The sequence below is a fragment of the Marinobacter sp. 1-4A genome, assembly GCF_016597725.1.
Classification (GTDB): domain Bacteria; phylum Pseudomonadota; class Gammaproteobacteria; order Pseudomonadales; family Oleiphilaceae; genus Marinobacter.
This window is the reverse complement of the sequence record NZ_VCGY01000010.1, coordinates 1-113,394: the sequence shown is the minus strand read 5'-3', so window position 1 is coordinate 113,394 and position 113,394 is coordinate 1. Positions and strand designations below refer to the sequence as shown.

The window sequence follows — 113,394 nt, the reverse complement described above, 5'->3', positions numbered from 1 at the left end:
GCGAGCGTTCATCCCGTAGATAACGTCCCAGATTTTTCTGCAGCGCTTTTGCGTCTTTCACTGCGTCCACCAACTGTAATGCCGCCATCTGGCAGGTCATCCAAAATTGCTGGTGGTCCTCATCCTTGGTGGTGTCCAGACGGCTCATAAAACCCAAGAGGTCGGAATACACAACTTTGATATGGCGCCGATATAAATCCTCTGTATCCAAGCCTTCGGTATCATCGGGTCTCGCATTCAGCCGTGCTTCATCCACCTCTCGCGAAATCAGCTGCTCGACTGGCTGATAAAGCGCATGGCAAATCACCTCAAGGCTCAACCGACCAAGGTGTTGCAACTCCTGAACCACCGCCCGGGAAGCCGTGTCGACGGAGGCCAGCGCCGCCTCGTTTAGGTATCGCGCGTGGCTCTCGGGCAACACTCGCTGTTCCACAAGGTTGCGAGGGCCGGTGGTTGCGTCTGTGATTAATACAGCTGGCTCTGTGCGATCTGGCAACACCCGGCGCAACCCCCGCTCCAGCTGTGTCTGCCAAGGCCAGAACAGCAGCACACCAATTCCGTTGAATAGGGTTTGGAACATGGCCAGTTGCAACAGCGTGTTATCGCCTGCACCAAACACGCTCATCAGGGCCTGAGAAACCCAAGTAAGGGGCGACAGCAACAAGAAGGTAACTAGCCCCGTAAGAATGTTGAATAATGCATGCACAAGCGCCAACCGCTGCCCACTGCGATTACCGCCCAGCCAACCAACGAATGCCGTGGTTACACTGCTACCTATATTGCCGCCAATGGCAATGGCAATACCCTGCCAAAGCTCTATCTGGCCGCCAGCCAACGCGGCCAAAACTAACATCAAGGTGGCGTGACTAGACTGCAGAATCGCTGTTAAAACCAGACCAACTGCAACAAAACTGAGCTGGACCATGAAGCTGCTATCCATAGGCCCGGCCAGATCAATCACACTACCAAACTCGGTGAAGCCGCTTTTTATTTGATCGATGCCCAAAAATATAAAAGCGATGCCCAGCACAATACGGCCAAAAGCCTTGCCCTTTGGAGAGTTGAAACCGGCAAGAACACCGAACACAAGTAACGGCAGGGCCAGTGGGCTCAGGCTAAAATTCTGGCCGGCGGCCGCAAGTAACCAGATGCCTCCACTGGTGCCCAGGTTGATGCCCAATAGAATTGAGATACCACCTGCTAAATGAATCAACCCGGTGCTGATAAATGCAATGGTCAACAAAGACATCAGGGTGGTTGATTGCAGAATCATGGTGCCGCCTACACCAAACATCAGCCCTTTCAGTGGCGTTGCTGTGCTGCGCTCCAACAATTGCTCAAGCCGACTTCCTGCAAGCTCTTTCAAGCCTTCTTCAAGGCATTGCATCCCAAACAGGAACAAAGCCAAGCCCGCACACAGCTGCAACCACCCTGCGCTGTACCAGAAACTGACCGACAATACCGCCAGTGCCAGCACTGGCAGAACAAACGATTTCATTCTAGCCATTTACGCAGAACCCGAAATTGATGCCATCGTGGCCGCAGTTGGGTAACGATAGCGGAAACGGAACAAATCCAACTTTCTCAGTTCGCGCTAGACTGGTGGTTATGAATAATCGATCCGCACGGGTGACCATTTGAAAAAGCTACTCCTGATTTGTGCAGCCGCCCTTCTGTTAGCAGCTGTTTTTAGCACTATAGCCCAGCCGGTCCCTATTGAGCACAAGCTGATTAACATTCACGCCCGTGATGTGCTCGGTGACTTCCCGGACATAGAGCAAGAGTCCGTCGAGATTCAAGCGATACTGCTCGATATGTCGGATGACCCCTTGCTGCTACTGAAAGCGCAAGCTGCGTTTATGCGCTTCCCAAACATGGCTAGAGCGCTGTTTCCGCTTTACGCTTCCGAGCCCGAGTTTCAGGATATTCTGCGGCGCTATGGCGAGGAGGTTTTGCCGCCCATTCAGCATTTCGTAAACCAGCCTATTAGCACTATTGAGTGGATGAACACGGCTTCTCGTAAGTATCAAGCCGCCAAACGTTTTCTTACCGGCCTCCCGGAGGCATCTGAGCCAGACAACAAACAACCCAACGAACGCAGCAACCTGTCACCGGAAGAGCGAGGCTGGTACGCAGTCAATTTTATTCAAAGCGAAGGCCACGATTTTCTGGGTCAGTTTGTTGTGGACAGCCAGGGCACAACCCAATGGATTGGAACAGAACGGGTACTAGAAGGGTTAAACCAGTTTTTCGCCAGCGGCATTCGTGATTTGGAACGCAACTACCGCTCTGGAAAAGAGGTTACCGCAGGCGATATTGGCTGGGCCTCGGTGGATATCTTAGTCTTTGCCAGTGCAGTGAAAGTGCTTCAGGTAGGGCGGGCCACTGCAGTTGCCACCAAGGGTGCAAGCCGGGGTACTCGCTCCGCTGCCCTGGCTGCGAGGGTGACCCGCAGCGGAAAACTGGCTCTGCGCAGCGCCCGATACGCCAAGTGGCCCTTGTTTATTGGCGCAGGCTACCTTGTTGTTACCCACCCAAGCCTTATCAATGACTTATTTGCCGGCGTGGCAGAGGTGCTTGGCTACCCAGTAGCCGCCGTTCAATTTTTGGGGTGGCTGCTATTGCTTATCCCTGTACTGTACATCGGCAGTTGGCTGTTGTGGCTACTGGCCCCGCTATTGATGGCGTTACTCCACGCCTTAAGTCATCTTGTGGCAACCCTGAGCGGCAGGCGGCATCGGCATTCCGGATACGGTAAGCTATAGCGCATACATAACACCCTACTATCCGGAACCGCTGACAATGGCACTGCCCTACTTTCTTGGCTGCCCTCAATGGCAACACCCAGCATGGGGTAACCTGCTACCACCGGGCGAAAGCCCGCTGGGCCGTTACAGCCAGGTGTTTAACTGTGTTGAAGGCAACACAACGTTTTATGCGACACCCAGCCAGGAACAGTGCCGGCAATGGCGTGCGCAGGTGCCAGACAATTTTCGCTTTCTACTAAAATTCCCTCGTCAGATTACTCACGACCGCCTACTGTCTGGCGTGGACGCAAGCGTGCGCGACTTTCTGGACATTGTTGCCCCCTTGAAAGACGTGCTCGGCCCATTCCTCCTGCAACTCCCTGCGGCATTTGGACCAAGGCACCTGAACAACCTATGGGACTTTATCGACGCCCTGCCAGCACCACTGGAATGTGCAGTTGAGGTACGCCACAAGGCTTTTTTCAGCAAAGGGGATGTTGAAAAAGCACTAAACCGTGGCCTTCGTGAGCGCAGAGTCGCACGGGTATGCATGGATACACGTGCTTTATTTTCGGCGTTGCCAGATGCGACGCCAGATAAAGACATCACTATTGAAGCACAGCGCAAAAAGCCAAGAGTGCCGGTGCACTTGCTTCCCGGTGATGCAGCCCCGGTTATCCGCTACATTGGGCACCCAGATCTAGAAAGTAACCGCCGCTATCTGGCACCTTGGGTTGAACGCATTGCCACTTGGGTTGAAGAAGGTCGGCGGCCCTATTTCTTTTTACACATGCCGGACATAGGTGATGCGCTCGCACTGACCGAGCTCTGGACGAGGCTTATCAGGGAGCGGGTGGACGGGTTGGAAGCACTAAGCTTTAGCGAAAAACAGCCCCAAATGGGACTGTTCTAAAACTGCGTTCCAAACCGGATAGCTTATTTGGATGCCCTGGCAAGACGGAACAACATTTCCGGCGACAAACGCTTAACCCAAAGCGCCGCCATTTCCTTGCCTTTACCCACCGGGATCTCACGTTTTTTGCTGTTCAAAGCCTTCACCACCACGTCTGCACACTCACTCACATCCATTCCGCCTGCGATATTTTCATCTTCTTCGCCGAAAGTCTGGCCATCACCTGTTAGCGCATTCCGGGAGATATCCGTGCGAATAAAGCCGGGCACGATGGTTGATACATGCACTCCCTGCCCTTCCACTTCGGTGCGCAAAGCATCGAAGAAGCCCATAACCGCATGCTTGGCGGCGCAGTAGCCGGTACGTGTTGGTGCGCCGACCTTGCCCGCTACGCTGGCGGTTACGGCAATATGACCAGTACCCCGCTCAAGCATGTGGGGCAGAACAGCTTTGGTCAGGGCAATCTGTCCCATCACATCCACCTCCATCAATTGGCGGTAGACCGACATATCTGTATCCACACACAAGGACCGCTGGGAGAGACCGGCGTTGTTGATCAACAAATCAATTCCACCGAACTGGTCGAGCACTGTCTGTACTGCACCCGGCAAAGCCTCCCAATCTGTAACGTCCAGAGGCAAAACCAGCACCTGATCCGCGCTGAGGCCCTTATTGCGGCAACGCTCGGCTACACGCTCCAGTTCACTTTGCCTGCGGGCGGAAAGAACAAGGCGGGCACCCTCCTGAGCAAAACGGGCGGCCAAGGCTTCGCCAATACCTGCGGATGCGCCGGTTATCCAGATAGTTCTATCAGTCATTACCAATTACTCCAGAAAGGTGAACTAAAGGCTAAATCGAACATTTATTAGCCTAACGGATACGCCCGTCAACACGCCCCCCCATAAAGGGAGTTGCTGCCCTACGCATTCAGTGCCAAGATTTCTTTCGTTTTTCAAAAATGATCGCTGAGGAAACTTATGACACTTCACCTAGAACTCGCACCCCTTATTAGCTTGGGCGCAGGCATTGGCATTCTGGTATTCCCGCGCTTGCTCAACTATATCGTTGCAGGCTACCTGATTACCCTTGGTGTTTTAGGGCTGCTCGGGCACTCACTATAACCTATCGCTTTCGTCGACAGGGTTCGAGCGCACGCCCCCTGTAGGAGATATCTCACAAGCCAGTGAGTCAATCTCCGGTATCCCACAAATTCGCTCCCGCTAGAATAGGTGGTGTCAGGGATGACAAGCCAGCACGGAATGTTGGCACAGGGATGACTGCTCTACGGAACCGGAGCTATCAAAGGGATTTGGAGCAGCCCGAAGGATATGGGCTTTCAAGGATGATCAAGGATGAAGCGCTTAGGAAGAGTGCAGCCTAAAGGAATAGGCGGGGGTTCACGGAACACAGGACTACATGGAGTGTAGTCCTTGCCCGTGCACTGTTTTTTCAGCGTTATTCTGCCAATTCCCTTCGCACTTTTTCTCTCCCGAAAAACCTGAGCAACCTATTCCTGCTGTATTGCACCCTGACTCATAGCCATAACGATGCACGTTAGACTCAGGAGTCACTTACATGAAGCACACATCTTTTTTCGCCACACTCGTATTACTGTTCACCTTGGCAAGTGGGTTTGCCTTTGCAGAGCAACCAACTATCAATATCAACAGCGCAGATGCAGCAACTTTGGCAAGCCTTGATGGTATTGGCAGCAGCAAAGCAGAGGCCATCATTGCTTATCGCAAAGCCAACGGCCCTTTCAAAACGCCAGAGGGGCTGGCCAATGTGAAAGGTATAGGCGCTCGCACGGTTGAGAAAAACGCTGAGCGTTTAACTGTGAAGTAACTTGCGAGATTAATACTTTAAAGCCCAAGGGACGGCGGCTTGCGGCCGCCGGTCTTTCAGACCTATTCGCAAACTCGCCTCCACCCTACTGTAGGCCGACCAACGGTGATGCATCTAACATTCTATGAAAGCAACTAATCGACACCGGCGCATCCGTATGATCAGCTGTTTTTGCGCTGTTTCTCCAGCATATTCGGCTGCAGAATTTCAATCCAGTAACCATCTGGATCCTTAATAAACGCCAAGCCTTTCATTTTGCCGTCATCCGGCTTCTTTACGAACTCAATGTCTAATTTCTCAAAACGCTCGCAGGCGGTGTACACATCGGGTACCGCTATCCCGATATGACCAAAACCTTGAGGCTCATCGTTACCATTGTGGTAAGCGAAGTCATCGTCGTTTTCTGTACCCCAGTTATGAGTCAGTTCCAACATGGCTTCACGCCCAAAGGTGTAGGTGGTTCGGTGCGCATCGTCTGTTGGCACATACCCGGCTTGCCGGTCATCAAGGTAGCCAAGAAAATACAACGTAAACTTCATTTCGGGGAAGTCCAGCTTGCGCACCAACCGCATCCCCATTACACGCGTGTAGAAATCCATGGAGCGTTCGGGATCTTTGATTCGCAACATGGTTTGGTTAAATACATAACCTTCCGTTTCTGGAACCGGTTCTTCGTATAGGCCGGGGGCTTGCTCAAAGTGCTTGGGCATGGGATTTCCCTTTTTACATTTCAAATTTAGTGTCTATAGGTGTGGGCGTTGCGGCCAAATTTCAAGGTGCTGATCTACGATGGTCGACTAATGGGCAAGCCGCGGGGGTGTGATAAACTCCACGTATATTCTCCTGCTGAAGCAGGGCCGACCCATGGCCTGCCGGCTCTCAAAACCAGTTCAGAGAACCTTTATGGATTTCAAGGTGCCTAATACCCTGGCGGAACAAATCGCCAATTATCTGGCAGAACGGATTATGACCGGGCAAATTCAGCCAGGTAAGCGCATTCAGGAGGCCACGCTGGCCACTGAACTTAAAGTCAGCCGAGCCTCGGTGAAAGAGGCGCTGTACACTCTTGAGCGCTGGCATTTAGTCGAGATCACGCCGCGCAAAGGTGCTGCCGCATCAAAGCTGGACGCCAACCACGCTTCGGAGCTGTACGACGTTTACATGCATCTGTTGATGATGCTTGCAGCAAGGCTATGTGAGCGCTGGCAGGACAGCGACCGAGAGCGCATGTTGGCAGTGGTAGCCAGCGCGGTGGAGCAAATGCGGAAACCTTCGGCAGATATTACGGCCGTGGTTGAAGCCAGCTTTGAGGTGATGGAGGCGTGCTGCGATTTGGTGGGCAATCCCTACCTCACCGAAGCGCTTTCTAATTTCAAACCGGCGGTGAGTCGCGCTTACTATTTGAGCGCTGAGCGCTATCGCCATGGGCTGGCTGAGACGAGTGATTTTTTCACACGCCTCCCGCAGGCTGTGTTGGCGCGAGATGTCGCGCAAGCCCAAGCTTTAATTGAGGCTTTTGCGGAGCATCAGAAGAGAATGATTCAAAGAGCGTTACCCTCTACCTAAAGTCTGCAAACCAGTCGGCATGCCAATTCAAAACACGCTGTGAATACCTCCCTGTACGCTCGGCTCCGCCATCCATGGCTCCGCACGGTTTTGAATTGGCATGCCGACTGGTTTGCTCAAGCTAGTTTATAGATCCTCAACTGTGACTAAGCTCACAGACACATCGCGATTTCCCACCTATCGTAACAACATGTAACACAACTCTATTTCTGCTGCATTGGTTACGCTGTCCCCTGCGGCCAGAGAGCTTGGTTAAGGCTCTCTACCAACAAAAACAAATAGTCCAAAATCGGGGCCATCATGATTAAGCCGCACACCCTTCGCTGCACGGCACGAACATCAACGCTTTCCCTTTGGGTGCTTGCACTCTCGCTGCCTACCACGGCCATGGCGGAATTCCAGCCGCTGGATGATGGTACGCTTTCAGGGGTAACCGGTCAGGCCGGTGTGACCATTGAGCTGGAAACCAAAATCAATATCGATCGCCTAGCCTGGACAGATGAAGGCACGCTGAGCGTGAACGATATGCGGCTTTCTGGTCATAACGATACGGTTTTGGACAACCTGAAGCTGACCGTTGATATAGCGGGTACCGGTGAGGTACTTGAGCATGGTTTTTCAGAAATTGCCCGGCGAGCAGATGCTGGGCTTCTGAGCACTAGCAATGCGGATGTTGCAGATGCCCTAGCAAAGTATTCCATGGGTAGTGAGTTCGGTAAGCAGTTCAATAGTGGCGATTTGGTTATCCATCTGGGTGCAACCGATTATGGTGACCCAACCAGCCTAACTGACTACCTACAAGCGGTGGATTTCGAGTTAGAGGTTGGCAGTATTACCACCACCGGTTCTGAAGGCTCGGCGACTCTGTTTTCTGATGTGTTGCTGCAAGGTTATGTAGGCCCAACAGACCTGGTCATTCGCAACGCGGGCGGTTCTAGCAAAACCCTTAGCAATGGAAATGTCGTTTCCGGGGCCGAACTGCAGTTGGACACTCACTTCGAAGTCACTGATGGCAGCCTGAACTGGGATGCCGCAGATGTGATCCTGCTGTTCAATTTTGCAGCGGTGGGTATTGAAGGGTTACAAATTCATAACCGCCGGGGCGATGATACTTTGGGCCACTTCGGAATGGCCAGTGCTACGGCAAAACTGTCCCGGGGTACAGGGTCGGTTTCCGGCAAAGAAGGCCTTTCAATTCATGAAGTTGAATTCCGGGCAGACATAGATATGCCCGTGTTCAAAGTAGGCCAGGTCAGCATTGGCAGCGTTCAGTTCACAGACTTCGCCATTACCGATACCACCATGATGGTTTATGGTCACTAGAGTCCTGTAAACTGCCCGTCTCTTTTTGACGGGCAGCTCATGACTGACAACACCGACACCAACTACCAACAACGAACTTCCGCAAAACGCCTTACTCTGTTCAGCCTACTTTTTATCGCGCTGACAGCAGCAGGGCTTTACGCCGTTTACGATCAATTCGCAGGGCGCAGCATCAGTTTTGACTCCAAGCTGATAGCACCACAAACCTTAGCGGCCATTACCTCCCTTTTGCTGGTGTATTTTCTATCAGACGGTTTGCGTTTGCACTTTACGCTGCGGGCGCTCGGTCACCGTTTACCCTTTCCTATCATAGTTCGTCTGGTTTTCATCAATCTGTTCTTTTCCAACGTCACACCCATGGCCACGGGGGGCGGTTTTGCTCAGATCTGGTACCTGCATCGCCATGGTGTCCCGGTAGGTAGCGCAACGGCAGCGACCACCATCAGAACCGTGCTAGCTGTGCTCTTTATCTTTTCTCTCACACCGGTTTTTCTGCTTACGCTGGATACGTTTGATGGCCAGTCGATTGCGGGGGATGTCGGTTCTGCATTGGCTGTCTTTATTCTGCTGTATCTGGGCTTTTTCATTATTCTTCTGTTTCGCACCCGCTGGCTGATTGGACCGCTCGGCGGACTGCTCAGAGCCTTTAACCGCTGGAACCTCATCAGCGATACTCGCCATAAGCACTGGCAGTTCAAAGCCAAACGGGAAATGCTGCGTTTCTCCCACAGCTTCGGGGATTACTTGCGGGGCAGGCCTCTTTTCGTGACCTTGTCTGTTGTTTTCACGGCACTATTCTTACTTAGCCTCTTCAGTTTCCCGGCACTACTGATTTACAGTCTGGGCTATGATGTTGACTACCTTATGTCTCTGGGCCTTTTGGTTGTAACAACATTTATTATGTATTTCTCCCCAACACCCGGCGCTTCCGGCATATCAGAAGGGGTTTTTGGAAGTTTTTTCAATGACATACTGTCTGGCAACCACTTGATTCTGGTTATCGTGAGTTGGCGCCTGATCACTATATATCTCGGCATGGTCATTGGACTGTTCGTGCTGCAAAAAGAGCTGATTCAAAGTCGCAGGAAATCCGGATGATCTTCCGCAACCCGCTAAAGCTGCTTTTCTATCTCTGCCTACTCGTCGTGATATTGCTGGTGGGGTACAAAGCCTATCTGAACTTTTTCATGAAAGACTTCGCGGGCGTGCACACCGAGCAAGTGGAGCAAATCCATCGCAGGATATCTGCCACGGAACCCTTCAGTTTTGCCGTGGTTGGCAACATCAACAACTCGGTCGGTATTTTTGAAGAGCGCATTATTCCGGAGCTAAACGCCTCGGGGATGGATTTTCTGGTTTCAGCAGGCAATGCTGTTAGCGGTGGAGGCGAGGATAAATACCGGGCTCTGTATGGAAGCCTTAGCCATCTGGATATCCCTTACCTACTGACCTTTGGCGCTCACGAATACGACAACTTTGGCAGTTTCCGCTTTTATGACCACTTCGGGCCGCATTTCTACAGCATTCAAGCTGGCAACAGCCGGTTGATCTTTCTGGACAGCACGGGGAAAACGCCTTGGCAGTGGCAAATTCGGTGGCTGGATGACCTACTCAGCCAAGACAACTCAAAAGCCCGAATTCTGTTTATCGGCCACCCCCCACTGAAACCTACAGAAGATGCGCTCTTCGACCAAGCTGAGGATTATCTTAAGCCCACTGAATTCCGCAGCGCGCTCATGAATGTGGTCGAAGCGCACAGCATCGATAGGGTGTTTTCCGCCAATCTATCACTCTACTCAGAGAAGCAGATAGGCAGCACGCGGTTTATCACCACTGGCGGAGCTGGCGGCCTGATTCTGAACAACGACACCAGTTTCTACCATTACGTACAAGTGAACATCAGCCCAGAAGGCGAGGTCAGCCATAAGCTGCAACAGCTTGAAGTTGGCCAGCATCCGATTCTTAAGCGCCTCGAAAGCCTGTGGTTCTTCGTGTACTCGCTGTTTTATACCGGGTATCTCAACTTCATTCTGATTGTGGCTGTGTTTGCGGCCATTGCCATCAGGCTCTATGCCATCATTTTTGTCGGCAAGGATTATTACCCGGACTACAACCTTGATCCCACGCCGTGGCTAGAAAAGCCGTTAAGAGTGGCCATGTTCACCAACAACTACTTACCCTTCATTGGTGGCGTGCCCATCTCCATTGCCCGGCTGAGGCGGGGTCTGGAACAACTTGGCGATAAGCTACTCGTAGTGGCACCGCGCTATAAAGACCAACCTGAAGTTGAAGAGCACGTGCTTCGGGTACCCTCACTGCTCGCCATGGGCGAGAAACGGGAATTCCGGCTGGCCAACATCTTCCTTGGCCGTATTCGTAAGCGGGTGCGTGCATTTCACCCAGACATTATTCACCTGCACCATCCGTTCTGGCTGGGCTCGCTCGGGCTATTCATAGCGCGCCGCCTCAAGGTGCCCGCCCTCTATACCTACCACACCCGGTTGGAGCATTACGCCCATTTTGTGCCGCTGCCGGGCCTGATCTTCCGTAATCTCATTTCTCACGCGCTGATCAAGCGCTTCGCCAACAAGTGCGATGGCGTTATCGTGCCGACCTACTCAACCGAAGAATACCTGCGGATGATCGGCGTAAAAACCCCCACTTTTGTGCAACCGACAGGGATTGAGTACAAACGTTTTCAGTCGGTTTCGGATAGTGAAGTAACCAAGCTGCGGAAGACTCTGAAGCTGAACGAAGAGAAGGTCTTCATCAGCGTATCGCGGTTGTCGAATGAGAAAAACATCGACTTTATGATCGAAGCCATGGCTGCATTACGTTTGGAAACGAATGAGCCCTTTCACTTTTTGATGATCGGTGAAGGCCATCAGAAAGAACGCCTTCAAAACAAGATTCACGAGCTTGATCTTGCAGCTCATATCACGCTTGTGGGTGCTGTGCCGCCTGAAGATATGGCCGTTTGGTACCGTTTGGGAGATGCATTTTTGTTTGCCTCTAAATCCGAAACCCAAGGCATGGTGATTCTGGAGGCTATGGCCGCCGGTTTGCCCGTGGTCGCTGTGCGTTCGAGCGGTATTGACGACGTCGTGCGCCAAGGCTTCAACGGCTTCAAAACACCCGAAAGACAAGACCAATGGTGCATACAGGTAAAGCGGTTACTGGAAGACGACGATCTGAGAGCTACGCTTTCTAAGCAAGCTCTGGCATTTGCCCAAGACTTTTCGGTAGAACAGTTTGCCAGTGACGTTCGCGAGATTTACGCTACCACTCTGGCATTGAATGATAAAAAACTAAGAAAACGGAGAGAAACGTGAGCGGTATTCCTGTGGGAATCAGCACTTGTTTGCTGGGCAAAGAAGTTCGCCATGATGGCGGCCATAAACATTCCCGTTACTGCACCGAGGTGCTGTCTCAACACTTTGATTTTCACGCCATCTGCCCTGAGCTGGAAGCTGGCTTGGGTGTACCTCGCCCTGCTATTCATTTGCGGGAATACCCGGACGGCATGCGGCTAACAGAGACCAAGGGCACGGCCGACCACACCGACGCCATGCAAGCATTTACAACAGGGGTTTTACCGGAACTGGCCCACCTACGTGGGTACATTCTCATGGCAAAATCCCCGAGCTGCGGCATGGAACGCATCAAGGTCCACAGCCCCGAAGGTCAAGTTATACGGCGTGATGGTCAGGGCATGTTTGCCGAGGCTCTTTTGCGTGCCTACCCGCTGCTTCCGGTTGAAGAAGAAGGTAGGTTGAATGATGACGCACTGCGGGAGAACTTCATTGAGCGGGTGTTTGCCTATGACGACTGGATGCAGAACGTTGCAGACGAAAAACTGACAGCGAAAGCGCTTATCGAATTCCACACCCGTCACAAATTTCAGTTACTAGCACACTCGGAAAAAGTTTACCGACAGCTCGGCCCCATGTTGGGGGATCTGAAATCCGATGCGCTGGATACCATAGCCAGCCGCTACATTCAGGATTTTATGGACGCCATGACCAAAAAGGTAAGCCGGGGCTCGCACATGAATGTGATGCAGCACCTTATGGGTTATTTGCGGGACGCCATGGGTAACGAAGATCGTAAAGTGTTGGTTGAGCAAATCGAGGCTTACGGTCGCGGCGAGGTACCGCTGGTGGTGCCTATGACACTACTGCGAATGGCACAGCGCCGGGAACCGGTAGACTACCTGACCCTGCAACAGTACCTGAGCCCCTACCCGGATGCTCTGGGGCTCAGGAACAAGGTTTAATAGCTCGCGCCAGAGCTAATCAGAAACCGTAAAGCAAGGTAATAGCCGTTTCAGTATCGGTAGATTCTGTGCCCGCCGGTGCATCTGACACATGCTTTACTCGGTAGGCTGCCTTCATGGATAGGTTGCCGACCAAATTAGCCTTAATTGCCGTTTCGGATTGGCTGATCACGTTGTTCTCATCCAAACCGATCTCCGTGCTCAGCTTTTGCCGAAATAGGGCATTTTCAGAAAGCGCATAGTTAAACTGGGCCGCTAGCCGGGCAATGGCTTCTTTCTCTACGTCTTTGCCCTCTTCATTAACGCCTTCCAGCTTGTTGTAGCGATAACCAGCACCGGTAGATAGATCCAAAAACGAGCGCTCGCCACGCTGCCAAACGCGATTTCCGTAACCTGTGGTAGCGGTGGATTCGAAGTCGTACCCGGAGAAGCGGTCTTTCTCGTAGGTGCCGCGCAGAAACCAATATTGGCTTTCATCAAACTTGTAATTGGTTTCCAGCGCCGCCTTGTACTTTTCTACTGTGGTCTGGTCCTCACCCGTGGCGTCATCTTCGGCTTCGGAGTAGTTGGAGCTGAAGTCGGCAATATTGCGCCAGCTAACTACCTCGTGCACCAGCCCCAGACGCCCGTTGATATTCGTTTCTTCAGTATTTCCGGATGTCATGAGCACACCCAATTCCGCCTCGCCTTCCCAGTTTTTGGCACCCTGCCCGTAGGCCATAGGGGCCACCGAAATGGCAATAATCGCAACGGTTTTCTTAAAACTCATGAAAGCTCCTTGGTAACTGATTCAAGCGAATTAGTGGTTTTTCTCCGCTTGGCGTTCGCGCTCCAACTTCTTGCGCGCTTTGCGTTCAGCGATAATGCGTGCAGCATCACCGCCCACATGCACCTCGCCCCGGGCTTCGGCCAAACGAATCTGGCGCTCCCGCTCTGCAAAACGTGCCTTCTGTTCCTGACTCAGCGAGTCGATACAGCGGTGACAACTCACACCCTGCTGATACTCGGGAAGCTGTTTTTCGGCTTCGGTAATTGGGCGACGACAAGCATGACACTGGTCGTAGGCGCCGCGCTCCAAACGATGATTTACCGTAACCCTATCGTCAAATACAAAACATTCACCTTTCCAGAGACTTTCCTCTTCTGGCACCTCTTCAAGGTATTTCAGAATACCGCCCTTGAGGTGATAAACCTCATCAAAACCCTGCTCCCGCAGATAAGCCGTTGATTTTTCGCAGCGAATTCCACCTGTACAAAACATGGCAACTTTTTTATGTTTTGCTGGGTCTAGATTCTGTTTTACGTAGTCCGGGAACTCACGGAAAGTATCTGTGGCAGGGTTGATGGCATGCTCAAAGGTGCCAATTTCAACCTCGTACTGGTTACGGGTGTCTACCAGAAGGACTTCCGGATCTGAAATCAGGGCGTTCCATTCCGCGGGTTCCACGTAGGTGCCCACAATGCGCTTGGGATCAATTCCGTCAACGCCCATGGTGACGATCTCTTTTTTGAGTTTCACCTTAGTGCGTTTGAAAGGCTGGATATCAACAAAGGACTCTTTGTAGTCGATGCCGTTAAAACGGGCATCCGCACCTAACCAAGCCTGAACGGCGTCAATGCCCTGTCGGCTTCCGGCAATGGTGCCATTAATACCTTCTCGCGCCAGCAAAAGGGTGCCGTGCACGTCATTGGCCAGCATAATTTCCAGCAACGGGTGGCGAAGGGCTTTGTAGTCATTCAGAACGGCGAATTTGTAGAGCGCGCAGACAACAACAGTGTTGCTCATGGGGGATTCTCCTGCGGGCCGGACCGTAAATCCGGAGCATGGGTTTATTTATCTGGAGGGTTTAAACCAGAGAGGGCGCAGATTTTAACCCACTCTGGCTCAGGTTCAAGTCAGTGCTGACCGAGGCCTTTAACGAACGCTTATTTTGTAGACTTGGAAAGCTCCCGCTCCACAACGGCAGACAACTGGCCCCAACCCGGGCGGGTAAGGCGAATGTTATCCACAAGTACGGTTGGGGTACTGGTCACCTGCAACTGCATAGCTACGCGACGGCTGGCTTCAACGGCTTCCCGGTGCAGCTCTGTTGTCATACAACGGCGGAACCGGCGCTCTTCCAAACCCAGATCATTTCCATAACGGGCAAAGGTTGCTACCGGGTCGTTTGAACCGCTCCACTCAGTCTGCGAATCATACAGACGCTCGTGCATCGCCCAGTAGGCACCTTGATCGCCAGCGCAGCGAGCGGCCTGTGCTGCCGGGAATGCATTTTGATGTTGCTGCAAAGGCAAATCAAAGTACACAAAGCGAACCTGCCCGGCCTCCACATACTCCTGCTTCAAGCGCTTGCTGGCGCTTGCAAAAAGACCACAGGCCGGGCATTGGTAATCAGCAAACTCCCGCACAACAACCGGAGCATCTGCATTGCCTACAGAAACACCGTACTGATCCAACTGGGCAGGAAAGGCTTCCGCATTTGGCCCGGCAACCGGTAATTCATCCGACGTGGGTGTTGGCGCTGCCGTCAGGAAAAAAGCTCCAATCACAATAGCGGCGAGAACCAGCACACTTACCCCAATAACCAGAGGCTTTCTCGAACTTTTTTTCTTTGGCGGCGGCGCACCCGTTTGTTTGCGACGTTTTGCTTCACCCATTCTTGACTCCTTTCTGTTTTGCAGAGGTAACCCTGTGATTGTTAGCAGGCGAACATTCCCACATTCACTCAGGCAGGCTAAGATCCTTTATATCCTACATAAATTCCAATACAAATTAAGGAGATCACATGCCACGCCCTTCATTTAACAAAGACTCCCTCAGTTTACCCCTCGTCGCAGCTCCCATGTTTTTAATATCCGGACCTGAATTGGCGCTGGCGTGCTGTCGGGAGGGTATCGTGGGTAGCTTCCCCGCCCTAAACCAACGCACGAGTGAAGGTTTCGAAGAGTGGCTGGTCCAGATGAATGAGGGGCTTGCCAAGTTGAAGGAAGAAAACCCCGAAGCCAACATTGCGCCCTATGCGGTAAACCTCATCGTGCACCGCTCCAACCCACGCTGGCAGGCCGATCTAGAGCTGTGTGTAAAGCATCAGGTGCCCATTATCATTACGTCGCTTGGTGCCGCAAGCCAAGTGGTTGAAGCCGTACACAGCTATGGTGGCGCTGTGTTCCACGATGTAACCAATCAAAAGCACGCACGCAAAGCGGCCGAGGCTGGTGTAGACGGCATTATTGCTGTTGCAGCAGGCGCTGGTGGGCATGCGGGCACTATCAACCCCTTTGTACTGGTGCCCGAAATCCGAGAGGTGTTTGAAGGCATCATTTTGCTAGCTGGCGGGCTCTCTCACGGTGAAGACGTACTGGCCGCAAAAGCCCTTGGTGCGGATTTGGCGTATATGGGAACTCGTTTTATTAACACCAACGAGTCCCGGGCAGAAGAAGCCTATCGCACTATGATTATTGAATCTGTATCCAGCGATATCATTCACACACCAGCAGTTTCTGGAATACCAGCCAGCTTTATGCGGCAAAGTTTAGAAGCCGCAGGATTCCCGATGGATAAGCTAAATCAGGCGGGTGAAATCAACTACGGTGAAAAGCTAAAACCGGTAGATGACGAAGCCAAGGCCTGGAAAACCGTATGGTCAGCTGGTCAGGGTGTCAGCCAAATCAATGATGTGGTCAGCGTTGAAGCTTTGGTCTCAAGGTTGAAGCAGGAATATGAGAGCGCCCGTGCGCGGGTTTGTCAATAAGCAGGCTTAGGGTAACGGATACCCAGTTCCGTCACACGCGGAACTGGGAAGCATTGGCCTGCAACGCCACGAGTAATTCGCTGATTTTTAGGCTTGCATTGTCGGAGCGCTTGATCGCTTCAACGGTGGCCTCAGATGAGTGGGCAATGCCCTCAACGCTCACGCTTGCCTTTTCTGCCTGCCGACCTTCCTGCTCGGCGACCGACGAAATACCCAAAGCGCGTTCCTGCAAGCTGCTTAGCAACTGATTAATCTGCTCAAAGTGCTGATCGGCGCGGCGGAACTCTGCAGACGATTCCGCAACCTGTTCAGATACCTCGCCAATCACCAATACCGCCTGTTTGCTGCCCTGTTGCAGCCCCGCGATGATCGCCTCAATCTCGGTAGTAGACTCCTGTGTTCGGCTGGCCAGTGTTCTCACCTCATCGGCAACAACCGCAAAGCCACGGCCCGATTCCCCCGCTCTGGCCGCTTCTATAGCTGCGTTAAGCGCTAGCAAGTTAGTCTGCTCCGCAATGGCGCCGATAACCGACAACACAGTGGTGATCTGCATGCTTTGTTTATCCAAAGCGCTTACCGCCTCCACGGCCTTTTGAACGTTAAGCACAACGTCATCAAGGCGTTTCAGCACGTCGCGAGATATGGCTGCTGTTGCATCACTCTCGGTGCTAACACTTCGTACCGCGCCTGCCACTTCCTCAATATTCTGGGCGACACCGGCAATGCTATGGGACATAGCCGCCATGGTTTCGGACACTTCCACCACTTCCTGCTGCTGGGCACCTACCGCTGCAACCGCATCACGGCTGACCTCGCCTTGGGCCCGGGCCTGCCCTACCGCAGATTCCGCAGAGCTTTTTACATCGGTTACCAGCTCTTGAATGCGGGCAATAAACTTGTTTACCCCTCGGGCCATTTCTGTCAGTTCGTCATTGCCCTTCAGGTTTACACGGCGAGTCAAATCAGCCTCACCATCCGCAATACCGCGAATGGCGGAGTTCAACCGTAAAACTCTAGGCAATACGCTACCTCCGAGTACCGCTGCTATCAAAATCAGAAGCACGATCATGGAACTCACAGCAACCAAGGTTAGGCTAGATGACAAACCCGATGCTTCCGTGCGAAGCGCATCTACCGTCTCGCTGATACGGGATTGCGTGTCTGCGCCGATATCGGTGAGCTGCTGTTGCAGTCGCTGGTTCACTTGCTCGGTTTCGGTTTCAAGGGTTTGCCTTGCCGTGTTAATGCTGCTGGCAAGCGCTGTACCGAATTCTTTTTCCAACTGTGCTAGATCGCGGTTGATGCCATCCAGAGCCAACCCGATCTTTAGCTGCCCAATTGCAGAACCTTTGGGCTTGATGTCTGCAGTGATAATCACGACGTTAGAATCACGAGTTGCCGCCTCCAGAACGCGATTTGCCGCCCCTCGACCCTCACCCTGCTCCATGAGAGCAAGCACGCGCTCATCTGTGCGATCAACATATCGGGTCAGGCGCTTTCCATACTGGTCAAAGTAAATCGCGAAGAGTACCGACTCTCTGGCATCTGCCAACTCCACAAGACTGGTCAGCCGCGGAACATCCCGATCCCAGATCAGCGGCGCAGCAACCGCTGCCAAAACATCCGCCAGCCCTTGTGCCTCTGCCATAACGGCACTTCGAACATTCTCTGCGACCTGTTTCTGTTGCTGGCTTTGCTTGAGCGTAAGCTCCGCAGCCAGCTCACTAACGCTTTCTTCTCGCATGGTCTGCAAGCGCAATCGAACATCATCGCGGGTAGTTTCAAAAGAGTCGCTGAGTTGATCACCACTCTGTTCAAGGGCGGAACTAGCGGTGCCTATCAAGCGTTCAACCTGATCAGTGATCAGCCACTGACTGATCACCACCTGCGCTACGCCTGCGACAATAAGTGCAATAAACACAGGCCGAATCAGCCGACTGGTGGTCAGATTTTTCAAAAACAGAGAGGCCATAAACAATCCCTCAACACGCTATTCCGGCACCCGGAGTAGTTGTTATTTTAATTATTGAGATGCATCTTATAGTAGTTGTAGCAAAGTAAATGGCAAAGCGGGACTTCTTTATGTAGGATTTTGTTGCAGATCTTTAAATGTTGATATCAGGTTCCATCGTTGTACCGCCTGCCTGCACTCCGCCCGGGACTGTGTGTTTTGCGCCTCACCCCGGGAGAGGTATCGAAACTCGGAACATCGTGTACGTAAGTGCTTCGTCTAAGAAGAAGATAGCCGCTATCTAGCTGCTCAACCACGCCTTTGCGCAGCAGCTCATTGAGTACCACTGCTGGAACAAATCCCGGATTAACCGCATGCACGAGTTGATTGAAACTAGGCTCGCTCTGCTTGTCCATTGCTAATAAAACCGGGTGTTGGTTTTCGTCAAGAAACGCCATGGCACTAATCCAATGGCTCACCACTTGCCTGCCTGAAGCGGACAATATAGTGCTGGCGAGCTCGGTAGGCTCCCAAAGACATACAAATTCTGATTGATTGCTGGATTTCATGATGCGTTCTCTCGGTGAGAACCGAGCAAGTGTGCCTCTCTTATCTTTAGACCTTCATAATAAAACACACTAATACCTGCTATGAGTGATAACGATGACGAACCAGAAACGGGCTCGCCGGACACATCGCGATGTTTAAACTCCAGCCAAAAACGCGGGCAGCACAAACTTAGCCAAGCTAGACATCATTATAGCTGACAATTCTAGCTGCACCATCAGCACAAATGCCCTGATCGCGCTGAACTTTTAGGCGTTCCCAACGTATTCTTGTACCTACAAACCGATATTGAGATGACGCAATGCTAGGATTTTTGAAGGGCGACCCAAAGAAGAAACTGCAAAAAGCCTACGAAAACAAGCTGGAGAAAGCGCTGCATGCACAGCGCAACGGAGATTTGAGAAGCCACGGAACGTTGATGGAAGAGGCAGAGAAGATTTACGCCGAAATCAAGGCGCACGAAGAAAACCAATAAAAACCGCTTTAACAATGAGTGGTGCCAACCTTGGCTACCACTCACCCGTTAGCTGCTGTAACTGCCGGTTGAGGCGCTCTACTTCCTTGCGCATATCTTGAACCTCATCCAAAAGCTCTAGGGACATGGCTAGACCCGGCAGGTTCATCTTCAAATCTCGCTGCAAACGTCTGGCCTTATGCAGCCGAGCTAACGCCGCAACATCAAACAGCCACTGGCGTGTCTCCTCTGCCGGTTCTACCGGCGCAATAATGCCGTAGCTTACCAGCTTGATCACAAATTCCGCGTGGCACTCACCTCGCTCGCACACTTCGTGAAGAGTGAAGGTGCTGCCATCTGAGTCCATTACTTCAACGGTCAGAATACTGTTTCTATCACTCATGCTTTAGGCTCCCCCTTCACAGGTGCAGTTTGCTGCGTGGGTTGAATGCTTTCTCAGCCTCGGCAAGCTGCTCGTAGAGCTTTTCTGCTTCCGCAGAATGCTGCTCCGGTATGGCTATCTGTAGAATAACAATCTGATCGCCCGGATGCTTGCCTGGCAAGCCTTTGCCTTTTAAGCGGAGCTTGCGGCCGGAAGATGTTCCCTTAGGTACTTTCACATTCACCTTTGAGCCCACTGTTGGCACTGTAACGGTCGCACCCAACGCAGCCTCCCAAGGTGCCACCGGAACGGTCACAACAACATCACGCCCTTCTACACTAAACAATGGATGCGGTGCCAATTCGATCTCTATTAGCAAGTCACCCGCTGCTGCGCCTCCATAACCGGGAGACCCTTGACCCTTCAGGCGTAAATGCTGCCCTTCGCGCATTCCAGCGGGAATCTTCACCTTCAGTGTTTTCTGCCGAGCTACAACACGGCCCTGCTCATCGGCCTCATGAACGGTAAAGGAGACCTGCTTCTCGGACCCGTTAAACACTTCCTCAAGGAACAGGGCCAACCGTGCATGAACATCTTCACCGCGCATGCGCATGCTCTGCCGGAAACCACCAGCACCCGAACCTGCGCCTGGTCCGCCACCGAACATCTGCTCAAAAAAGTCACTGAACTGGCGGGCATCTGCATCGGTGTATCCACCGCCACCAAAACCCGAAGCGCTCTGCCAACCGGGGGGCGGCTGGAAGGATCCATCGGCCTGTGCACCGTACTTACGCAACTGGTCGTATTCTGCGCGCTTTTCGGGGTCTTTCAACACCTCGTAAGCCTCGCCGAGATCTTTAAACTTCTCGTCGGCATTTTCCTCTTTACTGACATCCGGATGATACTTCCGTGCCAGCTTCCGATAGGATTTTTTGATTTCCTCGGGGGAGGCAGACTCACTCACACCAAGCACGGCGTAATAGTCTTTGAAGTCCATTGAACTCCTCACATCAGATGAAAAATTGTTCTCTGGTTGTATATGATTGGCGCAAACACCGGAAATACAAGTTCACTCCAGCGCATTTAAAGAGGGTGTAGTACCCTTCATCATAACCATGAGAACAACCTTAGCCTAAAACCAACACAGAGAAAGGGTGCCATGCCTGAAAAGTCGCCAAAACCCGTATCCGCTTCTGCCATTGAAAAACACGTTTATAAAGTTTTCCCCAATGATATGAACTCCCATGAAACCGTATTCGGCGGAATGATCATGGCAAAATGTGACCGTTTAGCTCTGGTGGTTGCGGAGCGCCACTCCGCTCATGTGTGTGTTACAGCGGCAGTGGACTCCATTCATTTTCGCGCTCCCGCTAAAGGTAACGACACTCTGCTATTCAGTTTATCCCTAAACCGTAGTTGGGGATCGTCTATGGAAATTGGCGCCAAGGTTGTCGCGGAGAATAGTTACACCGGCGAAACTCGGCATATTCTGTCTGCCTTTTTTACGTTCGTTGCTTTGGATGAAAACGACAAGCCCATAGATGTTCCTGCAGTTATTCCGGAAACAGGTAAGCAGCGGCAGCGCTTCGCGAATGCAGAGATTCGACGTGAGGGGCGCCTTAAAACCCGGGCACAACTGGCCAAAGTGAGCGATGACGATAAGGATTAACCGGGCTGAGATTCTTTAAATTACTGGGCTATGGTAGGGTCTCGAAGGCTCAAACCTTCCTTACCCATTTTACTTAGGAGAACTCCATGATCTGGACTGTGTATCTCTCTGGCGAAATTCACACTGACTGGCGTGAGCAGATTCAAGCTGGAGCAGAAGCGGCTGGGCTGCCAGTGGAATTTACTGCGCCTGTGACCAACCACGAAGCCAGCGACGCAGCGGGCGATATGTTAGGTAAGCCGGACGTGGCTTTCTGGCGCGACCACCAGTCCTCCAAGGTAAATGGCATACGCACCAAAACCCTGCTGGAGCAGTGCGATTTGGCGGTGATTCGGTTTGGTGACAAGTACAAGCAATGGAACGCGGCTTTTGATGCCGGTTTCTGTGCAGCTATGGGCACACCCTACGTTACCCTGCACGCAGAAGATATTATCCACCCTCTGAAAGAAGTGGACGCATCCGCCATGGCATGGGCGCAAACACCCGAACAGATCGTTGAGATTCTGAAGTACGTTACAACCGCTCAATAAGGTTTTTTTGATCTGGCGAAGAGCACCGGCTACTTCGCCAGATGCCCCACGTAGGCCGCAACAAACGCCGTTTCCTGAAATACCTTCAAGCCTGTTTCTGCAAAAGGAATGGGCAGCGGCTTGGCAGACAATGTCGCTTTGATGGTTGCTGATGAAAGCAACTCCACCTCAACATCAGCCTCCGGCAGCAACTGAATAGCCGCTTCCATTTTGAAGCTGATTGCCCCACCGGCAAACTTGCCTTTGGGCATGCGCTCTTTAATGGCTACTTTTTTCACATTGTGCTCTGCCAGAAACTCCGCAAAAGATACCTGAAACTGTTTTAGATCTTCACGGGTATGATTCTTCTTCAAGGTAATCTTTCGAACATTGTTCTCTGGCAGGCTGAACTGCCCCATCTCCAAGTTCAACAAGCACACCACCGCTTCGCTTCCGCTTAATTCAACACCACAAATAAGCATGTGCATTCCTCTTTCGTGGATAAAATTCTCTGGCATAGCACATCTTAATCTGTGGGCCGCCACTGAGACGGCCATCTTTTAGCATGCTTGCAACTTAGGTTATATAGCGGATTAGTGAATTGCTGAAACCTACACCGCTTGCGTACCATGCCACACAGGCAGCGCCATATCCTCCGGTTCCTCGTTGGGCCCACCGGTTCGGCTTTTAAATGCGCCTTCTTCAATGGGCACACGAAACAGAGCCGTTGCTTTACGCTCGTTGGCACTGGGGGCGCGAACCTGATCCCATCGCCCCGGTGAAAGCTGGTTGATAATAGCCTTGAACGCCTCATCGAACGCAACATCGTTCAGCACCCGCTGGGCTTTTCCGAACAACACCAGCGATGAGTAGTTTGCGCTATGGTGATAGGCCGATTTACTCATCACCCATTCTTCCGTTACCGCAAACGAAATACACAGCTGCGCACCGGATTCCAGCTGCTTGCACAAGCGGCCACCGCTCAAGCTATGGAGATAAAGATCATCCCCCAGACGCCAGGCCGTAAGCGGAATAATTCTGGGCTCTCCCTCCTCCACAAACCCAACATGGGCTGTCTTTAAACGGTCGATCAGGGCGTAAGCTTCCGCGCGCTCATAGCTCGCACGTTTCGCAGCGCGCTTCACGCGGCTGCGCGGGCAACAGGAAAGGGAAGACAAGGCAGCGGTGTCGGTTTCCTTTAAAGACATCATAGGTTCCTTTCGTTAAGTACCCCGCTATTAAAGAAAACATCTGATACCATCAAAAGATCCACATTATGATTTTTAGTAGGGCCAGTTAAAGTGATAAACGATATCCGGCTGGATTCGGCCAACCCCCTGCAACAACAGCTCTATCGACAACTGTCCCAACGCATCATCGACCAGCGCTACCTGCCCGGCAGGCAACTGCCATCAAGCAGGCAGCTGGCAGCAGATCTTGGGGTGAGCAGAAATACCGTAAATGCGGTTTACGACCAGCTTAAAGCAGAAGGCTTTCTGCTGAGCTATCCGGGCAAAGGGGTGTTCGTCAACGAGGACATCCGTGCCAGCCTGAACAAGCCCGATCATGCGGTCTTGCATGTGCCAAGCAATGCTCAGCCCCTGCCACCTTTGCCCGTCGTGCCAAAGCACAGTATGCGACTAGGGGAAGACGCCAACCTACCCTTCCAGCCGGGCCTGCCAGATCTGGACGCCTTCCCGATCCGCAGCTGGAACCGGATCCTGCATCATCAGGAAAGCCGCAGACTGCTCAGAGGGTATGACTGCATTCAAGGCTATCTACCACTAAGGAAAGCCGTTGCAGACTATGCACGGGAGTCCCGCGGGGTGCGCTGCCACGAGCATCAAATCATCATCACCAACGGTGCGCAGCAGGCATTGTCTTTGATTGCAGATGTACTGCTTCAAACTGGTGACCGCGTGTTCTGCGAGAACCCAGGCTATCGCGGCGCCCGTTATGCGCTGGGGCGTTATGGCAACCCGTTATTGCCCGTACCCTTGGAAGGCCAGGTGCTGGATGTGGATGCGCTTGCGGATATGGGCCCAGCCAAACTGTTGTTTTGCACCCCTACACACCAGTATCCCATGGGCGGAATTCTGGATATTGCGCAGCGTATGGCCTTGGTTCAGTGGGCACAGCGCAATCAGACCTGGATTGTAGAAGACGACTACGACAGCGAATTCCACTTTCACAACAAACCCTTCGCCGCCATTCAGGGGTTATTTGATAACACCCCTGTTCTTTACGTTGGAAGCTTCAGTAAAACCCTGCTTCCCGGCTTGCGAGTCGGCTATCTGGTTGTACCCGAAGCCATGGTGGAGGCATTCCTGTGGGCCAAGCGGGTTACCGGCGGTGAAACACCCCTGCTCATGCAGGCGACCATAGCGGAATTCATTACCAGCGGGCAGTTCAACCGCCACCTGCGTCGCATGAGGCAGCTCTATAAAGAGAAATGGACATACTTCCAAAAGCTTGTGCTAGCGGAACTAGGCGGGCTGGTCACACCCGTGGCGGAGAGTGCGGGCATGCATCTGGTTCTGGAAGGCAGCTTCGACGACGCCGATATCAGCCAAAAGCTCAGGACCAAGGGCTTTGGCAGCACCCCCTTGAGCGTCCATTTTATCGGGGAGGAAGCCCGAACCGGATTGGTAATGGGCTTTGCCAGCGCCAGCGAACGCGAGACCAAAGCCGCGGTAATGGCACTGAAGTTACTCCTGCAAAAACAGTGATGTCTTTGGTGGCCAACTCACGCAGATTTCCAGCAATAGGAGCAGCGTCTGGCAGCTCTTGTCCTTTCGCATTTTTGAATTAAGCAATTGCGGGTATGCTGATCAGGCAAGCTATTGTTGATGGAAAAGGAGTCACTATGACAGACCACATGCCGGATGATTTGTCCGCAGCTGGCCGTGATTTGAGGGCCTACACCGATGAACTACGCCCCAAACATCCTGTCGTGCGAAACACTAAGGGCGAATGGGTACTGCTCCGGCATGCCGACGTTCTAGCTGCAGCCATGGACCATGAACGATTCTCCAGTCAAGTCTCACGGTACCTACAGGTTCCAAATGGATTAGATGGCGAGGAGCACACCCTCTACCGCAACATTGTTGAAAAGTACCTTACCCGCGAAGCACTAGAGCCCTTCATTCCCGTTTTTAAGCGTGTTGCGTCGCAGCTGATGGAGGAGCTGCCGAAGGGCAAAGTACTGGATGCGGTTAACGACATAGGCGCTGTATTTGCCGTTCGCGCCCAGTGTGCCTGGCTGGGGTGGCCTGAAGAGCTGGAGCCAAAGCTGTTGGCATGGATGCAAGAAAACCATGCCGCTACTCGTTCCGACGACCACACTTTGATGGCAAACGTTGCCGAGCAGTTTGATGAAATTATTCGTTCGGTGATCCAGCCGCGCCGTTCAGCCGCTAACAAGGCGCCAGACGACCTAACCACAAAGCTTTGCCGCGAGACAGTACAAGGCCGCCAACTCACGGAGGCGGAGCTGGTCTCAATTCTACGCAACTGGACGGGGGGTGATTTGGGTTCTATTGCTCTTTGTGTTGGTGTACTCATCGCCCATATAGCCCAGCATCCCGAGTTGGCGGTGCAGATGCGAGCGGCTTCAAACGACGAAGTCGAAGCGACCATCAATGAAATATTGCGTCTGGATAACCCATTTGTCTCCAATCGACGTGTCACGACTTGCCCGGTGCACATCGGTGGCCGAGAGATTCCCAGTGGCGCAAAAGTAAAGTTGAACTGGACCTCCGCCAACCGCGATGAAACCGTCTTCGACAACAATCGATTTGATCCGCAAGGCAACGCCGCCGCAAACCTTCTCTACGGTGCGGGTAAACACGTCTGCCCGGGCCGTCTGTTGGCCACATGGGAGCTCAGGATTGCATTACAGACTATGCTCACTGCACTGCAAACAGTTGAACTGGCAGTGGACCAACCGCCTGAACGGGAAGTAGCGCCCGTGGGCGGGTATCATCGGGTGCCGGTAGTATTAAGGTGATGAGCACTAAGGTGGTGAGTGCTAAGGTGGTGAGTGGTGAGTGCTAAGGCTACCGAGCCTGCATAAGGCAGTTAATCAACGTAATCGAAACATCCCGAAAAACCGCTTCTGAGGCCACAACGCTCGGGAAGCGGTCATTCACACCCCGCCGGCAGGTTGAACTGCGTGTCTGTGCAGACTCAACACAACTCACTTGAGCTTTTTCGCTCTGGTCGGAGGCCTGTTCACAGAATGAGGGGACCTGCGTGATCACCCAATCCACAGTTGTGCTGAGCTTTACCGGATTATTCTGAAGGTTGGTAAAGCGGCCTGCGTCAACCGGTTCGGGCCGCTCGCGGGTTTGATCCCAAAAAACATAAAGCAACGCAGCCAATACGAGGGTGACAGTAACAACAGGGAACTTTATCCGGGTTTTAAACACGCTCTATCACCGCCGAGGCAGGTTTAATCAAGCTAATCATCAGGCCAGCCATGGGTTATCGCTAAGTTGCATTTTACCAAGTGGATACGCGTGCAAAGGTTACGCAAACATCTTCTGGGATAGTAGACTGAACGCAACAATCATAAAAGGCGTGATCATGATAAAAGCCTCCCTCATTTGCTGCGGCCTACACCACATCTGCCAAGTTGCACTTGCAACTGTTAACGACAATGGCTCCTGAACACCTGCTCACTCTGGTTGCCCGTCTTGGCTATGCATCCAGAGGTATTGTCTACTTGTTGATCGGTGGGCTTGCTACGCTGGCGGCTGTTGATCAAGGCGGCAAAACCACCGGCAGCAAGGGCGCACTAGCGCAATTATTAACAGCGCCCATGGGCAATGTGCTGCTGGGCACCTTAGCACTGGGCCTTATAAGTTATGCGTTATGGCGGTGCGTGCAAGCATTCACAGATACCGACCACCACGGAAAAAGCCCGAAGGGCCTCACTATTCGAACGAGTCTGGCAATAAGCGCGATCACCCACATGCTTCTTGCGGTATTCGCAATCAAGTTGGTTTTGACGTTGGGCGGCAACGACTCAAGCGGTGGCGGCTCCGCAAATACTGCGAGCTGGCTGATGACACAGCCGTATGGGCGGTGGTTGGTTGGCGCCGTTGGCCTAGTGATGATCTCCGCAGGTGTGGCTCACGGTGTCAAAGGCGCAAGAGCACAATTTGACCGTCACTTTGACATGCCACATAACACTCAACGCTGGGCCTACCCCATATGCCGATTCGGGCTAATGTCTCGCGGATTGGTGTTCATGGTCACTGGCACGTTTTTCCTTATGGCGGCTTATCACCTCAATCCTGAAGAAGCAGGTGGCATCGCAGAAGTATTCGATACATTCCGCCAGCAGCCCTTCGGTACGCCACTGATGGCATTGGTCGCCGTCGGACTGTTCGCATTTGGTACATACAGCATATTGGAGGCATTTTACCGTTGCGTTAACCCAGCATCCGAGCCTGAATAACTCAGAGTTTGCTACCGACAGAGTCACTCACTTTTGCGGCGGAACCCAAATTGGAACATCCTCTGGTTTGGGTTCATTCCACTCTCGGTGCATAGAACTGCTCAGCGCTTCTTCAAGCTTCATAAACAGCTCGCCATAGCGCGGGCTAAACTTAATGCCTTGCTCAATCTCCTTCCAAGCTTCGAATAACTCCTCCTCATGGGCCTTCTCATTTTGCACAAATGCCCAAGTCATTTGCTTCGCGCGCATCGGGTGCACCCCCATAGCCGTCAGCGCATGGCCTCCCAACTCGAGAGCGGAATGGTAGGTCTCGCTCATTACATCGTCAGCACCCGCCTCCCGAAGCTGGTAGCCGTGGCCACGGTCAAAGGCACGGGCCAGCACCCAAACACCCGGGAAAAACTTTTTCACATGCTCCACCATCTTTACCGAGCGGTCCCGGTCGTCAATCGCTACAACTAGCAAGCGAGCCTTTTCGATGCCTGCTTTTTCCAACAGGTCGGGGCGGCTGGCATCGCCAAAAAAGCTCTTGATGTTGATTTGGCGAACATTTTCGATCTGTTCGAGTTCGTGGTCTAGCACAACAATAGGAATATTGTTCGCCCTTAGTAAGCGGCAAATTATCTGCCCAAACCGCCCTACCCCAGCCACAATAACTGGGCCTTGCTCATCTATGATGTCGGCGTCTCGCTCATCGTTCTTGGAGCGCCGATATCGGGGCAACACAACTCGGTCGTAAACAATAAATAGTAGCGGCGTGAGGAACATGGAGAGGGCAACAACCAGCGAGAGAACCTGAGCGATGTCTTGCGAAATCACATGGCTTTGAACGCTGTAGGTAAGTAACACAAAACCGAATTCGCCTGCCTGCGCCAAACCCAGCGTAAATAGCCAGCCGTTGCTGCTACGAATGCCAAACAGCCGGGCAAGAGCCAGCAGGATCAAAGCCTTTACTGCAATCACTGCAACACCCAGTGAAACAACAGTGACCCACTCAGCCACCAACACCTCGAAGTTGATACCGGCGCCCACGGTGATAAAAAATAGGCCAAGCAACAAACCCTTGAAGGGCTCAATGTTGGCTTCTAACTCATGCCTGAATTCACTGTTGGCCAAAACCACACCGGCCAAAAAAGCACCCAAAGCTGGGGACAGGTTCACCACACTCATCAGAGCAGCAATGCCGATTACCAGCATCAATGCCGTGGCCGTGAAAACCTCCCGCAGCCCGGACTTCACTACGTAACGGAACAGCGGCCGGCTTAGGTAATAACCGCCTACAATAACCGCAGCGACTGCGCCCACAACAACCAAGGCATGGGCCCAACCCGGCAGACCAGAAACAAGGCTAAGCCCTGCGTCGGCGGGTGACTCAGCACCGCTACCACCCCTTAAACCCGGCAACGCCAATAATGGAATCAAGGCAAGCATGGGGATAACCGCGATGTCCTGAAACAGCAGGACAGAAAAGGCATTCCGCCCGCCTTCCGTTTTCGACAGGCCCTTTTCATCCAGCGTTTGCAGCACAATAGCAGTGGATGACACAGCGAAAATAAACCCAACGGTTAATGCCGTCTGCCATTGCAGCCCAAGCCACCAAGCGATCGACATTCCAGCCGCAGCCGTTAAGGTCACCTGAAGCCCACCAAGCCCCAAAAGCCGAACCCTCATCGCCCAAAGCGCCTTGGGGTCAATCTCCATACCGATCAGGAACAGCATCATGACAACACCGAATTCGGCGAAGTGCTGAATAGTGCTGGCTTCCTGTCCCACAAGCCCCATGACTGGCCCGATTACAACGCCGGCAACTAGGTAACCCAGCACGGAGCCCAAACCAAAGCGCTTCGCCAATGGCACTGCAATCACCGCAGCCACGAGATAAATGAAAGCCTGAATGAAATAGGTAGTCATAAAAACCAGAGCTCGATAAATTTGGGGAGGGGCATAAGTACATTATCTGCAGCCAAGAGCGCAAGCTACGTTGGTTGTCGGAACCGGTTCAGCAAAAACGTGATAATGTGGGAATCACGGATTGCCTAAGGCTCACTGGGACGATGCCACAACCCAGAACTTAAGTAGGACAAGCTCATGATGTACTTTGCTTACGAGATCGGCCGCGCCGCGCTGAAACCTGTACGTATGCTAACCAAGGCTCAAAGCAACCTGCTCCAACACCCGCAAAGCCCGTTATCCTTGATGCCCGGAGCGCGCAGCGTTGCCTCCGCCTACGGTGTGTTTGGCGACCTTACCCGCCGCTATTCGAAGCCTGCCTTTAATCTGCCCACTACTCTGTGTGACGGCAAAGAAGTCGCCGTTCACGAAACCATTGTAAAGCGCAAACCGTTTGCGCAGCTCAAGCATTTCAAGCGCGATGTAGCACGACCCGATGACCCAAAACTGCTGATTATCGCTCCGTTGTCGGGCCACTTTGCGTCACTACTGCGCGGCACCGTGGAGGCCATGCTGCCGGAGCACGACGTATACATCACCGATTGGCGCGATGCGTGTCTGGTTCCTTTATCGGAAGGCGATTTTGGTCTCGACGATTACATTGATTACATCATAGATTTCATTAGCCATATCGGGCCAAACACCCATGTTCTGGCAGTGTGTCAGCCCGTAGTAGCAGCACTCGCAGCAACTGCCATCATGGCCGAGGATGGCCACTCTTCGGCACCCCGTTCGCTAGCGCTGATGAGCGGCCCGATCGATGCCCGAATTGACCCCACCGCGCCTTGCAAACTGGCCACCAAGCACAAACTGTTCTGGTTCAAAACCAACCTCGTTCACCCGGTTCCCGCCCCCTACCCTGGCGCCTTACGCATGGTTTACCCTGGATTCCTGCAGCTAGCCGGGTTTGTGAACATGAACCTCGACCGCCATGTTGATGCCTACCGCGGGCTGTTCAGATCCATCCGTGACAATGAGACTGACAAGGTAAATCGTCACCGCGACTTCTATGACGAATATCTGTCAGTGATGGACCTTCCGGCACCCTATTATTTAGAAACCATCCAGCGAGTTTTTCAGGAGTTTGCGCTAGCACGAGGCTGCTTCACATACCGTGGGCGCACAGTGAATCCTGCCGCAATACGAAGCACTGCACTGATGACGATTGAAGGCGAAAAAGACGACATCTCCAGCCCGGGCCAAACTCAGGCGGCCCACGATTTATGTGTCAATGTGCCGCAAACCCGCCGCTTGCATCACCTTCAGTCAGGTGTTGGCCATTATGGTGTTTTCAACGGCAGCCAATGGCGGGAATCCATTGCACCGAAACTACGGAGTTTCATTCGCGCCGCATGACTCGTTTTTGACTTGGCACATAGCGAGTCAGATAGGTCTCTGCTAGCTTGAAAATAGGCCTTCCTCACAACAAGTCTTGTGTGGATGTGACCTATCTCAAACAACAACAGACAAGCGAGACAAGGGTTAACATCCCAAGGAGAGAGTCATGCAAGACCTCAAAGGCAAGGTCGCCATCGTTACCGGTGGATCACGTGGCATCGGGCGACACATTGCACTTAAGCTTGCCCAACGCGGTGCCGATGTCGCAATCAACTATCGCTCACGCCAATCGGATGCAGAAGGAGTCATTAAAGAACTTGAAGAGATCGGTGTCCGGGCAATGGCCATCAAGGCCAATTTGGCCAATAAGCCGGAGGCGCGCGGCGTCATCAGGGAAGTTCATAAACAATGGGGGCGCATCGACATTCTGGTGAACAACGCCGGTATCACCCGAGACAAGACGATGAAAAAGCTCACGGACGATGACTGGGACGATGTTCTGGATACGAATTTGGGAAGCGTATTCGCAACCTGCTCCGAAGTGCTAAACATCATGTTAGAGCAGACGTACGGGCGCATCATCAACATCAGTTCTTTTGTCGGCCAGTCCGGCAACTTCGGGCAGGCGAATTACGCAGCCAGCAAGGCTGGCGTAATTGCGTTTACCAAAACCTTGGCACTGGAAACGGCAAAGTACAACATTACAGTGAATGCCATAGCGCCCGGCTTTACTGATACAGAAATGGTCGCCCAGATACCCGAGAACATCCGCGAGAAGATCGTTGCAAGGGTGCCCATGGGCCGATTTGGACAGCCAGACGAAATTGCACGTGCTGTGGTATTCCTAGCGACGGAAGGGGACTACATTACCGGCCAGCAGATTAACGTAAACGGCGGCGTGTATATGTAAACTTAGCGCGCGACGCGCCAATACGTTCGTCGCGCGCGGGTGAGTGGTTTTGGTTAGCATTAATCAGCTGAGAAAAAGCGGATATTGTTCGTGCCTGAACTTTTGGCTGCATACATTGCTGTATCGGCATTTCTTATTAAATCAACAGATGTGCCTCCTCCTGCAGGGTACATAGCAATGCCGATGGACACTCCCACCTGAAGCAGGTCGCCGAGAATCTCTACTGGCTCATTAATTGAGCTGACGATGCGGTCCGCCACTTGGGTGATTTCATCCTTTCCCTGCGGATTATTAAGGATGAAGATAAACTCGTCGCCACCCACGCGGGCCACAGTGTCCGATCTACGCACCAGCGCCAGAAGCCGTTTCGCCACACTTTTTAATAGATCGTCCCCAACGTTATGCCCCAACTGATCATTAACCCGCTTAAACCCGTCAAGATCTAGAAACATCAGTGCAAAGTGAGTCTGGTCCCGTTTGGAATGAAGTAGCTGCTGGTCAATCCGGTCCATCAATAACGTGCGGTTCGGTAAGTCGGTCAAAGCATCGTGAAATGCCAGATGTTTAATGTGCTCATCTTTACGCCAAAGCGCCGTAATATCACTGAATACCGATACGTACCGCTCTGGTATGCCAGAGTCATCAGGCACCATGCTGATCGTCATACGTTGTAAGTAGAGCTCTCCATCTTTACGACGATTCCAGATCTCGCCATGCCAACGGCCACAGGCTTCTATTTCTTCCCACATAGCGGCGTAAAATGGCTGATCGTGTTGTTTGGATTGCAGAATGCGAGGGGTTTGTCCGACAGCCTCATCAGCTGTGTAGCCCGTGATTTCAGTGAAGCCAGGGTTAACCGACAGGATCGTGCCGCAGGTATCGGTGATCAGAACACCGTCAAGTGTATTCTCAAAGACGCGCGCAGCCAGTTTGAGTTTCGCCTCAATTTCCTTGAGGACGGTTACTTCATTGGCTTGTATTGAGAAGCCCCTGACCACCCCATCGGCGTCCACATCCGGAATGTAATGCCCAATGATGTGCCCAACGCTTCCATCAGCTTTGCTTAACGTGCGTTCAAAACGCTGCTGCTCTCCTGCCAAGGCACCGCGTATATGGGGCTCATTCAGTTTGAACAATTGCTCGCTTACCAAGTCTTGAAACCGCATCCCTATAATCTTTTCGGGCGGTATACCAAACCATTGGCTATATGCAGCATTCGCAAAGCGACAGCGTAAATCTCTTCCCCAATACCCCATCATATTTGGCGCATCATCTATGATGGTTCTAATGAGTTGGTCACTCCCTAGGCTGACCGCATGTTCCTTTTGCCCTTTATCTATTTTTATACTCATGAGTTATTACTGGGCATAGTGTTCGAGCTCCGGGCTGGATCTTTGGCGATAATACGCTCGATGTCATCTACAAATTTAACACAGTCTCGCAAATTCTTAACGTAAATAGCATGCACCCAGACTAGTGACCTGCCTGGCCAAATCGCTGCAACTGCATCTCCTGCAAGCGACTCAAAGTGCGGCGGAACGGAAAAGCCAGTGCGCCCACACTGTAGAGTTCACTCAACGGCACCGCAGCGTCGAGATAAAGTGGAATGCCACGGTCGTAACATTCATCAACCAAAGCAATAAACCGGCGCGCGCCATCATCCAGATGGGTCAATGCTGGCAACTGGCGATCTCCAGCCTCAACTTGAGTCACGCCGTCTTCAGTGCCACGAGCAATGGCTTTTTGCTGCCCGCCTCCGGCGAGCTGAGGCACTTCACTCAAAAACACATAGGTGAAACGATCACAAAGTTCTATAAAATCCTGCGCCGCAAGCTTCTGCTCACATAGGTCTTCATAGCGACACCAAAGCGCATGTTCGCTGCGTTGGACCACTCTGATATCGCTGTGGCCCAAGCGAAGGGGCTCACTGTTTAGCTGCTCACCCTCGCAAAGCAACTCCGCAAATGCGGCTTCCAGAGCCTGCGGCTGGCCAACCCAATAACGCTGTTTACGCTCGCCAGGGTGAAGCCGGTGATCCTGGCCACCATCCACGCTCACTACCTGCATATACTGTTTTAGAGCATCAATGGCAGGCAATAGTCGCTCACGATTAAAGCCGTCTTTGTACAAGTCATCCGGTGGCTGGTTAGACGTGGCAACCAGAACCAAACCCTGAGCGAAAAGCTGCTGAAACAAGCCACCCAGCAACACGGCATCACCAATGTCACTGACGAACAACTCATCCAGACACAGCACCCGCGCTTCAGCGGCCAACTCTCGCGCAAGAAGGCCAAGCGAGTCTTCTTGCCCGGTTAACTGAAACAGGCGCCGGTGCACCCAGCGCATAAAATGATGAAAGTGCTGCCGACGCGCCGGCACGGTAAGCGACTGGTGAAAACGGTCCATCAGCCAGGTTTTTCCGCGCCCTACAGGCCCCCAAAGATAGACACCCTGAATATCAGGATGCCCGACTTGAAGCTGCTCATAGCAGCGCTGCAAACATATAGCCGCATGCTGTTGGGCGGGGTCGTCTTCAAAGCCGGAAACCAGCGCGGCTTGATAGGCTTCGTAGGGAGGAAGTGAGCTAGCCACAGAGTTGCTTTTCATATTGACGAGCTCACAACTATCTCAGAGCGTTACTGCGCAGTTAAGCCGCCATCAACCACAAACTCGGAACCCGTAGAGTAACTGGATTCGTCCGATGCCAGATAAACCACAAGGGCGGAAACCTCTTCTGACTTCGCCAGAGGGCGCCAGTAAGTCACACCAAGGCTCCATTAACGATAGCCCGCAACTCCTGCCGGATAGGGTAAGAGGACGAAGGAATCAGTTGCGTCATAAAGATCACGACCAATTCCTCAACGGGATCAATGTAAAAGTTGGTACTTGCCAAGCCCCCCCAACCGTACTCGCCCACAGACCCGTTAACCTGTGATTTGGCCACATCTGTTTTTACCGAAAAGCCCAGACCAAAACCACTTCCGGCATAGGGTGTTTCGCTGAAGGCGCCCACTGAAAGGCCCGGCAAATCTTGATTGCCCGGCAGGTGGTTGTGGCGCATGAACTCTAAGGTTTTTCGCCCAATGATGCGCTGCCCCTGAAATTCTCCGCCCTGACACAGGGCCTGAGCAAAATGGAAGTAGTCGTCAATGGTGGAAACCAACCCGCCGCCGCCAGACAGGAATCGACCCTTATGTCGAAAAGGAGACGTCTCCGGATCATCCTGCAATTTGAACTGATCACCGGGCTGGTAAACATAACAGGCAGCGAATCTATCAAGCTGATCATCACGGACATAGAAGCCGGTGTCTGCCATGTTTAGGGGGTCAAAGATATGCTCTCGCAGATACTCGTCAAACGGCTGACCAGACAACAACTGCACCAGATACCCCAGCACATCGGTGCTGACGGAATAGTTCCAAGCCGTACCCGGCGAAAACTCCAAGGGCAGCTCCGCCAACTGATCAACCAGCGCCTCCATGGTCAGGTCCCTGCTACCATCAAGCCCTAACTCTCGATAGGCAGCGTCAACATTGGTCCGATTCATAAACCCATAGGTCAGGCCAGACATATGCGTGAACAGGTTGCGAATCGTCATGGGGCTGGCTGCGGGTGTCGTCAAAAACTCGGGATAGAGACCGCTTTTATAAACCCGCAGATTTTTCCAAGCCGGAATGTACTTGTGTACCGGGTCGTCCAGTAAAAACCGGCCTTGCTCGTAGAGCTGCATCATGGCAATCGATGTGATCGGTTTTGTCATGGAGTATATGCGGAAAACAGTGTCCCGGCAGACAGGCTTGTTGCGCTCCACATCCATTAGCCCCTGAGCCTTCACATAAGCAATCTCTCCTCGCCGAGCAACCAGAGTCAGTGCACCCGGCAGTTTTTTAGGCTGGATGTAGCAACGCTCTAAGTGGCCTTCGATATTAAGAAGCTGGCTCGGCGCAAGGCCAGCAATTTGCTTGAGTTCCGTCATACAAGGCGACCTTAATTACGTGGTGTTAAAATCTCGCTTAGCAGATCTCTTTTCAGGCTTTTTTAATCAGACTCTGCCATCTCCTGCAACGCCTGCACCAGAGTATCGGGTTCCTGAGCGCCGGAAATAAGATACTTGCCGTTAACAATAAATGCTGGAACAGCTGAGACGCCCGCCTTCTGGTAAGTGGCTTCATCCTTGCGCACGGCAACCGCGTATTGGTCTGAGTTCAACACTTCCCGGGCTTTTTCCACATCCAGCCCAAGGGCCTCAACACACCCGAGTAGAATATCGTGATCGGCCACATTCTCAGCCCTGCCAAAATAGGCTTCAAACAATGCTTGCTTCAACTCGGTCTGACATTCCTGCTCACCCGCCCATTTAACCAACCGGTGGGCATCAAAGGTATTACAGACAAGTCGCTCCTGAATCTTTTCAAAATTCAGTCCCAGCCCTTCGGCGATAGCCATCATCTGATCTTGAGTTGCGCGCAACTCTTCCTCGCTCCGCCCATATTTGCGCGCCAAAGCCGGCAAAATAGGCTCGCCATCACCGCTGTTATCCGGGTTCAGCTCAAATGCATGCCACTGAACTGTAAATTCATAATTTGCCGACAACTGCTCCATTGCGAGCTTTAAACGAGCGTAGCCAATGGCACACCAAGGGCAAGCAATGTCAGAAACGATATCAATATGCATCTTATTCATAGTAGACCCTGTCATCTATCAAACCGTTGCGAAACGCCTGAACTATAAACAGGCCTTCCCCGTAATTTACTTGTACTTTGCATAAAAAGATTGAACACTCTTACGATAAACATCGATCAATTTCGGGCCACAGCGAGCAGCATTGTGACTTCATCTTCTAACAGCGAGGCCGATCAAGCAAAACCAAGCTCAGGTGCCGATGAAGATGCGCCTTCAGTTTCGCGCGCCCAAAGACTGGCCCTCGTATATCGTGCTCTGAACGAAATCAACCAAGCCATCATCCGAACACGTTATGAAGATGCGTTACTTCCTTTGGTGTGCCAAATTGCCAACGATGTCTGCGGTATCCAATTCAGCTGGATTGGAATTGCCGACCTGAAAGATAACGCCCCCCTAGCGACTGCACAATTTCCCGTTAAGCGCGGTGGCCAGCCTTTTGGTGTTTTGTCGGCTTTTCATGTGGATGACGGCTTTTTCGACCGTGAGGTGACCGCCCTTCTCAATGAACTGGCTCTCAACATTACCTTCGCATTCGACAGCTTTGATCGAGAGAGCGAGCGCCGTAACGCACTGGAGGCGTTGCGATCCAGTGAACAACATTTCCGAGCCTATTTTGAGCGCTCCATGTTTGGCATGGCTGCATCCAGTCCAGCGAAAGGCTGGATAGAAGTCAATCAAGCACTGTGTAACATGCTCGGTTATACAGCCAAAGAGTTGATGGCTACAACATGGGCGGATGTAATCCACCCCGACGATATAGAGTTCAGTCGCGCTCGTTACATGCAACTGGTCGAAGGCAAGGTTGATGAGCTTTCCGTTGAAAAACGGTTTATCCACAAATCCGGTTATTTTCTCGACACCCATTTAGCTGTGCGCGCAGTTCGACATGCTGACGGCAGTTTCGATTATGCGGTAGCGCTGATTGAAGACGTTTCCTTCCGAAAAATGGCCGCTCGGCGTGAACAAATGCGACGGCAAACGTTGGAAAAAGTCGCGCGAGGCGGTTCATTAAAAGAAATCATGTCGCAGGTTATCGAGTCGGTCGAATCCATTTACTCAAACTCCATGTGTTCCATTCTTCTTATGGACGATGAAGGAAAACATCTGTTCAGTGGTGCAGCGCCCTCCTTACCCGGCTTTTTTACCGAAGCCATCAATGGCGTTAGCATAGGCGTGGGCGTTGGCTCCTGTGGCACCTCAGCCTTTACCGGAAAGCGCACGGTTGTCGAAGACATCGCGTCCCATCCTTACTGGGAGAACTTTAAAGGCCTTGCCGCCGAGGCGGGGCTCGGCTCTTGCTGGTCGGAACCTATACAAGCGGCGTCTGGTAACGTCTTGGGCACCTTCGCGATCTACCGCAAGGAACCCTGCGCTCCAGACACGCAAGAAATCGCATTGATTGAGAGCGCCGCCAATCTTGTTGGGATCGCTATCGAGCGGGCACACGCTCAGGAAGAGCTTCATCTTGCGTCTTCCATCTACCGCAACAGCTCAGAAGCCGTGATGGTTACTGACACCCACAATCGTATTGTTGCAATCAACCCCGCCTTTACCAAAGTCACCGGTTACACTCTTGAAGAAACCCGTGGCAAAGACCCCTCTATTCTCCACTCCGGCCATCACAACGCCGAGTTTTTTCAGGCGATTTGGCAAGAGGTGGCTCAGCAAGGATTTTGGCAGGGCGAGGTGTGGAATCGCCGGAAAAATGGCGAGGCCTTTCCTTCGTGGCTCACCATTAACGTTATTCGAAATAAAAACGGTGATATCCAGAGGCACGTGGTGATAGGTTCGGACATCACTGGTAAGGTGCGCTCGGACGAACTGATTTGGCGCCAAGCAAACTACGACTTCCTGACCAACTTACCAAACCGGTATATGTTTCAAGACCGCTTGGAGCAAGAAATTCGCAAGTCGCTACGCCAAGATTCATTGCTAGCGCTGTTGTTTATTGACCTCGACCACTTTAAAGATGTTAACGACACACTCGGACACCCAGTAGGCGACCAGTTGTTGGTGGAAGCTGCCGTTAGAATTAACAGTTGTGTGAGGGAGTCAGATACGGTCGCTCGCATGAGTGGCGACGAATTCACCGTTATCCTCCCCCGGCTTGAAAATACGCTCGACGGTGAAAAGGTGGCCGAGCAGATCATTCGTGTGCTGGCAAAACCTTACACTATTAATAATGAAACAATTTATGTTCAGGCCAGCGCTGGCATCACTTTCTGTCCAAACGACGCCGCAGAGGCATTTCAGTTAATCAGTAACGCCGATCAGGCTATGTACGCCGCGAAGACATCAGGGCGAAACCGCCTTGCTTACTTTACCCAATCACTACACGATGAAGCTCAGAACCGCCTTAAATTGCTGCATGATATGCGCTCAGCCGTTGAGAACCGGCAGTTCGAGCTCCACTTCCAGCCCATAATTGATCTTGCGAACGGGAATGTCTGCAAAGCTGAAGCCTTAATACGCTGGAATCATCCAGAGCGCGGAATGATCAGCCCGGCCGAGTTTATTCCTCTGGCGGAAGAATCTGGATTAATCGTCAAAATCGGCGACTGGGTATTTAGAGAGGCTGCCGCTCAGGCAAAACGCTGGTGTGAGTTATACGATATCGGGTTACAGATATCAGTGAATGTTTCGCCTGTGCAATTTCAAAGTGACGCACTGAGTATTGCAGACTGGCTGCACCACCTGAGTGAAATTGGGTTGGATGCGAAGCATCTAAGTATCGAAATCACCGAGGGGCTGCTTCTGAATGCCAGCGATGGAGTCAAAGAAAAGTTGCTCCGGTTCCGGGATGCAGGCATTCAGGTTGCCATTGACGACTTTGGCGTGGGCTATTCAGCGCTGTCTTATCTCAAGCGGTTCGATATTGACTACCTCAAAATTGACCAGTCTTTTATTCAGAATCTCGAAACAGACCAGAACGACCTAGTGCTTTCTGAAGCCATTGTGATGATGGCTCACAGGCTTGGCCTTCACGTTATCGCTGAGGGTGTAGAAACTCAGGCTCAGCAACACCTACTGTTGGAAATCGGCTGTGATCACGGCCAAGGGTACTTCTTCTCCCGCCCCCTGCCCGCTGCAGCATTTGAAGAGTTCTTGGCAAAACCGGTCGCCTAAAACTTCAAAATGCTGAACTGAGACCCCTGCCAAATCTGTTAGAATCGGCCCGAACTTTCCTCCCTGAACTGAAGTCCTAACAGGCTGTTATGCATGAAGCTCAACCCCTTTAATACCCGTATTGGTCTAGCCCTTGGGGGCGGTGCAGCCAAAGGCATTGCTCACATAGGTGTTTTGAAGGCGTTTGAGGAAGAGCAGATACGGATTCACTGCATTTCGGGCACCAGCGTAGGGGCATTGGTCGCCAGTTATTACGCTTTCGGCCGCCCGGTGGACTCTATCCTTTCCATTGGTTCCGCTCTAAATCTATCCAAGATTCTCAACTTTACTTTGGAGCGTGGCGGCCTGTTCAGCACGCAGGCCATTCGGGACACGATTCACCGAGATCTGGGGGATTGCCGAATTGAAGATGCCAGCATTCCTCTGGCCATTTGCGCCACAGATATCGAAACCGGCGAGCAACTGATATTTAGGGAAGGGAATCTTGCAGACGCTGTGTGCGCATCCATGGCAGTACCCGGCTTGTTTGTACCGGTGGAGGTGGGTGGCCGGATTCTGGTAGATGGCGGACTGGTTGAAAATGTTCCAATTTCTCCATTGGCCCAAATGGGCGCGGGCATCACTGTAGCCGTTGATTTGAGCCATGTAAGCCGATACCAAAAACCAGAAGATACATTTGATGTCATCAGCAATGCCATCAACATCGCCATCGATTTTAATACCCGCAAGCAGCTAAAAAACGCAGATATTGTGGTGCCGTTGGATTTAAGCCGGTATAGCCTCACCAACAACGCAAAGTCTGTGAATGAGCTATACATGGAAGGCTATCACCCCATGATGAAGAAGATTCAACGTGTGCTCTGGTACAAACGGGCAAACGTTATTATGTATCTTTTCAAAGCCGCCAAAAAACTTCTGCCTCTCAAGGTGCCAGAGATTATCAAAGACTTGAAAAGTCATGTTTTCGACCGCCGTCATCGGAGCTGACGACTTAAATCACAATCGCAGTGAACCAAAAAGTGATTTGCAGACTACTCTATAACCCTACTCATTTTTTTATGCGAACGGAGCTTCTGCATGATTACAGTTCATCACCTCAACAATTCTCGCTCACAACGTGTTCTCTGGATGCTGGAAGAGCTAGGTGTGCCCTACGAGATTCAGCATTACGAGCGTGACGCCAAAACCATGCTCGCACCTGCAAGTCTTAAAAAAATACACCCATTGGGCAAATCACCCGTGATCACGGATGGTGATCTGGTGGTGGCAGAGTCTGGCGCTATCATCGAATACCTTGCCCACACCTACGGCAAAGATACGATGCTGCCGGAGGCTGGCGGTCAGGCTTGGCTGGATTACACCTACTGGCTGCACTACGCAGAAGGTTCTTTGATGCCACCGTTGGTAATGCGGTTAGTGTTTGAAAAGGTGAAAACCAGCCCGATGCCGTTTTTTATCAAGCCCGTGGCGAAAGGCATTGCCGATAAAACCAATGACGTGTTTATCGGCCCCATGATCAAAACACACTTAGACTTTGTTGAGTCCCATTTGGCAAAAAACACTTGGTTTCTTGGAGACAAACTCAGCGCTGCGGATATACAGATGAGCTTTCCGCTAGAAGCCTCAGTGGCTCGCGGTATCGTAGGCAAGAACCGGCCTAACATCACAGCCTGGGTAAAACGGGTACACGCCAGACCTACATACCAACAAGCGCTTGAAAAGGGCGGAGAATACGATTTCGCGTGAGAGCTTACTATCTATTTGAAATGAAAACGGGAGGCCAGCGCCTCCCATTAAGGTTTCTACTTAAAACGACAATCAGCCCGCCAACGCAGCGCGCACCTTCTTGCTAAGATGCCCCATATCAACACGGCCAAGCACTTGGGGGCGCAGTTCATTCATCACATTCCCCATGTCCTGCATTCCCTTGGCGCCGGTTGAACTAAGCGCCATACGAATCAGGCTATCCAGATCGTCCTCTGTAAGAGCGGCAGGCATGAATTCTTCAATAATCACCATTTCCGCTCGCTCTTTGTCGCCCAACTCTTCACGACCGGCATCATCGTATTGAGTGGCAGCATCGCGACGCTGCTTGAGCATTTTATCCAATACTTTCAGGACATCCTCATCACTCAGCTCGCGACGCTCGTCAATCTCGATCTGCTTAATGGCCGCCTGAGCCATGCGCAAAGTGACAAGACGGAGTTTATCCTTACTGCGCATCGCGTCTTTTACCGCGCTGGTCAGTTGCTCTTTGAGTGTTAGTTCAGACATTATCTGTCTCCTACTCTATGGATTAAGGGCGGTAAGTTTGCATGATGCACAAGGGTAGATCTAGAGGAAAGTCGGCCCCACACAGTACTGAACAACAAGGCAACAAATATGGATTTCGTCAGAACCCCCGACGCACGTTTTGAGCGGTTACTAGACTACCCCTTCAAGCCGCATTATGAAGATATTGATAACCTACGGATGCACTATGTGGATGAAGGGCCAGCCGATGCCAGCCCGATACTCATGCTACACGGTGAGCCCTCTTGGTCTTACCTCTATCGCCATATGATCCCCATATGCGCGGCGGCTGGCCATCGAGTGATTGCGCCGGACCTTATCGGCTTTGGCAAGTCTGACAAACCCACCGCTGCGGAAGATTACAGCTATCAACAACATATGGGGTGGATGCAGCAGTTCATCGACAAGCTCGAACTGAACAACATGACACTTGTATGTCAGGACTGGGGCTCACTACTGGGCTTGCGGCTCGCTGCCGAAAACCCAGAGCGCTTTCGTGCCATTGTGGTCGGTAACGGGATGCTACCCACCGGAGACCAAAAAACGCCACCCGCTTTCAATATCTGGAAAAACTTTGCGTTACACAGCCCCTGGTTCCCCATTGCCCGAATTATCAACGCTGGATCATTCCGCAAACTGGGGCCTGACGAGCTGCGAGCTTACGACGCCCCCTTTCCGAGCAAAAAACACAAAGCTGGCGCCCGTGCGTTTCCGCGTTTAGTGCCTGTGCGCCCAGATGACCCAGCGAGTGAGGCCAACCGCGAGGCATGGGCGGTTCTGGAACGCTGGAACAAACCGTTTCTCACGCTATTCAGTAATGGCGATCCAATCACTCGTGGCGGTGCCGCCTATATGCAAAAACGAATTCCGGGCGCCAAGGGCCAGCCGCACGCAACTCTGAAAGGCGGCCACTTCTTGCAAGAAGATTCGCCAGTGGCCTTTGCCCGGGGGATTAATGATCTGCTTGCCTCGGAGTCAGAAAATTAATCTATCTAAGAGTGCGACACTTTAATTTTGCCTCACGCCCCCAATATATAGAAAAATATTTAGCCCCACACCTCAGGACATGACAATGAACGAGATTCTCAAGAAGTTCCTTTTTGTCTCAAGCATTTACCTTCTAGCCCCTACCGCTGGCGCGTTTAATCTTGATGAAGCCATCGCCAGTGGCACACAAGCGCTCTCTTCAGCAACAGAGGTCAGTGGCGAAGCCCAGCAACTTTTAGGACAGCTTGAGAACGACCTCGGCGTAACCGAAACTCAAGCAGCGGGCGGTACCGGTGCTTTACTACAACTAGCAAAGAGCCAGCTGGGCGCAGATTCGATGAACACGGTAAAATCCAAAGCTCCTGGCCTTTCTGGTTTGCTGGGTGCCGATAACAGCATGGGGTCAACCCTGCTATCCAACATCTCATCCATGGACGGAGTGCAGTCCGCATTCTCAGCTTTGGGAATGGATAGCGCCATGATCCAACAGTTTGTGCCGATTGTGATGGGCTTTTTGGGCGATCAAGGAGTTGGGTCCGCACTGCTAGGTCAGCTGCAAGGTCTTTGGGCGCCAGCTAGCTGAATGGATAAACCTTGATTAGATTGAAGGCACTCAGGGGCAGGAAGAGTCGTGGGCGAGCTAATCGTAAATCGCTGACGATACGCCCCCAAAAGCTCCCTTTCCGGCGGCGCCTAGCCCGTGCTTCCGTGGCATTGATTTATCGAGAAACTGAAAACAACGGGGTGGAGCTGTTGTTCATCCAGCGGGCGCGCCGAGAAGGAGACCCCTGGTCTGGCGATATGGCCTTTCCAGGCGGTCGCATGCAATCAGAGGATGCCACACCGCGCGCTGCCGCAGTAAGAGAAACCCTCGAAGAAACCGGCGTCGACCTGATGAGCCATGGCCGCTTCCAGCTCAGGCTGTCAGACCTTATTACCCGCCAACACAGCCGCTGGCGACCGATGGTAGTAACCCCCTATGTTTACGAGTGGCAAGGGCCGGAAACAGTATTGCCAAACCACGAAGTACAACAGATGGTGTGGATTTCTCTCGACTACCTTGCAGCCAAAGAGAATCAAGGCAAAATTCCATGGCGCACGCCCCTTGGAACATTAACGCTTCCATGCTGCCGGTATCAGGGCTACTGCATTTGGGGGCTAAGCTATAGCATGCTGCAAGAGCTGCTGGCGCTGGACTTAGACGAGCCTTGAGCGCCGCTCCCTTGGAGACCTCAAAAAACAAACATCACGCCAGCAGTAACAACCCCAAAAAAGATGGATAGCCCGATTAGAACCTTCCACGGAAAGGGTGGCGGGGGTGGTTCATCGGCGAGCTGCTCTTCCAAGTAGTTTCTCAGTAATCGCGTATTGCGAATATTGGCCTTAAAAACAGCATCAAAAGCATCCCCCACTACGGGAATCAGGCCACCGAGAAAATCGACGCCCATGTTGCGCAACATGCGCAGCTTTACCTTCTTGCTGGCTCCCGCGCGCTGAGCTTCAATCAACACATAACTCGCCAGTACCAGCCCTACAGCGTCGCCTACAACCGGCAACAGGCCGATAACGGCCTCTGCGCCAATTTTAAATGGCGTAAAGGGAATACTAATGCTGTTGTCGGTAAACCGGCTGAACTTATCCAGCCGCTTAAGTATCGCCCGCTGCCGGGCCTCGGTTGGCTTAATCATTTCAGGCCTCTGGGGCGGCGACGTTTAATCAAAACGATTGGCGCATAATGTTTTCTATCGTGGCTGTCGACAATACAACCGGGTTCGCCTTCATCGAAGAAGAGCTCGCAGCTGCCTGCGAAGCTAAAGCAATGTGATCTTCCGTGACCCCAATCGAAGCGAGCCCGGGTAGGCCATTTTGTGCAATCCATTCACGGAACTGCGGCAGAGCCTGATCAGAGCATGTTTCAAACACCTCAGCAATCCAGCCAATCACCTGATCAACACGGGCCTTTTGATTCGCATCGACCACATTATCACGGTTTGCAGCTATGCCCGCCGGCAACAAAGCACCGCATATCGCTCCGTGGGACGCACCACACAAACCGCCCAGCGGCCCGGCAATACCATGCACAACACCCAGCCCCGAGTTCGCAAGCGCGAGCCCACCAAATAGGCTCACCTGAGCTAGAGCGTCACGCACCTCTGTGGATTCTTCCGCCATCAATTGTTTTAAAGCATGGAGGCCTTTGGGAATAGCTTCTTTACACAACATATCCGTGAATAGGTTTGAGCGCGACGAGAGGTAAGGCTCTATAACCTGAGTTACGGCATCCAGCCCAGAATGCAAGCTGACCTCTCGGGGGCAGTTATCAGTGAGTGCTGGATCTACCAAGGCTAAATCAGGAAGTAATTGGTTATCTCGGAGACTGACCTTGCGCTGTGCTTCCACCACATCGATAACCGCATTTCGAGTCACTTCCGCCCCTGTGCCCGAGGTGGTTGGCACTAGAACTAGCGGCAAGCGCTTCGTTGACAATGGCAAGCCACTACCTACAACCTCCAAATGACTCATCAAATCCGTCTGGCTTGGCAGCATGGCTGCAAGCACCTTAGCTGAATCCATAACAGAGCCACCGCCAATACCGAGCACCAGATCAATGCCCAACGATTTACCTTGATTAATGGCAGCAATCAGCGCCTTCAAGTCTGGCTCTTTCTCAACGGACAAGGTCTGGGCAATATCAACACCCTTGAGTGACTCGAACACCCCGGAAAGCCGGCTTGGATTTTTACCGTGCACAATCAGTACGCGCCTACCCAGCTTTGCTGCCCGTTCGTTCAGTTGAGCTACCACTCCCCGCCCGAACAGGATCTCAGTTGGGGTTACCAAGCTAAATGTGCTTAACATAAACAGGATCGTCCTGAGGGTTTAAAAGATGCTTTCACTCTACGCCACCGAGGCAAGCCCATGCACGCTCAAAGCCAATAAAGTAACAGCCAAACTACAGCCTGATACTCTCCCTACCTTGGCCATGCAACCAACGCCCCCAATCCAAACTCAACATGGAGACACCACCGATGTAATTGTCATCAACAAGATAATACGACAGCGTGCGATCCCCTCTATTAAAATTGTGCATTAGCCGCACCAAGAAGTTGCGACTGGTCGGTTTGGAGAGCAGGAAGTAAATGAACTGGCCAGCCTGGGCTCTTAAGCTCCCTTTCCCAGACGCGTCAGAATGCAGCCATTTATCGCTGGATAGTTTCAAAAACTGGTCGATTCCGTTCAATCGGCCCAGTTCACGGGCTTGAGCGACCACCCATTGATTTTCCCGATGTCGTTCGAAATACAGGCCCGATCCGTCGCGCTCCAGCATCTCCATCTGCTCGGCAAGGCCTTCGTTTAACCAAGCTGGCGCGTAAGGAACAATGGTATCGATGATTGCGTGACTCACCTCATGCTTAATCGTTCTAAAGGTAAGCCTTCTGTTCTTCTGCATATAGACGACGATTTGATTTTCGGAAGGTATATACAAGCCATAAGACGCAACCGCCTTACCTCGATTATTGCGGATCAGGTAATTCCGATATTCTGTCCTTCCCTTAAAGATCATGATGTTGACGGGCACCGTCCGGTACATGTCAAAGGACATCACACGATCGAAAAACTCGTAGACATTGTTCGTGCCGTCAACAATCTGCTGGTTTTCCTCATCGGTAAGCTCTACGTCAACGGCATTAATATCGATTTTAAATCGCGACCACTTCGACACGCCGGGCTTCACGTTAACAATCTGCTGTTCAACCTTGTGGTCTTTTCGGTCGCTGAAGTGAACTTTTCCGTCACCATCGACCCATTTATAAATCTCTGCATGAACGGTACTTGCAGCAATCATAAACAGCGAAAAAACAACGATTGAATGTATGGCCTTCTTTAACCCTTTAACCACTTAGTTTTACCTGTTGGAGAGCGCTTTTGAGCAAGCTTAATACTCAACAGCGCTTACGTTTCATATGCCTTGCGATAGCTGCCCTGATAATCAAAAATCCGCTCCTGTACTTGCCAATAATGTTTTTGCTTCCGAGCAATCACAAAGTCCGGCGCTGACAACAAGGCCTGAACCTCAAGCACCTCTTCAACTCGGCCGAACTCCTGAGGAGTCTGGCTGTTGGCAAAACGCCGCCCAAACAGCCTATTGAACACTTTACGCTGCCCCAGTTTGCTGAAATCAAACGACTCATTTAGCTCTTCACCGTCTTCGCTGTGATAGGTGACCTTCAGTTTGTTGCCACTGGCACCAACAGTAATTCCTGCGCAGCGGATTACCATGGCATCCTTCAATTTCAGGGCATCTCTTAGCTGATCATCCGGGTCGATAATAGCCTTATTACACTGATGACACATGCGGGCGGCAATATCATTCTCGGCATTGCAGTGGGGGCACTCTTTGAAACGAAAGCGGTAATCGCACTGTTCGGGGCGCCCGTCCCGCTCAGTCAGCTCATTGCCTACAGCAAGTTCCAAAATGCCCTGACAACGGCGACCGTGGTGTTCAACCACCTGCCCTTCGTCATCGGTTTTGCCCCAAAAGATATTGGCAAACCCACAGACTGGACAAAATACCTGCACCGGCTCGCTATCCGGGTTTGGCTTCTTCTCACCCACCTCAGGGTGATGCAGATTCACGTTATTTCCCGCGTAATCAATCACTAGACAATCCTGCTTACCTGCATCCAAGCGAAGGCCACGCCCCACAATTTGCTGATACAGGCTCACCGACTGGGTTGGGCGCAGAATGGCAATAAAATCCACATGGGGCGCATCAAAGCCCGTGGTGAGTACCGACACATTCACCAGGTACTTTAGCTCCCCCTGTTTAAACCGCTGAATCAACGAATCCCGCTCACTCTGATCAGTGGCGCCTGTAATCAAGGCGGTTTGGTGTTCCGGCAAATAGCCGTTGATCTCCTTTGCATGTTCCACCGTTGCCGCAAAAATCATCACCCCCTTGCGGTCAACCGCCAGCTTCATTATCTGCTCAATAATGGCTCGGGTTACACGCGGATACTTGCTCAACAGTTGGTTTACATCTTTTTCCGCGTATTCACCAAACTGATTCCGAGGTAGCGCGGAGAAATCGTATTGCGCGACAGCTGCATCGACCAACTCGGGCTTTGTGAGATACCCCCGGTTGATCATATAACTCAATGGCAGTTCGTAGATGCAATGCACAAAGGGCTTATCCTGATCGTCATCAGAGCCGCGAACAAAGCCCCGGTAGTGATAGCGATAAATCCAGCCCATAGCCAAACGGTAGGGCGTGGCGGTTAGGCCGAGCACTTTGAGGGAGTCATTCTGTTGCCGCATGAGCTCGATAATTCTTTGATACTGACTGCTTTCATCACCACTAACCCGATGACACTCATCGATGATGAGCAGCGAATATGCGTGCCTAAACCGATCCAGGTTGGCGGATACGGACTGAACACTGGCGAAAGTCACCTGATGCTGGTTTTCCTTGCGCTTCAATCCGGCGGAAAAAACGCTGGCCGTTAACCCATAGCTCTGGTATTTCGCATGATTCTGCTCGACCAGCTCTTTAACGTGGGTTAACACCAGAATTTTGCGCCGCGCAAGACGGGCCAACTCGGCAATGACCAAGCTTTTACCTGCACCAGTCGGCAACACAATCACCGCAGACTCATCCGTCTTGCGAAAGTGCCTCAATGTGGCATCGACGGCTTCTTGCTGGTATGGGCGCAGCTTGAAAGGAAGAGGCATGGTGCAGTGTTTAATCGGTTTCGGTGTAGAGAGCGATCATACTAAAGGTTGCGAATACACGCACCAGATTCTCACCCGAGAAGATCCGGCCAGAACTCTTGAGCGTAAAACTTATGCTCGGGCTTGCTGGGCGATCATAAAAATACCTTCTACACTGACATGTACACTCCAAGCATAGACTTCTTGCTCTAAGGTTTTGGGGCGAGGTGTTCAGGGGATAGGGAATGTCAAAAACCAACGATACGAATATGCCGTTTTCATCAGACAATCACCAAGCAGGCATGTCACCTGATAGTGGAGAAAGTGGACAAAAATTCCACGAGCTGATTGAAAGCCTGCCAATGGTTGCGGTTCAGGGGTATAACAAAGATCGACAGGTTATATATTGGAACGAAGCCAGTAGACGTCTTTACGGATACACCCGGGAAGAGGCGCATGGCCAATTGCTGGAAGACCTGATTATTCCAGACAATATGCGTGACAGCCTGATCACCGCACACCAAAACTGGTTGACGAACAATGTCAGCATCTCCGCTGAAGAAATTGAACTGCAACATAAACACGGCCACCTTGTTCCCGTTTACTCCAGCCACGTAATGATCAAAAAGAACACGGGCGAGTGCGAAATGTTCTGTATTGATATCAGTTTGGAGGAGCAGAAAAAGGCGAATGAAAAACTCAGCCAGATGGCTAATTTTGACGATTTAACCCAATTGCCCAACCGACGAATGCTCGAAAGCGAGCTATCTACGAGAATTGCCAAAGCAGAACGAGGGTCTCAAAGCGATTTGGCGGTCGTATTTATTGATCTGGACAACTTCAAACTGATCAACGACACCCTCGGACATCACCATGGCGATGAGTTACTGCAACTAGTTGCAGAAGGCTTGAAAAAAGACATTCGAACCTGTGATTTTTTAAGCAGATTTGGTGGAGATGAGTTTGTTTTGTTGCTCACTGACTTCAATGATTTTTCAGGTATAAACGAACTTCTTCAGCGGCTAATTGGCGTACTTGATCAGGGTTTTGTAATGAACAGTATTTGTTACCCTGTAACAGCGAGCTTTGGTGTCAGCCTATTCCCGGACAATGGCACCACCGTAACCGAATTGATGGGGAACGCAGATGCCGCAATGTATCAGGCGAAAGACAACGGTAGAAACAGCATCTGTTTTTACACCTCGGACATCAATGACCAATTATTCCATTATCAAGAGGTGACCACACTGCTACGCAACGCGTTAGCAACCAATGGCCTACAACTCTATTATCAACCGCAAATTGACCTAAAATCCCGGAAAGTGCGTTCCTGTGAGGCGCTATTAAGATGTTTTGATAAGAACTTTGACCCCATATCTCCTGCTGAATTTATCCCGATAGCAGAAAAGTCAGGGCTGATTAACGATATCGGGGACTGGGTAATTGAAGAGGCTTGTAGGCAGCTACGGGCCTGGCAAGGCACCAAACTCGAAACCCTTCGGGTCGACATTAATTTGTCAGGCAAACAGTTAGCCAAACCGCATCTGGCAGAACATATTCTCTCTAGCCTGCAGAAATATCACCTACACCCTTCTCAGTTGGGTATAGAGCTTACTGAAAATGAAGTTATTGGTGGAGACGACGGGCAAATCAGGCAATTGGAAGCATTAAAACAGGCGGGCGTGCATATTTCCATTGACGATTTCGGCACCGGCTATTCATCTCTGGTGTACCTCCGAAAACTCCCGATCTGCAGCCTTAAAATTGACAGAGCATTTCTGCACCATGCTATGGAGAATGACTGCGATATGGCCATCATGGAGGCCATCATCACAGTTGGCCACCGCCTTGGGTTGGCAGTGCTTGTTGAAGGTGTAGAAACGTTGGAACAAGATCGCATAGTGAGCGAACGGGGGTGCGACTTGGCCCAGGGATTTTTCTACGCGAGGCCAATGCCCGCAGCTGATATGCTAGCTTTTAAGGTTGAGGTTTGAGCCCAATCACTGGTTGGGTGAGAATGGCCTCAGCTTAAGTTGTCACTCCAAAAGCCGATAAGGCCGCTCCAACGCAGCGCGCACGTCGCTGATGGAAAAGACTCTAGCGAACTCTGTGAATCGTTGCCCACCAAACCAAAGCTGAACAACAGGCAGAGAGAATATACCGCGAGCCGCGCATAGTGGGGCGGCGGCTTTCTGGCAATCAATATAGACTGTTACCAATCTCGGATATTCCTCACTGGCTAGCTTTTCAAGTTGGGGCTTAATGGCCTGACAGACGCCGCAGTGGGCTCCGCCGAAGAGGAGAAGCACTGCAGCGCTGGACTCTAGCAGTTCGGATAAAGCTTCTTCAGAACAGACGTTTTTCAAAGCTCAGTACCCTTAAGCTTCCCGTTCGATAAACAGCTTGATGTATAACAAATAGCCAGAAAACAACAAAATCGGTGCCACATACCAAAGGTACGCAAGCTTGCCCGCACCCGCGCGATACAGCCCAATTACAACAACAGCACTCACAATACAGCTTGCCGGTAATGAATAAAAAGCCGAGTCCAACACAGAAGAATCATATGGCGTAGGGCGGTGAGAGGCCCCAACAGCACTAAACCCGAACACCGCCAATAGAAACAGCATATAAGCTAGAAGAAACTGACCAACGCTACCTGCAACTACCCAACCTAGAGTCATCCGCATTTCCTTTGCTGTGGTATGTCAATCAAGAAACTGCTGTAGTCGAAAGCCCATCGATGACTACGCCACAACAGCCCCCTCATACGTCAGTGGTGCCCACCGGGTCCATGCGCGTGGCCGTGCGAGATCTCTTCTGGGTCGGCAGCGCGTACTTCAATGATTTCGACATCAAAGGTTAAGGTTTTACCGGCCATCGGGTGATTAGTATCAACATCCGCAAACTTTAAGCCAACCTTAACCACACTCACATGGCGCGGCCCCTGCTCGGTTTTTACCTGCGCGATCATGCCCGGCTTCCAGCGTTTCGCACCCATTAAATGCTTCACTGGCACGCGTTGCACTGCATCAGCCTTGCGTGGGCCGTAGGCTTTGTCTGGGGTGACGGTAACGCTGAACGTATCGCCAGCCTCTCGGCCTTCCAGAGCTTCTTCCAAACCTCGGATGATGCCTCCATGGCCATGCAGGTAAGCATTTGGCTCGCCGCCGCGGGAACTTTCAACAACCTTGCCCTGTTCATCGCTGACACTATAGTGAAACAAAACGACTTGATTCTTTTCGATTGGCATAGGGTTCTCTGGGATGATTAAAGGTACGCCATTATAACCAGTGGCAGTTCTGGCTGCAGAGGTGTTTTCTCATTCAGACAGAAGTGATTCATACAAGCTACTAAAAGCTGTGTGTCACCGCCATTCGCCTTATGCAATAATGTCATAACCGCAACCCAAACAGATGATATCGTTAGGAAACACCGCTATGAAGAAGTTTTTATTTTGCACTCTGGCTTCAGTAATGATGGTTGGCTGCGGAGGCGGGGGCAGCGGCAGCGTTTTGGAAGAAACCGAAGAAAATGCCGATCCCGAAATCGGAAACGAGGATAGCGGTGCCGTAACTCCAAGCGACCAGATAACAGTACTCGACGGCACCTGGAAAAAGCAATGTGGCCCCGTTGAGGGCGAACCGCACTATGATATCGTGACCTTATCGTTTAGCCGTGGCGAATTTACCACCGATATCGAAAACTACATCGATAGCGGCTGCACTACCCCACAACCGTTCGCTCCGAACCCAACGTCATCAGGCAACTTCGCATTGGGCGACGATGTTTTGCTGAGCGATGGTCTCACTGCTACCGAATTCAATATACATACGACCCAATTCGATGGCGCCTTTTTCGACATCAAAGAATACGACATTGTTTACATTGATAACGATACTCTCTATGCGGGAGATGGCGAAACAGATTCGCCATTGCAGAGGCCAACCAGCCTAGACTACGACCGCCCGTTCTACCGAATAAACTAGTGGCTCACGACCAATAGGCCATATACGAGCGCATACAGAACTGCTGCTAAAGCACCAGCAGCAGTTCTAGCCTCCCTCCCCCGTCTAATATCAGCGTGCTTTCAAACTAATCTGCTTCGTGCCAGTAGAGGCAAATTGGCCACTCTTACCCTTGCCAACGTACTCAACAGCGCCGCCTGACTTTAAAAAAGCAGCTGTCTGTTCCTCAATCATGGCGGTAGTCAATGTCGCTTTTGTGGGGCTCTTGCTCATTTTATTCTCCAAGTAATCGGTTGGTTTAATCACCAGCCTCAAACGGTCATGATATTCCAAATAGGAAATAATTGTTTGGAATGAGAGACGTTCTTTGATAGGAGCAAGCCCGCAGAGACTCAATTGCTGTCGTACAGCACTCTCTTCTGGAGCAACAATCACCCAACACAGGCCTCTGAGGCAACCTACCGCGCTAATTTGATGCGATGTAAAACCTGATAAGGCCCTTGTATTTCACGGGTTCTGTATTGAGCAAATACTATTTCATCAACCGTGAACTCGATATCTTGCGATTGTATGCCCGATAATTCTTCAACTATGCGTGAAGTGTCATGAGCTTCGTTGTAAAAACCCAGAGTGACGTGTGGCGTGTATGCTTTTGGGTTCTGCTCCTGTTCATCGCTGTTCAAACAGCTACGGATAGTATTCAAATAACCTTTTGGATCAGTCACTTCCAAATAAGGGCAGGTTGCAAAACTGTTGCATCTGGCCAGCTGTAAAGGAAAAGCAGGTAGTTCGGAAGCTTCCAACTGCTGAATACTTTTCCAAATCGAAGGCTTCAGCGAAGGGGGATCTTTCAGCAACCCCTCCAAAGCCAGAGTAATGTGAGGCTGGCGCAAGTAACCGGAATGCAACCACTCGGAAAGATAATCTTGATGGAACCGTATTTTTTTCAGGCAATCAGAGCCCGATACTTCAATCGCCCAAAACCCAAAATACTCAACGCCCTTATGCCATTCATAAAAGTCCCGCAACTCGGTAGCGTAGGTCGTTTTACTGTTTAAGAAATCGGAAAACATAATGAAACAACCGGGCTCTGATCTGCGGGTGCAACCCAGCGCCCCAACAAGAGTCGGGGCGCCATCAATGAGCTAGCAGCTTTTACTGCACGTTCTCCGCATCACCAAACTGCTCGGCAAACAGGGCGCTGGAGAGATAACGCTCAGCTGAATCCGGAAGGATGACCACAATGTTCTTGCCTTTGTGTTCTGGCTGCTGGCTAACGCGAACAGCTGCTACAACGGCCGCACCACAGGAAATGCCACACAGAATGCCTTCTTCCTGCATCAACCTATGGGCCATAGCCATGGCGTCTTCATTGGTTATCGTTTCTACCTGATCAACCATGCTCAGGTCTAGATTCTCGGGCACAAAACCAGCGCCTAGGCCTTGGATTTTGTGGGGAGCGGGCTTGAGGGCTTCTCCGTTTCGCACCTGAGTGATAATGGGTGAGTCGGCAGGCTCAACGGCAACGGTGGTAATGGCTTTGTCCTGCGTGTTCTTGATGTAGCGTGATACGCCTGTAAGCGTGCCACCCGTTCCTACACCGGCAACAAAAATATCCACAGCGCCATCTGTGTCGTTCCAGATTTCAGGGCCAGTGGTGTCTTCATGAATCTGCGGATTAGCCGGGTTATTGAACTGCTGTGGTAAAAAGTACTTTTCAGGTTCAGCAGCAGCCAACTCTTCTGCTTTAGCGATTGCGCCGGGCATGCCTTTGGCGGGCTCTGTGAGTAGCAAATCGGCACCCAGCGCTTTCAACACCTTGCGGCGCTCCAGACTCATTGAAGCGGGCATGGTAAGAACTATTTTGTAGCCTCTGGCCGCAGCCACAAAAGCCAGAGCTATGCCCGTGTTACCGCTGGTGGGCTCAATAATAGTCATACCCGGCTTAAGCACGCCCCGCTTCTCGGCATCCAGTACCATGGCGGTACCAATTCGGCACTTTACCGAGTAGGCCGGGTTGCGACCTTCAATCTTGGCCCAAATAGTAGCGCCATCATTAACACGATTAAGCTTGACCAACGGCGTGTTGCCAATGGACTGAGAGTTGTCTTCATATATGCGGGGCATCGATTATCTCCTCAAAAGTTCTGAAGTATTTAACCACAAGCCCGCGATATCACCGAAAAACCCAGACAGTTTTTTTCTACAGCGTTCAATGCTTTGCTTTAGTCACCATTTTCGGCGTGGCCGTATTGCCTGAATTACCCGCGAGAATCCGGTCAGCATTCAGTGAAGCGATCGGCACTCGGGTATCCCTTGGAACAGCGCCGTCTAATTGCAGCTCAAGATAGCGGAGCGCACAAACCCGCAGGAAGGACGTGAAATTGCCCAGATCGTGGCCAGCGTCAATGGATTCGTGGTAAAGCCGGGTGATCATCTGCGGGAGGTTCATGCCGTCCCGTTCGGCCAGTTCTGCCAGTACATGCCAAAAAGCGTTTTCCATGCGCACACTGGTGACCATGCCGTCAATACGCAGAGAGTGGGTCCGGCTTACCCAAAGCTCCGGGTCGGCGTTGATAAAGAGCTTACACATTACAGCCTCCCGGGAAGCGTTGAGGGGCCGGTGTGGCCAGCCCCTGTTGCGTTATTGATCCAGCAGTTTGAAGAACTGCGCCAACCAGGCCGGATGAGCCGGCCACGCGGGCGCTGTTACAAGATTAGCATCGGTTACAGCCTGATCAACCTCAATACTGGCGAAGGTACCGCCAGCCAATTCCACTTCCGGCTGGCAAGCCGGATAGGCTGAACACTTGCGGCCATCCAGAACCCCCGCAGCCGCCAACAATTGAGCACCATGGCAAATCGCCGCCACCGGTTTGTTGGTTTCGAAAAAATGGCGAACCAGATTCTTCACGTCTTCGTTAAGACGCAGGTATTCAGGTGCGCGGCCACCAGGCACCACCAGTGCGTCATAGTTCGCCGGGTCCAACCCATCAAAATCCGCATTCAGGGCAAATCGATGGCCCGGCTTTTCTGTGTAGGTTTGGTCGCCCTCGAAGTCATGGATGGCTGTGGCAACGGTATCGCCCGCTTTTTTATCCGGGCAAACGGCATGAACCGTGTGGCCGACGGCCATCAGTGCCTGAAACGGCACCATGGTTTCGTAATCTTCGGTGAAATCACCGGTAATCATCAAAATCTTCTTCCCACTCATGGCTATCTCCTTATGCTTGTTTTGACGAGCTTGGAAACAGTAGCAGTGGCAATGATGAAGTGGGTATTAAGAGACTACTACAAACCTTCCAGAGTGGGCGCTTGGAAAAAAAGACCTGCCCCGGTTTTCCGAACAACAACGATTGGTAATGCCTTGCATTGATACTTGAGGCTATATGAGCCGTATACTGACTCGGTCTTGACCATCAACCAATGCATGCAGCTCGAGGTACCCTCTGGCATGGTGAAACCCCTTCAATGGCTCATCAGAACCACAATATTTTTACTGGCTCTGCTAGCGGGCCCTGCACTGATTGCGGCCTGTAGCAGTCAGTCTAGCCAGAGCTGGCGTGACACTGATCGCTCCAGTGCAGGCATTGCGCCACTGCCCGATCAGGCTGAGGAAGCCATTGTGCAAGTTTACGGTGCCCGAGCTTATAATTGGCGCGGCAACTTTGCGATCCACACTTGGATTGCGACCAAAGTGCGCGGGGCATCATCCTACGAGGTTCACGATGTAACTGGCTGGGGTTATAACGCGGTGCGATCCCGCCCCGGTGAGCCCGATACTGCCTGGTATGGCAACCCGCCGATGTTGCTCGCCGACCTCCGTGGTGAGAAAGCGGAGGCCGCTATCATCAATATCCGGACAGCGATCGACGCCTACCCTTTCCAGAACAAATACAAAGCTTGGCCCGGACCCAACAGCAACACTTTTGTAGCCTGGGTAATCCGGCAGGTGCCCGAACTAGATGTTGCACTGCCCAACATTGCCATCGGAAAAGACTATCTCGCCGACGGCATTGTTGCGAAAGCGCCCAGCGGTTCAGGCTATCAACTCTCCCTCAAAGGTTATTTCGGCCTTATGGCGAGTATCCGGGAAGGTGTCGAGCTGAACATTCTAGGCCTTAACATTGGCATTGACCCTCTGGCTTTGGCTGTCAAATTGCCCGGGATCGGGCACATTGGCCTGCGCGACCCTTGGATGGATCGCTCAACGTGGCACCAATCCCCTTCAGAGGAGCAGGTTTCAAAAACCAGCCCATAAATCAATCTTGAGAAATAGGCCCGCACCGGTTTTCTTACAGAGCAGACCCTACGACAACACCTTCTCCGGCACCGAAGACCTTTCCATCACCGCCTCATCGTCCTGCTCGGAACGGGCAATCACGGAGGTACACGCCAGATCCCCGGTTACATTCATAGCTGTTGCCCCCATTCCTACAAGGGCATCAATGGACACCAACAGAGCCACCGTTTCAATGGGCAAGCCCACCTGAGCAAACACAGTGGCAATCATCACGATACCCGCACCCGGCACACCAGCCGTGCCTATGGAAGCCAAAGTACCGATCAGAACAATTTCTAGCATGGTGAAGACGTCCAGAGGCACCCCCACCACATTCGCGGCAAAGGCAGCAGAAATAGCAATACGGATACCCGCCCCATCCATGTTGATGGTGGCGCCCAAAGGCAGACTGAAACCGTAGATGCTCTGGGGAATGCCTAAACGCCGAGCAGCGTTGAGCGTTAGGGGCAGAGTGCCTGAACTGCTCTGGGTGGCAAACGCGGTGGCGACCGGAGCCCGAGCCTCACGAATAAAGTCCCTCAGCCCCACACCATTAAGGCGCATAAGAACCCCGTAGACCAGCAGTTGCACCCCCAAGGCCAGATACAACACCATAACCATATCGCCCAGGGCCAGTATCGTGGCTATGCCCTGCTCACCGGCGGTACTGGCCACAATCGCAAACACGCCAATCGGTACATACTGCAGAACCCCGGCCATCACCTTCATCGTGACTTCGTTCAGGCCAGAAACTACTTCATACACCCTGGCACCGGCTTCCCCGTGAGTGTCTGACTCACGTAGTTTCAGCAGAGCAACGCCAAACACAATCGCGGTAAAAATAATCCCGAGCAGATTCGGCTTGGCAAATGCCTCGACAATATTGGCGGGAACAATATTCAGAAGCACCTGAACAAAGCCCGGATTCTCCGGCACCTCAACACTGGCCGAAGGCGACAACTCCAGACCGCTACCGGGTTCGAATACGGAAGCCACAACCAGCCCCACCGTAATGGCCAGAGCCGAAGTCAACACATAGAAACCCAGCAGTTTTCGGCCCACGCGGCCCATACTGGAAAGATTGGCCTGATTGATCCCCACCATCAGGGTAAACAGGACAATCGGCACGATCAGAAACTTCAACAACCTGAGCAGCAATTCCCCTAACGGGTTAAGCCATTCGGCCACTGCCGGCCCGCCTACCAGACCTACAACCAAGCCAAGAACAAGCGCAATACCAATGCGCAGCACCAGAGAAGACTTCAGATAACCATCGAGTACAGCTTTCATGGGGGCTCCCGTTTCACGCGGACTCGTTAATGAGCGAGCGTTCAAATACGTCTGGGGCGGGGATTCTGGTCAGCACCGGCCTATGGGTAAACCGGTATTCCCACGTACGTTACTCACAAAAGCTGTGGATAAAGTTGTTGGCGACCGGGGGTTAAACAGTCGGAGACCCTGTACCCCAAGGCTTTCGGGAAACTGATGCAAAAATGGCCTATACAGTGAGGCTATATGAATATAGAAAATCCGTCTCAGCAGGAGCATGAAGGAAAGCGACGGCGATAAGGTTATCGGAGCATGGTGCCTGCAAGCCCCATCCCGGAGTCATCTTAAAGCGGGTCTAATTGGACGTGGAATTACTGATGTGCCATTTTTAGATTAATAGAGCAATGCCATGGATCGTTCTTTCACACCTTAATCCCTCTCACCCGAGGAACTTTCGGAAATGCTCAAGCGAACGCTTTTTGCACTGACCATTGCCATGGTTTTACTTTCTACCAATTCTCTGGCGGAACCTTTCACGCTCTCCCATGCCCCGCATCCGGCCATTAAGTCCATCTACATCCCGATTCTCAAAGAAGTCTACTCTGAGTTGCAAATGGCCGTAGAATTTCAGGAGATGTCAACCCACCGAGGATTGGTAGAAGCGAACGCCCGCCACGTGGACGGCGACGTCGCTCGTTTCTCAGAGGCCCTGCAGGACTATCCCAACTTAATGGCGGTGCCAACCGCTCTGGACCAAGCAGAAATTATTCTGCTGTGCGTCCGCGAGGCAGACTGTTCGGACAATGCACTCAAAGAGCCAAAAAACCGCATCCTGATTCCCACCGAAACGGCCGTCATGCGCCGTTTCATTGCAACCTACCCGGCCAATTTTATGCCTGTCAGCTATAGCCTGTCGAAATCACAGGAGATGCTTTCCATGGGCCGATTCAAATACGCCTTGTATGTATCTTCAGAACTACACCCTCACCAAGCCAAGACCGAGGAATACAACCTAAACTGGGCGGTACTGGAAAGTTGCCCTATCTACCACGTGCTGCATAAAGATCACAAAGCACTAGCAGACGCCATTGCCCCCATCTTATCTCGAGTACTTGAACGCTATCGGCGGGAACAGCAACTTAGGCAGTAGCCTGCATTCTCCGCACTGGCAATAGATTTTCCCCGATATTGAGAGCTCACGCCTTGTCAGCCAAAAACCATAACAACAAGCCAGCAACCCCAAAAAGAAGCACTGCAAAATGGACAGCCAAATTCTTTCGAATAGTTGGGGTTGGATGCGCTGTGTGGGATTATTGACCGAGTGTAAGCAAACTAGGGTATTGTTCCAAAGACCGCGTCAAAGGGCTTGGAGAGCGTTCAGGTGTCGTCAGCGATGAATGAAACAAACGAGGATAAAACAGCATCAACGCCGCCACCCAAAAAGAAGGGCTTCAGTGGCTTGCATGTCTTTGGCATTGTGCTGCTCACCATCGTCGCCACCTTAGGCGCTGGTTACTGGTGGTTAAGCCACTATGTGTTTCCTGAGAACTTCGAACCCGTAACCCTGAATGCCAGTGAACAGGATTCACTCAACAACAAGCTGAATACTCTGGGCATTGATACCCAAGGCGGTGAATCTGGCAGCCCGTTGCAGCCGGTACCCTACAGTGAAGAAGACGGCAGCCGGGAGGTACGTTTCAGCGAGCGGGAACTTAACGGCATGCTGGCCAACAACACCGATCTGGCTCAGAGACTCGCCGTCGATCTGTCGGACGATCTCCTGAGCGCCGTGCTTCTGGTGCCTCTTGAAGAGGGCTTCCCTGTGCTCGGCGGCAGAACCCTGCGAGTAAATGCCGGTGTGGAATTGTCCTTTGCTAACGGTCGACCCCTAGTTAAGTTAAAGGGCGTCAGCCTAATGGGCGTACCCATTCCGAATGCCTGGCTGGGTAACCTCAAGAATGTGGACCTGGTTAACGAATTCGGTGCCAACGAGGGATTCTGGCAATCCTTTGCAGCGGGTGTGGATTATATCGAGGTTGAGGATGGCCGGTTGCTTGTCCGGCTAAAGGAATAGACAGCCGGGGCAAATCTCTTTATCAAGCGCGAAAACAACTCTGTCTCGATTTTCTCACAACAACGAACCCCGCTTTTGCAGCTAACGCAGTGCCGCCGATAACTGAAGTGGATCCCGAAAAGCCGGCCTTTTTCTACTCAATCAAGATTGAAAAAGAACCCACCTAAAAGCACGATGGCAAGGAAGATCAAACCGGAAATCATCAATGCCCACCCCAAATAACGGTCAAAGCGAGTTGAGTAACGGCGCACTGTAGGCACATCTATGAGCGGATCATTTGCTTGATTGAAAATGCCCACAGGAAAAGCAATGGCAGAGGCGTACCAGAGTACCCGAAGCCCCACACCGTCCCATGAAGATTGGCGTTTTACTCCGTCCTTCTTCATCTGACGCTCGATTCTGGCCATTGAGAAACGGGCGAACCCTATCCAGACTACCGCCATAATCGCAAACACAACCAGCAGTACGAAGTAGTACCAACCTTCCGGTGTACCATCCAACATCTAAATCAACTCCTGTCCCAGATGCCGGCTGCAATATTCCGACCCCGCTTGTCAGCAATGGATCCTGCTCCCACCCCAGCAAAAACACCTACCGTCACAATGACTCCAAGCACTGCCCAACCAACTGGCCCCGCAACAAAGAGCCCCGATTTCGAGTGCTCACGACCTGCCAGTCAAAAACCATAACAACAAGCCAGCAACCCCGAAAAAAAGCACTGCAAAATGGACAGCCAGGTTCTTTCGCATAGTTGGGGCGGGCTTAGCGGTGAAACTGAAATAATCCTCACCAAACAGCCCAACACCGCAGCCCTCACAGTAGTTTTTCGAGTAAGAAACCCGGAGCTCAGATGGCTCAAATTTTTTCCGACAGCTGTAACAACTGGGTTTAATCACTTGGGGTGCCGTAAAGAATTCAACAAATCAAAGTCTAATTGCTGCCGCAAAGCAGCCGCTTCCGGCGCGACAAGCAGCCAGCCCAGAGCGCCCAGATTAGCAAGAACCGCCAGCCAGAAAACGAACTGATAGCTCCCCTTTCGTGTTTTGTGCCGAAAAACCTGCTGAGCCATAAGTGCTCCGGGCCAGCCGCAGCATAGCTCAAAGAGGTGCAGCGTGTTCTCAGCCGTACGCTGCCCACCTCGCTGCGCCGCGCGCTTATCGATCCAGTACATCACAAACAACACCACACTCACCCCGCCATAGGCAGCCAGGATAGAGACCGGCAGACTACCTCGGTGGAACAACCCCGCTAGAATGGTGAAAAACACCAGCACAACAGCAGCAGCCACCCAGACTCCCCGAGCAATACTGGCGCCAACCTTTGCCGCTCCAGCATACTGAAACCGCCCTGCTCTCGGCCGGCCCTGACTATCCTTCGCGATGGTATAGGCCACCTTGCGATCTGAAACTGGCCGGCCACGGCCTGCATAAGTGCTGATATGAGCAAAGACCCGCTCACCACCGCCCTCAGGAGTAATGAAGCCAAAACCCTTGGCGTCGTTCCATGCGGTGAGGATTCCTTTTTGGTTCAATTCATTTCTCCCTTCAATGGCTGATCAGAACTGACGGGACACAGATCGCTCAATGAAAGCAATCAGCCGTAAATTTTTGCCGCCAATGTCGATTACCCACCATTTGCCCTAGCATTCGAAATTGTCGAGGGCCGGGAAAACCCGGCGGCAATCCGGGATTCAGGCAGTCCTTTGCAGCGGGTGTGGATTATACTCAGGTTAAGGATGGCCGGTTACTTGTCCGGCTCAAGGAATAGAGAAAACCGGGACAGATTTATTTTCCAGATGGTTAGCACAGCAAGGAGATACCATGTCGTACACCAGCCAATATACACCCGAAACCCTGAGCCGGGATGAGCTGGACCAGAGCACGGGCCCAATGGTGATCGAATTCGGCACCAACTGGTGCGGGATCTGCCAGGGTGCTCAGGCGGACATCAAGGCGGCAATGGACAATCACCCAGACGTGCCGCATGTGAAGGTTGAGGATGGCAAAGGCCGCAGATTAGGGCGAACGTTTGGCGTTAAGCTCTGGCCAACCCTGATTGTTTTGAAGGATGGTGAAGAAATAGCGCGGGTCGTCCGCCCGGAAGACAGCAGCGACATCGAAGATGCACTGTTAAAGATTCACCTGAGCTGCTGAAAGCTTGGACACCGCCACCTCCAAAGATCACAAAAACAGAATCTGTAGCAAACTCACGGGATGAGGACTTGGTGCTGGACGAGTAGACTTGTTCTTTTACTGAAGGGAGAACCTGTGTTCACATGACAACACCAAAACGCATCTACCTCGCCGGCCCAGAAGTGTTCTTCCCCGCCGAAGAACACAAAGCCATCGTAGCCGAGAAAAAGCGCATTCTTCAGGAAGCCGGATATGAAGGCGTGGACCCGCTAGACACCGCCCTGACGTTTTCAGAACACGAAGCCAAACCCGCACACGGCCACCGAATCTACCTGGCCAATCGCGACCTGATGGACAGCTGCGATGCCATCATTGCCAACCTCACGCCTTTTCGGGGCATCAGCGCAGACCCAGGCACCGTGTTTGAAGTCGGCTACGTGATTGGTCAGGGCAAACCGGCTTTCGGGTTTACTCTAGACAGCCGGAACTATCGGGACCGCGCCGGAGCCACCGACCAAGATGAACACGGCCACGCCATTGAGGACTTCGAAATGAGCGACAACCTGATGATCGAGGGTGGTATTCTGGAATCCAGCGGCCAGCTATTGGTGGCAGAACAACCTGGGGAACATCGATTTTTCTCGGCGGAGCTATTTCGCAACTGCGTGCGAGCACTGGCCCATGCCTGAACCAACTCCACTCCAAATCCTGCTAGACACCCTCCCCCAGCGCGGACGCGTGGAATGGATTGGCATCCGCCCCGCTCGCGGAGAACCAATGCAGGCGCTCGACCGCGTCGCGATCACCCCGGGCACGGGTTTAGAAGGCGACCGATTCGCTGGGCGCGAAACCAGCAAACGCCAAGTCACCCTGATTCAGCAAGAACACCTCCACACCATTGGCTCCTTCCTTCAGCGAGAAGCCATAGAACCCGAAGTGTTCCGGCGCAACATCGTAGTTTCTGGCCTGAATCTGCTGGCGCTGAAAGGCAAAACGTTTCAAATTGGCGGCGTGGTGCTGGAATACACCGGCCAATGCCACCCCTGCAGCAAAATAGAAACAACACTTGGGCCGGGTGGCTATAACGCCATGCGAGGGCACGGCGGGATTACCGCGCGAGTGGTTGAAGGGGGCGAGGTTGCTCTGGGAGACGAGGTGCAGGCAATGCTCTCACCTTAGCTAGCCCGAACAGCACCCTAGCGAACGAGAGGGTAAGCCGCCCTCACCTGTCCCATCACAATGCGGGCATCTTCCGGTTTCAAACTATATTTACGCAACTGTGGCATGACCATAGCGCCGACGTTTTTGCAGCGGGAAGGATCAATGCCGTGTTTCGTGAACACATCGGCAATGGCTTGAGGCGAAGCATCTGGGCTGGCTTTGAGCAGTTTGCCGATTTCGATGGCGCAGGCTTGTTCGGTGGGATCGGTGTTTTGTTTGCTGCGCCAGATTAGGTAGGCGGTGATGGCGGCGAAAAGTCCAATGATCAAAAGCTTCATATAATAGCACCTATGCTTCGGGCAGTGACAAGCATAATAGTTCCAAGGTTCCGACCTGTTAAGTCCTGCGGCGGTGGACTAGGATAGCAAGCAAACTCAGTAAAACAGGATTGGAACCTTGCGGGCTACCCCCTTTCTCATACATGACAATTCCGATACTCGGCCTCTTCTTCGTCTGGCATTTAATGAGGGCTTTTCAGAACAGTGGCTGCAGGAACAGCTATTCAGAAACCCGCAAAGCCTTCCGTTTGGCGAGATCAATCCCGGATATCGAGAAGTCGTTCCCCTGTGCATGGAAATGAATACCGGCGCAGGCCCTATCGATATTGTCTACGTGACGCCGCAGGGCAAACTCGTCATCGTAGAGACGAAACTGTGGAGAAACCCCGAAGCCAGACGAAAAGTGATTGGGCAGATTCTGGATTACGCAAAGGAACTGCAAAACTGGAGCTATTCAGACCTTCAAAGGGAAGTCTCCCGCAGGACCGGTGAGAAAGGAAATGTCCCGTATGAATTAGTCCGGAGCCAGTATCCAACCACTGAAGAAGCAGAATTCGTTGACGGTGTCAGTAACTCACTCGCACAGGGCGACATCATGTTGGTGATAGCCGGCGATGGGATCAGAAGCGACACCCAAGCAATGATTCAGTACCTCGACAACACAGCGAACATGAAGTTTACGCTGGCGGTGATTGAAACGGCGGTCTATCAAACTGAAGATAAGGACCTGACCTTCGTTCAACCGCGTACATTATTTAAAACCAAGGAAATTCCGAGAACGGTTTTTATCGCTGATTTTGGCGAACAACCAGTACCATCGATTGGCACATCAAATACGCGCAATCCGCTCAATGATCAATACGAAATCTTTTGGCGCCGTTTCTTGTCTGAACTCCGGTTAGACGACCCCGAGCAACCGATAGCGAATCCTGTCCCCAAGGGAAATGTTACGTTCCCGATGCCCCCTGGCGGAGGAACGGCATGGATCACGCTTTACTTTTTCAAAGCCTCCTCCGAAATTGGTTGTTTTCTGCGCATCCGAAAATCAGAAGACACCAACTGGCTTTATCAGACATTAAAGGACGAAGCCGAAGCCATCAAAGATGAGCTGCCGTTTTCTTTTCAATGGGATGATGACAATCAAAAGATTAAAGCGAGCAAACGAATCAAGGCCGAATGGCCTCCAGTGAACCTACCCGAAGTTGAAACGTTTTTTACCCAACACATCAACGCATTCGTGAACGTCTTCAAACCGCGCTTGGAGCGTTATCTAAACCAGCAATCTGATGCACTTTAACTCCGTTAATCGCAGTCAACTTCAGCAACGTCCTTCGTCTAAGCATCTTGGCTGGCTTTAAATAAAGTTCCGATTTAGATAGCAGTGGCTTGTTCGGCGAAATCTATATTTTGTTTGCGACGCCAAACCAACCAGACGGCGAAAATCGCAAGAATTAGGGATTTAATAGAAAATTCATAGATGGGCTGTTTGGAGAATTATGAAATACGAGAGATTGAAAAAATTCGGCATCAGTTCTGAGGTATCCATCGGCCGTCATCCATAACAGTCAGTGCTCTTTTCTGTATTGCTCTACGGTTGAAGATATACTATCTCAGCGCGTTCTGTCTGCCCCTATTGCAGCAATCCATGTTGTTATGCCAAAAAAAGCTGTGCGGCCATCCCGCACAGCTTTCTGTTTTACTCTTCTTTTGAGCCAACGCGATTACCCTACCGCCAGCACAACTCCAGTAGCAGCAACCACCCCGCCCAGCACTCGCCCAAACCGGTTATCCGTTCTCTGCAACAAAGCACCAAGCCCCCGGCCCACAAACGTAAGCGCCAATGTGGCGATGGAGAACCCAGCCAGATAAGCCACCAACGCCGCGCCAGCCGGCATTTCAGTGCCGTGAGCAAAGCCGTGGAATACCATAAATGCAGCAACCAATGTTCCGCCTACAGCGGTCGGTAGTTTGGCCATAGTGGCGATCAGGATACCGGCCAGCAGCACCGAAAGTGCAATACCGGTTTCAACGCCAGGCAGGCTCATGCCGCCCCAGACAATGGCTGCGCCAAGGATCATGCCGCCGATCACGAACAGGGGTGTGCTGTTTTTCAGGGTGGCGGACTGGCGCACGCTCCAGAACCCAATAGCGGCCATGGCTAGCAGGTGGTCCAGGCCAAGCATCGGGTGTAACAGGCCGCTGATGAATCCACCTTCAGCATGGCCGGGGTGGGCCATTGCTGAGGCGGAGGCGGCCAGCAGCGCGGCGGCGGTAAGGAGTTTGGCTGTGAGTTTCATGGTATTTCTCCTGGTGGTTCTGGATTCGTTCGGATTCGGTTAGCTCAGGCTGGTTCTGCCAGTTTTTCGGGGCGTCTTTCCGGCAGCATGCCCCGCTCCAGAATGAAGCTGATGATCGTCTCCAGCCCTACTCCGTCGTACAGGTTGGTGAACACGAAGGGGCGTTCGCCGCGCATTTTCTTGCTGTCCCGCTCCATCACGTCGAGGGAGGCGTGTACCTGTTCGGCAATGTCGATCTTGTTGATGATCAACAGGTCGGATTTGGTGATGCCGGGGCCGCCTTTGCGGGGGATCTTGTCGCCGGCGGATACGTCGATCACGTAAAGGGTGAGGTCGCTCAGTTCCGGGCTGAAGGTGGCAGAGAGGTTGTCACCACCGGATTCCACCAGCACCAGTTCCAGGTTCGGGTGTCGATTCTGTAGGTCGTCGATGGCCGCCAGGTTCATGGAGGCATCTTCACGAATAGCAGTATGCGGGCAGCCGCCGGTTTCCACGCCGAGGATGCGGTCGGCTGGCAGGGCGTCGTGTTTCAGCAGGAAGTCGGCGTCTTCACGGGTGTAGATGTCGTTGGTGACTACGGCGATGTCGTAGTGGTCTTTCAGGGCCTTGCACAACTGGCGCAAGAGGGCAGTTTTTCCGGAACCGACCGGGCCGCCGACTCCAACTCTCAAACAATGCTTCATGGCTTTATCCTCTTATCTTCAGGCTCCGAGTCTGCTGCGGTCAGTAAGTCCTTCCGGGACGCGCTGTAAATACATCCCTGTACGCTTGACTGCAGCATCCATGCTGCAGACAGTCCCGGAAGGACTTACTGACCGCCGCTCCAGACCTCGGAGTGAATGTCTTTATGTTTCAGCTTCTGAAAAGCCGCGAATACTGGGTTTCGTGTAAGGCGCTGCCGAGGGCCAGGCCGGGCAAAACCGGGCCAAGCTCTTCGTCATCCCGCTGCAGAGCGATCTCTACGGCGGTTACCAATAAGGGGCGCATGTGTTCGGTTATGCGCTGGGCGGCGGTGTGGCCGAGGGGTAGTGCTTTGCAGGCAACCGCCAGCTGGTTTTCCAGCCAGGCCCAGGCGAAGCCGATTAAAGTCTGGCGCTCGGGTACTTTCCGATAATGGGCCACCCAAGCGAACATGGTGATGTATCCGGGTTCGTCTGGAATCAGCTTTGCATCCGGCAGCAAGCCGAGGTTGCGCAGCAGGGTGACCAGCGCCGCACCAAGGCGGGTGTCTTCGTCACTCAGTTCTGCGGTTTCCCGGGTGGCGTGCAGCCAGTCGTTCCACTGGGCGATGGCGTCGGCATCCCCGGCTGCCCAGGCACGTTGCAGGCGCACCAGTAACGGTAGCTCGCAGCGGCTCAGGCCGTCTTCAAGCACGCCTTCCAGCCATTGCTGTAGCTCTGCTTCGTTGTTTACCCAGACCAGTTCAAAGGCGCTTTCCAGCCCTTGCGACCAGGCAAAGGCACCTATGGGCAGCGCGGGGCTGACAAGTTGCATCAGGCCCAGCAGTGCCAGATCGCCTGATGCGGCGTTAGTGGGAGTGAGCATGGTGATGGCCGTGGCTATGGCTGTGGCCGCCGCCGGCTTTTCCGGCCTGCGCATAAGCACCCGGTTCGGGATCGAAGGGTGCTGTGTGGCGAACAAGCACGGCGCCTAACCGCTCAGCCAGTTCTTCAAGAACGTGGTCTGGCGGAAAGCGAATCCAGCTGCCCAACTCATCTTCACCTATGGCGAGGGATACATGGCGATTACCAAGGTGGTAGCACAAACGTGCCAACGGTAGGCCGCCATTTATACGTGCGGTTACTACGGGCTCTTCCGCAGCGCGGACGCGGATAACCTCGCCGGTTTTGGCTTGCAGCAGGTCGCCGTCGCGCAATACCGGGCCACGGTCCAGAAACAGGCCAACGTCCTGGCTGGTTTCTGTGGTGGCGCGTAACCGGCCCCGCATGCGCAGCTCGTAGGGCAAAGTGAGGTTGTCTAAAATTTCAGTGGTTTCCACATTGGTGATGCGTTTGATCAGTTCCAACATAGGGTTCTCCGGCATCCAGCTCAGAATAAGTGGTAGCGTTGCGCCAGCGGCAGTTCGGAAGCTGGCTCACAGGTCAGCAGTTCGCCGTCTGCGTGCACTTCGTAGGTTTGTGGGTCTACGGTCAGGTGCGGGCAGGCATCGTTCAGTTTCATATCGCTTTTGCGCACCTGCCGCACGTTGGTGCAGGCAGAGAGCGGGCTGTCCAACCCAAGTTCCTCCCCAATACCGGCTGCCAGCGCCGCCTTGCTAACAAAGGTCAGGCGGGTGGCACTGGCGGCTTTACCAAAGGCACCGAACATGGGGCGATAGTGCACTGGCTGCGGCGTGGGAATCGACGCATTGGGATCGCCCATGGGCGCAGCGGCAATCATGCCTCCCTTGATGATGCAGGCGGGTTTCACGCCGAAGAATGCCGGGCTCCAGAGCACCAGGTCCGCCAGCTTGCCCACTTCCACTGACCCCACATCGTGGGCAATACCGTGGGTGATGGCGGAGTTGATGGTGTACTTGGCGATGTAGCGTTTAGCGCGGAAGTTGTCGGCACCCAGATCTTCGTCTTCCGGCAGCAGACCGCGCTGGGTTTTCATCTTGTGGGCCGTTTGCCAGGTGCGGCAGATCACCTCCCCTACCCGGCCCATGGCCTGTGAGTCGGAGGAGATCATAGAGATCACGCCCATGTCGTGAAGGATGTCTTCCGCCGCGATGGTTTCCCGGCGTATGCGGGAGTCGGCAAAAGCAACGTCTTCCGGAATGTTGGGATCCAGATGGTGGCAAACCATCAACATGTCCAGATGCTCGTCGATGGTGTTCACCGTGTACGGCCGCGTGGGGTTGGTGGACGACGGCAGCACATAGGGTTTGGAACAGGCAGTGATGATGTCCGGCGCGTGGCCGCCGCCCGCACCTTCGGTGTGGAAGGTGTGAATGCAGCGCTCTTTGAATGCCGCCAGAGTATCTTCCACAAAGCCGGATTCGTTCAGCGTGTCGGTGTGGATGGCCACCTGTACGTCGTATTTATCTGCAACGGTCAGGCAGTTATCAATGCTGGCCGGGGTGGTGCCCCAGTCTTCGTGCAGCTTGAGGCCAATGGCACCGGCTTTGATTTGCACTTCCAGCGCTTCCGGCAGGCTGGCGTTACCCTTGCCCAGAAAGCCGATGTTCATGGGCAGGCTGTCTACTGCCTGCAGCATTTTACCCATGTGCCAGGCACCGGGTGTGCACGTAGTTGCGTTGGTGCCGGTTGCCGGGCCGGTGCCGCCGCCCAACATGGTGGTCACGCCGCTCATCAGCGCTTCTTCTACCTGTTGCGGGCAGATGAAGTGTATGTGGGGGTCGATGCCACCGGCGGTAAGAATTTTGCCTTCCCCGGCGATGATTTCGGTGCCGGGGCCGATCACTATATCGACATCTGGCTGGGTGTCTGGGTTGCCGGCTTTACCAATAGCGGCAATGCGCCCTTTCTGGATACCTACATCCGCTTTAACGATGCCCCACCAGTCGAGAATCAGGGCGTTGGTGATTACTGTGTCCATCACTGCATCATCGGCACGCTGGCTCTGGCCCATGCCGTCGCGAATAACTTTGCCGCCGCCGAATTTTACTTCTTCTCCGTAATGGGTGTGATCTTTCTCGACTTCAATCCACAGCTCGGTATCACCCAGCCGCACGCGGTCGCCCACGGTGGGGCCGTACATGTCAGCGTATGCTTGCCTTGATATTTTCATTCAGGGCCCTCCAACTTGCCCATCACATCGCCACGGAAGCCATAGATCTCGCGATTGCCTGAAAACGGAATTAGGGTGGCTTGCCGAACCTGGCCCGGCTCGAAGCGAATCGCGGTGCCCGCAGCTACGTCCAACCGGTACCCCTTTGCTTGATTACGGTCGAAAAGCAAACCGGGGTTGGCTTCGGCGAAGTGATAATGGGATCCGATCTGAATAGGGCGATCGCCAGTGTTGGCCACATCTAATGAGATGCGCGGTCGACCGGCGCACAGTTCTATGTCGTCGTCTTTGAGTTGGTATTCGCCGGGAATCATGGCGTGTTCCTCAAACAATCGGGTTGTGGACGGTGACAAGCTTGGTGCCGTCCGGGAAGGTGGCCTCCACCTGCACTTCCGGGATCATGTCGGCGATCCCATCCATGACGTCTTCGCGGGTCAGAATGTCCGCGCCGCTACTCATTAACTCCGCAACGGACCGCCCCGCTCTGGCGCCTTCCATGATTTCAGCGCTGATCAGGGCAATGGCTTCCGGGTAATTCAGTTTCAGGCCGCGGGCTTTGCGACGCTCGGCCAGCAGCGCTGCGGTAAATAGCAGCAGCTTGTCTTTATCTCTAGGTGTCAGTTCCATTTTGTCCTCCGTTTAACTCGTATTTCTTGGCAGGCCGATACCAAATGCTTATGAACTGAGCGGGGCAAACCGTCCGGGGATGTCAAAAACAGGGATGTTTTTGTCAAGCGTACAGGGACGTATTCACAACGTGCCCCGGACGGTTTGCCCCGCTCTGTTCTTACACCAAATTTCAGGTCAGCCATATTCGAGGCACCATGGCCGGCTGGCCGGTGAGTCTTGGCCTCAGCAGCTCCCAGGCTTGCTGGCATAGCGCCCAGGCTTCGTTTCTCTCCTGCCCTAGATAGCGCAGCAGCACTACGCCACGGCGGCGGGTGACAGCCCAGCGATGGTTGGCGGGCAGGATTTCTCTGAGTTCTTCTAGGGCAGCGGCTTCGTCTTCGAGGCCGACCACCCAGAGGGTTGCCTGTACGGTAGCGCCGCCCTGACCCCAGTGGCCTTTGAAGCGGGGGTGCGCGGGGTCCATCAACTGGCGTTCGAGCCACAGAGGGCGGCCGTTCATTAGCAGGCGAAAGCGCTGTTCCAAGTAGCCGGAGACAAACGGCAGATTGCTGGCTGGCCGGCCAAGGGCGAGAATTTCCCAGCCGATACACTTTGCGCCGGTTTCCAATTCGATGGTCGTGCTCTGCTGACCTTTGGAGCCGTCAAAGGCGAGCGTCTCCTGAGGTAAGTATTCGAGGATGCCGTTGTTAGCAACCTGCAAGCGGGTGTGCTGGCCCCAGCCAACTCCATGGCTGTCAGCCTTGTAAAGCTTTGCCGCTGCTGGCGTAGTCAGTAGCACGTGTGCACTCTTTCCCACCGAAGCATCGATGCGAAGCTCATCGCCACTCACTAGCCCACCTGGTGGATGCAAAAGGTACACGTGGCAGCAGCCATTACGCCCTTCCGGATAAAACGGTCGCTGCACTCTGAGAGGGCCGTGATGTTTTCGGTGCGCCAGACGGGTAACGGCTTTGCTCCCAACACTGTCCTTCGTGCCCTCTCGCACTTCAAAACCAAGTGACAAGCTAGCAGCCCAGCGGCGCTCCAGATCGAAGCGGTGCCCTGATTCGTAACCTGATTGCCGGTAATCATCTAGCCGCTGAATAGCTGTCATACCGTGAGATGCTTCTTGATGAGCTCATCAGTCAGGCCCGCAATTTCCCCTTCTGCCACTCGGCGACCGCGATCAAGAATGGCGAAACGATCTGCGTACTTGCGGGCAAAAGGCAACTTTTGCTCCACTAGCAGCACGGTTAGGCCGTCCTCCTCTATCAATTTGCGGATAACCTCGCCAATCTGGGTGACGATGTTTGGCTGAATACCTTCCCCCGGCTCATCGAGAATCAACAAGCGGGGCTCGATCACCAGTGCACGGCCAATGGCGAGCTGTTGTTGCTGCCCACCAGAAAGGTCGCCACCGCGGCGGTGGCGCATTTCTTTTAGTACCGGAAACAACTCGTACACTCGTGCTGGGATTTTGTTGCTCCCGTCTTTACGCACGGCCAAGCCTGTGCGTAGATTCTCTTCTACTGTGAGCAGCGGGAAAATCTGCCGTCCCTGAGGTACATAGCCAATACCAAGTCTAGAGCGATCTTCAATTCTCTTTTTAGTAAGCGCCACGTCGTGGGCAAACTCCATGCTGCCGCTTTTGGTGGGTTCCTCGCCCATGATGCATTTCATCAGAGTTGTTTTGCCCACGCCGTTGCGGCCCATCACGCAGGTGCACTGGCCTTGGGGCACCTCCAGTTCCAGATCCCACAGCGTGTGGCTTTCGCCGTAATACTGGTTAAGCTTGTCGATTTTCAGCATCGCGCTTTCTATAAGCATTAGGCTTCCTCCCCGAGATACACCTTGATTACATCCGGGTGGCTGGACACCTGATCCATCGAACCTTCCGCCAGCACACTGCCCTGATGCAAAACGGTCACTTTGCGAGCAATCGAGCGCACGAAGCCCATGTCATGCTCCACAACCACCACGGATTGCTTGCCAGCAAGACTGGTGAGTAGTTCGGCGGTGCGTTCCATCTCTTGTTCTGTCATACCGGCTACCGGCTCATCCACCAGCAACAAACGCGGCTTCTGCATCAGCAACATGCCGATTTCCAGCCACTGTTTTTGGCCGTGAGAAAGAATGCCAGCGAATGCCTGACGCAGCTCTTTAAGACCAATCAACGCCAACACTTCATCAATGCGATCCCGGTATTCGGGTTTCATTTGGGCCGTTAAGGTTGGGAAGACCCGCTTGTCCGCTGCCATGGCCAGCTCCAAGTTTTCAAATACCGTTAACGCTTCAAACACCGTAGGTTTCTGAAACTTTCGCCCTACACCTAGAGAGGCAATGTCTGGTTCACTTTTTGTAAGCAAGTTGTGGCGGCTGCCAAACCACACCGAGCCGGTGTCAGGGCGGGTTTTGCCTGTGATGATGTCCATCATGGTGGTTTTACCTGCACCATTCGGGCCGATGATGCAGCGCAGTTCGCCATCGTCGATGGTGAGGTTGAGATTGTTGATGGCTTTGAAGCCGTCAAAGCTCACACTCACATCTTCCAGATATAAGATAGGCCCGTGCCGCACATCTACCGGGGACTGCGCGGGCGCAAGAAATTCAAATACCCGATCCCGATTGGTCAATTCCTGAAAAATACTCATGCGATAGCCTCATGTGCGGTGGGCGGTTTGTCGGTGTTATCGGCTTTCTTGGTGCGGAACAGCAGGCCTGCGATACCTTTGGGCAGGAACACGGTAACCAGAACAAACAGGCCACCTAGAGCAAAGAGCCAAGCGTCTGGCATGATGCCGGTGAACACGGTTTTGCCGTAATTCACCAATATGGCGCCGATAACAGCACCGTAGAGAGTGGCGCGGCCACCGAGTGCCACCCAAACCACTACTTCAATAGAGAACAGCGGCGAGAATTCACTGGGGTTGATAATGCCCACCTGAGGCACATAGAGCGCACCCGCCACACCGGCGAGCATGGCGGAGACCACAAACACGAACAGCTGCACCCGCTCCACCCGGTAACCGAGGAAGCGTGTGCGTGCCTCGGCATCCCGGCAGGCCACACTCACGCGGCCCAACTTGCTGGTCACAATGCCGCGGCAGATCACATAACCGATGGCCAGTGCGATGCCCGTAGCGATGAACAGACCGAGCCGGGTGGCATCAGTGCGCAGATCAAAGCCAAGAATGTCTTTAAAATCGGTCAGGCCGTTATTGCCACCGAAGCCCATCTCATTGCGGAAAAAGGCCAGCATCAGTGCGAAGGTCAGCGCCTGGGTGATGATGGAGAGGTACACCCCGGTTACCCGGGAGCGGAAGGCGAGGAAGCCAAACACCAGAGCCAGAAGGCCCGGGGCCAACAGCACCATGATGAAGGCGAACCAAGCCATGTCGAAACCTAGCCAATACCAGGGCAGTTCCTGCCAGTTCAGAAACACCATGAAATCCGGCAGCACCGGGTCGCCATACACGCCGCGATCTCCTATCTGGCGCATTAGATACATGCCCATGGCGTAACCACCGAGCGCGAAAAAAGCGCCATGGCCCAGACTGAGAATACCGAGGTACCCCCACACCAAATCGACCGCCACCGCCAACAACGCATAACACAGGTACTTGCCCAACAGCGTAACGGTGTAGGCGCTTACATACAGCGCGCTGTTCTGCGGCATGAACACATGCAGCACACTCACGATCACAAGAGAGGCGAAGAGCACACCCAAAAAAATTCGAGTTGAACGTTCCTGCAAAGGTCTCATTAACCACATAGCTTAACCCTCTGCCGCACGGCCCTTTTGGGGGAAGAGTCCCCGGGGGCGCTTTTGAATGAACAAGATAATGAACACCAAGACTAGAATCTTGGCGAGCACTGCACCGGCCCAAGGCTCCAGAAGCTGGTTAAGGGTGCCAAGCGTCATGCCCGCCAGCAGGGTGCCCCAGAGGTTACCCACGCCGCCGAATACCACCACCATGAAGGAGTCGATGATGTAGCTCTGGCCCAGATTGGGGCCAACGTTGGTGATCTGGGAAAGGGCAACGCCGGCCAGCCCCGCCACGCCGGAACCCAGCGCGAAGGTTAAGATATCCACTCTCGTCGCCTTGATGCCCATAGAGCGAGCCATGGCTCGGTTCTGGGTAACTGCGCGCACTTCCAGCCCGAGGCGAGTCTTGCGCATAATCAGCATCAAACCTGCGAACACCACCAGCGCAAAGCCGATCACGTACAGGCGGTTTAGCGTTAACGACAGTGCTTCATTGATCATCACTGAGCCGCTCATCCAGTCCGGAGTGATCACGGTGCGGTTCAGCGGTGAGATGAGGGTGCGCACAAGTTGCTGCAGAATCAGGCTGACACCAAAAGTCGCCAGCAGGGTTTCCAGCGGTCGGCCTTTCAGGTGCTGGATCACCGTGCGTTCTATGGCGATGCCCGCCAGTGCCGCCACCAGAAATCCGGCGGGAATAGACAGAATCAACGCCAAACCGGGCTGGCCGGGCAGCAATTGCTGCATGCCCCAGGTGGTGTAGGCACCCAGCATCATAAGTTCGCCATGGGCCATGTTGATGACGCCCATCACGCCGAACGTGATCGCAAGTCCAATGGCAGCCAGTACCAGAACGGAGCCGAGGGACAACCCGAAATACAAGGTCTCGGCGGCGCGGTTTAGTTTCAGCTTTCGTTCAATGCTCGCCATGGCCCCTGTGGCTGCGGCTACCAGAGCGTCATCGTCGCTGCGCATAGCTTGCTGCAGAGCAGCTCGGGCTTGTGAGTTGAGACTGCCGGAAAGAGTGGCTACAGCAGCAATGTCCCCCTGCTCTTCCACTTTATAAATAGCCAGAGCCTCGGCGAGTGCCGCCCGAACGGAGTCACTTTGTTCGTTACTCATCCATTCAGGAAGCTGCTCGGCCAGCGCGTCATCTACGCCACCTTTAAGAGCACGGGCAGCGGTTAAGCGGATTTGCTCTTCCGGGCTATTCAGATCAATCACCGAAAGAATGCTTTCAAGCTCCTTGCGCAGCGCGTTATTAGCACGAATGGTGTCTATATCGCGACGCGACATTTCACCGAGACTTTTGCCGGTGAGCGCACTTTCCACGGTCCAGTCACGGCCCCGGTTATCCAGCACGATAATGAATTGTCCGCTGGATTCGATACGCCCTAATTTGTTGTTGGCGAACGACTCAAGCCAGCCTCGCGCGCGTTCATCACCACTACCGGCGATCTGGCTGACCACCTGTTTCTTTTGCGCGAATGAAGAGTCTGCCAGTGCGGTGAGCATCTGTTGTGCATCTGTGTCTTCTACTTGCGCATGCGAAAGGCTTGAATAAAGTAGAAAGCAGGCGAACATCAGATGACTGAGCAGTCTAAAGGTGCTCATCGTTGATTCCTGTTCGGTTAAGTAAGAGATTACATGCAGCGGTAAAAAAGCGGACGAGGAGAAACCCTCGCCCGCGAAACGGAAAAGCCCGCTTCAAACCTTACTCGGCAGCAACTTTCGCTTGTCCACCGCAGGTTCCTGAAACCACATTGAAGTTTCCGCAGAACAGCGGTTTGCGCCAGTCACTGATCAGATCTTTGGAGCCTGGAAGGAAATCAGACCAGGCATCGCCCGCAACAGTAGACGGCGTTTCCCAAACGATTGAGAACTGCCCGTTGTCCTGGATTTCGCCGATCAGCACCGGCTTGGTGATGTGATGGTTAGGCATCATGGTGGCAAAGCCACCGGTGAGGTTAGGAACAGAAACGCCGATGATGGCGTCTTTCACTGCATCCACGTCAGCAGAACCCGCCTTTTTCACGGCCTCAATGTACATATTGAAGCCGATGTAGTGGGCTTCCATGGGATCGTTGGTCACAGCACCTTCATTATCGGAGTAGGCAACCCAAGCATCGATGAAATCGTAGTTGGCATCGCTCTCCACGCTCATGAAATAATTCCAAGCCGCCAGATGCCCGACCAGAGGGCCAGTGTCTATACCAGACAACTCTTGCTCACCCACGGAGAAGGCCACTACTGGGATGTCTGCAGCATCTATACCCTGATTACCCAACTCACGATAGAACGGCACATTGGCATCGCCGTTGATGGTGGAGACCACTGCAGTCTTCTTACCTGCCCCACCAAATGCCTTAATGTCGGAAACAATAGCTTGCCAGTTGGAATGACCAAATGGCGTGTAGTTAATCATGATGTCTGCAGCCGCCACGCCTTTGCCCTTGAGGTAGGTCTCAAGGATTTTGTTGGTGGTGCGAGGATAAACGTAATCTGTACCGGCCAAAACCCAGCGCTCAACACCGATATCGTTCATCAGGTAATCGACCGCCGGAATGGCTTGTTGGTTGGGTGCGGCTCCTGTGTAGAACACGTTCTCGGAAGATTCTTCACCCTCGTACTGAACCGGATAAAACAGTAAGCCGTTTAGCTCTTCTATCACGGGCAGTACCGATTTACGGGAAACCGAGGTCCAGTTGCCAAAGATTACGTCTACCTTTTCTTTTGCTAGCAGCTCACGTGCCTTTTCCGCAAACAGAGGCCAGTTGGATGCAGGGTCGACAACCACAGGTTCAAGCTTGCGTCCCAGTACGCCGCCAGCGTCGTTCTGCTTTTGAATCAGCATTAGCATGGTGTCTTTCAGGGTGGACTCACTGATCGCCATGGTGCCGGAGAGGGAGTGCAGAATGCCGACCTTGATAGGGTCTTCCGCAGCAACGGAGCTGAAAGAGATGGAGAGTGCCAGTGCAGACAGTCCTAGCTTCACATGTTTTTTGATGCTCATTTCATCGTCCTTTGCATTCTTAGGGAGTTGCGTCGTTCGTCAGTCACGCAACCTCTTATGCATCAGGCGATCCAAACCTTAAATAAATGAATTTTTTCAGTTAATTAGAGCATAAAATGAGAAGAGCTTTAGCGCTATAACGAATAGGCAGGAGCCCAATAATGTGCACCCTGAAGCAATGCGCTCAGTTATGGTGCAGCCCAGCGGAGACAAAAAAGCAAAGTGGTCAAGGGCGCCCTGCGTTTATCGCTTCGTCGTAGGGCAGTGGTCGGGCAAACAGATAACCTTGGGCCTGATCACAACCGCGCTCATAGAGCAGCACGAGTTGATCCTCGGTTTCCACGCCCTCCGCAACAACCTTAAGTTCTAGCGAATGAGCCATGGCGATAATGGTATTCACAATGACTCTACTGCCCGAATCTGTTGTTACCTCTGCAATGAAGGATTTGTCGATCTTGAGGGTATCTATGGGGAAGCGCTTGAGATAACTCAGGCTTGAGTATCCCGTACCAAAATCATCGAGAGAAATGCTCAAGCCCAAGCCTGCCAACTCTGTCATTGTTTCTATTGCAGATTCGACGTCGTATAACAGAGCGCTTTCGGTGATCTCCAGTTCCAGATTAGCCGGTTGCATGCCGGTTTCTTTCAGGATCTGTTGAATAACGCCAACGAGGTTTTTCTGGTGAAATTGGCGGGCGGAGAGATTCACAGCCATTTTTAGTCCGAGGCCGGCGGCTCCCTGACGACAGGCTTCGCGCAACACCCATTCACCAATTGGAACGATGAGCCCTGTTTTTTCTGCCAGCGGGATAAAGCGGTCTGGCGCTATCATACCCTCCGTCGGGTGCTGCCAACGCAAAAGTGCTTCCAGACCCACAACTTGCCCGGTGGCAATCTCGATCTGCTGTTGATAATGCAGCTGGAACTGATTCCTACGCAGCGCATGTCGCAAAGAGGTCTCCAGCGCCAGACCATCACCGTGCGCATCATCGCTAACAGGATCGAAGTGCTGATAGTCATTGCCCCCTTGTGCTTTGATAGCTGCCATAGCACTTCGGGCACTGTTAATTACCGCATCCATGTCTTTTCCGCTGCGCGGGTATTCTGCAATGCCCATACTGCACGAGACAAAGAGCTCCCGACCGTCCTCCATCACGATAACTGAGTGCAGCTCACCCACTATACATTTCGCGACATCCGAGACTTCTGCGGCACTCTGACCTGGAAGCAAAACAATAAACTCATCGGCTCCCCAGCGAGATACGGTATCGCCCTTGCCAACGCAATCACCTATCCGTTTCGCTACCTCCCTAAGTACATCATCACCGCCAGCGTGCCCCAAGCTGTCGTTGATTTGTTTAAAACGGTCGATGTTTACATACAAAACGCAGAGAACGCCTTGCTGGCTATCAGCCTGAAACAACGCTTGCTGCAACCGGTCGGCCAGTAACAAGCGATTCGGAAGCGCCGTTACACTATCAAAGTGCGTCAGATACTCCAGTTGCTGGCTTTTTTCCAGGTTATCGATCGCGAATGCGATATCGCCCGCGACCTCATGAAGCAGTTTCATTTCTACTTCATCGAACGAAAACGGCTCATCCCGATAAAGCACTAGCGCTACGCCTTGCGCACTATCCCTCGCAGTCAACGGAAACGCCCCAAGCGCCCGCACACCCAGACCAGCCAACCCTTCACAATCCACGCTGTCACAATGCTCTGCCAAATCACTACGAATAGCGACCCGGTGATTGTTCAAACATTCACGAACGGTATGAATCTCGAAGGTAGACAAACCCCGATCCTGAAGTCGCTCATCGGTAGCATGGGCGTACAAAATGTCGCACCTACCCGTCGCCCTGTCTTGCTGCACTACAAGTGCAGCTGGTAAATCACCCTCTTCCACAGTGATTCGTGTCGCTTCTTCATATAAAACATCGCAACTTTTTACGCGCACAATCAGCGTATTGATTCCGCTAAGAACTTTGTGGATGCGGTTCAAGCGCAAGATTTTACGCTTGGCCTCCACACGCTCAGTAATATCTACAATCGCAGCCAATACATAGTGCCCATCTGCCGTTTGGACAGGGTTCAACGCAATTTCAGCCGGAAACTCTGTTCCATCCTGACGCAGAGCAAACAGGTCCCGACCAGCCCCCATCATTCGCGCCTCAGGCTTGCGCAGGTAGTCATGGCGAAACCCTACATGGCCCTTGCGGGCTCCTTTTGGAACCAGTTGCTCTACTGACTGGCCCAATAGTCGGCCTGCTGGATAGAGGAACAGAGAGTGAGCGAGCTGGTTGGCCATTTGAATAGTGCCACTGTCGTCGATCATGATCGTAGCAACAGGCGATGAGTCTATCGTTGAGCGGAAGCGCTCTTCCTCGCGGTTCAGGGCATCCGCCCCACGCCAGCCTACGAAGCCAAGCACGAGAATGCTGGAGAGACTGCTCAGTGCAAAGCCGAATGCAGGGGAATAGTAGTCCGCCATCACACCCTGCATGCTCAGCCAGCCAGTTAGCACCGGTGTAACGATAATGAAAGGCATTAGCCTACGAAGAGAGCGCCCACCAATGTATGAACTTGCAGCGGATCTCATAAGGCTTTCATCAGGTCGGGCAAAGAGCATGCAGGCGCCGCAGAGCACTAACAGCAAAGACGTGTGTACCGCCATGGTGGAGAAAACAACCAGCTTGAATTTGTGCACGCCGAACGCATAGCCAATTAGCACTGCGCCGCTGATCATGATTACCATCAGTGCCAAAGTCTGCAGAATCAGTGCTGCGTAGCGAGCCGTAAGCATTGTGGCGAGCCAGCCGCCACCTATCATGCTGAAACATAATGCGGTGGCTGCAGACATGCGCCCAGGCCATTCTTGTGCTGGTGTTTCTAGGTCTTTCACCAGAATCTGGTCAATGCCCAGTTGCCAGCCTATTCCATATTCAAGAAGCGTCACCCCCGATATCAAGACTATGAGAAAAGCCAGAGAGGCGACAATAGAGTCTCGGCTCATGGCTTTACCAGGTATCGATATACGCTGAAAAATGAGGCCACAGGCGAGAAAGCAAAGGGCAGTGTTGAACTTCATGGATTGGAAGGCTGGCAGTATGCGCTTTCCTGCCTCAATATCGAAAAACCACGACAACACAACTAGAGCAGCGATGGTAATGACTAACCAGCCGATCCAGCGAACAATGTTTTTGTAGCTTTCTTGCAAGCTCGGAACATGAGTATTTTGCGAGCAACTGACCACATGCATGGCGCCCTTCCTTATTGCACTGCGTGAGATGAACTCTATGCGCCGATTCCGGCATATGACTGTCACTTCAACATAGGCGGAATAACTGAAACATGAAAGCTGACGCACCGTTTTATTTGGCTGAAAAACCGTAACTGGGATAGCCTTCAGTCCAATCGATTTTCTACTTTAAATCAACTAAGCTCAACGTTCGTTCCCTATCTTTAGCGACGGCACGTTTCTCAAAAACGCTACCTCCTGATTTATCAAGGAAAATTACAATGACAAAACTCACTTTGAACACGCTGACACTAAGCATATCACTGGCTCTAGCCAGCACTGCTTTTGCCTCCAACTTTGCCGATATGGACCCGGTCACTCTGCGCTTGGCGCACGTGGTCAATGAGCAGGATGGCTTTCATATTGCTGCTGTAAAGTTTCAGGATTTGGTCGCAGAGCGCACCGAAGGTGCTGTGAGCATTGAGCTTTACCCTAACGCTTCACTGGGTGATGAACGCACCCTGCTGGAGGGTATGCAGATAGGCACCGTTGATATGGGCGTGATTACCAATGGCCCGGTGGCTAACTTTGTCGAAGAAATGGCAGTTTTCGAGCTTCCGTTTTTGTTTCCTTCACCGCAAGCCGCTTACGATGTGCTTGATGGGCCCATCGGCAAGGAACTACTGAACAAGCTCTCTGATGTTAACCTGAAAGGTCTGGCCTATGCCGAGCGTGGTTTTCGCAACCTGACGAACAGCGAGCGCGCGGTCAACAAGCCGGAAGACATGGACGGCCTACGCATTCGTGTGATGGAAAACCCGGTGTATGTGGATACTTTCCGTGCATTAGGTGCAAACGCCATCCCAATGGCCTGGACAGAAGCCTTGACCGCCATGCAACAAGGCACCATTGATGGGCAGGAAAACCCGGTCAACGTGGTTCACTCTTTCAAGCTCAACGAGACTCAGAACTATATGACCCTTTCGCGGCACACATACGCCCCGGCCATCTTTGTTATGGGCATGCCCGCTTGGAATAAGCTACCCGAAGCTGCTCAAGATGTGCTAGCTCAGGCCGCTCAAGAGGCCGCCGAGCATGAGCGCAAAGTAAACGCCGAAATGGCGTCTAAGCAGCTGGCCGAGCTGAGCGAAGCCGGTATGCAGATCAACGACAATCCGGATATCGCAGCCTTTCAATCGGCAGTGGCTCCAGTGTATGAAAAGTACGGCAAGCAATTCGGTGATTACCTGCCACGTATTCAGAAGGCTTTAAAGTAAGTGACAGAAGCAACTCGATCGCTGCTAACGTTGCTGAAGCGAATTGAACACAGGCTGGATGCAATACTCCAGCCTGTGGTCTTCGCTGCCATGGCGGCATTGATTGGGGTGATTACCCTACAAATTGTCTCCCGGGTGTTATTCAGCGCGGTCGGCTGGACTGAAGAAGTAAGCCGCTTTTTACTGGTATGGATTACCTTTTTAGCCAGCACTCTGGCTTTTCAGCGGGGCAGGCACATTGCTGTGACATTTGCGGTAGATGCCCTGCCGGTTCAGCTTAGAAAAGGCGCACGCATCCTCGCCACGCTCGCCGTGCTCGGTTTCCTTGTGGCCCTTGTAGTGATTGGCTATCGCTATATGCAAGTGCAAAGCTATCAGAAATCTGCCTCATTGCGACTTTCCATGACTTACGTTTACGCCGTGATCCCACTTAGCGCCGCCATAATGTGCTGGTATGCCTTGGTGGACTTGGTAGAGCTGATCATGAAAGACGAACCTGTTGAGGGGCCCACTCAATGACACTGCTTCTGTTCGGGCTATTCTTCGCGCTTATGCTACTTGGTGTGCCTATTGCCTTGGCGATAGGTGCCAGCACCATGGTCGCGCTGAGTCAGGCTGACGTGCCGCTGATGGTCGTCACCCAACAGATGTTTCAGGGTATAAACTCGTTCGCGCTGGTAGCCATTCCCATGTTCATACTCGCGGGCGATCTGATGGCTCAAGGCAAGGTTAGCGAGAGGCTGGTTAATTTTGCCGACTCTCTCTTCGGCTTTCTGCGTGGAGGCTTGTCGCTAGTATCCGTGATGGCAGGGATGTTCTTTGCCGCAATCTCAGGCTCCGGGGCAGCAACTACCGCTGCAGTAGGCTCAAGCCTAGTGCCGGAATTGCGTAAGAAAGGTTATGACCCGGCGTCTGCCGCCAGCCTAATTGCTGCAAGCGGTACCTTGGGCGTGGTGATTCCGCCTTCCGTACCTATGATTATCTATGCCGTAATTGCTCAGCAGTCGGTAACCGAGCTATTCCTGAACGGCTTTTTGCCCGGGCTGGCCATGGGACTGGGGTTGATGGCTATTGCGATTGCTCAGGCATACAAACGCCAGTACCCAAAAGGCACGCCCCTCTCACTAGGCACCATATGGCGCACCCTAAAAAGCGCGAGCTGGGGGTTGATGACCCCGGTAATCATTCTGGGTGGCATATTTTCAGGCATTTTCACACCCAGTGAGGCGGCAGTGGTGGCCGTCAACTACGCCCTAATTGTTTCACTGTTCATCTATCGCGATCTCAAGCTGAAAGATGTGTATCGCATCCTGATTCGCTCAGCCATTACCACCTCAGTGATCATGTTGGTGATCGCCACTTCAGCGGTGCTAAGCTGGACACTTTCCAGCTGGCAGGTGCCTGGCGCCATTGCTCAAGCCGTGTTATCTATCTCTACTAACCCCTACATCATCATGTTGCTAGTGGTTGGCATTATCCTGCTGACCGGCGTGTTCATCGAAACCGCCAGCGCTTTGATAATCCTCACACCCGTATTGCTGCCGCTGGTACTCCAGCTGGGCATAGACCCAATCCATTTCGGCATAGTTATCGTTGTAGGATTAGCGGTCGGCATGATCACTCCGCCTGTGGCCATTAACCTTTACGTGGCTTCCTCAATCACGCAACTGCCACTGGAACGCATCACTCGTGCAATTATCCCTTACTTGCTGACATTAATCAGCGTCCTTCTTTTAATCGTGTATGTTCCGATTTTGATTGGTTGGTCCGGAAACTAAATACCGGCCAACCAACATCGCGTTGCCAGCGCGCGGATGCATTCCCAGTGGACCCAAATCCACCCTATCACTGAGCCCTCTTACCCTATGCCAGCCTACGCATGGCTTCATGCGTGAAGCCCAATGTGACCCGCCTCACAGTGGCTTGCAACTGGCCGCTTAGGACAAGATAAAGCCCCCCTTCTAGTTTCTAAAAACAACCATTTCAGTTCACTATCCATACCGCAGTATCAAAAGAAAAATCGATATTTCCCTTACAAACGGAGTTGCAATAATGGATAACAATTATGAAAAACGAACAGCTGTGTCAGCGCTAAGCCGCACAGCCCAACTGCGGGCTGCGGTCGTTATGTGTGCCGCGCTGCTGTTCACTGGTTGTAGCGAGCTGGGCTACCTGCTGAGTAACGACAAGGTTACGGATGCAGATAACAACGAAGTGGTTTTCATTGGTGATTCAATATTCGCGCTGTCTGGCGAGATACAGAATCAGCTTGAGGCCAAAGCAGGTCAAACCTTTCGGCGCTATACCGTCTCCGGTGCTGAGCTGAGTGGTGAGCTGATTGCACCCTCCATTCCTGACCAGTTTCGCGAGGCTGTCGCCGACGACCCCAACATTGACATTATGGTAGGTGACGCTGGCGGCAACGATCTTTTGATCCCCGCAATTCTGTTCAACTCGAATAGCTGCAAAACGCCTTGGTACCGCTTCGGAAGGCTAAGCCAGAAGTGCATAGACATTATTAACGACACTTACGTTGAAGGTGTCGATTTTCTCAATGAAATGGCCGAGGCTGGCGTCCGGAAGGGCATTTTGACGGGGTACTACTACACAAAGAACGGGTTATTCCGCCTGAAGGACATGAAAGAAGCCGTCGATTATGGCAATACCGTTCTGGCTCGTGCGTGCGAGAACTCCGTGCTGGACTGTACCTTTGTTGATCCCCGCGCCGTTATCAACAACAGCGACATTATTTTTGACGGCATTCACCCTACAGACAGTGGCTCGCGTAAAATTGCGGATCTAATCTGGCCCAAGCTTCAACCCCTGCTGTAATCAGCAACTGGAATTTGGTGGCCGCATTCGCGGCCGCCATGCTTTTTAAGGCAAAACCATGAGCTCAAAAATACGTTATGGCCTTCTAACGGTCATCGTCGCCGCTGGCGCAATCAGTGGCTACCTGTATCTGCACCAATCCGATGAACAGACCCAGCAGGTAGCCCATGCAATCGAATACAGCGCCTCTTCAGAACAACCGTTGGACGGCTCCGCCCAAAAAAACTCAACGCAGATGGCTGTCGAGTTGGCTGTGCAATATTTGGAAAGCTATGGAGACACCATAGCCGATCCTGTCACTCAAGCGCGCCTATATAACGAACGACGAGCATTGATGGAAAAGTACCCGGAAGACGGCGCTCACTTGTTTGAGAGTGCGATAGAAACAGCATTTCCGGAACTACACGAGGACATCATGGTCCTTATGGCCAACCTCGACCGCTACAACACATGGTTAGATGACAATGAATTACGCCTGCATGCCCTCCCCACGCTCAAGCAGGAAATGGAGATTTGGCAGCAACGAGAGGCCATCTTCGGGGCCTTAGCAAGCCAGATCTGGGGAGAAGAAGAATCTTATCTGGAAGAGAAGTCTCAAGTATTCCGGAAAAAGGTGGCGCACTTGGAAAACGCCAATGAGCTGCAGTTAACAGAGCTCGCCCATCAGCTGCAAACCAGCGCCGAAGAAGTGTACGGCGGAGGTATGTCTCTACAGTTTGTTGGATCTGGCGCGCTGGGGCACGCTCTATTCAGTTTAGAAAGCGTGCAACATCGGTTAGAACAGATGCCTTCAGACAAACGCCAACAAGCCATTAATGACCTTAGGCTACAACTGGGCTACTCTGAGGGCGCCGTGGAACGAATGGCCAAACAAGATCAGATCCGGGAAGCAAAATGGCAGAAGGGCGAAGTCTACTCTGCCGAACGGGATGCTCTGATTCAGCGCCTGTCTGGCGAAGACCTTGACCAAGCCCTAGGCGAACTGCGCGAGAAGCATTTCGGAATGGCTGCCCCCACCATCGCCCGGGAAGAGGAAGATGGGTTTTACAGGTTTGATCGACCACGGCAATATGGCTTGAATTAGTGCCCTAGCTGTCGAAGATAATCCAACGAACTCCAAGGAATTTAAAATGCTAAGTTCATCGGAAGGTAAAAAAGTCCCCCAAGTTACGTTTCCCATTCGCGTTGATAATGAGTGGAAATCGATAACGAGCAATGAACTGTTTAACGATCAAACGGTTGTTGTGTTCGCCTTGCCGGGCGCGTTTACACCTACCTGTTCAAGCACCCATTTACCCCGATATAACGAGCTGGCACCCGTCTTCAAGGAGCTGGGTGTAGATCGTGTAATCTGCCTATCGGTGAACGACCCATTCGTTATGCAGGCGTGGGCAGAAGATCAACACGCAGACAACATCGAATTTATTCCGGACGGCAACGGCGACTTCACCCGTGAGATCGGAATGCTGGTTAGCAAAAGCGACATAGGCTTTGGTGACCGCAGCTGGCGCTATTCCATGCTGGTAAAAGATGGAACCATCGAAAAAATGTTTATCGAGCCAGACAAGCCGGGCGACCCGTTTGAAGTATCGGATGCCGACACCATGCTGCATTACATCAAGCCAGATGTGACCTTACCGGCACGGGTGAGCATATTCACGAAACCCGGGTGTCCACACTGTACTCGCGCCAAAACGCTGCTACAGCAAAAGGGCTATAAGTATGAAGAGATAACGCTGGGCGGCGGTGGTCTGTCATACAGCACCTTGCAGGCGGTAACTGGCAAGGGCACAACCCCTCAGGTATTTATCGACGGCCAACTGATTGGTGGCGCCGATGAACTCGAAGCGGTGATGGCGAAGCGGTAATCGCATAGCCTGACTGGTCTGCGCCTGAACACATAGGTTCAGGCGCTCTTCATTGCCAGCTCTGACGAGTCCGTCATTATCAATCACCCCGCATACCCTTTAGAATAGTCGCCCCTGAAAGCTCGGGGTTTTCACTGGCACCCAACCTGTGCGCGATTATTCGATGACTCAAACACCTTCATACTCTGCCGGAATTTCACAGCATAGATTGCTACAACTGCTAGCCCAGTCTGGAGCACCGGTTTCTGATGGCCCGCTACCCTGTTGCGGAGAGCGGCTGGGGCGCCTGTTTGGACTTTCCGACACCCTTATTCTGGATTCAGCCATTACGTTTCGCGCGCGCCAAACCGGCATGGATCAGAGGGCTGTCTTTGATCGTGTCATTCAGGAGCTAGCCAACAGTCGCCAAGCGCTGATGCGCAAAATCAAGACTTACGGTGATGACGTTGAGCCCAACGACTGCGTAGATTTCGAGCACTACCTGAACTCATGGCTCTCACTGCAACGCAAAGTCATCGCCGTTAGCCGCCAGCTTCGGGACAAAACCCGAAAAGCGATGAAGGATCACAGCCAAACTCTCGCCCGGCTGGCAGAATTGGATGCAACGTTTGATCACGCCATGGCCGGTTACACCAGCCAATGTTTCTCCCATATTCCCAAAGTGCTGGAACAGCGGTTTCAAGCGCTAGCACAATTTGCCAGCTGCACCCCAGATGACGGGCTCCACCGTTACTGCGAAGAAGCGCAGAATCTATTACTCGCTGAACTGGATGTTCGGCTGGAGCCGGTGCTGGGGTTGCTTGAAGCTTGCCAAAACGAGGTAATGAACTCTCAATGAGCAGACTTTTCTTTTTTCTCGCGTTTGCCATAGGCCTGGCCGTGGTGGCTTGGATAGGCCAACGCTTTCTTGGCTCAGACCTTCTCGCCCTTTCAGTGACGGGCATTATTGCTTGCGTATACGGATTGGGCTTTATCGAGTTGATGGGGTTCCGTCGCACCACCCGACAGCTCGCCGAGCGCCTTGGCAGTGTTCCGCAGAGCCGCGAGCAACTTGAAGGCTGGCTCTCTGGCCTGCCGGAGCAGGTTCAGTTTTCGGTGCAAAAGCGAGTTGATGGCCACTTTGCAGCACTGCCCAGCCCACAATTAACGCCGTATCTGGTCGGCCTGCTGGTGATGCTCGGTTTGCTGGGAACTTTTGCTGGCATGATCGTAACCCTAAGCGGCGCCGCCTCGGCACTGGACGGCAGCACCGATCTCAGCGTAATTCGCGGGGCGCTCGCGGCCCCGATTGCCGGGCTGAGTCTGGCCTTTGGTACATCTATTGCGGGTGTGGCAGCCTCCGCCATGCTGGGCCTCGCTTCCACTTTAAGCCGCCGCGAACGCTTACAAGTATCACGCCATCTGGATAAAACGTTACGCCAGCGGTTACATCACTTGTCGGCAGACTACCAGCGCCAGCAAGCGTTCAAAGCATTGGAATCCCAAGCCACCGCCCTACCCCAAATGGCCGCAGCCATGGAATCCATGACAACCCGCATGGAGCAGCTTGGCCAGCAACTGGAGCAGTCCCTGACCCGGAACCAGCAGGCGTTTCACAGCACCGTGGGCACGCATTACCAGAGTCTGGCGGACTCTGTTGCTCAGTCCCTAGATAAGGCTCTGGAATCCAGCTCTCGCATTGCCGCCGAACGTATCGAGCCGATCGTGACCGAAGCCATGGCAACCCTTCAGTCCAATGCCGGAGAGCTACAAGAAAACTGGTCCGCGACTGCCCATCAGCAACTGGCCGACCTCACAAGCATGTTCCAGAAAGCCAGCCACGAGGCAGGTGAACGTTGGCAAAAGGGTTTTGATCAACACCAGCAAACCGCAGAAAAACTAATACATAATCTGCAAAGCACCTTGCAGGAATCCCAAGCCCACTTCCGGGACGAAAGCGCCAAGCTTGCCACCCATCAGCAACAAGGTTTGGATGCGCTCATTACGCGCATCAGCGAGCAACTCTCTGAACTGCACAAGCAAGAAGCAGCAAGGGGCGAAGCTGCCAACGAGCGACTGGCTCAGCTGGAAACAACCGTTACCAAACACCTGAACGAGCTGGGTTCCGGACTGGAAGCGCCCATGACCCGCCTGATAGAAACCGCCTCGGAAACCCCGAAAGCCGCCGCCCAAGTGATTTCCAAGCTGCAAGACGAGATGGCACGTAACAGCGAACGCGAGAACCAATTACTGGAAGAGCGCCAACGGCTGGTGCAAGAACTCGACAGCCTGCTCGAATCCCAACGCTGCAATGCCGACAGTCAGCGCCAAGCAGTGGACTCTTTGATCAGTGGCGCGGGCGACACCCTCACCGGCATCAGCGAACGCTTCAATGTTCTTATTCAGGAACAAAGCCAACAGCTCGGCAAGCTCGGTGAAGACATCACCGGCAGCAGTCAGGAAGTGGGCGCACTTAGCGAAGCCTTCCTACAAGCCGTGGAGCTGTTCAGCGCCTCCAACACCCAGCTTCAGGAAAGCCTAGTCAACATCCAAAAAGCACTGGATAACGCCGGCAGCCGCCACGATGAGCAATTGGCCTACTACGTTGCTCAAGCCCGTGAGGTAATTGACCTATCCGTTAGTTCTCAGAAAGATGTGATTGATGCAGCGTCGGCCCTGATCACCAACCACGCCGAAACCAGCGGAGCCAGCTAATGGAATATCTGGAAGACGGCGAACAGCAATCCACGCCAATTTGGGCGATTTTCTCAGACCTGATGGCCGCTCTAGTGGGCATTCTGGTGCTAATCTTAGTGTGGGTGATCGGTGTTCAAGTGGAGCTCAGCCAGTCGCTGGAAGAGGAAAAAGCTAAGCGCGAAGCCGAAGAGCAGCGGCGGATAGCTCTGGAGCAAGCGCTGGAAGATCCACTCACCAAAGGCTTAGTTACCTTTCAGAACGGCCGCATTGGCATCAGCGGCAACGTACTGTTTGAGTTGAATTCGGATCAGTTACAGGCAGATGGTGTGGAGGTGCTTGAAGCGCTGATCACCCCACTGCAAACCTATCTCGCTCAGCATGAAGAACTCCTGATGATCAGCGGTTTTACCGATGATCTGCCCATGCACAGCGGCAACCGATATCAGGACAACTGGGGCCTGTCGGCCCAAAGGGCACTAACAGTCACTCGAACATTAATGGAGCTTGGCCTACCTAACGACCGCGTATTCGCCGCCGCGTTTGGCCCGCACCACCCCGCCGTGCCCAACATAGATGCGGAATCCCGGGCTCAGAACCGGCGGGTGGAAATCAGTACTGTACCTTTAGCACCGGAAGCAGCAAGCAAAAGCGAGAAGGCAGAGAACTGATGGCGACCACGCTTGAGGCTGCCCCCTTGCACCCGAGAATCGACGCTCTCAGGCGTTGCGGCGCAGACCAGCTAGCTCCGGTCCGTTTCCGCTATCTGGAAGCCCTAGCGTTGCGACTTCAAACAAAAGGCCTGCAACACACCCGGCATTGGCAGAAACTGGAACAAGCTATCGCAGACTATACAGCTGCTTACGAGTCGTCTGCAGAGCTTTCGCAAGCCCTTGAAACGAGCCCTCCGTCACAGCTATCAACTCTGCTAGACAAACTAAACCAAGCACCGGATGTGCCAGCAACAGAGCCTCAGTCAACGCTAGAACAGTTGATTTTTGGAGTGTCGGGGGGTGGCACGAATGCTTCACAACGCGTTGCACCTTCCAACACGCAACAGCCTCTGAAAGCCATGACCAGAGTAAATGCAGGCCGTGGCGAGCAAGCCCTCCAAGAGCGTATTCGCCATGCCATTGAGGAAGTACCCCAAGATGCAGGTCCCATAAACGCACACCGGTTGGTAAGCCGGGCAATGGCAGAAATGCAGAGGCTATCACCCGCGTATATAAACCGGTTTGTGAATTACACCGATACATTGATGGCGCTGGAAAGATTGGCGCGGAAGGGGTAGAAGGTGGGTCTATGATCAAAGCATTTGCAGTGTCCAACTACCGTAGTTTAAAAAACATTGTGTCTCCCCTTTCGGGCCTAAACGTGGTTACCGGGCCTAACGGCTGCGGTAAATCCAACCTGTATAAATCACTCCGGCTACTCGCAGAAACCGCAAAAGGCAACCTTATCTCATCGATTGCTCAAGAGGGCGGCCTGGATTACACATTCTGGGCCGGGCCGGATCAACTCACCAAAGGCATGAAGGAGGGTTCTACTCCTGTTCAAGGTTCCGCCAAAAAACAAAACCCTCGCCTGAGATTAGGTTTTGTGGGCGAAGACTTCGGTTACGCCATATCGCTTGGGATGCCAGCACCACAGGGGTTTGCAGGCTACCAAGACCCCTCCATGTTTCAGTTCGACCCAGAGATAAAGCGCGAGTGCATTTGGGTTGGCGATGTTTGCAGACCCAGTAGCTGCTTGATCGACCGCGTTGGCCCCGTGGTGAAAGTACGCTCCGGCCGAACGTGGGAGGTGTATAACGCGCACCTTAATTCGTACGAAAGCATCTTGAACGAAATCAGCGACCCGGTAGCGGTGCCCGAGGTGCATGCCGTTCGGCAAACCATTCGCAGTTGGCGCTTCTACGATCAGTTCCGAACCGACCCGCAATCCGTCATTCGCACACCACAGATAGGCACACGCACGCCAGTACTTGATCATGACGGCCATAGCTTGGTTGCCGCCCTTCGAACCATCTACGAGATTGGCGACAGAGAGGCGCTATACCACGCAATCGAGGATGCATTTCCGGGCGCCACGATTAACTTTACTGCAGACGCAGGCAACCGCTTCGTATTGCAGTTTCTGCAAGACGGGCTTTTGCGCCCCTTAAACCAAGCTGAACTTTCAGATGGCACGCTTCGCTACCTGCTGTTGGTAGCAGCCTTGCTAACACCCCGACCCCCTTCCCTGCTTGTGTTAAACGAACCAGAAACCAGCCTACACCCGGATTTGCTTCCCGCACTGGGCCGCCTAATTATCCGAGCCTCGCGCGAGACACAAGTGTGGGTGGTTTCCCATGCACCCCGCTTAGTCGCCACCTTAGAAAAACACGCCGATTGCAACCCCATCGCACTGAATAAAGAGCTTGGTGAAACAATCATTCAGGGGCAGGGGTTGCTCGATTCGCCGCCTTGGCAGTGGGTTGAGTAGACAAGAAATCACCGAAGGTTTCCGCCTCAACCAACGCCCCTAAAACAACACGCTAATCGCTCCGACACTACTAACCGCCAGCAGTACTATCCCCAGCATACGAAAAAACACCGGCGTTTCTGCTTTCAGAATACGGTCGTGAAAGCGCAGCCCAATCACGTGCCCGATGGCCGCGCACGGCAGTAGCCACAGGTGGTGAATAAGCTGCAAATCAAGCCCTACCCATATGAAGGCTGCGAGCTTGATTAATACTAGAATAAACCAAAGGCCAAACAGCGTATCGCGCAGCTTCTCTCGCGCCACATGCTGTGCCGCGACAGCAATAATTAACGGCGCACCAATTAACGAGGTGCCGCTGATGTAACCACCGGTCATCAACAGGGCCACGTCTACGGCTTTGCTATTACTGCGGAAAGGCCGATTCAGGATGTATGACACCGAGTAAATCGCAACAATCACAAAAATGATCGCACTCAGCACATTGGGTGGCAGCGTAAACAGGCCGAACACGCCAATCAGCTTGGGCACCAGCATAATACCGAGCATTCGCCATAGGTAAGGCCAATCAACCGTGCCTTCTTGCATCTTTGCAGACGCATCCGGCCCAAACCCGGTTAGTTTCTCGCCACCCCCGCCATCTTTACTCTTACGGTTGCCGCGATTGTTCATCCAAATGGTCAGAGATGAAAACACCAATAGATGCACCGCAATGATGGGCAAGAAAACCAGCGGGTCGTCCTTCACCAGCAGCAAAAATGGCAACGACAACACCGCGCCGCCAAAGCCCAGCCCGGAGCGCACAAAGCCACTCCAGATGAAAATCAACGCGATAAGAACATACTGAATGAGAGAAAGGTCTGACATGACACCCTGAATAGTGGGAAAACTCGTTCAAGTTTAACGATTTTCTCAAGGCTGCGCAGAGTCTATTGATTCGCTCGAACAAACACCCAGTTGGTTCCAACGTTGTCGCACACAATGACATCGCGATTGATGGTGTCACACAAAGACAGGTTTTCTGGCAAATCATCATGCTTGCCAGTTGTTACATTCAGGTTTTTTCGATCCAGTTTGAGCAGTTCGTAGGCCCGTTCCATACGCTCGGAAAAATCCACGCCACCCCTTTCAAGTGTGTGAAAGGCGTTGTGAAACGCCGTGAAGCTCATGGTGTTTGCGCCCAGACCAATGGCCAGCATTTTGGGGATGTAGCGATCATAAGCCGCCGAGAGATAGGACCGCACAGCTTCGTCGTCACTACGTTTGCCATCGAAAGGTACGATTCCAAGGCGGTTACTTGGCTCCAGCACGCCATCACCCAATGATGCCAGTGTGCGATTATCTGCCAACTCATAGACCGCCTGCGAACATTGGATTACCTTCCCCCTCAAGTGGCATCCAGCCAACCTTTGGGCAATTGGCGGCTCGGAGACGGGCTCATTCGTTGGTTCATGAGACAGCGTGGTTAGCTCAGGCTCAGACCGGGGTTCAGGGCTGGCCGAAACCTCGGGCAATGTCAGGCCCAAACGTTTAGCTGGCTGTCGCAACAACAGCGCCTGCACATTTCTGTCATTCCGTTGGAAATCCACCCGAGAAGGAAGGCCAGCACCACCTCCGCGTTCGACAACCTCGCAGTAGAGACGCTCCAATTCTGATTGCGCTGAGGTCAGGCAGGCTTCATCTGCGCTGGCGATCGAAATCCAGCCGATGACAAAAATGGCAGTAACAGCACTGCCTCGCCATGCTCCAACATCACGCATATTTCTTCCGTTTCCTTCGGGGTAACGCTCATAATTAAGTAGATTTTCGAGCCAACATCGTAGCAAACTGCAACTGGGCGCCGTTGTGCATAGTGCCCAAATCCTCGTTGTATTTAATCAGCTCCCAACCCTCGTAAACCTCTCGCAATTGCCCTGATTCAAGGGTAAACGGAAAGGGGAACGGGCAAGGATGCTCTTGGGTATCCATAGCGCAAACAATCAGATTATAACCACCCGGCAGAGTGTGCTCCTGCATGTCAGCAACTACAGCACCCACACGAGCAGGATCTAGAAACATCAAGGTTACGGTACAAGCAATCAACCCATAATCTGCATCAAGCCCGGCGTTATTGAGGTCGTATACCTTCGCATCAACATTGGTGATCCCCTCTTGGCTGACAATTTGATGCAGCCTATTGATAGCGCCGGGGTTGTTATCAACGGCGGTTACATCAAAGCCAAGTTGGCTCAGGTATAGAGCGTTGCGACCATTGGAGCAGCCCATGTCGAGGGCCTTGCAGGGCTTAATAACTTTGCATGCGTCTACCAGTTCGCTGTGCGGAGGATTCAAGCCGTGGCGGCTATTCAGATCTGTTGTCATGATATTCTCTCGTCGCTTTAATTGAGGCATTCATGATACTTGTTTTTGGGCGCAATTAAATGGCATAAATCAAAGCCCTTGTGACCCTATGCGGCCCCCCGCTTAGGTACCAGAAAACGAATATGCGCTTATACCTCAACAATTTTGTCTGCAACAAACAACGGCGGCTTATATTCATTCGGATAGGCCCCGGGATTGGCGAATACGCGAGTGCCTTCAACCTGAAGGTCAACGGGCTCATGAACGTGACCGTGAACCCACAAATCCATCTTGCCCATCATCCTCTGCAGGTTAGAAGCAAAGGCAGGCGATAAAGAATCTCCCTGATACTTTGGCGGGATACACTCTGGCAAGGGCGCATGATGACTGATCACTACACGCGGCCCTGAAAAGGGCTCGGCTAGCGCAGACTCAAGCCACCCTATGGCCTCTGCATGCAACCTCTGGCTTTCCACAGTCGTGAACACCTCGCCTGCGGGTTGCTCAATAATCCGAAAATCAGGCATAAACGCGAGAGCGCGTCGTTCGGTCTGCAATGAGTCATAATCCGGTTGGCCGGTGTAGAGGTCAAAGTCTGTCCACAAGGTAGTGCCATAGAAGCGCACGCCACCGAGGGTTACCGTGTCATTATCAAGCAAGTGTATTCCCAAGCGCTCGGCTTCGGCGCGCAATGCATCACGCATATCTGGCATACTCGCTCCGTAGAATTCATGATTTCCAGGCACGTAGATGATCTTCTGCCCAACAAACTGATCCGCGGCCCAAGCAAGGCCCTCCGTTGTCCTATGAATGTCTCCAGCCAGAATAACGACATCCGCGGCCACATCAGGCAGGTCGCGACCTTCTCGAAAACACTCTACATGCAAATCCGACAGTATCCGCAAACGCACAGGTTTACCTCCATTAATTATTCCTGCTAAGAGCTGGCCTAGTGTCCCGTCTAGCCTTACGTTTAAGGCTAAGAAAGTTACCCGCCACCATCAGGAACCCACCAACCATTAATGACAGCTCGAACGGCTCTTGGTAGAGCAAAACGCCAACCATCGCAATCAGCGGCAGCCTGAGAAAATCAATCGTAACCACCGTTGTCACCTCAGCAAAAAGCATGGCTTTTGCCATGCAGTAGTGAGCTGACAAGGCTGTTAAACCTACAACCAGAAGCCACCGCCATTGATACCCAACCGGCCATACCCAGCTAGGCAGAGAGAGCACTAAGCCGATTGGCAGCTGGATTACACACATATAGAACAGTATCGACAAAGCAGACTCTGATGTGCTCAGCGACTTGGTACACGTGTGCGTAATCGCATAACAGATGGCAGCGCCAAGCACGATAAAGGATGCCGGATCTACAATGGCATAGCCGGGCTGCACAATAACCAGAACACCTAGGATTCCCAAAAAAACTGCTACCAACTTGCGTACAGTAACTCTCTCATTCAAGGCCAGCGCCGCAATAAGCAGCGTCCAGATTGGAACCGTAAATTCCAGAGCAAAAACCTCCGCAAGGGGCAGCAACCCAATACCGAGAAACCAGCCAAACTGGCCCGCAAAATGAAATATGTTCCTAAACCCGTGTAACGCCAGCCGCTCGGTTTTAAAACTTGCTCTTCGTTTTGCAAAAAGAACAATCGCCGATATACAGAGCAAGCCAACCAGACTACGAAAGAACAGCATTTGGAAAACGGAGACATCACCGCTTAGCTCTCTCGCGCCTATAGCCATTAGGCAAAAAGAAACCAGCGTTCCAAGCATCCAGAGCACAACAGGCATATATCGCTTACCTCTCCTTACACAAGACACGGTATGCCACTGATGTAACTTCGCAGCTGGCTACAAAAATCAAACACTATTATTTGAGCCGCCGGTTGTTGTTGGCTGGTACAGTATGCAATGGAGGGTACCAAGCACCTCCGGAGTTTCGCCACTCATTCCCTCTGACACTTGAGCTGGCCTTGGTATTACAATCACGAACAACCCTACACAGGGCTCGAATGAATTTCACCGCAACAATATTTGGCCACGATGGCCTGATGTCTACTATTGCCCCGCAAAAATCGGAGCTACCGGCAGACAACTAACAATATAAAGGAAGCACATAAATGAACCGTCGTACCCTCCCCTCTCTGCTGGGGTTGATTGCCCTCTTAATGCCCATGCTCCTGTGGGCCGCACCACAACAACTGATTCTTTCCCACGTTGTCTCACCCGATACACCAAAGGGCAAGATGGCAGAGATGTTCAAATCAATAATTGAGAAAAAGCTAGGCGACCGATACGAGATAATCATACATTCTAACGCCAGCCTAATGGACGACGACGAAGCAGTCACTGCCATCGCTGAAGGCCGCATTCATTTTGCTGCACCGTCACTTTCCAAGTTCGAAAGTTACACCCAACAACTAAAAGTTTTCGACCTACCCTTCCTCTTCCCAGACATGAACGCTGTGAACCGTTTCCAAAAGAGCCCGACTGGGCAGGCGCTACTGTCCAGCATGGAAAGTCAGGGCATTCTTGGGCTCGGTTACTTGCATAACGGCCTCAAGCAGCTGACAGCCGACCGCCCGTTCACCCGACCGGAAGACCTGGCGGGCCTGCGCTTTCGCACCATGAACTCGGATGTACTCATCAAGCAGTTCGAGCTGCTGAATGCCGAAGCCGTGCCCATGGCATTTTCCAAGGTTTACGAATCGCTCGCCAACCGAAGCATTCAAGGCCAAGAAAACACTTGGTCTAATATTTTTTCTCAGGCGTTTTACGATCACCAGCCATACATGATGATCTCCAATCACGGCGTGCTGGATTATATGTTGATCACGAACTCAGTGTTCTGGAGCGGGTTAAGCGAAGAAGAGCGCCGTTCATTCCGCTTCGCCTTGGAGATGTCACTGAAATACGGTAACGCCGTGGCAAAAGCTAAAAGCGCTAACGACAAGATAGAGCTGGGCAGGATGAAAGGCGTTTCCGTATACGAACCTTCAGCCGATGAGCTGACTGTCTGGCAAACTGCCATGCAACCGCTATGGGCCAGCTACGAAGGCTTGATAGGCGAGAAGGTTATTCAGGCTGCTCAACAAGCTGGCCGCCCCTGAACCACGATTTGGCGCACTGGTAACTGATCTTGCCTACCGGTGCGCCAGAGCATAGTCGATTCCCGCACACACTGCGGCCACCTGCGCGGCATTGCATTGTTCAGGCGTTGCACGAGCGCTGTCGGGATACACTTCAGTGGTGGTTCTGTAGGGTGCGCTGGTGATTCCGGCGCATAGACCCAATTGTTTGAGCGGATACTGTATTACACCCCGAGCGACTATCGGCGAGCCAAGAACCTCGCCATTTGCGTCAGCCGGCGCGATATGAGTAATTTTCTCTACAGCCTCAATCACCGCCTGCTGAAACTCCGTATGCGGGTTATCACTGTCATCAACCAAATAAAAGCCATCGGGAATCTCGCACGGCTCGAACGGCTTGCCGTCGCGTGCTGCCAACGCGGGCCGAAACTCGCTTTCATCCGTATCGGTGGTTTCGTGCAGATCCATGTGCATCAATGCACGATCACGAACCGGCTCCACCAACCGCATGAGTGCCGCAGACTCTTCAGCCTCACCGTCCTGCCGGAATGAACGGTTAGGATCGACTGCGTTGGCGTTCCACCGGTGGATACGCTCATACGCCCAAGGGCTAACACAGGGCGCAACCAACAAATTGACACGACCGGCGTAATCCTCCGCATGCCGGTCAGCAAACTGCAATGCGCCGTGGACACCGCTGGTTTCATAGCCGTGCACGCCGCCTGTAATTAGCACAATCGGTAGATCGTCACGCCAGTCGCGGCTGCGAATCGCCATCAGTGGGTAACTCTCAGCGCCGTAATCCAGATGCCCATACTGTTCCACATCAAAGCGCGAGCGCAGGCGCTCAATCACACTCAGCACCTCAGACTCGTAGCTACGTTGACGAGACTGCCGTGACAACCACTCAGCGCGCTCAACCTCGCCCCAAGGAATGCCCGGCGTACCGATGGGATAGAATGCGGGGGCCGTGCTCATATTGCTTTTGCTCCAGTGATGGGTAATGACGGCGGGCATTCTAGCATCCATACCCTAGCTCTTGCCTCCGCCCAAACAACCTGCTCATTGGTATTATTTCATTCATCCGCACAAAAACCAGCTGACGCTCTTCGTGCCTATTATCGATGATGGGCGCTCCGAATAGGTTAGAATCCGTACACTCTATAGAAAGAACCGCAACAAGGAATGGAATGAGTAAACCTGGCACCATCAAACCCGAGATCCGCTACCTATTTTTCTTCGCTGTTTTTTGGGTTGTGTTACTCGCCGCTGCCGCGTACTTATTCGGTAATTGGGACTCCCGCAAAACAAACCCCAATCAGCAACTGGTCAGCCACACCCGCGGCAGTGCCACGGAAATTGAGCTGCAGGCCAACCGTCAGGGCCATTATCTAGCGAGAGGCACCATTAACAACCAAAGCGTCACCTTCATTCTGGATACCGGTGCAACAACCGTAACAGTCTCAGAATCGATCGCCCAAAAAGCGGGCCTTACCCGAGGGCTACCAAGCTATGCACGTACTGCTGCGGGCACAGTAAATGTGTGGAATACAACCATCGAGGAACTTCGCTTGGGCGATATCACATTCAAAAATGTCCCCGGCACCATAAACCCTGCCATGGACCCCGAGATGGTGTTGCTGGGCATGAGCGTGCTTGGACAGCTTAATTTCTCCCAGCAATCAGGCGTTATGACCCTGAGCCAAGACGCACATTGAAATAGCGCATGTTGCGGCTCGCTTTTACAGCGAGATACAGAGCGAAGACAAAAGAACGCGGCGGGCATCATGTTGGAGGGTTAGAGTTATTGCTTTCGTAGTAACTACATTTATCCGCATACATGTTTTCATCAGCCTTGCTTAACAGCGCTTGTACCGATGCTCCGTCTTCAGGGTATAGCGCCGCACCTTGACTCACATGGCAATGCACATTGTGATGCTGAATCTGAAAGGGCTCAGCCATAGCCGCTTCAATGCGGGCCATGGTTTGCTTCACGCCTAGGCTGCCTTTTGTTTGAGCCAGCAAAACTACAAACTCATCCCCGCCAATACGGGCAAAGGTATCGGTGTCTCTCAGCTGCTGTTTGATGCGTTGAGCCACCTGCTGCAGCAGAGCGTCGCCCGCCTCGTGCCCGTAGGTATCATTTACTTGCTTAAAGGCATTAAGGTCGATGAATAACACGGCAAACGGGTCTTTACTGCGCTGCGCCAAACCAATGGTTTGCTTGATTCGCTCATTCAGCACTGAGCGATTAACGAGGCCAGTGAGGCTGTCGTGGTGAGCCAGATACAGAATCTTTTCTTCAGCCGCCTTACGGTCAGAAATATCAGAAAGCATGTTGAGCGTTGCTGGCTGCCCACCCCAAACAATCGCTGCGCCACTTATTTCAATAGGGTAGCTGGTGCCATCCTTGCGTAGAAAGAGGCTTTCGTAACGATGCGGTGCTCCCTCCCCTGCTATACGGCGCTGATAATTAGCCATCATTTCATCCCGTGCAGATGGATGGATGAGAGGCATGAAAGACGGCAGCGCTTTGAGCTCATCTTCATCATACCCGCTCATTTCACACATGCGCGGGTTCAGGTATACCAGCCGCGTATTTTGCACCACGGCAATCCCTTCGTGCGCATTTTCAACAAGATAACGGAAAGAATCCGCGCCCTCACGCAACTCTTGTACTAACAAATTTTGCGCATTCATAGCACGGCGGTAACGCAGAAGGTACCAAGCGCCGGCCAGCAACAAAGCCAACAGGGTCAGGGTTACACCCCAGAATAAGTACCAGCTAACCGAGTATCCTGATTCGATTAAACCTGTTGGCGGTTCGGTGCTAACATCCATAAGCAAGCTCAGTCACGATTATTATTTAGCTGTTTATAAATAGAATATCGCACTTCACACAAGAGATGGAGGCAAAAGGAGGCGCATGAGTCTTGCGACAAGTTCCTAACGGGCGCACAGCCCAACGTTTAGCGATCAAGAAGTCTCGGGTATTGTTGGGGGGGCTGACCCCAAGGTCAGCGCGTAGACAGCTTGGATGATATCGTCATCAAACCCTTGGCCCACGCCTGAGAATTTTCTGCGCTCCCCTCTGAACAGTGACACCCCTTCCAGTAGCGACATAACCAGCAACGCACGCTTTTTGAGCATATCGGACTCCAGTTGCGGCGCCTCCATGGCTATGGCTGTTGCAAGGGCATCCCGGTACGCAATGTAATAATTAGACATGACAGAGTAGGCTTCCGGTTCGCGCCCAGCTATTGCCCATAATTCCCAGAACATTCGACAACTGCGCGGAGATTGTTGATCTGCCAAGATGAAGCGGATGAGAGGTGTTAGACCGCCTCTCTGGGCCGGCTTCTCAAGCTCCATTGCGGCGGCTTCAAGAGCATGATGGAACAGCGCCTCCAGAAGAGACTCCCGAGTGGGGAAGTAGTACTGCACATTAGACAATCGGATTCCCAGCCTTGCGGCGATACTCCGCGTATAAAACCCCGCGTACCCTTCCTCCTCAAGAATATTCCCCGCAGCTTCTAGAATTTCTTCGCGACGTTTGCGCCCCTTTGGACTTAGGGGTGTTTTGCTCGTCTGGCTATTCGTGACCATGGCCTCTACTCGGTAGCAAAAACACATTGAAAAATTAGGTCAACATACCTAATATTAGATTTTAATTGGTCACAAGACCTAAAAGGAGAATGCCATGCCTGATTCAATTTTGCTAGCCGGAGGGTACGGCATTGTCGGCACACAACTCGCCGCGATGCTTAGCAAGCGTCACCCGAATTATCGTCTAATCATCGGTGGTCGTTCGTTTGAGCGTGCCCAGATGCTAGCCAGCACCTTACCGAATGCCTCAGCGATAACCCTGAACACAGACGATTCGGATCCATTAGAAAATGCGCAAGAAACGCCACATTTAGTGGTGTCGCTGACAAATGATTCTGGCGACAAATTGCTTTCGTCCTGTTTGCGGCGAAACATCCCCTATCTCGACATCACGCGCTGGACGGAACGGGTACGTCATGCCGTGGCCGTATTGCCCGCACTACAGTCAACGTCTTCCCTAACCTCACCTGTCGTTTTTGCTTCGTCCTGGATGGCGGCGGTGGCGGCCACTCTGGCGCGTGGAGCCAGTATGGATATGGTGACCGATGCCATTACTATCGATGTGCTCTATGGTATGAACGACAAAGCGGGACCCAATTCAGCAGAGTACATGGACAGACTGGAGCTACCCTTCGAAGTGATGGAAGGGGGGCTGCGTAAACAGAAAAAGTCATTCACCGATGGACGCTTGGCACACTTCCAAGAGTTGGGAGATGTTGCCGTTTACCGCTTCGATGCTCCAGACCAACTGACGTTACCCGCAATAACTGGTGCTAATTCAGTCTCCACCCGCATAGCGTTTAGCAGTGTGATGGCAACCCGGTTACTCAAAATGCTGGTTCGCACTGGAATCTGGCGAGCCATAAGCGGTGATCAATTCACGTCTTTACGCCGAGCGATACTTTACAACCCCGGAACTGGAGACCACCATCGCATAGCAATAGAAGTAGTCGGACGAGAGAGCGACAGTAGTGACGTTTACAGACGAATGGAGGTTAACGACCCGGAAGGACAGACACACTTAACCGCCGTAGGGGCATTAATTCAGGTGGATAGAATTCTAGGCCTTAACGGACACATCGCGGCCCGCGCTGGTGCTCAGTATGCAGAAGCGGAGACAGATCCGGCATTGTTGCGCTCCACACTCGAAGAGTTTGGTGTGACCGTGCTGGATTTTCACTCCAGATCAGGCGGGTATCCACACAAGAACTCACCTCGGCAACATAGCTGACACATAGGGGAACCTTTAATGCCAACAATAAACGGTACCCTGACAAGGGCATCCGGCAGCGGCCCGTCCCCAGTAGAGGCTCCTAGGGGAATATCAATAGCTCTTTTCCCCTCATACTCGAATTCATCGGGGTAGATCTCCTTGAAGGTCTCGATCAATATGGTCTGGCAGTGAAAATATACTTTAATGACATCTGGATCTTTTGGCTTCCAGTCCATTCGAATCGCGCTGCCACCTTTTACAAGGTAGCTGGCTTCGCCCCACTTGAGACCCTCTTCAACTGTACCTAAACCGTTTTCTGCGGCGACGGCAAGAATGAGGCCGCGAACATTTTCAAGCTGCCGTTGAGCCTCTATCGGGTAGGTGGCAAATTTAGATTCTATTTCGGGCTTCACGGGTAACCCCCTTGATTCACAGCCGTCTCTGCTTTGCATCTCCCTCTTCGGCGCACCCCGCCAACGGTCAAAAGCTATGCAGACTTTGCCACTAACATCTCAGTGGAAAATCATCAGAAAGCGGCATGAACGGGTGATCAATATCGTACTACTACAGACCCAGTTCCCGCTGGATTAATTTATTATGCTATTGATCATAAATTCGCCTAAAACCAGCCACACTGAACCCATTCATTCGTTCCTTACCAACCAAAATTACCGGGACACCTGTAGCGTTCAACTTATCATAAGCTCTTTTTGCTGATTTATTTTTTTCAATATCGTATTCAACATAGTCTATATCATTCTTCTCAAAGTACTGGCGCGCCTTTTTACAAAACCCACACCAACTGGCCGAGTACATGATAACTTTCTCTCCGACATCAAAAGCAGACATGTCATACGACACACTTTCATAGGTATTTATCTTTAACTTAACTTGATCCGAAACTTGATGGGTTGGTCGTCGGTCACCAAAATGAATCTTTCCATTCTCATCTACCCATTTGTATATTTCTGCCGCTGCACCAAAAGACGAAAATACTAAAATTAACGAGAGATAGAGCGCTTTCAATTTTTTGGCCTCATTTTTATGGTGATTTTCGCGCATAGTATCGCGGTATGTACGCCGCCAAATGACTACTATTCAGGCTCAGGTAAAACTGGCGGCGTACTGTCCATGTAAGTTAAGAAGTTCTCCCATACTTCGCATAGTGGGCCCGCTTTTAGCGTAGCGCGGTCCAAATGGAATTTGATGCACTGGTTAAAACCTGCCTTCAAGAACCACCGGACTTAACCAACCGCACCACCACATTGCTATGTTGCGACCCAGCATCTTTCTCATGCCGCGTACCAAAAAGATTGACCCATTGGCCTTGAGTCAGCAGCAATTCCCCAGCGCCAGCACTGCCCCCATTACTCGCAGTGTAATTGCCCGCATAGTTGAATTGGTATTGGTCGGGTGAGCCTGCGACTGGCTTGAGTTCATAACCGATGGACAACTCATTTGAAGAAGCAAAGCCTTTACCCTCGCTCGATATGCCAACCGTTAAAAGGCGCGACTCCTTCAGAAAACTGGGTAAAATACCAGAGGGTGTATTATCTGCATTGGTAGCTTGGCACTCACAGTACCGAACCTCCAGCACAAACGACTCACTCGCAAGATAGTCTTCAGGAGCGGGATTTCCGGCAAGAGCAAAGCCGGGGAGCAGGAGAAGAAAGGGTAGACTAAACTGCCAAACAATTTGTGATGCTATCCGTTGCATGTGACCTCCTGATTTTTAGTTTTAACGCCCCGCTAAACGGTGAGCGTTTGCGAGTCAGCTGTAGACCATGCCTTTTATGGACGAACGCACGACAACAGTTTGTTGCGCAATGCCCAATCGTCGCACGTCATTCGATACACCCGCACAGATCGGCCATGGAACTCTTGAAGCGTATAGTTTCCGAACCCGACCTTTTCCGTCACCTTAACAGAAGCTGTATGCTCCGGCTCGATAATAACAATTACCGAATCGCATTGCTTTTGATCAAAAGCATACTTTAGAACACCTTTGGCAGCTTCTGTCGCATACCCCTGATGCCAAAACCTACGCGCCAGACGATAACCTAAATTGATTTCTTCAACATCGCCAACCAACTCCGGCCCAACGCCACAGAAGCCGATAAAGTGCCCTGATTCCTTCTCGCACAATGCCCATGGCCCCATTCCATGAGCGGCGTAACACTCAAGGCACCAATCAACGAACTTTCGGGTAGCGTCTTCATCGCAAACTCCACGAACGGAGAATTTCATGACCTCTGGGTCACTGAGCATTGCGGTGAGCGCCGGAACGTCTTGATGGAATAACTTCCTTACAACCAACCTCTCTGTTTCAAACAATGGCACCGCGCTCTCCTTGTGCATAACTCCCGCCACCATCGATGACCAACCGGCGCGACTCAAAGGTCTTATGAAGGGTGTAAAATCAAATTGCTGTTTGCTCAATGCTACCAAAAACCATCCGTTTGGGTTTTTCCTACAGCCCTAATGCCTAACGCACCGGTGACTTTGACGTAGTGAAGCGGAGACAAAGGCATCCGCGTGACGCACTTGGCTAGCTGTTCTCAAGCATGTATGCACGAAGTTGCCGCTCATCTCGCATGACATAAAGGACTAGAACTCGCATCTCATCCTCACGATAAAAGATGCGGCACGGTGGAACCACTACCTCCCTGTATACTGAGTTAGGGAGCTCTGGAGGAATCCGCCCGGACTGAGGAAAATCTTCCAAGCGTTCGGTTTTTTCAAAAACACCCTGAACCAGATGACTTGCGGCATCAGGATTATCCAAAGCGATGTACTCAGCGATGGCATCCAGCTCCTGAAGGGCGGGCTCCGTCCAGATTACTTTAGCCATTTACTCATTTTCTCCCTGGCCTCGCTTTGGCTGTACGTTCTTCCCTCAAGTACAGCACGCTCTCCCCGTGAGAGCCCCTCAAGCAGCTCAAGTCGACGCTGCATGAACTCATAATCTTGCACATCGACAAGGTAAGCGGAAGGCTGACCATGCTCCGTGATCAGTATCGGCTCTTTAGACAAATGCAGGTCCGCCAGAATTTTTGTGGCTTGACGCTTGAGGTTTGTAACAAGTTCAACTTTCATTGGGTTCACCCTGAATCAAACTGATAGTGACACTATAGTATCACTTTTCTGGAAGGCAACCCGAGCTAACGCCCGGCTCACGCGCCGGTTTGGAGCCGCAAAGCGGTGGAAAATCGGTCGCTGTGCAGCCGATTGTTATGTTCTCCACGACATGCTAACGTGTGTATAAAATTAATATTCTATACACATAGGTGGATCATGAGAACAAACATCGTCATTGACGACCAGTTAATGGCCGAAGCCCTGAAAGCCTCCGGTTACGACACTAAAAAAGAGGCCGTTGAGCAAGGCCTGAAACTCCTAATCCAGCTTAGCAAACAGCAGGAAATTCGAAAGCTGCGTGGCAAGATCAAGTGGGAAGGCGACCTGAATGAAATGCGGAGTGCCGGATGATCTTGGTGGATACCAGCGTCTGGATTGACTATTTCAATGGAGTCGAAAACCCGCAAACTGATCTGCTAGATACCTCGATAGTTCAAGGTTCAGTTGCTATCGGCGACCTCATATTTCTGGAAATCCTGCAAGGCATCCGCGACGACAAACAATATCGCCAAACCAAGCAAAGCCTGCTAGCACTGGATCAGCACGAAATGTTTGGCAAAGAAATGGCAGCTAAGTGCGCCGACAACTACCGGGCACTGCGTAAAAAAGGCATCACGATCAGAAAAACCGCCGATGTGATAATCGCTACGTTCTGCATAGAAAAACGGCTACCTCTGCTGTTTTTAGATCGCGACTTTCTCCCTTTTGTCGATCATCTTGGACTTGAGCCTGCCCTACCAAAAACATAACGAATGATATGGACTCCCCCTGCTCCCACGGCATCTATGTGCCACATTGAAGGTGTAGTCAAACTTCAATCAGAAGAGGGGGCGTCCTCATGAATGTTACAACTATTGGTATCGATCTGGCGAAAACTGTGTTCAGTATTCATGGCACCAACCAACACGGCAAGGTCGTGGTTCGCAAACAGCTTAATCGCCCTAAACTGCTGGCGTTCTTCGCACAACTGCCGCCGTGCCTGATCGGCATGGAAGCCTGCTCGGGTGCCCACTACTGGGCTCGTGAGTTAACCAAGCTTGGCCACGATGCTCGGATCATCGCACCCCGATTCGTAGCGCCCTACCGCAAGAGCAGTAAGAACGACGACAACGATGCCGAGGCCATCTGCGAAGCTGTCGGTCGACCCAATATGCGTTTTGTCCCGATCAAAACCGAGGACCAACAAGCGGTACTTTGCCTACACCGCATTCGCCGTGGGCTGATCAAAGAACGCACAGACCAGATCAACCAGATTCGTGGGCTGCTGGCTGAGTTCGGACTGATCATCCCTCAAGGGCGCTATCACGCTCGACATCGGATTCCAGAAATCCTGGAGGATGCCGAAAATGGCTTGCCCATGCTGGCACGGCGTCTACTCAACAACATCAACCAGCGCATTCTCCAGCTCGACGAAGATATTCTGGCTTACGACCGGGAAATCGAAGCGATGGCCCGGCGCGATGAACAGGCCAAACGGTTGATGGCCATTCCAGGTATCGGGCCACAAACCGCCACTGCGATATTGGCCAGTGCGCCCGATCCCAGACAATACTCGACCGGAGGCAAACCCCGATTGGGCAGGATTACCAAGCGCGGGGACAAATACCTGAGAACACTGCTCATCCATGGCACTCGAGCGGTGATCGCAAAACTTGCCGATAAAAGCGATCGGCTCAGTGGCTGGGCCAGAGATCTGGTGGAACGTCGCGGATACAAACGAGCCGCCGTGGCATTGGCCGCCAAGAATGCCCGGATTATCTGGGCGCTGTTAATGAACCAAACCGAGTTTAAAACTCAGCCTGTGGCAGGCTGATCAACGGGCAACAACGACAGGCAGAACACGCCTGCCAGCCGAGTCTTGCAACGGCAAGCGATGACGGAACGGTCAGACCGAGAGTGATTGAACCTGATAAGCTTTGTGGCTGATACAAGCCGACTAACGAATGAGGTCATCACTCACACGCATCATCATCCTGGCCCGGGCAGTAATGCCCACAAAGAGGCCGAATGTAGAGCTGCAGTCTCAAACCGCTTCAGATTCAAGTGGCGTTGCTTGACCGCAGGGGGAGTCCATGTAGCCAGCTTAGCGGCGCCACGTCAGTGGCGTCCGGTGGACAGCCGTCAGGCCGGGAACGAACTACAACAACTGGTTATGTGTTGCTTCTTTGGCCGCCACCGGAAACCAGCGACTTTGCCACCTTAATTTCGTGCACTTTAAGCCCAACTACCCATCGAATGTACCGCAAGAACATCCCCGCTGCTAACGACCCTGAGACAAGCACCATTATCAGAATGCCGAAGAACTCCTGTGGAGAACCGGAGTATTCAGGCTGCGATGTTTGGTAAAAATATACCGCCCACACTGCAACCATCGGGAGCCCCAACACAAGCGAAAACACCCAAAACCAAAGCCATCGGGTGATCAACACCGGAATGACCAAGAGGGAAGCTGATATTGCCAGAACGATCTCAATGCTCATTCGGTGACCACATAACGCTTGGCTTTGCGGCGTGCCGGAGCGCAGCGTAGGCACGTCCGGCAACAGCCATTTGTTATGTCACTTTTTTAGACCAAAACAATGCTCGTCTGAAGGGAAAGTTCCAGCTCTTACCTCTTTTTCGAACTCTGCAAATACCTCTTTGATCTGGGCACTGAGGTCTACATATTTTTTGGCGAATTTCGGGGTGTAATCTGAGAACAAACCAAGGATGTCCTCAGTCACTAATACTTGTCCATCACACTCAGGAGAAGCGCCAATGCCGATGGTGGGGATGGCAATGGTTTCAGTAACCTTCCTTGCGGCTTTCTCAAAAACACCTTCAATCAATACCGAGAATGCACCTGCTGATTCAAAGGCCTGTGCCTCTTTAACCAACAACGCAACAGCATCGTCATCTCGCCCCTGAGCCTTGAAGCCTCCAAGAGCATTTGCATGCTGCGGACGAAGACCTATGTGGGGCATGACAGGAATTCCCCGACTGATCAGGAACTCCACCGTTTCAACAAGCTCCAAGCCTCCCTCGACTTTCACTGCCTGAGCACCGGTTTCCGTCAATATGCGTGCTGCGTTGCGATACGCCAGCTCTTTACTTTCTTGATATGAGCCAAAGGGCATGTCAATGACAACACAAGCCCGCTCGGTACCACGAACAACTGCTGCACCGTGGGCAATCATCATATCCAGTGTTACAGGTAAGGTAGAATCAAACCCGTATGCAACCATACCCGTTGAATCACCAACAATGATGAGATCTACATACGGATCCATAAAGCCCGCCATTGGCTTGGTGTAAGCCGTCAGAGAGACAATGCTGCCTTTCCCTTTCATTTTCCGAATCTTAGCAGTAGTAATTTTCTGATTTGACGTATGCGTGCTCATGCTATCTCCTTTTATGATGCTCGATGCTCACTCAGTGAACATAACGCTTGCAGCATGCGCGCCCTTGGAATGGAGCCGAAGGCGCAATGTAAAGGGCGTCGCCGTGCCTGCACTGGTTATGTGTTCTATGATGACCAAACATAAATATTTATAGTACGGCTGTTTCTAGTAATTTTCGAAATGGTAGTCGTTTGGCCATAACCCCAGTGGCCAGTCAGGTCTGCGATCCGCTCCCATTCTAGAGTTTCGCCTTCTTCAAAGCCTGGCCTTGGGAGGGTCTTCCATCCTTCTGTATCTGGCTTTTCTGGAAGAGTTAGTTCGTAAGTTCGCTTAACGTGGCCAGTCAGAAAAAGCAGGAAATATTCCCTTTCCAGAACGGTCAGCTCGTAGCCAGAATCCAATCCTTGATTTATTGCAATTTCGAAAAACTCTTGGTCAAACTCATGATTCATGTATGAGTGGTATCTCTCCAACAGCCCAAAAACAATTAGTAATGGGATTGCCACGATCAACATTGTTCGCATGCTATAGACCCACATAACGCCACGCTCTGCGGGAAATTTGTAGCGCAGCGGATAATTTGTCCGACAGCAGCGCTTTGTTATAAGTAATTAGCAACTTCACTAGCATTTCCCACGACTGTGTTTACGCCTAAATGAGCATAGCAAGCTTTAGCCTTCCTGATGAATGCAACATCTTTCGATATCAGCAGAGTAGCGCCAGCTGCATTTCTTACATGCATTAAATCGTTGTTCGATGCCCTAAATCTATCTTTTTTCTTTCTAGTGCTTGTAAAGTCGTCTGCATAATAACCGGCCCAGTTCATTAACGAGTAACATCTGGCGATTTGATTGTGGATGGTGTCGTCAAAATAGTCTGACCAATTAAAAGCGCTATTTTCGGAGATAAATAGCTCATCAATCGCATTAATAACTAGCCCTTCCGGGAGACTCTCGAGCTGGAGTGCTTTTAACTTTTTAAGATCTCTTAGCGGCTTTGGGCCAAGCTCCTGCTGACTTCCTAAATCAATAGCGGATATTTTTGATCCAGCCTCTAACTGATCCGCCATCTTGGCTTGTGCCTCTTTTATTGCTTCAGCTTCACTTTCAAGAAGTTCAGATGGGTCTAAATTATTAAGCTCCTGCTCGGCATTCTCCAGCATTTCCTCGAGGGCCGCCTTGAGTTGAGAGTTTAGCTCTTCAAAACTCTCCTCTATTGGAAGGCCAGAAAATTTTCTGTTAAATCTATCGAATGTCGTAACAACCTTATTGATACCACTAATTTCGTTGTCATTCTCATTATTTAAAAAATCTAGCCAAACTAGATTGGGATCTTTTCCGTTTAGCTCTGTTGTGATTGGAGTTATATATGCCGCCCTCAACTCAGATAGCAATTCAATATGCTCCTGCCGATATTCCTCCTTAGGAATTTGAGCTATCTCTTGCAGATGGGTTTCAGAATAAACGAGGCGAATACCATCTTTGCAGCAAAATTCTCTTATTTTTCTAAGGCCTTCATCCTCTGATTCTTTAAGCTTTCGTTCTCTCAAATCACTTAAAGTGTTTTGATCAAGATAAATGTACGAATCCATATTCTTTACTTATAACGCAGAGCTAAGGGGCAGACACAAGCGGCGCATACAATGCGAAGCATGCGCCGGTTGAGGCTGTCCGTGACGAAGCGCAGCGAGGAACAAACCTTGAGCGACTTGTTAGGCGGCATTGCTAGAGTAACTCTATGCCAAAGCGACGAACAATTACCGCAAACAAAGCAAAGCTGCATATTGTGATAACCGCACAAGCAAGCAAACTAGGCCAAAAACCGTAGCGCGGTAACATGACTGGAAACACAAGAAACATAGGAAACGTTGGAACAACATACCAAAATGTATACCACGCATGATTGGCAATTTTGGACGTTGGTTGGTTTTCAACGTATAACCAAATGAGTGTGAGAATTGTAACCAGTGGCAGCGCCGCAACTAGGCCACCTAGTTTGTCACTGCGCTTTGCCAGTTCAGATACCAGCACGACAACTGCGGCTGTAATGAAATACTTGGTAAAAAGCCAGGACATGGAATTCTCCTTGACGCCTAACGCCCGCCGCACAGGCTCGCAACTTGTTGCGAGTCCAATGAGCGAAGCGAATGTTTGTGCCGGCGCTTGTTATGAACCAGTCAAAGTTTTCAGTTTTGAGCAAGCTTTTTTGCCCTTGCTTAACATGAACATATTTCTGACTGTGCACTTATCCACCCATCCAGAAATATTGCCCTCATCCGTTGAAGTCGAAAATAAATCTTTCTTTATCTTTTCTGGGCTTTCGAATTGATAAAGCTCAACCCTTTCTCCTTCCCAAGTCCCACTCCAACCATCAATAGCGCCAATCATTTGAAATAGTTGCTGCTGCTTTTTCTTGAACCCTATACTTTCAGCTTCATTAATAGTTAATGGAGCTTCTGCATTTGAGCAAGATGCAATCAAGAAGATAGTTACTAGAGACATAAGTTTAAGTTTCATGCGATTTTCCTTTTATTCATAACGCCAGCGCACAACGGCGCACTTTTAATGGAGGCGCAGCCGCAATGAAAAGGGCGTCCGGCGGCCAACGGCCGCGTATTGATGCGCCTTGTTAGGGCTAATGCGGCAATTGGTAGGAAACATTACCGTTATTCACCTTTATGTACTTGCGCTGCTCAAGGTCTTTCACAATTGAGCTTAGCTGCTGTTCCGACAGCTTCTCGGTGAACAGCGAATTGATGGTGTTGGAGAGCGTTTTCACCTTGCGAGGTCGAGATTGGCCCCGGCCTGCTAGGTTTTTTACGATGGCGGACACCATATCGTCGGTGGAGGTAGCCGTGGACATTCTTACTACGGGAATTTCCGCCAAGTCTCGCTCACGCTGGATTTTGATGCCGCGCGATTTGAGATGCTTGATCAGCGTGTCAAAACCGGTATCTCGGGAGATGATGTGGAAGTATGCACTTGAGTCCTTGGCCGCTAGTTCACCAATGTAATAGGCAATGTGAAAATCGAGAGCGTTTTTGCCGGTGCCCGTAATTTTTATGTATCGCGCAGCATCCCCAAGGCCCTGCATCGCTGCAGCCAGATCAAATGGTATCTTTACTTGGTTGGCACCAACAAAAACCACAACCTTGAAGGGGTGCTGCTTGAGAACCTCCAGGTTACTCGGCTGCACATTCTCAAAGTCGATCAGTACATAGTTTGTTGCCAAACAGACTCTCCTTGTTTTTGGCCCTAACGCTTGGCTTTGCGGCGTGCCGGATCGCAGCGTAGGCGCGTCCGCCAACAGCCACTGGTTATACGGTCTTTGCCACCAACATCTCAGTAGCACCTTTTTGAAACCGGTAACTAACAGGCTGCAATGAGACATCAACCCCATCGGCAGATAATGCGGTCATTACCTGATCCAAATGCTTCGAGACCTCTCCGTCTAAGGATACAACAGGAAAGACACGGACTTCGGTCGCCACTCTGCATAGCTCCCGCATTGATGTAAGGTGAGTTGCCCCATCCACATGGTCACTGTAGAGAAAAAGATAGTGGGAGCAGAGTGCCAAATCGAACTCGGAGTCGGAAAACGGCAGCGATGGCAAAGACGTTGATAGATACCGCCCTTGCTGAAAACCCGCCTCAAAGTCGGCCAGGAATTTCGACATGGCATTCATACGGATCTCGCCAAGATGCTCGACGCTACTCAGTGACTCCCAAATATACTTGTCTGCGTCCTGCCGCATCTTAGTCATGATTTCCGGGTACACTTCATCAATCCGGCGACGTATTTCGTTGACCTGAAACTCGTAAACCGGATCACAGGAAGTGACTTGGCTGCCACGGTCTGTTGCCTCTACATTGAAGCTTGCGGGGCCATCACCGCAACCAAGGATGCGCTTGTTCAGGTCATTCTCGGATAATCCGAACATCGCCTGATACTCTTCAAAAGATCTGCCCCACGGGACTACATTGGCTAACTTCAAATCTGACTCTCCTTAGTCTGTATAACGCCCCGCTCTGCGGCAAATTTGAAGCGCAGCGGAAAATTTGTCCGACAGCAGCGCCTTGTTAGCTCATTCTGCCATGATTTTTTCCCATCTATACTGACAGTAACTGCATTTTCCTTCATTGTATTGATCTTCTAGCCCCAATGGCTCTTCGCACATTTCACAGTGGGTGTATTCCATTTCATAGTCGCATGCTACACAACAACCTTCTTCATGGATGAAAGTGCTTTTCCCACACTCATGACATTCATCATAAGGAGAGTCGCCACCATCCATTGCATTTCTGATTGCTTCTCCAGCCAAAGAATCATCGATACATTGTTCAAGCACATCATCAAAACAGAAATCATGCCCACATGATTTGCAATGTAAATTAATAGTTGGGTAGACATCATCAGAATACGGTGCTTGTATCAGTGACGAATGGCATTGACTGCAGCGAAGATTCTTTAGCGCTACCTCAACTGAATGATATTTCCAGTCAATTGCATCAATAGTTGCCTTACAAGCTTTCTCTTCTGCCGAGTAAACATCACTCACTTCAAGCAATGTTGCCCAGCAATCATTACCGAGACTTTCTTGAGGGTCTTGATCTAAGTGCTCTGATAAAAAATCCCGAATCAATAGAAACGACTTGGCTACGATTTCACGAACAGCATCAGGAGATTCAGATGTATAGTAGTGCTCTAAATCGTTTCTTAGCTTGTTAATTTCCTCGAATCTATTCCAGTCAACTGCGACGTTCAAGCTGCTGAATCTTTCTTTTATGGACTGAACATCAACCGTCTTGTGGCCTTTACCCTCAAAAACTATTTCGCCTTTTTCATTTTGAACAGGCCTAATGTTTTGCTTAATTAGCAGTTCTTTGTTGTCGCTCGGAGATAGCTGACAGAGTTTTTCTTTGTAAAGCAATAAAATGCCAGCCGCAATGTTTCTTACAGCAGAAACGCTGCGCCTATCGTCATCACTTTGAAAATCTTCAACACCAATTTGAATTGAGTCGATCGCATTTTGGATAATGCTCATTGCCTCTCCTGAGAGCTAACGCCCGGCTCACCGAGCAAATTTTTGATGGCGGCTTTTGTGCGTGTTTTTGCACAAAAGGTGACAGCGGAAATTTGTCCGGTGGAGCCGCTGGTTATGCATGCATACTATCCCTAGTT

123 protein-coding genes (1 of these 123 only partly in view) are annotated in these 113,394 nt (G+C 52.2%); 50 read left to right on the top strand and 73 right to left on the bottom strand.

The features are described 5' to 3' along the window. On the bottom strand, positions 1–1,498 hold the 5' portion of the coding sequence (locus tag FE845_RS17170; RefSeq protein WP_227714473.1) for a Na/Pi cotransporter family protein. 359 nt of this gene lie to the left of the window's left edge; the window shows 1,498 of its 1,857 coding nt (coding positions 1–1,498); the start codon lies at positions 1,496–1,498; its stop codon lies off the left edge, out of view. A gap of 139 nt (positions 1,499–1,637) precedes the next feature. Here FE845_RS17170 and FE845_RS17165 point away from each other — a divergent pair, with 139 nt between their 5' ends. Beyond that, on the top strand, positions 1,638–2,765 hold the full coding sequence (locus FE845_RS17165) for a hypothetical protein (RefSeq protein WP_200367413.1): 1,128 nt from the start codon (positions 1,638–1,640) through the stop codon (positions 2,763–2,765). Between the two features lie 37 nt (positions 2,766–2,802). Next, entirely contained in the window at positions 2,803–3,660 is an 858-nt protein-coding gene (locus FE845_RS17160; RefSeq protein WP_200367411.1) for a DUF72 domain-containing protein, read from the top strand. Between the two features lie 23 nt (positions 3,661–3,683). Here the strand turns inward: FE845_RS17160 and FE845_RS17155 are convergent, their stop codons facing one another. After that, positions 3,684–4,478, bottom strand: coding sequence for an SDR family oxidoreductase (locus tag FE845_RS17155; RefSeq protein ID WP_200367409.1), 795 nt, complete (start codon positions 4,476–4,478; stop codon positions 3,684–3,686). A 159-nt stretch (positions 4,479–4,637) separates the two neighbouring features. On the opposite strand from FE845_RS17155, the gene FE845_RS17150 reads away from it, so the two are divergent. Together FE845_RS17150 and FE845_RS17145 are read left to right on the top strand one after the other, a co-directional pair. Then, positions 4,638–4,781 carry a DUF3096 domain-containing protein gene (locus tag FE845_RS17150; RefSeq protein ID WP_072796477.1) on the top strand — a complete coding sequence of 48 codons (144 nt, stop codon included), beginning with the start codon at positions 4,638–4,640 and terminating at the stop codon, positions 4,779–4,781. Between the two features lie 454 nt (positions 4,782–5,235). Further along, entirely contained in the window at positions 5,236–5,505 is a 270-nt protein-coding gene (locus FE845_RS17145; protein ID WP_200367407.1) for a ComEA family DNA-binding protein, read from the top strand. A gap of 161 nt (positions 5,506–5,666) precedes the next feature. Here the strand turns inward: FE845_RS17145 and gloA are convergent, their stop codons facing one another. Beyond that, positions 5,667–6,215, bottom strand: a complete 549-nt coding sequence (gloA, locus tag FE845_RS17140) for a lactoylglutathione lyase (RefSeq protein WP_200367404.1) — start codon at positions 6,213–6,215, stop codon at positions 5,667–5,669. Between the two features lie 193 nt (positions 6,216–6,408). On the opposite strand from gloA, the gene FE845_RS17135 reads away from it, so the two are divergent. The 5 genes from FE845_RS17135 to FE845_RS18945 all read left to right on the top strand — a co-directional run bounded on the left by FE845_RS17135 (position 6,409) and on the right by FE845_RS18945 (position 12,670). Further along, positions 6,409–7,071 (top strand): GntR family transcriptional regulator, encoded by a 663-nt coding sequence (locus FE845_RS17135; RefSeq protein ID WP_200367402.1) that lies wholly within the window; start codon positions 6,409–6,411, stop codon positions 7,069–7,071. A gap of 300 nt (positions 7,072–7,371) precedes the next feature. Continuing rightward, entirely contained in the window at positions 7,372–8,394 is a 1,023-nt protein-coding gene (locus FE845_RS17130; protein WP_227714465.1) for a DUF6160 family protein, read from the top strand. Positions 8,395–8,433: 39 nt separating this feature from the next. Next, positions 8,434–9,492: a lysylphosphatidylglycerol synthase transmembrane domain-containing protein gene (locus FE845_RS17125; RefSeq protein WP_200367399.1), complete on the top strand. Its 1,059-nt coding sequence runs from the start codon at positions 8,434–8,436 to the stop codon at positions 9,490–9,492. Beyond that, positions 9,489–11,726, top strand: coding sequence for a glycosyltransferase (locus tag FE845_RS17120; RefSeq protein ID WP_200367397.1), 2,238 nt, complete (start codon positions 9,489–9,491; stop codon positions 11,724–11,726). The genes FE845_RS17125 and FE845_RS17120 overlap by 4 nt, the downstream gene beginning before the upstream one ends. Further along, complete coding sequence (locus tag FE845_RS18945; protein WP_200367395.1) at positions 11,723–12,670, top strand: YbgA family protein; 948 nt, start codon at positions 11,723–11,725, stop codon at positions 12,668–12,670. Before FE845_RS17120 ends, FE845_RS18945 begins: the two co-directional genes overlap by 4 nt. Before the next feature lie 19 nt (positions 12,671–12,689). Here FE845_RS18945 and FE845_RS17110 read toward each other — a convergent pair whose 3' ends face one another. From FE845_RS17110 to FE845_RS17100, 3 genes are all read right to left on the bottom strand, one after another. Further along, a complete protein-coding gene (locus FE845_RS17110; RefSeq protein ID WP_200367393.1) occupies positions 12,690–13,439 on the bottom strand; it encodes a YdiY family protein in 750 nt (249 codons plus the stop codon). A gap of 30 nt (positions 13,440–13,469) precedes the next feature. Beyond that, positions 13,470–14,456 (bottom strand): rhodanese-related sulfurtransferase, encoded by a 987-nt coding sequence (locus FE845_RS17105; RefSeq protein WP_200367391.1) that lies wholly within the window; start codon positions 14,454–14,456, stop codon positions 13,470–13,472. A gap of 140 nt (positions 14,457–14,596) precedes the next feature. After that, positions 14,597–15,328 (bottom strand): DsbA family protein, encoded by a 732-nt coding sequence (locus tag FE845_RS17100; RefSeq protein WP_200367389.1) that lies wholly within the window; start codon positions 15,326–15,328, stop codon positions 14,597–14,599. A 128-nt stretch (positions 15,329–15,456) separates the two neighbouring features. Here FE845_RS17100 and FE845_RS17095 point away from each other — a divergent pair, with 128 nt between their 5' ends. Next, on the top strand, positions 15,457–16,422 hold the full coding sequence (locus FE845_RS17095) for an NAD(P)H-dependent flavin oxidoreductase (RefSeq protein ID WP_200367387.1): 966 nt from the start codon (positions 15,457–15,459) through the stop codon (positions 16,420–16,422). Positions 16,423–16,453: 31 nt separating this feature from the next. On the opposite strand, the gene FE845_RS17090 is transcribed toward FE845_RS17095, so the two are convergent. Beyond that, the gene (locus FE845_RS17090) at positions 16,454–18,394 is read right to left on the bottom strand and encodes a methyl-accepting chemotaxis protein (RefSeq protein WP_200367385.1); all 1,941 of its coding nucleotides are present in this window, start codon (positions 18,392–18,394) and stop codon (positions 16,454–16,456) included. Positions 18,395–18,540: 146 nt separating this feature from the next. Continuing rightward, complete coding sequence (locus FE845_RS17085) at positions 18,541–18,942, bottom strand: hypothetical protein (protein WP_200367383.1); 402 nt, start codon at positions 18,940–18,942, stop codon at positions 18,541–18,543. A gap of 299 nt (positions 18,943–19,241) precedes the next feature. Between FE845_RS17085 and FE845_RS17080 the strand changes: the two genes are divergently transcribed. Further along, the gene (locus FE845_RS17080; protein ID WP_200367381.1) at positions 19,242–19,415 is read left to right on the top strand and encodes a DUF6435 family protein; all 174 of its coding nucleotides are present in this window, start codon (positions 19,242–19,244) and stop codon (positions 19,413–19,415) included. Between the two features lie 34 nt (positions 19,416–19,449). Here the strand turns inward: FE845_RS17080 and FE845_RS17075 are convergent, their stop codons facing one another. Both FE845_RS17075 and FE845_RS17070 read right to left on the bottom strand, forming a co-directional pair. Beyond that, the gene (locus tag FE845_RS17075) at positions 19,450–19,797 is read right to left on the bottom strand and encodes a chaperone modulator CbpM (protein ID WP_200367379.1); all 348 of its coding nucleotides are present in this window, start codon (positions 19,795–19,797) and stop codon (positions 19,450–19,452) included. A gap of 16 nt (positions 19,798–19,813) precedes the next feature. Beyond that, complete coding sequence (locus FE845_RS17070; RefSeq protein WP_200367377.1) at positions 19,814–20,773, bottom strand: DnaJ C-terminal domain-containing protein; 960 nt, start codon at positions 20,771–20,773, stop codon at positions 19,814–19,816. 162 nt (positions 20,774–20,935) lie between these two features. Here FE845_RS17070 and FE845_RS17065 point away from each other — a divergent pair, with 162 nt between their 5' ends. Both FE845_RS17065 and FE845_RS17060 read left to right on the top strand, forming a co-directional pair. Then, positions 20,936–21,445 (top strand): acyl-CoA thioesterase, encoded by a 510-nt coding sequence (locus tag FE845_RS17065; protein WP_200367368.1) that lies wholly within the window; start codon positions 20,936–20,938, stop codon positions 21,443–21,445. A gap of 86 nt (positions 21,446–21,531) precedes the next feature. Continuing rightward, positions 21,532–21,975, top strand: coding sequence for a YtoQ family protein (locus FE845_RS17060; RefSeq protein WP_200367366.1), 444 nt, complete (start codon positions 21,532–21,534; stop codon positions 21,973–21,975). Positions 21,976–22,004: 29 nt separating this feature from the next. On the opposite strand, the gene FE845_RS17055 is transcribed toward FE845_RS17060, so the two are convergent. After that, entirely contained in the window at positions 22,005–22,436 is a 432-nt protein-coding gene (locus FE845_RS17055; protein ID WP_200367462.1) for a DUF3010 family protein, read from the bottom strand. Positions 22,437–22,565: 129 nt separating this feature from the next. Then, entirely contained in the window at positions 22,566–23,162 is a 597-nt protein-coding gene (locus FE845_RS17050) for a pyridoxamine 5'-phosphate oxidase family protein (RefSeq protein WP_200367365.1), read from the bottom strand. Positions 23,163–23,255: 93 nt separating this feature from the next. On the opposite strand from FE845_RS17050, the gene FE845_RS17045 reads away from it, so the two are divergent. Continuing rightward, positions 23,256–24,683, top strand: coding sequence for a PLP-dependent aminotransferase family protein (locus FE845_RS17045; protein ID WP_200367364.1), 1,428 nt, complete (start codon positions 23,256–23,258; stop codon positions 24,681–24,683). Between the two features lie 137 nt (positions 24,684–24,820). Then, entirely contained in the window at positions 24,821–25,963 is a 1,143-nt protein-coding gene (locus tag FE845_RS17040; RefSeq protein WP_200367363.1) for a cytochrome P450, read from the top strand. A gap of 49 nt (positions 25,964–26,012) precedes the next feature. Here FE845_RS17040 and FE845_RS17035 read toward each other — a convergent pair whose 3' ends face one another. After that, complete coding sequence (locus tag FE845_RS17035; RefSeq protein WP_227714463.1) at positions 26,013–26,384, bottom strand: hypothetical protein; 372 nt, start codon at positions 26,382–26,384, stop codon at positions 26,013–26,015. A gap of 230 nt (positions 26,385–26,614) precedes the next feature. Between FE845_RS17035 and FE845_RS17030 the strand changes: the two genes are divergently transcribed. Continuing rightward, complete coding sequence (locus tag FE845_RS17030; RefSeq protein WP_200367362.1) at positions 26,615–27,418, top strand: DUF1206 domain-containing protein; 804 nt, start codon at positions 26,615–26,617, stop codon at positions 27,416–27,418. A gap of 27 nt (positions 27,419–27,445) precedes the next feature. Here FE845_RS17030 and FE845_RS17025 read toward each other — a convergent pair whose 3' ends face one another. Continuing rightward, a complete protein-coding gene (locus FE845_RS17025; protein WP_200367360.1) occupies positions 27,446–29,329 on the bottom strand; it encodes a monovalent cation:proton antiporter-2 (CPA2) family protein in 1,884 nt (627 codons plus the stop codon). 177 nt (positions 29,330–29,506) lie between these two features. Between FE845_RS17025 and FE845_RS17020 the strand changes: the two genes are divergently transcribed. After that, on the top strand, positions 29,507–30,724 hold the full coding sequence (locus FE845_RS17020) for a polyhydroxyalkanoate depolymerase (RefSeq protein ID WP_200367358.1): 1,218 nt from the start codon (positions 29,507–29,509) through the stop codon (positions 30,722–30,724). 148 nt (positions 30,725–30,872) lie between these two features. Beyond that, positions 30,873–31,616 (top strand): 3-oxoacyl-[acyl-carrier-protein] reductase, encoded by a 744-nt coding sequence (gene fabG / locus FE845_RS17015; protein WP_200367356.1) that lies wholly within the window; start codon positions 30,873–30,875, stop codon positions 31,614–31,616. A 59-nt stretch (positions 31,617–31,675) separates the two neighbouring features. Here the strand turns inward: fabG and FE845_RS17010 are convergent, their stop codons facing one another. The 5 genes from FE845_RS17010 to FE845_RS16990 all read right to left on the bottom strand — a co-directional run bounded on the left by FE845_RS17010 (position 31,676) and on the right by FE845_RS16990 (position 36,299). Then, positions 31,676–32,968, bottom strand: coding sequence for a diguanylate cyclase domain-containing protein (locus FE845_RS17010; RefSeq protein WP_200367354.1), 1,293 nt, complete (start codon positions 32,966–32,968; stop codon positions 31,676–31,678). Between the two features lie 121 nt (positions 32,969–33,089). After that, complete coding sequence (gene zapE, locus FE845_RS17005; RefSeq protein ID WP_200367345.1) at positions 33,090–34,223, bottom strand: cell division protein ZapE; 1,134 nt, start codon at positions 34,221–34,223, stop codon at positions 33,090–33,092. A 29-nt stretch (positions 34,224–34,252) separates the two neighbouring features. After that, positions 34,253–34,381 (bottom strand): SDR family oxidoreductase, encoded by a 129-nt coding sequence (locus FE845_RS17000; RefSeq protein ID WP_200367343.1) that lies wholly within the window; start codon positions 34,379–34,381, stop codon positions 34,253–34,255. After that, positions 34,378–35,592: a serine hydrolase domain-containing protein gene (locus FE845_RS16995; RefSeq protein WP_200367341.1), complete on the bottom strand. Its 1,215-nt coding sequence runs from the start codon at positions 35,590–35,592 to the stop codon at positions 34,378–34,380. The genes FE845_RS17000 and FE845_RS16995 overlap by 4 nt, the downstream gene beginning before the upstream one ends. 62 nt (positions 35,593–35,654) lie before the next feature. Further along, positions 35,655–36,299: a DsbA family oxidoreductase gene (locus tag FE845_RS16990; RefSeq protein WP_200367339.1), complete on the bottom strand. Its 645-nt coding sequence runs from the start codon at positions 36,297–36,299 to the stop codon at positions 35,655–35,657. A gap of 144 nt (positions 36,300–36,443) precedes the next feature. Between FE845_RS16990 and FE845_RS16985 the strand changes: the two genes are divergently transcribed. The 3 genes from FE845_RS16985 (at position 36,444) to FE845_RS16975 (ending at position 41,171) form a co-directional block, all read left to right on the top strand. Beyond that, positions 36,444–39,425 (top strand): EAL domain-containing protein, encoded by a 2,982-nt coding sequence (locus FE845_RS16985; RefSeq protein ID WP_200367337.1) that lies wholly within the window; start codon positions 36,444–36,446, stop codon positions 39,423–39,425. Between the two features lie 93 nt (positions 39,426–39,518). Next, on the top strand, positions 39,519–40,412 hold the full coding sequence (locus tag FE845_RS16980; protein WP_200367335.1) for a patatin-like phospholipase family protein: 894 nt from the start codon (positions 39,519–39,521) through the stop codon (positions 40,410–40,412). Between the two features lie 90 nt (positions 40,413–40,502). Further along, on the top strand, positions 40,503–41,171 hold the full coding sequence (locus tag FE845_RS16975; protein WP_200367333.1) for a glutathione S-transferase family protein: 669 nt from the start codon (positions 40,503–40,505) through the stop codon (positions 41,169–41,171). Between the two features lie 72 nt (positions 41,172–41,243). Here FE845_RS16975 and FE845_RS16970 read toward each other — a convergent pair whose 3' ends face one another. Continuing rightward, complete coding sequence (locus tag FE845_RS16970; protein ID WP_200367331.1) at positions 41,244–41,699, bottom strand: GatB/YqeY domain-containing protein; 456 nt, start codon at positions 41,697–41,699, stop codon at positions 41,244–41,246. A gap of 108 nt (positions 41,700–41,807) precedes the next feature. Between FE845_RS16970 and FE845_RS16965 the strand changes: the two genes are divergently transcribed. The 3 genes from FE845_RS16965 to FE845_RS16955 all read left to right on the top strand — a co-directional run bounded on the left by FE845_RS16965 (position 41,808) and on the right by FE845_RS16955 (position 43,916). Beyond that, positions 41,808–42,704 (top strand): haloalkane dehalogenase, encoded by an 897-nt coding sequence (locus FE845_RS16965; RefSeq protein ID WP_200367328.1) that lies wholly within the window; start codon positions 41,808–41,810, stop codon positions 42,702–42,704. Between the two features lie 85 nt (positions 42,705–42,789). After that, positions 42,790–43,287, top strand: coding sequence for a DUF2780 domain-containing protein (locus tag FE845_RS16960; RefSeq protein ID WP_200367326.1), 498 nt, complete (start codon positions 42,790–42,792; stop codon positions 43,285–43,287). 125 nt (positions 43,288–43,412) lie between these two features. Beyond that, complete coding sequence (locus tag FE845_RS16955) at positions 43,413–43,916, top strand: CoA pyrophosphatase (RefSeq protein ID WP_320159703.1); 504 nt, start codon at positions 43,413–43,415, stop codon at positions 43,914–43,916. 20 nt (positions 43,917–43,936) lie between these two features. Here FE845_RS16955 and FE845_RS16950 read toward each other — a convergent pair whose 3' ends face one another. From FE845_RS16950 to FE845_RS16935, 4 genes are all read right to left on the bottom strand, one after another. Next, positions 43,937–44,392 carry a DUF4112 domain-containing protein gene (locus FE845_RS16950; protein ID WP_200367324.1) on the bottom strand — a complete coding sequence of 152 codons (456 nt, stop codon included), beginning with the start codon at positions 44,390–44,392 and terminating at the stop codon, positions 43,937–43,939. Positions 44,393–44,420: 28 nt separating this feature from the next. Continuing rightward, entirely contained in the window at positions 44,421–45,563 is a 1,143-nt protein-coding gene (locus FE845_RS16945; RefSeq protein ID WP_200367322.1) for an iron-containing alcohol dehydrogenase, read from the bottom strand. Positions 45,564–45,657: 94 nt separating this feature from the next. Next, positions 45,658–46,605 (bottom strand): DUF4124 domain-containing protein, encoded by a 948-nt coding sequence (locus tag FE845_RS16940; protein WP_320159702.1) that lies wholly within the window; start codon positions 46,603–46,605, stop codon positions 45,658–45,660. A 53-nt stretch (positions 46,606–46,658) separates the two neighbouring features. Then, complete coding sequence (locus FE845_RS16935; RefSeq protein ID WP_200367320.1) at positions 46,659–48,437, bottom strand: DEAD/DEAH box helicase; 1,779 nt, start codon at positions 48,435–48,437, stop codon at positions 46,659–46,661. Positions 48,438–48,661: 224 nt separating this feature from the next. Between FE845_RS16935 and FE845_RS16930 the strand changes: the two genes are divergently transcribed. Next, positions 48,662–50,410 carry a putative bifunctional diguanylate cyclase/phosphodiesterase gene (locus FE845_RS16930; RefSeq protein WP_227714462.1) on the top strand — a complete coding sequence of 583 codons (1,749 nt, stop codon included), beginning with the start codon at positions 48,662–48,664 and terminating at the stop codon, positions 50,408–50,410. 42 nt (positions 50,411–50,452) lie between these two features. On the opposite strand, the gene FE845_RS16925 is transcribed toward FE845_RS16930, so the two are convergent. From FE845_RS16925 to FE845_RS16915, 3 genes are all read right to left on the bottom strand, one after another. Beyond that, positions 50,453–50,782 carry a thioredoxin family protein gene (locus FE845_RS16925; protein WP_200367317.1) on the bottom strand — a complete coding sequence of 110 codons (330 nt, stop codon included), beginning with the start codon at positions 50,780–50,782 and terminating at the stop codon, positions 50,453–50,455. Positions 50,783–50,794: 12 nt separating this feature from the next. Continuing rightward, on the bottom strand, positions 50,795–51,100 hold the full coding sequence (locus tag FE845_RS16920) for a hypothetical protein (protein ID WP_200367315.1): 306 nt from the start codon (positions 51,098–51,100) through the stop codon (positions 50,795–50,797). Between the two features lie 89 nt (positions 51,101–51,189). Further along, the gene (locus FE845_RS16915) at positions 51,190–51,669 is read right to left on the bottom strand and encodes an FKBP-type peptidyl-prolyl cis-trans isomerase (protein WP_200367313.1); all 480 of its coding nucleotides are present in this window, start codon (positions 51,667–51,669) and stop codon (positions 51,190–51,192) included. A 187-nt stretch (positions 51,670–51,856) separates the two neighbouring features. Here FE845_RS16915 and FE845_RS16910 point away from each other — a divergent pair, with 187 nt between their 5' ends. After that, positions 51,857–52,405, top strand: a complete 549-nt coding sequence (locus FE845_RS16910; protein WP_200367311.1) for a hypothetical protein — start codon at positions 51,857–51,859, stop codon at positions 52,403–52,405. 90 nt (positions 52,406–52,495) lie between these two features. Here FE845_RS16910 and FE845_RS16905 read toward each other — a convergent pair whose 3' ends face one another. From FE845_RS16905 to FE845_RS16885, 5 genes are all read right to left on the bottom strand, one after another. Then, entirely contained in the window at positions 52,496–52,819 is a 324-nt protein-coding gene (locus FE845_RS16905) for a hypothetical protein (RefSeq protein ID WP_200367469.1), read from the bottom strand. Between the two features lie 23 nt (positions 52,820–52,842). After that, on the bottom strand, positions 52,843–53,457 hold the full coding sequence (locus FE845_RS16900; protein WP_200367309.1) for a 2'-5' RNA ligase family protein: 615 nt from the start codon (positions 53,455–53,457) through the stop codon (positions 52,843–52,845). An 82-nt stretch (positions 53,458–53,539) separates the two neighbouring features. After that, complete coding sequence (gene cysK / locus FE845_RS16895; protein WP_200367307.1) at positions 53,540–54,511, bottom strand: cysteine synthase A; 972 nt, start codon at positions 54,509–54,511, stop codon at positions 53,540–53,542. 85 nt (positions 54,512–54,596) lie between these two features. Continuing rightward, positions 54,597–54,977 carry a ribbon-helix-helix domain-containing protein gene (locus FE845_RS16890; RefSeq protein ID WP_200367305.1) on the bottom strand — a complete coding sequence of 127 codons (381 nt, stop codon included), beginning with the start codon at positions 54,975–54,977 and terminating at the stop codon, positions 54,597–54,599. A 51-nt stretch (positions 54,978–55,028) separates the two neighbouring features. Then, positions 55,029–55,598, bottom strand: a complete 570-nt coding sequence (locus FE845_RS16885) for a DJ-1/PfpI family protein (RefSeq protein WP_200367303.1) — start codon at positions 55,596–55,598, stop codon at positions 55,029–55,031. A gap of 240 nt (positions 55,599–55,838) precedes the next feature. On the opposite strand from FE845_RS16885, the gene FE845_RS16880 reads away from it, so the two are divergent. After that, on the top strand, positions 55,839–56,645 hold the full coding sequence (locus tag FE845_RS16880; RefSeq protein WP_200367301.1) for a DUF3750 domain-containing protein: 807 nt from the start codon (positions 55,839–55,841) through the stop codon (positions 56,643–56,645). A gap of 48 nt (positions 56,646–56,693) precedes the next feature. Here the strand turns inward: FE845_RS16880 and FE845_RS16875 are convergent, their stop codons facing one another. Further along, complete coding sequence (locus tag FE845_RS16875) at positions 56,694–57,956, bottom strand: dicarboxylate/amino acid:cation symporter (protein WP_200367299.1); 1,263 nt, start codon at positions 57,954–57,956, stop codon at positions 56,694–56,696. A gap of 439 nt (positions 57,957–58,395) precedes the next feature. Here FE845_RS16875 and FE845_RS16870 point away from each other — a divergent pair, with 439 nt between their 5' ends. Continuing rightward, the gene (locus tag FE845_RS16870; protein WP_200367297.1) at positions 58,396–59,085 is read left to right on the top strand and encodes a hypothetical protein; all 690 of its coding nucleotides are present in this window, start codon (positions 58,396–58,398) and stop codon (positions 59,083–59,085) included. Between the two features lie 243 nt (positions 59,086–59,328). Then, entirely contained in the window at positions 59,329–60,009 is a 681-nt protein-coding gene (locus FE845_RS16865; RefSeq protein ID WP_200367295.1) for an arginine N-succinyltransferase, read from the top strand. Positions 60,010–60,146: 137 nt separating this feature from the next. On the opposite strand, the gene FE845_RS16860 is transcribed toward FE845_RS16865, so the two are convergent. Continuing rightward, entirely contained in the window at positions 60,147–60,512 is a 366-nt protein-coding gene (locus tag FE845_RS16860; RefSeq protein WP_200367293.1) for a hypothetical protein, read from the bottom strand. A 389-nt stretch (positions 60,513–60,901) separates the two neighbouring features. After that, positions 60,902–61,540: a DUF1294 domain-containing protein gene (locus tag FE845_RS16855; RefSeq protein WP_200367291.1), complete on the bottom strand. Its 639-nt coding sequence runs from the start codon at positions 61,538–61,540 to the stop codon at positions 60,902–60,904. A 289-nt stretch (positions 61,541–61,829) separates the two neighbouring features. Between FE845_RS16855 and FE845_RS16850 the strand changes: the two genes are divergently transcribed. The 3 genes from FE845_RS16850 to FE845_RS16840 all read left to right on the top strand — a co-directional run bounded on the left by FE845_RS16850 (position 61,830) and on the right by FE845_RS16840 (position 63,320). After that, positions 61,830–62,162: a thioredoxin family protein gene (locus FE845_RS16850; RefSeq protein WP_200367289.1), complete on the top strand. Its 333-nt coding sequence runs from the start codon at positions 61,830–61,832 to the stop codon at positions 62,160–62,162. A 122-nt stretch (positions 62,163–62,284) separates the two neighbouring features. Continuing rightward, positions 62,285–62,830 carry a nucleoside 2-deoxyribosyltransferase gene (locus FE845_RS16845; protein WP_200367287.1) on the top strand — a complete coding sequence of 182 codons (546 nt, stop codon included), beginning with the start codon at positions 62,285–62,287 and terminating at the stop codon, positions 62,828–62,830. Then, complete coding sequence (locus FE845_RS16840) at positions 62,823–63,320, top strand: MOSC domain-containing protein (protein WP_200367285.1); 498 nt, start codon at positions 62,823–62,825, stop codon at positions 63,318–63,320. The genes FE845_RS16845 and FE845_RS16840 overlap by 8 nt, the downstream gene beginning before the upstream one ends. Before the next feature lie 17 nt (positions 63,321–63,337). Here the strand turns inward: FE845_RS16840 and FE845_RS16835 are convergent, their stop codons facing one another. Beyond that, the gene (locus FE845_RS16835) at positions 63,338–63,640 is read right to left on the bottom strand and encodes a hypothetical protein (RefSeq protein WP_200367283.1); all 303 of its coding nucleotides are present in this window, start codon (positions 63,638–63,640) and stop codon (positions 63,338–63,340) included. Positions 63,641–63,758: 118 nt separating this feature from the next. Between FE845_RS16835 and FE845_RS16830 the strand changes: the two genes are divergently transcribed. Further along, complete coding sequence (locus FE845_RS16830) at positions 63,759–64,937, top strand: DUF4268 domain-containing protein (protein WP_200367281.1); 1,179 nt, start codon at positions 63,759–63,761, stop codon at positions 64,935–64,937. 424 nt (positions 64,938–65,361) lie between these two features. Here FE845_RS16830 and FE845_RS16825 read toward each other — a convergent pair whose 3' ends face one another. The 14 genes from FE845_RS16825 to FE845_RS16760 form a co-directional block, all read right to left on the bottom strand. Then, a complete protein-coding gene (locus FE845_RS16825; RefSeq protein ID WP_200367279.1) occupies positions 65,362–65,937 on the bottom strand; it encodes a HupE/UreJ family protein in 576 nt (191 codons plus the stop codon). Between the two features lie 44 nt (positions 65,938–65,981). Beyond that, positions 65,982–66,620: an urease accessory protein UreG gene (gene ureG / locus FE845_RS16820; protein WP_200367277.1), complete on the bottom strand. Its 639-nt coding sequence runs from the start codon at positions 66,618–66,620 to the stop codon at positions 65,982–65,984. A 169-nt stretch (positions 66,621–66,789) separates the two neighbouring features. Beyond that, positions 66,790–67,482 (bottom strand): urease accessory protein UreF, encoded by a 693-nt coding sequence (locus FE845_RS16815; RefSeq protein WP_200367275.1) that lies wholly within the window; start codon positions 67,480–67,482, stop codon positions 66,790–66,792. Beyond that, complete coding sequence (gene ureE / locus FE845_RS16810) at positions 67,466–67,966, bottom strand: urease accessory protein UreE (protein ID WP_200367273.1); 501 nt, start codon at positions 67,964–67,966, stop codon at positions 67,466–67,468. Before ureE ends, FE845_RS16815 begins: the two co-directional genes overlap by 17 nt. A gap of 20 nt (positions 67,967–67,986) precedes the next feature. Continuing rightward, entirely contained in the window at positions 67,987–69,690 is a 1,704-nt protein-coding gene (gene ureC, locus FE845_RS16805) for an urease subunit alpha (RefSeq protein ID WP_200367271.1), read from the bottom strand. Beyond that, complete coding sequence (locus FE845_RS16800; protein ID WP_200367269.1) at positions 69,687–70,004, bottom strand: urease subunit beta; 318 nt, start codon at positions 70,002–70,004, stop codon at positions 69,687–69,689. The genes ureC and FE845_RS16800 overlap by 4 nt, the downstream gene beginning before the upstream one ends. A 10-nt stretch (positions 70,005–70,014) precedes the next feature. After that, positions 70,015–70,317: an urease subunit gamma gene (ureA, locus tag FE845_RS16795; RefSeq protein ID WP_200367259.1), complete on the bottom strand. Its 303-nt coding sequence runs from the start codon at positions 70,315–70,317 to the stop codon at positions 70,015–70,017. Between the two features lie 172 nt (positions 70,318–70,489). After that, positions 70,490–71,413 carry an urease accessory protein UreD gene (locus FE845_RS16790; protein WP_200367257.1) on the bottom strand — a complete coding sequence of 308 codons (924 nt, stop codon included), beginning with the start codon at positions 71,411–71,413 and terminating at the stop codon, positions 70,490–70,492. Continuing rightward, on the bottom strand, positions 71,410–72,108 hold the full coding sequence (gene urtE / locus FE845_RS16785; RefSeq protein WP_200367445.1) for an urea ABC transporter ATP-binding subunit UrtE: 699 nt from the start codon (positions 72,106–72,108) through the stop codon (positions 71,410–71,412). Before urtE ends, FE845_RS16790 begins: the two co-directional genes overlap by 4 nt. 17 nt (positions 72,109–72,125) lie before the next feature. Next, positions 72,126–72,950, bottom strand: a complete 825-nt coding sequence (urtD, locus tag FE845_RS16780; RefSeq protein WP_200367246.1) for an urea ABC transporter ATP-binding protein UrtD — start codon at positions 72,948–72,950, stop codon at positions 72,126–72,128. Then, positions 72,947–74,071: an urea ABC transporter permease subunit UrtC gene (urtC, locus tag FE845_RS16775; RefSeq protein ID WP_200367244.1), complete on the bottom strand. Its 1,125-nt coding sequence runs from the start codon at positions 74,069–74,071 to the stop codon at positions 72,947–72,949. Before urtC ends, urtD begins: the two co-directional genes overlap by 4 nt. 3 nt (positions 74,072–74,074) lie before the next feature. Beyond that, positions 74,075–75,679, bottom strand: a complete 1,605-nt coding sequence (gene urtB, locus FE845_RS16770) for an urea ABC transporter permease subunit UrtB (protein WP_200367242.1) — start codon at positions 75,677–75,679, stop codon at positions 74,075–74,077. Positions 75,680–75,779: 100 nt separating this feature from the next. Next, positions 75,780–77,078, bottom strand: coding sequence for an urea ABC transporter substrate-binding protein (gene urtA, locus FE845_RS16765; protein ID WP_200367240.1), 1,299 nt, complete (start codon positions 77,076–77,078; stop codon positions 75,780–75,782). A 226-nt stretch (positions 77,079–77,304) separates the two neighbouring features. Then, positions 77,305–80,334 carry an EAL domain-containing protein gene (locus FE845_RS16760; protein WP_200367238.1) on the bottom strand — a complete coding sequence of 1,010 codons (3,030 nt, stop codon included), beginning with the start codon at positions 80,332–80,334 and terminating at the stop codon, positions 77,305–77,307. Between the two features lie 260 nt (positions 80,335–80,594). Here FE845_RS16760 and FE845_RS16755 point away from each other — a divergent pair, with 260 nt between their 5' ends. The 11 genes from FE845_RS16755 (at position 80,595) to FE845_RS16705 (ending at position 91,447) form a co-directional block, all read left to right on the top strand. Next, positions 80,595–81,590 (top strand): TRAP transporter substrate-binding protein, encoded by a 996-nt coding sequence (locus FE845_RS16755; RefSeq protein ID WP_200367236.1) that lies wholly within the window; start codon positions 80,595–80,597, stop codon positions 81,588–81,590. Next, positions 81,591–82,109: a TRAP transporter small permease gene (locus FE845_RS16750; protein WP_200367234.1), complete on the top strand. Its 519-nt coding sequence runs from the start codon at positions 81,591–81,593 to the stop codon at positions 82,107–82,109. It begins immediately after the preceding gene. Next, positions 82,106–83,368, top strand: a complete 1,263-nt coding sequence (locus FE845_RS16745) for a TRAP transporter large permease (protein WP_200367232.1) — start codon at positions 82,106–82,108, stop codon at positions 83,366–83,368. The genes FE845_RS16750 and FE845_RS16745 overlap by 4 nt, the downstream gene beginning before the upstream one ends. Before the next feature lie 274 nt (positions 83,369–83,642). Further along, positions 83,643–84,422, top strand: a complete 780-nt coding sequence (locus FE845_RS16740) for an SGNH/GDSL hydrolase family protein (RefSeq protein ID WP_200367230.1) — start codon at positions 83,643–83,645, stop codon at positions 84,420–84,422. A gap of 58 nt (positions 84,423–84,480) precedes the next feature. Beyond that, positions 84,481–85,506: a lipase secretion chaperone gene (locus FE845_RS16735; RefSeq protein WP_200367228.1), complete on the top strand. Its 1,026-nt coding sequence runs from the start codon at positions 84,481–84,483 to the stop codon at positions 85,504–85,506. Between the two features lie 46 nt (positions 85,507–85,552). After that, the gene (locus FE845_RS16730; RefSeq protein ID WP_200367225.1) at positions 85,553–86,290 is read left to right on the top strand and encodes a glutathione peroxidase; all 738 of its coding nucleotides are present in this window, start codon (positions 85,553–85,555) and stop codon (positions 86,288–86,290) included. A gap of 163 nt (positions 86,291–86,453) precedes the next feature. Then, positions 86,454–87,128: a DUF3348 family protein gene (locus FE845_RS16725; protein WP_200367223.1), complete on the top strand. Its 675-nt coding sequence runs from the start codon at positions 86,454–86,456 to the stop codon at positions 87,126–87,128. Further along, entirely contained in the window at positions 87,125–88,984 is a 1,860-nt protein-coding gene (locus FE845_RS16720; protein ID WP_200367221.1) for a DUF802 domain-containing protein, read from the top strand. The genes FE845_RS16725 and FE845_RS16720 overlap by 4 nt, the downstream gene beginning before the upstream one ends. Further along, positions 88,984–89,634 (top strand): OmpA family protein, encoded by a 651-nt coding sequence (locus FE845_RS16715; protein WP_200367219.1) that lies wholly within the window; start codon positions 88,984–88,986, stop codon positions 89,632–89,634. The genes FE845_RS16720 and FE845_RS16715 overlap by 1 nt, the downstream gene beginning before the upstream one ends. After that, a complete protein-coding gene (locus tag FE845_RS16710) occupies positions 89,634–90,254 on the top strand; it encodes a DUF2894 domain-containing protein (protein WP_200367217.1) in 621 nt (206 codons plus the stop codon). Before FE845_RS16715 ends, FE845_RS16710 begins: the two co-directional genes overlap by 1 nt. An 11-nt stretch (positions 90,255–90,265) precedes the next feature. Then, positions 90,266–91,447: an AAA family ATPase gene (locus FE845_RS16705; RefSeq protein WP_200367215.1), complete on the top strand. Its 1,182-nt coding sequence runs from the start codon at positions 90,266–90,268 to the stop codon at positions 91,445–91,447. Positions 91,448–91,486: 39 nt separating this feature from the next. On the opposite strand, the gene FE845_RS16700 is transcribed toward FE845_RS16705, so the two are convergent. From FE845_RS16700 to FE845_RS16680, 5 genes are all read right to left on the bottom strand, one after another. Next, positions 91,487–92,311, bottom strand: a complete 825-nt coding sequence (locus FE845_RS16700) for a sulfite exporter TauE/SafE family protein (RefSeq protein WP_200367212.1) — start codon at positions 92,309–92,311, stop codon at positions 91,487–91,489. Between the two features lie 62 nt (positions 92,312–92,373). After that, on the bottom strand, positions 92,374–93,204 hold the full coding sequence (locus FE845_RS16695) for a hypothetical protein (protein ID WP_227714461.1): 831 nt from the start codon (positions 93,202–93,204) through the stop codon (positions 92,374–92,376). Positions 93,205–93,238: 34 nt separating this feature from the next. Next, positions 93,239–93,805: a tellurite resistance methyltransferase TehB gene (gene tehB, locus FE845_RS16690; protein ID WP_200367210.1), complete on the bottom strand. Its 567-nt coding sequence runs from the start codon at positions 93,803–93,805 to the stop codon at positions 93,239–93,241. A 128-nt stretch (positions 93,806–93,933) separates the two neighbouring features. Beyond that, on the bottom strand, positions 93,934–94,695 hold the full coding sequence (locus FE845_RS16685) for a metallophosphoesterase family protein (protein WP_200367208.1): 762 nt from the start codon (positions 94,693–94,695) through the stop codon (positions 93,934–93,936). A gap of 13 nt (positions 94,696–94,708) precedes the next feature. Continuing rightward, positions 94,709–95,578 (bottom strand): DMT family transporter, encoded by an 870-nt coding sequence (locus FE845_RS16680; protein ID WP_227714460.1) that lies wholly within the window; start codon positions 95,576–95,578, stop codon positions 94,709–94,711. 329 nt (positions 95,579–95,907) lie between these two features. On the opposite strand from FE845_RS16680, the gene FE845_RS16675 reads away from it, so the two are divergent. Further along, a complete protein-coding gene (locus FE845_RS16675; RefSeq protein ID WP_200367206.1) occupies positions 95,908–96,897 on the top strand; it encodes a DctP family TRAP transporter solute-binding subunit in 990 nt (329 codons plus the stop codon). A 33-nt stretch (positions 96,898–96,930) separates the two neighbouring features. On the opposite strand, the gene FE845_RS16670 is transcribed toward FE845_RS16675, so the two are convergent. Continuing rightward, the gene (locus FE845_RS16670; protein WP_227714459.1) at positions 96,931–97,905 is read right to left on the bottom strand and encodes a M14 family metallocarboxypeptidase; all 975 of its coding nucleotides are present in this window, start codon (positions 97,903–97,905) and stop codon (positions 96,931–96,933) included. A gap of 161 nt (positions 97,906–98,066) precedes the next feature. Here FE845_RS16670 and FE845_RS16665 point away from each other — a divergent pair, with 161 nt between their 5' ends. Then, the gene (locus FE845_RS16665) at positions 98,067–98,594 is read left to right on the top strand and encodes a TIGR02281 family clan AA aspartic protease (protein ID WP_200367204.1); all 528 of its coding nucleotides are present in this window, start codon (positions 98,067–98,069) and stop codon (positions 98,592–98,594) included. Between the two features lie 67 nt (positions 98,595–98,661). Here the strand turns inward: FE845_RS16665 and FE845_RS16660 are convergent, their stop codons facing one another. Together FE845_RS16660 and FE845_RS16655 are read right to left on the bottom strand one after the other, a co-directional pair. Continuing rightward, the gene (locus FE845_RS16660) at positions 98,662–99,717 is read right to left on the bottom strand and encodes a diguanylate cyclase domain-containing protein (RefSeq protein ID WP_200367202.1); all 1,056 of its coding nucleotides are present in this window, start codon (positions 99,715–99,717) and stop codon (positions 98,662–98,664) included. A 135-nt stretch (positions 99,718–99,852) separates the two neighbouring features. Next, a complete protein-coding gene (locus tag FE845_RS16655) occupies positions 99,853–100,482 on the bottom strand; it encodes a TetR/AcrR family transcriptional regulator (protein ID WP_200367185.1) in 630 nt (209 codons plus the stop codon). A 94-nt stretch (positions 100,483–100,576) separates the two neighbouring features. Between FE845_RS16655 and FE845_RS16650 the strand changes: the two genes are divergently transcribed. After that, on the top strand, positions 100,577–101,713 hold the full coding sequence (locus FE845_RS16650) for a saccharopine dehydrogenase NADP-binding domain-containing protein (protein ID WP_200367183.1): 1,137 nt from the start codon (positions 100,577–100,579) through the stop codon (positions 101,711–101,713). On the opposite strand, the gene FE845_RS16645 is transcribed toward FE845_RS16650, so the two are convergent. The 6 genes from FE845_RS16645 to FE845_RS16620 form a co-directional block, all read right to left on the bottom strand. Further along, a complete protein-coding gene (locus tag FE845_RS16645; protein WP_227714458.1) occupies positions 101,659–102,108 on the bottom strand; it encodes a DUF1801 domain-containing protein in 450 nt (149 codons plus the stop codon). The genes FE845_RS16650 and FE845_RS16645 overlap by 55 nt on opposite strands. A 187-nt stretch (positions 102,109–102,295) precedes the next feature. Next, the gene (locus FE845_RS16640; protein ID WP_200367181.1) at positions 102,296–102,757 is read right to left on the bottom strand and encodes a glutaredoxin domain-containing protein; all 462 of its coding nucleotides are present in this window, start codon (positions 102,755–102,757) and stop codon (positions 102,296–102,298) included. Between the two features lie 166 nt (positions 102,758–102,923). Beyond that, positions 102,924–103,412: a hypothetical protein gene (locus FE845_RS16635; protein ID WP_200367179.1), complete on the bottom strand. Its 489-nt coding sequence runs from the start codon at positions 103,410–103,412 to the stop codon at positions 102,924–102,926. Between the two features lie 74 nt (positions 103,413–103,486). Beyond that, positions 103,487–104,035 carry a GNAT family N-acetyltransferase gene (locus FE845_RS16630; protein ID WP_200367171.1) on the bottom strand — a complete coding sequence of 183 codons (549 nt, stop codon included), beginning with the start codon at positions 104,033–104,035 and terminating at the stop codon, positions 103,487–103,489. Between the two features lie 208 nt (positions 104,036–104,243). Further along, positions 104,244–104,546, bottom strand: coding sequence for a type II toxin-antitoxin system RelE/ParE family toxin (locus FE845_RS16625; RefSeq protein ID WP_200367169.1), 303 nt, complete (start codon positions 104,544–104,546; stop codon positions 104,244–104,246). Beyond that, positions 104,534–104,791 (bottom strand): type II toxin-antitoxin system Phd/YefM family antitoxin, encoded by a 258-nt coding sequence (locus tag FE845_RS16620; RefSeq protein ID WP_022992576.1) that lies wholly within the window; start codon positions 104,789–104,791, stop codon positions 104,534–104,536. The genes FE845_RS16625 and FE845_RS16620 overlap by 13 nt, the downstream gene beginning before the upstream one ends. Positions 104,792–104,989: 198 nt before the next feature. On the opposite strand from FE845_RS16620, the gene FE845_RS16615 reads away from it, so the two are divergent. From FE845_RS16615 to FE845_RS16605, 3 genes are all read left to right on the top strand, one after another. Then, on the top strand, positions 104,990–105,184 hold the full coding sequence (locus tag FE845_RS16615) for a type II toxin-antitoxin system VapB family antitoxin (protein ID WP_200367167.1): 195 nt from the start codon (positions 104,990–104,992) through the stop codon (positions 105,182–105,184). Beyond that, positions 105,181–105,582, top strand: coding sequence for a PIN domain nuclease (locus FE845_RS16610; RefSeq protein WP_200367164.1), 402 nt, complete (start codon positions 105,181–105,183; stop codon positions 105,580–105,582). Before FE845_RS16615 ends, FE845_RS16610 begins: the two co-directional genes overlap by 4 nt. An 89-nt stretch (positions 105,583–105,671) precedes the next feature. Continuing rightward, on the top strand, positions 105,672–106,646 hold the full coding sequence (locus FE845_RS16605; protein WP_200367162.1) for an IS110 family transposase: 975 nt from the start codon (positions 105,672–105,674) through the stop codon (positions 106,644–106,646). Between the two features lie 337 nt (positions 106,647–106,983). Here the strand turns inward: FE845_RS16605 and FE845_RS16600 are convergent, their stop codons facing one another. From FE845_RS16600 to FE845_RS16560, 9 genes are all read right to left on the bottom strand, one after another. Further along, positions 106,984–107,313: a hypothetical protein gene (locus tag FE845_RS16600; protein WP_200367160.1), complete on the bottom strand. Its 330-nt coding sequence runs from the start codon at positions 107,311–107,313 to the stop codon at positions 106,984–106,986. Between the two features lie 78 nt (positions 107,314–107,391). Then, positions 107,392–108,213, bottom strand: a complete 822-nt coding sequence (gene panB, locus FE845_RS16595) for a 3-methyl-2-oxobutanoate hydroxymethyltransferase (protein ID WP_200367158.1) — start codon at positions 108,211–108,213, stop codon at positions 107,392–107,394. A 125-nt stretch (positions 108,214–108,338) separates the two neighbouring features. Further along, entirely contained in the window at positions 108,339–108,665 is a 327-nt protein-coding gene (locus tag FE845_RS16590) for a hypothetical protein (RefSeq protein ID WP_200367156.1), read from the bottom strand. 149 nt (positions 108,666–108,814) lie between these two features. Beyond that, the gene (locus FE845_RS16585) at positions 108,815–109,804 is read right to left on the bottom strand and encodes a hypothetical protein (RefSeq protein WP_200367153.1); all 990 of its coding nucleotides are present in this window, start codon (positions 109,802–109,804) and stop codon (positions 108,815–108,817) included. A gap of 133 nt (positions 109,805–109,937) precedes the next feature. After that, on the bottom strand, positions 109,938–110,288 hold the full coding sequence (locus tag FE845_RS16580) for a DUF3147 family protein (protein WP_200367151.1): 351 nt from the start codon (positions 110,286–110,288) through the stop codon (positions 109,938–109,940). Between the two features lie 90 nt (positions 110,289–110,378). Next, complete coding sequence (locus FE845_RS16575) at positions 110,379–110,729, bottom strand: hypothetical protein (protein WP_200367149.1); 351 nt, start codon at positions 110,727–110,729, stop codon at positions 110,379–110,381. A 118-nt stretch (positions 110,730–110,847) separates the two neighbouring features. Continuing rightward, complete coding sequence (locus FE845_RS16570) at positions 110,848–111,444, bottom strand: PIN domain-containing protein (protein WP_200367147.1); 597 nt, start codon at positions 111,442–111,444, stop codon at positions 110,848–110,850. Between the two features lie 85 nt (positions 111,445–111,529). After that, on the bottom strand, positions 111,530–112,207 hold the full coding sequence (locus FE845_RS16565) for an SAM-dependent methyltransferase (RefSeq protein WP_200367145.1): 678 nt from the start codon (positions 112,205–112,207) through the stop codon (positions 111,530–111,532). A 90-nt stretch (positions 112,208–112,297) separates the two neighbouring features. Next, the gene (locus FE845_RS16560) at positions 112,298–113,257 is read right to left on the bottom strand and encodes a hypothetical protein (RefSeq protein WP_074467475.1); all 960 of its coding nucleotides are present in this window, start codon (positions 113,255–113,257) and stop codon (positions 112,298–112,300) included. Between the last annotated feature and the right edge of the window lie 137 nt (positions 113,258–113,394).

Coding starts and splice junctions, on each gene's coding strand:
- FE845_RS17160 (WP_200367411.1), top strand. CDS start 2,803: ATGGCACTGCCCTACTTTCTTGGCTGCCCTCAATGGCAACACCCAGCA.
- FE845_RS17155 (WP_200367409.1), bottom strand. CDS start 4,478: ATGACTGATAGAACTATCTGGATAACCGGCGCATCCGCAGGTATTGGC.
- FE845_RS17150 (WP_072796477.1), top strand. CDS start 4,638: ATGACACTTCACCTAGAACTCGCACCCCTTATTAGCTTGGGCGCAGGC.
- FE845_RS17145 (WP_200367407.1), top strand. CDS start 5,236: ATGAAGCACACATCTTTTTTCGCCACACTCGTATTACTGTTCACCTTG.
- gloA (WP_200367404.1), bottom strand. CDS start 6,215: ATGCCCAAGCACTTTGAGCAAGCCCCCGGCCTATACGAAGAACCGGTT.
- FE845_RS17135 (WP_200367402.1), top strand. CDS start 6,409: ATGGATTTCAAGGTGCCTAATACCCTGGCGGAACAAATCGCCAATTAT.
- FE845_RS17130 (WP_227714465.1), top strand. CDS start 7,372: ATGATTAAGCCGCACACCCTTCGCTGCACGGCACGAACATCAACGCTT.
- FE845_RS17125 (WP_200367399.1), top strand. CDS start 8,434: ATGACTGACAACACCGACACCAACTACCAACAACGAACTTCCGCAAAA.
- FE845_RS17120 (WP_200367397.1), top strand. CDS start 9,489: ATGATCTTCCGCAACCCGCTAAAGCTGCTTTTCTATCTCTGCCTACTC.
- FE845_RS17110 (WP_200367393.1), bottom strand. CDS start 13,439: ATGAGTTTTAAGAAAACCGTTGCGATTATTGCCATTTCGGTGGCCCCT.
- FE845_RS17105 (WP_200367391.1), bottom strand. CDS start 14,456: ATGAGCAACACTGTTGTTGTCTGCGCGCTCTACAAATTCGCCGTTCTG.
- FE845_RS17100 (WP_200367389.1), bottom strand. CDS start 15,328: ATGGGTGAAGCAAAACGTCGCAAACAAACGGGTGCGCCGCCGCCAAAG.
- FE845_RS17095 (WP_200367387.1), top strand. CDS start 15,457: ATGCCACGCCCTTCATTTAACAAAGACTCCCTCAGTTTACCCCTCGTC.
- FE845_RS17090 (WP_200367385.1), bottom strand. CDS start 18,394: ATGGCCTCTCTGTTTTTGAAAAATCTGACCACCAGTCGGCTGATTCGG.
- FE845_RS17085 (WP_200367383.1), bottom strand. CDS start 18,942: ATGAAATCCAGCAATCAATCAGAATTTGTATGTCTTTGGGAGCCTACC.
- FE845_RS17080 (WP_200367381.1), top strand. CDS start 19,242: ATGCTAGGATTTTTGAAGGGCGACCCAAAGAAGAAACTGCAAAAAGCC.
- FE845_RS17075 (WP_200367379.1), bottom strand. CDS start 19,797: ATGAGTGATAGAAACAGTATTCTGACCGTTGAAGTAATGGACTCAGAT.
- FE845_RS17070 (WP_200367377.1), bottom strand. CDS start 20,773: ATGGACTTCAAAGACTATTACGCCGTGCTTGGTGTGAGTGAGTCTGCC.
- FE845_RS17065 (WP_200367368.1), top strand. CDS start 20,936: ATGCCTGAAAAGTCGCCAAAACCCGTATCCGCTTCTGCCATTGAAAAA.
- FE845_RS17060 (WP_200367366.1), top strand. CDS start 21,532: ATGATCTGGACTGTGTATCTCTCTGGCGAAATTCACACTGACTGGCGT.
- FE845_RS17055 (WP_200367462.1), bottom strand. CDS start 22,436: ATGCTTATTTGTGGTGTTGAATTAAGCGGAAGCGAAGCGGTGGTGTGC.
- FE845_RS17050 (WP_200367365.1), bottom strand. CDS start 23,162: ATGTCTTTAAAGGAAACCGACACCGCTGCCTTGTCTTCCCTTTCCTGT.
- FE845_RS17040 (WP_200367363.1), top strand. CDS start 24,821: ATGACAGACCACATGCCGGATGATTTGTCCGCAGCTGGCCGTGATTTG.
- FE845_RS17030 (WP_200367362.1), top strand. CDS start 26,615: ATGGCTCCTGAACACCTGCTCACTCTGGTTGCCCGTCTTGGCTATGCA.
- FE845_RS17025 (WP_200367360.1), bottom strand. CDS start 29,329: ATGACTACCTATTTCATTCAGGCTTTCATTTATCTCGTGGCTGCGGTG.
- FE845_RS17020 (WP_200367358.1), top strand. CDS start 29,507: ATGATGTACTTTGCTTACGAGATCGGCCGCGCCGCGCTGAAACCTGTA.
- fabG (WP_200367356.1), top strand. CDS start 30,873: ATGCAAGACCTCAAAGGCAAGGTCGCCATCGTTACCGGTGGATCACGT.
- FE845_RS17010 (WP_200367354.1), bottom strand. CDS start 32,968: ATGAGTATAAAAATAGATAAAGGGCAAAAGGAACATGCGGTCAGCCTA.
- zapE (WP_200367345.1), bottom strand. CDS start 34,223: ATGAAAAGCAACTCTGTGGCTAGCTCACTTCCTCCCTACGAAGCCTAT.
- FE845_RS16995 (WP_200367341.1), bottom strand. CDS start 35,592: ATGACGGAACTCAAGCAAATTGCTGGCCTTGCGCCGAGCCAGCTTCTT.
- FE845_RS16990 (WP_200367339.1), bottom strand. CDS start 36,299: ATGAATAAGATGCATATTGATATCGTTTCTGACATTGCTTGCCCTTGG.
- FE845_RS16980 (WP_200367335.1), top strand. CDS start 39,519: ATGAAGCTCAACCCCTTTAATACCCGTATTGGTCTAGCCCTTGGGGGC.
- FE845_RS16975 (WP_200367333.1), top strand. CDS start 40,503: ATGATTACAGTTCATCACCTCAACAATTCTCGCTCACAACGTGTTCTC.
- FE845_RS16970 (WP_200367331.1), bottom strand. CDS start 41,699: ATGTCTGAACTAACACTCAAAGAGCAACTGACCAGCGCGGTAAAAGAC.
- FE845_RS16965 (WP_200367328.1), top strand. CDS start 41,808: ATGGATTTCGTCAGAACCCCCGACGCACGTTTTGAGCGGTTACTAGAC.
- FE845_RS16960 (WP_200367326.1), top strand. CDS start 42,790: ATGAACGAGATTCTCAAGAAGTTCCTTTTTGTCTCAAGCATTTACCTT.
- FE845_RS16950 (WP_200367324.1), bottom strand. CDS start 44,392: ATGATTAAGCCAACCGAGGCCCGGCAGCGGGCGATACTTAAGCGGCTG.
- FE845_RS16945 (WP_200367322.1), bottom strand. CDS start 45,563: ATGTTAAGCACATTTAGCTTGGTAACCCCAACTGAGATCCTGTTCGGG.
- FE845_RS16935 (WP_200367320.1), bottom strand. CDS start 48,437: ATGCCTCTTCCTTTCAAGCTGCGCCCATACCAGCAAGAAGCCGTCGAT.
- FE845_RS16930 (WP_227714462.1), top strand. CDS start 48,662: ATGTCAAAAACCAACGATACGAATATGCCGTTTTCATCAGACAATCAC.
- FE845_RS16920 (WP_200367315.1), bottom strand. CDS start 51,100: ATGACTCTAGGTTGGGTAGTTGCAGGTAGCGTTGGTCAGTTTCTTCTA.
- FE845_RS16915 (WP_200367313.1), bottom strand. CDS start 51,669: ATGCCAATCGAAAAGAATCAAGTCGTTTTGTTTCACTATAGTGTCAGC.
- FE845_RS16910 (WP_200367311.1), top strand. CDS start 51,857: ATGAAGAAGTTTTTATTTTGCACTCTGGCTTCAGTAATGATGGTTGGC.
- FE845_RS16900 (WP_200367309.1), bottom strand. CDS start 53,457: ATGTTTTCCGATTTCTTAAACAGTAAAACGACCTACGCTACCGAGTTG.
- cysK (WP_200367307.1), bottom strand. CDS start 54,511: ATGCCCCGCATATATGAAGACAACTCTCAGTCCATTGGCAACACGCCG.
- FE845_RS16890 (WP_200367305.1), bottom strand. CDS start 54,977: ATGTGTAAGCTCTTTATCAACGCCGACCCGGAGCTTTGGGTAAGCCGG.
- FE845_RS16885 (WP_200367303.1), bottom strand. CDS start 55,598: ATGAGTGGGAAGAAGATTTTGATGATTACCGGTGATTTCACCGAAGAT.
- FE845_RS16880 (WP_200367301.1), top strand. CDS start 55,839: ATGGTGAAACCCCTTCAATGGCTCATCAGAACCACAATATTTTTACTG.
- FE845_RS16875 (WP_200367299.1), bottom strand. CDS start 57,956: ATGAAAGCTGTACTCGATGGTTATCTGAAGTCTTCTCTGGTGCTGCGC.
- FE845_RS16870 (WP_200367297.1), top strand. CDS start 58,396: ATGCTCAAGCGAACGCTTTTTGCACTGACCATTGCCATGGTTTTACTT.
- FE845_RS16865 (WP_200367295.1), top strand. CDS start 59,329: ATGAATGAAACAAACGAGGATAAAACAGCATCAACGCCGCCACCCAAA.
- FE845_RS16860 (WP_200367293.1), bottom strand. CDS start 60,512: ATGTTGGATGGTACACCGGAAGGTTGGTACTACTTCGTACTGCTGGTT.
- FE845_RS16850 (WP_200367289.1), top strand. CDS start 61,830: ATGTCGTACACCAGCCAATATACACCCGAAACCCTGAGCCGGGATGAG.
- FE845_RS16845 (WP_200367287.1), top strand. CDS start 62,285: ATGACAACACCAAAACGCATCTACCTCGCCGGCCCAGAAGTGTTCTTC.
- FE845_RS16840 (WP_200367285.1), top strand. CDS start 62,823: ATGCCTGAACCAACTCCACTCCAAATCCTGCTAGACACCCTCCCCCAG.
- FE845_RS16835 (WP_200367283.1), bottom strand. CDS start 63,640: ATGAAGCTTTTGATCATTGGACTTTTCGCCGCCATCACCGCCTACCTA.
- FE845_RS16825 (WP_200367279.1), bottom strand. CDS start 65,937: ATGAAACTCACAGCCAAACTCCTTACCGCCGCCGCGCTGCTGGCCGCC.
- ureG (WP_200367277.1), bottom strand. CDS start 66,620: ATGAAGCATTGTTTGAGAGTTGGAGTCGGCGGCCCGGTCGGTTCCGGA.
- FE845_RS16815 (WP_200367275.1), bottom strand. CDS start 67,482: ATGCTCACTCCCACTAACGCCGCATCAGGCGATCTGGCACTGCTGGGC.
- ureE (WP_200367273.1), bottom strand. CDS start 67,966: ATGTTGGAACTGATCAAACGCATCACCAATGTGGAAACCACTGAAATT.
- ureC (WP_200367271.1), bottom strand. CDS start 69,690: ATGAAAATATCAAGGCAAGCATACGCTGACATGTACGGCCCCACCGTG.
- FE845_RS16800 (WP_200367269.1), bottom strand. CDS start 70,004: ATGATTCCCGGCGAATACCAACTCAAAGACGACGACATAGAACTGTGC.
- ureA (WP_200367259.1), bottom strand. CDS start 70,317: ATGGAACTGACACCTAGAGATAAAGACAAGCTGCTGCTATTTACCGCA.
- FE845_RS16790 (WP_200367257.1), bottom strand. CDS start 71,413: ATGACAGCTATTCAGCGGCTAGATGATTACCGGCAATCAGGTTACGAA.
- urtE (WP_200367445.1), bottom strand. CDS start 72,108: ATGCTGAAAATCGACAAGCTTAACCAGTATTACGGCGAAAGCCACACG.
- urtD (WP_200367246.1), bottom strand. CDS start 72,950: ATGAGTATTTTTCAGGAATTGACCAATCGGGATCGGGTATTTGAATTT.
- urtC (WP_200367244.1), bottom strand. CDS start 74,071: ATGTGGTTAATGAGACCTTTGCAGGAACGTTCAACTCGAATTTTTTTG.
- urtB (WP_200367242.1), bottom strand. CDS start 75,679: ATGAGCACCTTTAGACTGCTCAGTCATCTGATGTTCGCCTGCTTTCTA.
- urtA (WP_200367240.1), bottom strand. CDS start 77,078: ATGAGCATCAAAAAACATGTGAAGCTAGGACTGTCTGCACTGGCACTC.
- FE845_RS16760 (WP_200367238.1), bottom strand. CDS start 80,334: ATGCATGTGGTCAGTTGCTCGCAAAATACTCATGTTCCGAGCTTGCAA.
- FE845_RS16755 (WP_200367236.1), top strand. CDS start 80,595: ATGACAAAACTCACTTTGAACACGCTGACACTAAGCATATCACTGGCT.
- FE845_RS16745 (WP_200367232.1), top strand. CDS start 82,106: ATGACACTGCTTCTGTTCGGGCTATTCTTCGCGCTTATGCTACTTGGT.
- FE845_RS16740 (WP_200367230.1), top strand. CDS start 83,643: ATGGATAACAATTATGAAAAACGAACAGCTGTGTCAGCGCTAAGCCGC.
- FE845_RS16735 (WP_200367228.1), top strand. CDS start 84,481: ATGAGCTCAAAAATACGTTATGGCCTTCTAACGGTCATCGTCGCCGCT.
- FE845_RS16730 (WP_200367225.1), top strand. CDS start 85,553: ATGCTAAGTTCATCGGAAGGTAAAAAAGTCCCCCAAGTTACGTTTCCC.
- FE845_RS16725 (WP_200367223.1), top strand. CDS start 86,454: ATGACTCAAACACCTTCATACTCTGCCGGAATTTCACAGCATAGATTG.
- FE845_RS16720 (WP_200367221.1), top strand. CDS start 87,125: ATGAGCAGACTTTTCTTTTTTCTCGCGTTTGCCATAGGCCTGGCCGTG.
- FE845_RS16715 (WP_200367219.1), top strand. CDS start 88,984: ATGGAATATCTGGAAGACGGCGAACAGCAATCCACGCCAATTTGGGCG.
- FE845_RS16710 (WP_200367217.1), top strand. CDS start 89,634: ATGGCGACCACGCTTGAGGCTGCCCCCTTGCACCCGAGAATCGACGCT.
- FE845_RS16705 (WP_200367215.1), top strand. CDS start 90,266: ATGATCAAAGCATTTGCAGTGTCCAACTACCGTAGTTTAAAAAACATT.
- FE845_RS16700 (WP_200367212.1), bottom strand. CDS start 92,311: ATGTCAGACCTTTCTCTCATTCAGTATGTTCTTATCGCGTTGATTTTC.
- FE845_RS16695 (WP_227714461.1), bottom strand. CDS start 93,204: ATGCGTGATGTTGGAGCATGGCGAGGCAGTGCTGTTACTGCCATTTTT.
- tehB (WP_200367210.1), bottom strand. CDS start 93,805: ATGACAACAGATCTGAATAGCCGCCACGGCTTGAATCCTCCGCACAGC.
- FE845_RS16680 (WP_227714460.1), bottom strand. CDS start 95,578: ATGCCTGTTGTGCTCTGGATGCTTGGAACGCTGGTTTCTTTTTGCCTA.
- FE845_RS16675 (WP_200367206.1), top strand. CDS start 95,908: ATGAACCGTCGTACCCTCCCCTCTCTGCTGGGGTTGATTGCCCTCTTA.
- FE845_RS16670 (WP_227714459.1), bottom strand. CDS start 97,905: ATGGATGCTAGAATGCCCGCCGTCATTACCCATCACTGGAGCAAAAGC.
- FE845_RS16665 (WP_200367204.1), top strand. CDS start 98,067: ATGAGTAAACCTGGCACCATCAAACCCGAGATCCGCTACCTATTTTTC.
- FE845_RS16660 (WP_200367202.1), bottom strand. CDS start 99,717: ATGGATGTTAGCACCGAACCGCCAACAGGTTTAATCGAATCAGGATAC.
- FE845_RS16655 (WP_200367185.1), bottom strand. CDS start 100,482: ATGGTCACGAATAGCCAGACGAGCAAAACACCCCTAAGTCCAAAGGGG.
- FE845_RS16650 (WP_200367183.1), top strand. CDS start 100,577: ATGCCTGATTCAATTTTGCTAGCCGGAGGGTACGGCATTGTCGGCACA.
- FE845_RS16640 (WP_200367181.1), bottom strand. CDS start 102,757: ATGCGCGAAAATCACCATAAAAATGAGGCCAAAAAATTGAAAGCGCTC.
- FE845_RS16635 (WP_200367179.1), bottom strand. CDS start 103,412: ATGCAACGGATAGCATCACAAATTGTTTGGCAGTTTAGTCTACCCTTT.
- FE845_RS16625 (WP_200367169.1), bottom strand. CDS start 104,546: ATGGCTAAAGTAATCTGGACGGAGCCCGCCCTTCAGGAGCTGGATGCC.
- FE845_RS16620 (WP_022992576.1), bottom strand. CDS start 104,791: ATGAAAGTTGAACTTGTTACAAACCTCAAGCGTCAAGCCACAAAAATT.
- FE845_RS16615 (WP_200367167.1), top strand. CDS start 104,990: ATGAGAACAAACATCGTCATTGACGACCAGTTAATGGCCGAAGCCCTG.
- FE845_RS16610 (WP_200367164.1), top strand. CDS start 105,181: ATGATCTTGGTGGATACCAGCGTCTGGATTGACTATTTCAATGGAGTC.
- FE845_RS16605 (WP_200367162.1), top strand. CDS start 105,672: ATGAATGTTACAACTATTGGTATCGATCTGGCGAAAACTGTGTTCAGT.
- FE845_RS16600 (WP_200367160.1), bottom strand. CDS start 107,313: ATGAGCATTGAGATCGTTCTGGCAATATCAGCTTCCCTCTTGGTCATT.
- panB (WP_200367158.1), bottom strand. CDS start 108,213: ATGAGCACGCATACGTCAAATCAGAAAATTACTACTGCTAAGATTCGG.
- FE845_RS16590 (WP_200367156.1), bottom strand. CDS start 108,665: ATGAATCATGAGTTTGACCAAGAGTTTTTCGAAATTGCAATAAATCAA.
- FE845_RS16585 (WP_200367153.1), bottom strand. CDS start 109,804: ATGGATTCGTACATTTATCTTGATCAAAACACTTTAAGTGATTTGAGA.
- FE845_RS16580 (WP_200367151.1), bottom strand. CDS start 110,288: ATGTCCTGGCTTTTTACCAAGTATTTCATTACAGCCGCAGTTGTCGTG.
- FE845_RS16575 (WP_200367149.1), bottom strand. CDS start 110,729: ATGAAACTTAAACTTATGTCTCTAGTAACTATCTTCTTGATTGCATCT.
- FE845_RS16560 (WP_074467475.1), bottom strand. CDS start 113,257: ATGAGCATTATCCAAAATGCGATCGACTCAATTCAAATTGGTGTTGAA.